Source organism: Streptomyces sp. NPDC110618, from assembly GCF_055657065.1.
This window is the reverse complement of the sequence record NZ_JBVKBN010000008.1, coordinates 171,477-286,819: the sequence shown is the minus strand read 5'-3', so window position 1 is coordinate 286,819 and position 115,343 is coordinate 171,477. Positions and strand designations below refer to the sequence as shown.

The 115,343-nt window shown below is 73.8% G+C and carries 61 protein-coding genes (2 of these 61 cut by a window edge); 41 read left to right on the top strand and 20 right to left on the bottom strand.

The features are described 5' to 3' along the window. The 3 genes from ACZ7L7_RS17585 to ACZ7L7_RS17575 form a co-directional block, all read left to right on the top strand. On the top strand, nucleotides 1–348 hold the end of the coding sequence (locus ACZ7L7_RS17585; RefSeq protein ID WP_285513357.1) for a TrmB family transcriptional regulator sugar-binding domain-containing protein. The gene continues 435 nt to the left of window position 1, outside the view; only the last 348 of its 783 coding nucleotides appear in the window; its start codon lies beyond the left edge, outside the window; its stop codon occupies nucleotides 346–348. A 279-nt stretch (nucleotides 349–627) separates the two neighbouring features. After that, nucleotides 628–1,566 (top strand): ACP S-malonyltransferase, encoded by a 939-nt coding sequence (locus ACZ7L7_RS17580; protein WP_453603487.1) that lies wholly within the window; start codon nucleotides 628–630, stop codon nucleotides 1,564–1,566. Further along, nucleotides 1,563–2,303, top strand: a complete 741-nt coding sequence (locus tag ACZ7L7_RS17575) for an IclR family transcriptional regulator (RefSeq protein ID WP_285513359.1) — start codon at nucleotides 1,563–1,565, stop codon at nucleotides 2,301–2,303. Before ACZ7L7_RS17580 ends, ACZ7L7_RS17575 begins: the two co-directional genes overlap by 4 nt. 56 nt (nucleotides 2,304–2,359) lie before the next feature. On the opposite strand, the gene ACZ7L7_RS17570 is transcribed toward ACZ7L7_RS17575, so the two are convergent. Next, on the bottom strand, nucleotides 2,360–3,028 hold the full coding sequence (locus tag ACZ7L7_RS17570) for a hypothetical protein (protein ID WP_285513360.1): 669 nt from the start codon (nucleotides 3,026–3,028) through the stop codon (nucleotides 2,360–2,362). Nucleotides 3,029–3,245: 217 nt separating this feature from the next. Between ACZ7L7_RS17570 and ACZ7L7_RS17565 the strand changes: the two genes are divergently transcribed. From ACZ7L7_RS17565 to ACZ7L7_RS17555, 3 genes are all read left to right on the top strand, one after another. Continuing rightward, nucleotides 3,246–4,787 (top strand): acyl-CoA carboxylase subunit beta, encoded by a 1,542-nt coding sequence (locus ACZ7L7_RS17565; protein ID WP_285513551.1) that lies wholly within the window; start codon nucleotides 3,246–3,248, stop codon nucleotides 4,785–4,787. A gap of 13 nt (nucleotides 4,788–4,800) precedes the next feature. Next, entirely contained in the window at nucleotides 4,801–5,028 is a 228-nt protein-coding gene (locus ACZ7L7_RS17560) for an acyl-CoA carboxylase epsilon subunit (protein ID WP_285513361.1), read from the top strand. Between the two features lie 86 nt (nucleotides 5,029–5,114). Then, nucleotides 5,115–6,977: an AfsR/SARP family transcriptional regulator gene (locus tag ACZ7L7_RS17555; RefSeq protein ID WP_472076380.1), complete on the top strand. Its 1,863-nt coding sequence runs from the start codon at nucleotides 5,115–5,117 to the stop codon at nucleotides 6,975–6,977. Nucleotides 6,978–7,060: 83 nt separating this feature from the next. Here the strand turns inward: ACZ7L7_RS17555 and ACZ7L7_RS17550 are convergent, their stop codons facing one another. Further along, a complete protein-coding gene (locus ACZ7L7_RS17550) occupies nucleotides 7,061–7,294 on the bottom strand; it encodes a DUF6269 family protein (RefSeq protein ID WP_285513363.1) in 234 nt (77 codons plus the stop codon). A gap of 244 nt (nucleotides 7,295–7,538) precedes the next feature. Here ACZ7L7_RS17550 and ACZ7L7_RS17545 point away from each other — a divergent pair, with 244 nt between their 5' ends. Then, nucleotides 7,539–9,629 (top strand): ABC1 kinase family protein, encoded by a 2,091-nt coding sequence (locus ACZ7L7_RS17545; protein WP_472076378.1) that lies wholly within the window; start codon nucleotides 7,539–7,541, stop codon nucleotides 9,627–9,629. A 159-nt stretch (nucleotides 9,630–9,788) separates the two neighbouring features. Here the strand turns inward: ACZ7L7_RS17545 and ACZ7L7_RS17540 are convergent, their stop codons facing one another. After that, entirely contained in the window at nucleotides 9,789–11,042 is a 1,254-nt protein-coding gene (locus ACZ7L7_RS17540) for a cytochrome P450 family protein (RefSeq protein WP_285513365.1), read from the bottom strand. 227 nt (nucleotides 11,043–11,269) lie between these two features. On the opposite strand from ACZ7L7_RS17540, the gene ACZ7L7_RS17535 reads away from it, so the two are divergent. The 3 genes from ACZ7L7_RS17535 (at nucleotide 11,270) to ACZ7L7_RS17525 (ending at nucleotide 15,074) form a co-directional block, all read left to right on the top strand. Then, the gene (locus tag ACZ7L7_RS17535; protein ID WP_285513366.1) at nucleotides 11,270–12,040 is read left to right on the top strand and encodes an ABC transporter ATP-binding protein; all 771 of its coding nucleotides are present in this window, start codon (nucleotides 11,270–11,272) and stop codon (nucleotides 12,038–12,040) included. Further along, complete coding sequence (locus ACZ7L7_RS17530; protein WP_472076375.1) at nucleotides 12,040–14,583, top strand: ABC transporter permease; 2,544 nt, start codon at nucleotides 12,040–12,042, stop codon at nucleotides 14,581–14,583. The genes ACZ7L7_RS17535 and ACZ7L7_RS17530 overlap by 1 nt, the downstream gene beginning before the upstream one ends. 194 nt (nucleotides 14,584–14,777) lie before the next feature. Next, on the top strand, nucleotides 14,778–15,074 hold the full coding sequence (locus ACZ7L7_RS17525) for a LysR family transcriptional regulator (protein ID WP_285513368.1): 297 nt from the start codon (nucleotides 14,778–14,780) through the stop codon (nucleotides 15,072–15,074). 65 nt (nucleotides 15,075–15,139) lie between these two features. Here ACZ7L7_RS17525 and ACZ7L7_RS17520 read toward each other — a convergent pair whose 3' ends face one another. Further along, nucleotides 15,140–15,790 (bottom strand): response regulator, encoded by a 651-nt coding sequence (locus ACZ7L7_RS17520; protein ID WP_285513369.1) that lies wholly within the window; start codon nucleotides 15,788–15,790, stop codon nucleotides 15,140–15,142. Between the two features lie 186 nt (nucleotides 15,791–15,976). Here ACZ7L7_RS17520 and ACZ7L7_RS17515 point away from each other — a divergent pair, with 186 nt between their 5' ends. The 9 genes from ACZ7L7_RS17515 (at nucleotide 15,977) to ACZ7L7_RS17475 (ending at nucleotide 62,132) form a co-directional block, all read left to right on the top strand. Beyond that, nucleotides 15,977–20,020: a PA14 domain-containing protein gene (locus ACZ7L7_RS17515; protein WP_472076373.1), complete on the top strand. Its 4,044-nt coding sequence runs from the start codon at nucleotides 15,977–15,979 to the stop codon at nucleotides 20,018–20,020. Further along, nucleotides 20,017–20,988 (top strand): TauD/TfdA family dioxygenase, encoded by a 972-nt coding sequence (locus tag ACZ7L7_RS17510; protein ID WP_472076371.1) that lies wholly within the window; start codon nucleotides 20,017–20,019, stop codon nucleotides 20,986–20,988. Before ACZ7L7_RS17515 ends, ACZ7L7_RS17510 begins: the two co-directional genes overlap by 4 nt. Then, nucleotides 20,985–22,214, top strand: a complete 1,230-nt coding sequence (locus ACZ7L7_RS17505; RefSeq protein ID WP_471429480.1) for a cytochrome P450 — start codon at nucleotides 20,985–20,987, stop codon at nucleotides 22,212–22,214. Before ACZ7L7_RS17510 ends, ACZ7L7_RS17505 begins: the two co-directional genes overlap by 4 nt. Nucleotides 22,215–22,516: 302 nt before the next feature. Then, nucleotides 22,517–28,789: an amino acid adenylation domain-containing protein gene (locus ACZ7L7_RS17500; RefSeq protein ID WP_472076369.1), complete on the top strand. Its 6,273-nt coding sequence runs from the start codon at nucleotides 22,517–22,519 to the stop codon at nucleotides 28,787–28,789. After that, a complete protein-coding gene (locus ACZ7L7_RS17495) occupies nucleotides 28,786–44,292 on the top strand; it encodes an amino acid adenylation domain-containing protein (protein WP_472076367.1) in 15,507 nt (5,168 codons plus the stop codon). The genes ACZ7L7_RS17500 and ACZ7L7_RS17495 overlap by 4 nt, the downstream gene beginning before the upstream one ends. After that, on the top strand, nucleotides 44,292–59,141 hold the full coding sequence (locus tag ACZ7L7_RS17490) for an amino acid adenylation domain-containing protein (RefSeq protein WP_472076365.1): 14,850 nt from the start codon (nucleotides 44,292–44,294) through the stop codon (nucleotides 59,139–59,141). The genes ACZ7L7_RS17495 and ACZ7L7_RS17490 overlap by 1 nt, the downstream gene beginning before the upstream one ends. Nucleotides 59,142–59,303: 162 nt before the next feature. Then, complete coding sequence (locus tag ACZ7L7_RS17485; protein WP_472076363.1) at nucleotides 59,304–60,386, top strand: hypothetical protein; 1,083 nt, start codon at nucleotides 59,304–59,306, stop codon at nucleotides 60,384–60,386. Nucleotides 60,387–60,542: 156 nt separating this feature from the next. Then, a complete protein-coding gene (locus tag ACZ7L7_RS17480) occupies nucleotides 60,543–61,655 on the top strand; it encodes an NYN domain-containing protein (RefSeq protein WP_285513377.1) in 1,113 nt (370 codons plus the stop codon). 153 nt (nucleotides 61,656–61,808) lie between these two features. Continuing rightward, nucleotides 61,809–62,132, top strand: a complete 324-nt coding sequence (locus ACZ7L7_RS17475) for a hypothetical protein (RefSeq protein WP_285513378.1) — start codon at nucleotides 61,809–61,811, stop codon at nucleotides 62,130–62,132. 94 nt (nucleotides 62,133–62,226) lie between these two features. Here the strand turns inward: ACZ7L7_RS17475 and ACZ7L7_RS17470 are convergent, their stop codons facing one another. From ACZ7L7_RS17470 to ACZ7L7_RS17460, 3 genes are all read right to left on the bottom strand, one after another. Further along, the gene (locus ACZ7L7_RS17470) at nucleotides 62,227–63,066 is read right to left on the bottom strand and encodes an ABC transporter permease (protein WP_285513379.1); all 840 of its coding nucleotides are present in this window, start codon (nucleotides 63,064–63,066) and stop codon (nucleotides 62,227–62,229) included. Nucleotides 63,067–63,080: 14 nt separating this feature from the next. After that, entirely contained in the window at nucleotides 63,081–64,019 is a 939-nt protein-coding gene (locus ACZ7L7_RS17465) for an ATP-binding cassette domain-containing protein (protein ID WP_285513380.1), read from the bottom strand. 222 nt (nucleotides 64,020–64,241) lie between these two features. Beyond that, nucleotides 64,242–65,456 (bottom strand): sensor histidine kinase, encoded by a 1,215-nt coding sequence (locus ACZ7L7_RS17460; protein WP_472076360.1) that lies wholly within the window; start codon nucleotides 65,454–65,456, stop codon nucleotides 64,242–64,244. A 288-nt stretch (nucleotides 65,457–65,744) separates the two neighbouring features. On the opposite strand from ACZ7L7_RS17460, the gene ACZ7L7_RS17455 reads away from it, so the two are divergent. Continuing rightward, a complete protein-coding gene (locus tag ACZ7L7_RS17455) occupies nucleotides 65,745–66,242 on the top strand; it encodes a hypothetical protein (protein WP_453602518.1) in 498 nt (165 codons plus the stop codon). Between the two features lie 12 nt (nucleotides 66,243–66,254). Here the strand turns inward: ACZ7L7_RS17455 and ACZ7L7_RS17450 are convergent, their stop codons facing one another. Beyond that, nucleotides 66,255–67,037: a thioesterase II family protein gene (locus tag ACZ7L7_RS17450; RefSeq protein ID WP_285513383.1), complete on the bottom strand. Its 783-nt coding sequence runs from the start codon at nucleotides 67,035–67,037 to the stop codon at nucleotides 66,255–66,257. A 628-nt stretch (nucleotides 67,038–67,665) separates the two neighbouring features. Between ACZ7L7_RS17450 and ACZ7L7_RS17445 the strand changes: the two genes are divergently transcribed. The 18 genes from ACZ7L7_RS17445 to ACZ7L7_RS17360 all read left to right on the top strand — a co-directional run bounded on the left by ACZ7L7_RS17445 (nucleotide 67,666) and on the right by ACZ7L7_RS17360 (nucleotide 85,347). Further along, complete coding sequence (locus ACZ7L7_RS17445; protein ID WP_471429497.1) at nucleotides 67,666–67,884, top strand: MbtH family protein; 219 nt, start codon at nucleotides 67,666–67,668, stop codon at nucleotides 67,882–67,884. Nucleotides 67,885–68,011: 127 nt separating this feature from the next. Further along, entirely contained in the window at nucleotides 68,012–68,263 is a 252-nt protein-coding gene (locus ACZ7L7_RS17440) for an acyl carrier protein (protein WP_285513385.1), read from the top strand. A gap of 39 nt (nucleotides 68,264–68,302) precedes the next feature. After that, on the top strand, nucleotides 68,303–69,559 hold the full coding sequence (locus ACZ7L7_RS17435) for a beta-ketoacyl-[acyl-carrier-protein] synthase family protein (RefSeq protein WP_285513386.1): 1,257 nt from the start codon (nucleotides 68,303–68,305) through the stop codon (nucleotides 69,557–69,559). Beyond that, entirely contained in the window at nucleotides 69,556–70,683 is a 1,128-nt protein-coding gene (locus ACZ7L7_RS17430) for a beta-ketoacyl synthase N-terminal-like domain-containing protein (protein WP_285513387.1), read from the top strand. Before ACZ7L7_RS17435 ends, ACZ7L7_RS17430 begins: the two co-directional genes overlap by 4 nt. Further along, on the top strand, nucleotides 70,680–71,570 hold the full coding sequence (locus tag ACZ7L7_RS17425; protein ID WP_472076356.1) for a beta-ketoacyl synthase N-terminal-like domain-containing protein: 891 nt from the start codon (nucleotides 70,680–70,682) through the stop codon (nucleotides 71,568–71,570). Before ACZ7L7_RS17430 ends, ACZ7L7_RS17425 begins: the two co-directional genes overlap by 4 nt. Beyond that, entirely contained in the window at nucleotides 71,567–72,343 is a 777-nt protein-coding gene (locus ACZ7L7_RS17420; RefSeq protein WP_472076354.1) for an alpha/beta fold hydrolase, read from the top strand. Before ACZ7L7_RS17425 ends, ACZ7L7_RS17420 begins: the two co-directional genes overlap by 4 nt. 47 nt (nucleotides 72,344–72,390) lie before the next feature. Then, nucleotides 72,391–73,398: an acyl-CoA thioesterase family protein gene (locus ACZ7L7_RS17415; protein ID WP_285513390.1), complete on the top strand. Its 1,008-nt coding sequence runs from the start codon at nucleotides 72,391–72,393 to the stop codon at nucleotides 73,396–73,398. Continuing rightward, nucleotides 73,395–74,501 (top strand): beta-ketoacyl synthase N-terminal-like domain-containing protein, encoded by a 1,107-nt coding sequence (locus ACZ7L7_RS17410; RefSeq protein WP_472076352.1) that lies wholly within the window; start codon nucleotides 73,395–73,397, stop codon nucleotides 74,499–74,501. The genes ACZ7L7_RS17415 and ACZ7L7_RS17410 overlap by 4 nt, the downstream gene beginning before the upstream one ends. Beyond that, nucleotides 74,498–74,905 (top strand): 3-hydroxyacyl-ACP dehydratase FabZ family protein, encoded by a 408-nt coding sequence (locus ACZ7L7_RS17405; protein WP_285513392.1) that lies wholly within the window; start codon nucleotides 74,498–74,500, stop codon nucleotides 74,903–74,905. Before ACZ7L7_RS17410 ends, ACZ7L7_RS17405 begins: the two co-directional genes overlap by 4 nt. Then, nucleotides 74,902–75,396, top strand: coding sequence for a 3-hydroxyacyl-ACP dehydratase FabZ family protein (locus ACZ7L7_RS17400; protein WP_472076350.1), 495 nt, complete (start codon nucleotides 74,902–74,904; stop codon nucleotides 75,394–75,396). Before ACZ7L7_RS17405 ends, ACZ7L7_RS17400 begins: the two co-directional genes overlap by 4 nt. Further along, nucleotides 75,393–76,136, top strand: a complete 744-nt coding sequence (gene fabG / locus ACZ7L7_RS17395) for a 3-oxoacyl-ACP reductase FabG (protein WP_285513394.1) — start codon at nucleotides 75,393–75,395, stop codon at nucleotides 76,134–76,136. The genes ACZ7L7_RS17400 and fabG overlap by 4 nt, the downstream gene beginning before the upstream one ends. Further along, entirely contained in the window at nucleotides 76,133–76,834 is a 702-nt protein-coding gene (locus ACZ7L7_RS17390; RefSeq protein ID WP_471429503.1) for a DsbA family protein, read from the top strand. Before fabG ends, ACZ7L7_RS17390 begins: the two co-directional genes overlap by 4 nt. 11 nt (nucleotides 76,835–76,845) lie before the next feature. Beyond that, complete coding sequence (locus tag ACZ7L7_RS17385) at nucleotides 76,846–80,310, top strand: non-ribosomal peptide synthetase (protein WP_472076348.1); 3,465 nt, start codon at nucleotides 76,846–76,848, stop codon at nucleotides 80,308–80,310. Nucleotides 80,311–80,385: 75 nt separating this feature from the next. Continuing rightward, complete coding sequence (sbnB, locus tag ACZ7L7_RS17380) at nucleotides 80,386–81,441, top strand: 2,3-diaminopropionate biosynthesis protein SbnB (RefSeq protein WP_285513397.1); 1,056 nt, start codon at nucleotides 80,386–80,388, stop codon at nucleotides 81,439–81,441. Nucleotides 81,442–81,445: 4 nt separating this feature from the next. Next, nucleotides 81,446–82,450: a 2,3-diaminopropionate biosynthesis protein SbnA gene (gene sbnA, locus ACZ7L7_RS17375; RefSeq protein ID WP_285513398.1), complete on the top strand. Its 1,005-nt coding sequence runs from the start codon at nucleotides 81,446–81,448 to the stop codon at nucleotides 82,448–82,450. 37 nt (nucleotides 82,451–82,487) lie between these two features. Beyond that, complete coding sequence (gene serA, locus ACZ7L7_RS17370; protein WP_285513399.1) at nucleotides 82,488–84,074, top strand: phosphoglycerate dehydrogenase; 1,587 nt, start codon at nucleotides 82,488–82,490, stop codon at nucleotides 84,072–84,074. Then, nucleotides 84,071–84,565 (top strand): YbaK/EbsC family protein, encoded by a 495-nt coding sequence (locus tag ACZ7L7_RS17365; RefSeq protein ID WP_285513400.1) that lies wholly within the window; start codon nucleotides 84,071–84,073, stop codon nucleotides 84,563–84,565. The genes serA and ACZ7L7_RS17365 overlap by 4 nt, the downstream gene beginning before the upstream one ends. After that, nucleotides 84,562–85,347: a thioesterase II family protein gene (locus ACZ7L7_RS17360; RefSeq protein WP_285513401.1), complete on the top strand. Its 786-nt coding sequence runs from the start codon at nucleotides 84,562–84,564 to the stop codon at nucleotides 85,345–85,347. The genes ACZ7L7_RS17365 and ACZ7L7_RS17360 overlap by 4 nt, the downstream gene beginning before the upstream one ends. Before the next feature lie 91 nt (nucleotides 85,348–85,438). Here the strand turns inward: ACZ7L7_RS17360 and ACZ7L7_RS17355 are convergent, their stop codons facing one another. The 4 genes from ACZ7L7_RS17355 to ACZ7L7_RS17340 form a co-directional block, all read right to left on the bottom strand. After that, nucleotides 85,439–87,694: a UvrD-helicase domain-containing protein gene (locus ACZ7L7_RS17355; RefSeq protein ID WP_285513402.1), complete on the bottom strand. Its 2,256-nt coding sequence runs from the start codon at nucleotides 87,692–87,694 to the stop codon at nucleotides 85,439–85,441. Further along, nucleotides 87,691–94,653 carry a DEAD/DEAH box helicase gene (locus ACZ7L7_RS17350; RefSeq protein ID WP_472076344.1) on the bottom strand — a complete coding sequence of 2,321 codons (6,963 nt, stop codon included), beginning with the start codon at nucleotides 94,651–94,653 and terminating at the stop codon, nucleotides 87,691–87,693. Before ACZ7L7_RS17350 ends, ACZ7L7_RS17355 begins: the two co-directional genes overlap by 4 nt. 112 nt (nucleotides 94,654–94,765) lie before the next feature. Next, on the bottom strand, nucleotides 94,766–95,395 hold the full coding sequence (locus tag ACZ7L7_RS17345) for a hypothetical protein (protein WP_285513404.1): 630 nt from the start codon (nucleotides 95,393–95,395) through the stop codon (nucleotides 94,766–94,768). After that, the gene (locus tag ACZ7L7_RS17340; RefSeq protein WP_285513405.1) at nucleotides 95,392–96,609 is read right to left on the bottom strand and encodes an AAA family ATPase; all 1,218 of its coding nucleotides are present in this window, start codon (nucleotides 96,607–96,609) and stop codon (nucleotides 95,392–95,394) included. Before ACZ7L7_RS17340 ends, ACZ7L7_RS17345 begins: the two co-directional genes overlap by 4 nt. 293 nt (nucleotides 96,610–96,902) lie before the next feature. Between ACZ7L7_RS17340 and ACZ7L7_RS17335 the strand changes: the two genes are divergently transcribed. Continuing rightward, nucleotides 96,903–97,958, top strand: a complete 1,056-nt coding sequence (locus ACZ7L7_RS17335) for a beta family protein (protein ID WP_453602489.1) — start codon at nucleotides 96,903–96,905, stop codon at nucleotides 97,956–97,958. 21 nt (nucleotides 97,959–97,979) lie between these two features. Here the strand turns inward: ACZ7L7_RS17335 and ACZ7L7_RS17330 are convergent, their stop codons facing one another. The 3 genes from ACZ7L7_RS17330 to ACZ7L7_RS17320 form a co-directional block, all read right to left on the bottom strand. Continuing rightward, the gene (locus ACZ7L7_RS17330; protein WP_472076341.1) at nucleotides 97,980–101,873 is read right to left on the bottom strand and encodes a caspase, EACC1-associated type; all 3,894 of its coding nucleotides are present in this window, start codon (nucleotides 101,871–101,873) and stop codon (nucleotides 97,980–97,982) included. Between the two features lie 7 nt (nucleotides 101,874–101,880). Next, nucleotides 101,881–102,264, bottom strand: a complete 384-nt coding sequence (locus ACZ7L7_RS17325) for an effector-associated constant component EACC1 (protein ID WP_285513408.1) — start codon at nucleotides 102,262–102,264, stop codon at nucleotides 101,881–101,883. A 122-nt stretch (nucleotides 102,265–102,386) separates the two neighbouring features. Next, nucleotides 102,387–102,857 (bottom strand): ATP-binding protein, encoded by a 471-nt coding sequence (locus ACZ7L7_RS17320; RefSeq protein WP_453602484.1) that lies wholly within the window; start codon nucleotides 102,855–102,857, stop codon nucleotides 102,387–102,389. A 148-nt stretch (nucleotides 102,858–103,005) separates the two neighbouring features. Between ACZ7L7_RS17320 and ACZ7L7_RS17315 the strand changes: the two genes are divergently transcribed. After that, nucleotides 103,006–103,884: a helix-turn-helix domain-containing protein gene (locus ACZ7L7_RS17315; RefSeq protein ID WP_453602482.1), complete on the top strand. Its 879-nt coding sequence runs from the start codon at nucleotides 103,006–103,008 to the stop codon at nucleotides 103,882–103,884. Next, nucleotides 103,820–104,083: a DUF397 domain-containing protein gene (locus ACZ7L7_RS17310; RefSeq protein ID WP_453602480.1), complete on the top strand. Its 264-nt coding sequence runs from the start codon at nucleotides 103,820–103,822 to the stop codon at nucleotides 104,081–104,083. Before ACZ7L7_RS17315 ends, ACZ7L7_RS17310 begins: the two co-directional genes overlap by 65 nt. Nucleotides 104,084–104,144: 61 nt before the next feature. Here ACZ7L7_RS17310 and ACZ7L7_RS17305 read toward each other — a convergent pair whose 3' ends face one another. The 5 genes from ACZ7L7_RS17305 to epsC form a co-directional block, all read right to left on the bottom strand. Then, nucleotides 104,145–109,295, bottom strand: coding sequence for a DNA methyltransferase family protein (locus tag ACZ7L7_RS17305; protein ID WP_472076338.1), 5,151 nt, complete (start codon nucleotides 109,293–109,295; stop codon nucleotides 104,145–104,147). A gap of 34 nt (nucleotides 109,296–109,329) precedes the next feature. Then, nucleotides 109,330–112,434 (bottom strand): SNF2-related protein, encoded by a 3,105-nt coding sequence (locus ACZ7L7_RS17300; RefSeq protein ID WP_472076336.1) that lies wholly within the window; start codon nucleotides 112,432–112,434, stop codon nucleotides 109,330–109,332. Between the two features lie 92 nt (nucleotides 112,435–112,526). Continuing rightward, nucleotides 112,527–113,795 carry a serine/threonine-protein kinase gene (locus ACZ7L7_RS17295; RefSeq protein ID WP_472076334.1) on the bottom strand — a complete coding sequence of 423 codons (1,269 nt, stop codon included), beginning with the start codon at nucleotides 113,793–113,795 and terminating at the stop codon, nucleotides 112,527–112,529. Nucleotides 113,796–113,925: 130 nt separating this feature from the next. Continuing rightward, nucleotides 113,926–114,846 (bottom strand): cysteine synthase A, encoded by a 921-nt coding sequence (gene cysK, locus ACZ7L7_RS17290; protein WP_472076332.1) that lies wholly within the window; start codon nucleotides 114,844–114,846, stop codon nucleotides 113,926–113,928. After that, a protein-coding gene (gene epsC, locus ACZ7L7_RS17285) for a serine O-acetyltransferase EpsC (RefSeq protein WP_285513414.1) crosses the window boundary here: on the bottom strand, nucleotides 114,843–115,343 show its 3' portion. It continues 102 nt past the right edge of the window; 501 of the gene's 603 nt are visible here — the last part of the coding sequence; its start codon lies beyond the right edge, outside the window; the stop codon is at nucleotides 114,843–114,845. The genes cysK and epsC overlap by 4 nt, the downstream gene beginning before the upstream one ends.

Genomic DNA, 115,343 nt, shown 5'->3' with positions numbered 1-115,343 from the left:
GGCCGGCGGGCCTCGCTGATCCGGGTGCCGGAGGTCCTGCACACGCTCGTCACCCTCTTCGACAACGTGTGGGCGCAGGCCGTCCCCGCCGGGGAACGGCTCGTCTTCGGCGACCGGCAGCGCGCGGCGCTGGCCCGGCGCATCCTGGGCGCGCTGCAGGCCAGTGTCACCGACGAGGTCGCCGCCCGCGAACAGGGCATCTCCGTGCGCACCTACCGCAGGCACGTGGCGGACATCATGGCGCTGCTCGGCGCCACCTCCCGGTTCCAGGCCGGTGTGCGCGCCGCCGAACTGGGGCTGCTGCCCCCGGCGAACAGACCCGGCACGCCCCGCGGGGGCGGCGCCTGACAACGTCGTCGTCCATTCGCGGACGCCCCGGACCGGGCCGTGGCCGCCGCATGCCACGGGCGCGGCGGCCCGGCCGGGGCAGGCTGGCATCTTCCTGAAAGGCGCGTTGCCGCCGCTCACCCGGGCCAGTTCCATGGGGCACGGTACGGGGCCCGAACGGCAGCAAGGCTCCGTACCCGACGGCCGGTCCCCTCTTCGTGACCGCCGTCGGCGTACGGGGCCGGGGCACGGCAGAGGTCACCCGGCCTCACCGAAGACCGTCGTGTGGAAGGCGAGCCCATGAATCGAGTACCGGTCGCCCTCGTGTTCCCCGGGCAGGGGACGCAGAAGCAGGGGATGGGCGAACCCTGGCGGGAGACCGCCTCCTGGGCCCTCACCGAGGAGATCTCGGCCGCCACCGGTGAGGATCTCGCGGAACTCCTCCTGCGCACTCCGACCGAACAGCTGCGGCGCACCGACCTCGCCCAGCTCACCGTCTTCACGGTCGCCGTGATGGCCCACGCCGAGGCCGTACGGGCCGGGAGCCTGGGCCCTGTCGTCGCCTGCGCCGGCCACAGCCTCGGTGAGTACGCCGCCCTGACCGCCGCCGGGGCCCTCGGGGTGCGCCGGGCGGCAGAACTCGTCGCGGTGCGCGGCCGGGCGATGCGGGAGGCGGCGCTGGCCCGCGAGGGCACCATGGGGGTGCTGGTGGCCGCACCCCTGGACCAGGTCGACGCGCTGGTGGCCGAGGTGCGTGCCGAAGGCGCCGACGTCTGGGTCGCCAACGTCAACGCGCCGGGCCAGACCGTCGTGTCCGGCTCCCCGGAGGGTGTCGCCGTGACCGGCGAGCGGGCCGCTTCCATCGGGGGCAGGATGCTCCGCCTCGACGTGGGCGGGGCCTTCCACAGCCCCCTCATGGCTCCGGCCGCCGAGGCCCTGGGCCGCGAACTGGGCCGGACCGACTTCGCCCCGGCGCACCGGCCGGTGGTCGCCAACGTCGACGCCGCGCCCCACACCGACGGCCGCGTCTGGCCACGGCTCGGCGTACAGCAGCTCACCGCCCCGGTGCGCTGGGAGGAGAGCGTGCGGACCCTGCGGCGGATGGGCTGCCGACGGCTGGTCGAACTGGGCCCGGGACGCACCCTGGCCGGACTCGCCCGGCGGATCGACCCCGGGCTGGAGACCGTCTCCGTCGACGGCCCCGCCGCCCTCCTCGTACCGCCGGCGGCCGGACGATGAGTGTCACGACCTCGCAGCGGACCCGGATCAGCGGCATCGGGGTGCTGGACAAGGCCTCGACCCTGCTTGCCGTGGTCGAGGAGGGCCCGGCGTCGCTGGCCGAACTGGTCGCCGTCACCGGGTACGCGCGTCCGACGGTGCACCGCATCGCCTGCGGCATGGAGCAACTCGGCCTGCTCGCACGTGACTTCCACGGACGCTTCGTGGTCGGGCCGCGGCTGGGGAACATCGCCCTTGAGGTCCACCAGGACCGGCTGGCCAGGGAGGCCGCACCGGTTCTTGAGGACCTGCACGCGCTGACCGGACTGCATGCCCGGCTCTTCCGCCGCCACGGCGCCATGCAGGTCTGCATCGCCACCTCCGACGAGCGCACCGGGGAACCCGGTCACCTGCCCATCGGCACCGCCCGGCCGGCCACGTCCGGTCCGGTCGCCCAGGTCCTGCTCGCCTGGGAGGCGCCGGGCACCCTGTACGAGGCGCTGCGCGGCGCCCGCTTCACGGCCGCTCAGCTGGTCGTGGTCCGCCAGCGGGGGTGGGCGCACGGCCCCGACCCGCTGGCCCTGGGACGGGTCTGCACGGCGGTGCCCGTGTGCGCCCCGGGCAACCGGGTGGTGGCCGCGCTCTCCCTCACCGGCCCCGCGGACCGTATGGCGGGCCCGCGCCGCCAACTGCTCGGCGCGGCGCTCGACGCGGCCGGCCGGCTGGGCGACGGTCTCGGCCGGGCCCGCGTGCGCTGACGCCCGGCCTCCGGTACGGGGAGCCCCCGACCGGACGCCGGACGCCGGGCGGGCGTTCACTCGCAGCCGTGCCGCCAGTTCCAGCCGACGAACGTGTGCTTCAGCTCGACGTCGAACGTGCACTGGGCCGTCCCGTCGGCGCCGAGCCGGACCGAGGAGCGGTGGCTGTTGGCGTACCAGTCACCGGTCACGTCGAAGATGCCCTTGTACGTGAAGGACGCCTCCGCCACGGCGTTGACGGCCGTGCAGTCGGTCGTGCAGTCCTGGCTGTCCGTGGCGGACGCGAGCGACCAGCCGGCGTCCCACGGCTCACGGTTGAAGCCCTGGGTGGCGCTGGTGGCGGCGGTGGTGATCCGGCCGTCCGCGACGGTCCAGTCGGACGTGGTGTACAGGCCCGTCATCCGGATGTTGCAGCAGTCGAACTCCTCGTTCCAGCTGCGGACGTGACGCGTCGTCGCCTCGGCGGCCGCGAGGTTGTCCGCCCGGGCGGACCTGGCCGCCACGCGGCGCACCGGGCCGAGGCGCGGTGCGCAGTCCTCGCCGATGGTGACGGTCCGCTCCACGGCCGTCCCGGGCGGCGGCACCGGCAGTGAGCCGGTCAGTCTGACTCCGGCACAGGAACGTGCCGGGCCGGCTCCGTCCGCGGGCGCGGCGGCGGCCGTCCCGCCGAGGAGGGTCAAGGCGCTGACGACGGCCAGCGCGGCGCAGACGAGTCCTCTGTTCAATTCCCCGTTCCCTTCTTCGAGTTCTTCGAAGTGGGAGCGTAGGCGCCGGATCCGTCGCCGAAGCCGACGGCCGGAAAGGTTGGCAGGAAGGTGAAACGGCGGCCGGGCGGTGGCCCCTGGGCCGGTCGTGGCACGTTCCTGTCAGGGCCGTTGGGCCGGGCCGGGGCGCGGTGTCACAGTCGGCGTCGTGCCCTGGACGAGGGAGTCGGCCATGACGATGGGGGACCGGGTCAGTGAACTGACCCTGCTGCGCGAGGAGGTCCTCGGGGGCGTCCCGGCGGCGACCGCGGCGCAGCATGCCAAGGGCAAGCTGACCGCCCGGGAGCGGATCGAGCTGCTGCTCGACCCGGGTTCCTTCCGAGAGGTCGAACAGCTGCGCAGGCACCGCGCCCAGGGCTTCGGCCTGGAGGCGAAGAAGCCGTACACCGACGGTGTGATCACCGGCTGGGGCGCGGTCGAGGGCCGCACGGTGTTCGTGTACGCGCATGATTTCCGGATCTTCGGCGGTGCGCTGGGCGAGGCCCACGCCACGAAGATCCACAAGATCATGGACATGGCCATCGCGGCCGGTGCGCCGCTGGTCTCGCTGAACGACGGCGCGGGTGCCCGTATCCAGGAGGGCGTCTCGGCGCTGGCCGGGTACGGCGGCATCTTCCAGCGCAACACCAGGGCCTCGGGTGTCATCCCGCAGATCTCGGTGATGCTCGGCCCGTGCGCGGGCGGCGCCGCCTACAGTCCGGCCCTGACGGACTTCGTGTTCATGGTCCGTGAGACCTCGCAGATGTTCATCACCGGCCCGGACGTGGTCAAGGCCGTGACGGGTGAGGAGATCACGCAGAACGGCCTGGGCGGCGCGGACGTCCACGCGGAGACCTCCGGTGTCTGCCACTTCGCCTACGACGACGAGGAGACCTGCATCGCCGAGGTGCGCTACCTCCTGTCGATGCTGCCGCAGAACAACCGCGAGAACCCGCCCGCCGTCCTCGCCACGGACCCGCCCGGCCGGCGGTGCGCACGGTTGCTGGACCTGGTCCCGGCGGACGGCAACCGGCCGTACGACATGGCCGAGGTCATCGAGGAGATCGTCGACGACGGCGACTACCTGGAGGTCCACGAGCGCTGGGCGCGGAACATCATCTGCGCGCTGGCCCGGCTCGACGGCCAGGTCGTCGGCATTGTGGCCAACCAGCCGCGGACCCTGGCGGGCGTCCTGGACATCGAGGCCTCCGAGAAGGCGGCCCGCTTCGTCCAGATGTGCGACGCGTTCAGCATTCCCCTCGTCACCCTGGTCGACGTCCCCGGCTTCCTGCCCGGCGTCGGCCAGGAGCACGGCGGAATCATCCGCCACGGCGCGAAGCTGCTGTACGCCTACTGCAACGCGACCGTGCCCCGGATCTCGCTGATCCTGCGCAAGGCGTACGGAGGCGCGTACATCGTCATGGACAGCCAGTCCATCGGCGCCGACCTCACCTACGCCTGGCCCACCAACGAGATCGCCGTGATGGGCGCCGAAGGCGCGGCCAACGTCATCTTCCGGCGGCAGATCGCCGAGGCCGACGACCCCGAGGCCATGCGCGCCCAGTTGGTCAAGGAGTACAAGTCCGAGCTCATGCACCCCTACTACGCCGCCGAGCGCGGCCTGGTGGACGACGTCATCGACCCGGCCGGCACGCGGGGCGCGCTGATCGGCGCGCTGGCCGCGCTCCGCGCCAAGCACGCCGCCCTGCCCGCCCGCAAACACGGCAACCCGCCGGCCTGAAGGAGGGACCGTCATGTCCGCTGTGCCCCCGGTGCCCGACGGACCGCCCCTGCCCACGGTGTTCGAGATCGTGCGCGGGACCCCGTCCGCCGAGGAACTGGCCGCCGTCACCGCGCTGTTCACGGCCCTGGCCGCCGCACGTGAGGTGCGCCGCCCGCCCGTCCGCGGCGCCGGCTGGCCCCGCCCGGAGCTGTTCCCGCCGGCGTCCTGGATGGCCGGCGGACGGCGGGACGTCCGGTAGCCGCCGTGGCCGGAGCCGACGCCGGCGCGCGGCCCCGCCCACGGGGCGGCCGGGCTGCGACGGGGGAGGGCGGAACGGGCTTCCGCGTGCTCGGTCTGGTGTCCGCCGAGAGCGCGGGCCGAACCGTCGCGCTCGACGGCGACAAACAGCGCACTGTCCTGGCCGCCCTGCTGCTGGCCCAGGGCGCGGTGGTGACGGACGAACGGCTCACCGCGCTGCTGTGGGGCTGGCAGCCGCCCACGACGAGCACCAAACAGCTCTACACCTACGTGTCCCGGCTGCGTACCCGGCTCGGTGACGCGGTCCGCCTGGAACGCGGCGGCCGCGGCTACCGGATGGACCCGGGCGAGGCGTTCTTCGACTGGGCAGCCTTCCGCGGCCTGGCCGAGGCGGCCGGCGCCGATCTGCGCGCGGGCCGGCCCGCGGCGGCCGAACGGCGGTACGCCGCCGCCCTCGCGCTGTGGCGCGGTCCGGCGGTGACCGGGGTGACCGAGTGGTTCGCCGAGGCCGAGGCACCGCGGCTGGCCGAGGCCCGGCTCGCCGCGGTGGAGGGGCACGCCGAGGCCGCGCTCGCCCTGGGCGGCCACGCGGAGGTGGTGCCGGCGCTGACCCGCGAGGTGCTTCTGCATCCGCTGCGCGAGCGGCTGCGCGGTCTGCTGATGACGGCTCTGCATCGCTGCGACCGGCGGGCGGACGCCCTCGCGGTCTACGAGTCGGGCCGCCGCCTGCTCGCCGAGGAACTCGGCATCGACCCCGGCCCGGCGCTGCGCGCCCTCCACCAGCGCGTCCTCACCGGCACGCTGTCCGAGGCGTCCGAGGCCGTCGGCGCCGCAGTGGAAGGCTGGGGCGCGACCGGTCCCGGGACCGTCGCCGGGCCGGAGCCGACGCCCGCGCCGGAGGCGCCCCTCCCCTCCGCGTACGCCCAGGACCCCCGAGACCTGCCGCTCGCCGTGCCCCGGCAGGTCCCGGCCGCCCCCGCGGACTTCACCGGGCGGCGCGGGGAGGTCGCGGAGACCGTCGGTGCCCTGCTCGGGCGGCGGGACGTGCTGATCACCGGCGCGCCCGGGAGCGGGAAGTCGGCACTGGCCCGGTACGTCGCCGAACGGTGCCGCGACGCCTTCCCGGACGGTCTGCTCCACGCCGACCTGTGCTCCGCCGCACCCGCCCGCGCCCCGTACGAGATCCTCGGCCGGTTCCTGCGCGCCCTGGGCGTGGCCCCGGCCGGGCTGCCCGAGAACCTCGACGAACGCGTCCAGCTCTACCGGACCCGTACGGCCGGCCGGCGGATGCTGGTCGTCCTCGACGGCGCGGACGACGACGCGCAGGTGCGTCCGCTGCTGCCGGGCGCCGGGGCCAGTCGTACCGTCGTCACGGGCGTTGGCGCGGCGCTGGGGGCACTGGAGGGCCTCAGGCCGGTCCGGCTCGGACCGCTGGCGCCCGCTGACGCGATCCGGCTGCTCGCGGCGGTCGCGGGACCGGAGCGGATCGTGGCGGAGCCCCGGGCGGCCGTGCGCATCGCGGAACTGTGCGACCGCGTCCCGCTCGCCCTGCGGATCGCCGGGGCCCGGCTCGCAGCCCGGCCCCACTGGTCCGTCACGCACCTGGCCGACCGCCTGGAACCCGAGGAACGCAGGCTGGCCGAGCTGCGGTTCGGCGCACTGGACGCGGGAGCGGGTCTGCGGGCCGTGCTGCGCGGGCTTCCCGGCGAACTCCGGGAGACCTTCACCGTGCTCGCGGCGGCGGGACCGCGCCGGTTCACCGCCGCCGACGCGGCCCCGCTCCTGGGCGTACCGGCCGCGGACGCCGAGGAGGCGCTCGCCCGGCTCGCCGACGTACGCCTGCTGGAGGGCCGCCCCGCCGACGCCGGACCGTGGCCGAGCTATCGGGTGGCGGCCCTGGCCCGGCTGCTGGCCGCCGGACACGGCGCGGCGGCGCTCACCGCGGCGTAGCCGGGCGTCGTCACCGGCTCATGCCCGGCGCCGGGTCCGGGCGCCGTACGCCGTGTCCGGACGCCCCGTCGGGCGGGCCGGGTTCAGCCGCAGCCGCCGGCGTGGCCCTCGTCGAAGGTGTACACCTCCGCCTCCTCCGGCGTGCTCCGCCCGGCGACCAGCTCACCCAGCGCCTGCACGTACTCCGTGAGCAGCCTGGCCGAGGGCGTGGTGGCCTCCTGCGGGGGCTCCGCCTCGACAACGGCCCGCTGTTCGATCTCCGTCAGAACCGCGAGCGGATGCCGTACCCGCTCAGTGGCCGCGTGGTTGTCGTACATGGTTCCTCCTCTGCCGCCAACGGGGCCCTGCGGGGCCCGTCGACAGCCTCCACCGGCGAGGGATACGCGAGACCCCGGATTTCTCCGCTCCCCGGTCCAGGTGTCCGCAAGGCCGGATACAGATTCCGTACGGAACTCCGGCCGTTCCCGCCGTCACTGACGGCGTTGCAGCAAGCTGCCATGTCGCTCAGCCGGTGCGCGCCCGCGCCCTAGGGTGGCGCGCGACGATCGAGGGGGCGGTTCGATGACATCCATGGCCGAGGCCGCGTTCAGCGGCGTACCACTCACCCTCCTGGTGGCCGTGACCGCCGCGGTGCTGCTCGTCGCCCTCGCCGTCGGCGTCTCCACGGCCTCGCGCCGGCTCCTCGGGATCCGGGTCGGGGCGCTGCGCATGCTCGGCGCCGGTCTCGTCGGCGTGGCCAGCCTGGTGGTGTACGGGAGGGTGCTGCGCGGCGGTGACGCCGAGCAGGGCGCGCTGTCCACCCTCCAGATCCCGCTGGCCCTGCTGGCCGCGATGGCCACCCTGGTGGTGCTGGAGGTGTTCCTGCCGTACGGCAGTTGGGCCCGGCCGCTCCAGGCGGCGCGCGGGCTGGGCGACCGGGTGCGCAGGGCGCGCCGCTATGTGCAGATCAGCCGGATCCTCGTCGGCAACGGCCTCGGCTGGGTGCTGCGCGGACGCGGCGGCTGGGACCGGGCGATGCGGCCCGGTCCCTTCGGCGAGCAGTCGGCCCGCTCGGCGCGGCTGGCCCTGGAGGAGTGCGGCGGGGCGATGATCAAGCTCGGCCAGGTGCTCTCCACCCGGCGCGACCTGCTGCCGCCCCACTTCATCGACGAGTTCAGCAGGCTGCAGAGCGCAGTGCCGCCCGCGCCCTGGCCGGAGGTCGAGGCGGTGCTGCGCAAGGAGCTGGGGAGGCCCGTCTTCGAGGTCTTCGAGAGCATCGAGCACCGGCCGCTGGCGGCGGCCTCCGTCGCACAGGTGCACCGCGCCCGGCTGCTCGACGGCTCCACGGTCGTTGTCAAGATCCAGCGGCCCGGCGTGCGGGAGACGGTCGAGCGGGACCTGGACATCGTCCTCGCGCTCAGCCGCGGTCTGGAGAGCCGCGTCCGCACCGCCCACGCCTTCGGGCTGCGCGAACTGAGCGACGGGTTCGCGCAGTCGCTGCGCGAGGAGCTGGACTTCCGGATCGAGGCGCGCAACGCGAACGCGGTGATCCGGGCCACCCGGGGGGTCCGCGAGGGCGCCCGGGTGCGCATCCCGCGCGTGTACGAGGAGTACACCTCGGCCCGGGTGCTGGTCCAGGAGTGGCTGGAGGGCGTCACCTTCGACCGGGCCGGAGCGGTCGCCGAGGAGGCCGGACTCGACCGGGCGGCGCTGGCCCGCACCGCGTTCGGCTCGATGCTGCACCAGATCCTGCGGGTGGGCGTCTTCCACGCCGACCCGCACCCGGGAAACCTGCTGCTGCTCGACGACGGGCACATCGGACTGATCGACTTCGGCTCGGTGGGCCGGATCGACCCCTCCGCCCGGCTCGCCATCCGGGAGCTGCTGATCGCCGTCGACCGCGGTGATCCGGCCGGGCTGCACGACGCGCTGCTGGCCCTGCTCGGCACGCGCGCCACCATGCACGAGGACCTGCTGCCCGGTCCGCTGCTGGAACGGGAACTGGGCCGGTTCATGGCCCGGCACCTGGGGGCGGACGCACAGCCGGACACGGAGATGTTCACCGCGCTGTTCCGGATGCTGGCCCGGTTCGGGCTGGCGGTGCCGCCCGAGATCGCGGCCGTCTTCCGGGCGCTGGCCACCATCGAGGGGACCCTCACCCGGCTCGCCCCCGGCTTCAACCTCCTTGAGGAGGCCCGGTCGTTCGCGGTGGGCATGCTCACCGACAGCTGGCCGGAGTTCCTGCGCCGGCCGGGCGCCCCGGCGGCCGACGGGGCGGACGCGGGTGGCTCCGGGGCCGGAGCGGTGCCGTCCCTGCTGCACGGCGCGGCACAGGAGTTGCTGCATGTGCTGCCCATGATGCGCAGGCTGCCCCGCCGGGCCGAGCGGATCAGCGCCTCACTGGAGGAGGGCAGGCTCGGCGTGCGGGTCCGGGTGCTCGCCGACGAGCGGGAGCGCCGCTTCGTCTCCGGGCTGGTCCACCAGGTGACGATCAGTCTGATGGCGGCCTGCACGGGCATGATGGGCGTCATGCTGCTGGTGTTCGGCACCGGAAAGGGTCCGCGGGTGACCCGGCAGCTGGAGCTGTACCCGCTGCTCGGCTACCACGTGCTCGCCTTCAGCGCGATCCTGATGCTCCGGGCGCTGTTCACCGCCATGCGCCGCCCCGAGTGAGCCGGACCGCCGCGCCGAGTGAGCCGGACCGCCGCCCCGAGTGGCCCGCGCCGCCGCCCCGAGTGGCCCGGACCGCCGCCCCGAGTGACCCGGGCCGCCGCCACCAGTGCCCCGGGCCGCCGCCCCGAGTGACCCCGACCCGGCGCGCGCCGGGCCGGCTCAGGGCCGCAGCAGGACCGGCAGTGCCCGGAGCGGGCGCACCACCACGTTCTGCACGTACTCCAGCCGCGCCGGGTCCACCGCGAGCCGGGCCTCGGGGAAGCGTTCGAAGAGCCGGCGCGCGGCGACCTCGGTGATGACCTTCGCCAGGTGTGCGCCGGAGCAGTAGTGGATACCGTGCCCGAAGCTCAGGTGGGCGGGCTTGGGCCGGTCCAGGCCGAGTTCGCCGGGACGGTCGGGGAACTGGCCGGTGTCCCGGTTGGCCGACAGCACGCAGATGACGACGACCTCGCCGGCCGGGATGGTCACCCCGCCCAGCGTCACCGGCTCGGTGGTGACGCGCTGCAGCGCGTTGGTGATGGGGTTCACGTACCGGATCAGCTCGTCCATGGACGCCGTCCAGCGCCCCGGCTCGGACAGGAGCCGGGAGCGTTCGGCGGGGTGCGTGAGCAGGGCCGCGATCACTCCGCCGACCAGGCTCGCGGTGGTGTCGTTGCCGCCCGTCATGAGGGCGAAGCCGGTGGACAGGATCTCGGTGGGGGTCAGCCGCCGCTCCGGGGCGGCGTGGATCAGGGCGGACAGCAGGTCCTCGCCCGGCTCGCGCTCCTTGCGCGCGATCAGCGCGGCCATGAAGTCGGACAGCTCCCGGACGGTGCTCTGCAGCCGTCCGGAGGAGTCGGTGGGGGAGTGCGCGCGCAGCGCGGCCGACCAGCGCAGGAAGTCGGGCCAGCTGTCGGAGGGCACACCCATCAGCTCGGCGATGGTGATGACGGGCAGCGGATCGGCGTACCCGGCGATGAGATCGGCCGGCGCGTCCTCCGGCAGGGCGTCGAGGAGCCGGCCGGCGATCTCCTCCACCCTCGGGCGCAGCGCCTCCGCCCGGCGCGGAGTGAACGCGAAGCTGATCGCCCGGCGCAGCGGGGTGTGGCGCGGCGGCTCCTGGTTGGCGAGGTGGTTGGCCTCCTCGGGCGGCGGCGCCATCGGCCGTCCGGTGCGCTCGGACATCAGGCGGTACTGCACATGGATGTCCCGGCTCAGCCGGGGGTCGGCCAGCGCCGCCTTGGCGTCGTCGTAGCGGGTCACCACCCAGGCCCGGCCGCCGTCCGGGAAGGCCAGCTCGCACACCGGGCTCTCCTGCCGCACGTGTTCGAGGAGCGGGTAGGGGTTCTGGACGAACTCGTTCGTCAGCATCCAGTACTTGGAAAGGGTCCGCGTGGCCGCCATCTTCTGACCTCCGTAGCGCAGCGCGGGCATGCCGCCGGTCCCCGGCACGCTAGGCGCGGCCGGCGGCCGGGCGCAGTGCTGCTTTCAAGAGTTCGATCTGTCCCCCGAGTTGGCCGGCCGCGTGGGCGGACATCTATGCCGTTCGGCAGATGTGGCGCTCACCGGGCCGTTCATAAGGTCCTTTCCGAGCCGGACACGGTGCACAGTGCTCCGGTCATGGACCGTTCTCGAATCGATCCCTGTGGGGAGTGTGAGTCATGACCGCGACCATTTCGGCTTCGACGAAGCGGCAGGTCGCCGCCCGGGCTGTCGGGGTGACGAAACTGTACGGCGAGGGGGAAGCCCAAGTCGCGGCACTGCGCGGCGTGGACGTCGACTTCGCCGCCGGTGAGTTCACCGCCATCATGGGGCCCTCCGGTTCCGGCAAGTCGACCCTGATGCACACGCTGGCGGGCCTGGACACCCCCACCGAGGGTGAGGTCTTCATCGGCGAGGTCAAGGTGAACGACATGACCGACAAGCAGCTGACGCTGCTGCGCCGCAACCAGATCGGCTTCATCTTCCAGCAGTTCAACCTGCTGCCGACGCTCACGGCCGAGGAGAACATCCTGCTGCCGCTGGCGATCGCCGGGCGCAAGCCGTCCCAGGACTGGTTCGACAGGGTCGTCGACACCGTCGGCCTGGCCCCGCGGCTCGGCCACCGGCCCAGCGAGCTGTCCGGCGGCCAGCAGCAGCGCGTCGCCTGCGCGCGGGCGCTGGTCTCCCAGCCGGAGGTCATCTTCGCCGACGAGCCCACCGGCAACCTGGACTCCGCCTCCGGCACCGAAGTCCTGCAGTTCCTGCGGGAGTCGGTCCGCGCCCTCGGGCAGACCATCGTGATGGTCACCCATGACCCGCGGGCCGCCTCCTACGCCGACCGGGTCGTCTTCCTGGCGGACGGCCGGATCGTGGACGAGCTGCGGGAGCCGACCGCGGACGCCGTGCTCGACAAGATGCGTTCCCTCGACGGCCGGGCGCGGGTGGCGTGATGCTGACCGCGACGCTCAAGAGCCTGTTCTCCCGCAAACTGCGCCTGGTCCTGTCCGGCCTGGCGATCGTGCTCGCCGTGATGTTCGTGTCCGGTGCCATGGTCATCAAGGACACCCTCAACCGTTCCATCGACGCCCAGTTCAACGGCGCCTACGACGACATCGACCTCTACGTCCAGCACCGGCCGAAGGTGTCCGCGGGCACCGCCGACGACCCGGCCGCGGTGCCCCCCGTGGCCGCGAACGACATCGCCAAGGCGGCCGACGTCCCCGGCGTGGCCGGAGCGAGCGGCCTGGTGCTGGCCGAGGGCGCCCGTGCCGTGGGCAAGGACGGCAAGATCGTCCCGAGCACCGGAGGTCCCCGCTACGGCGGCAGCTGGCGCGGCGAGAGCGACCTGATCGAGCTGCGCTCGGGCCACGAACCGCGCGCCGCCGGCGAGGTCGTGATCAATGCCGCGCTGGCACAGAAGGCCGGCCTGAAAGTCGGCGACAGCATCGGCGTGCTGACCAACGAGCCCCGGCGCGACTTCACCGTGGCCGGTGTCTTCGGCTACTCCGAGCAGCGGGACTCCGTCGGCGGCGAGCAGACGGTGATCTTCACCGAGCCGGTCGCCCAGCAGCTGATGCTCGGCCGCGCCGGGGAGTTCTCGGGGGTGCGGATCGACCTCGCCTCCGGCGCCTCGGCCACCGAGGTCGCCCAGGACCTCGACCGGCGGTTCGGCGCCGGCTACGACGTGCTGACCGGGCGTGAGCTGGCCGAGAAGGCGTCGGACAAGACCCGGGGCATCCTCGACATGATGAGCATGCTGCTGCTCGGCTTCGCCGCCGTCGCGGTCCTCGTCGGTGTCTTCCTCATCATCAACACCTTCTCCATCATCGTGGCGCAGCGCATGGGCGAACTGGCCCTGCTGCGGGCCCTGGGCGCCAGCCGCCGGCAGATGATCGGCTCCGTGCTCCTGGAGTCCTTCGCGGTGGGCCTGGTCTCCTCGGCCCTGGGGCTGGCCGCCGGTGTCGGCATCGGAGCGCTCGGCTCCGACCTGCTGGCCGGCTCGACCGACGGGCTGAAGGTGGCCTCGCTCGGGGTGCCCGCGTCCGCGGTGGTCACCGCCTTCGCGGTGGGCGTCGTCACCACGATGCTGGCCGCGCTCGCCCCGGCGCTGCGCGCCTCCAAGGTGGCCCCGCTGGCGGTGATCCGCGCCAGCGCCGCCCCGCAGGGACGGCACCGCAAGCAGACCTGGACCGGGGCGGTGCTGCTGGCCCTGGGCGCGCTGCTGCTGGTCCTCGGCAGCACGGGAGCGGGCGGGATCTCCGCGATCCTCCTCGGCGTCCTGCCCGCCTTCGTGGGGGTCGCCCTGCTCACCCCGCTGGTCAGCGGTCCGGCCGTACGGTGGCTCGGGGCGCTGTTCGCCCGGTCGCTGCCCGGCCGGCTCGGACGCGACAACTCGGCCCGCAATCCCCGCCGTACGGCCATCACGGCCTCGGCCATGATGATCGGCGTGGCCCTGGTGACCGCCATCAGCACGGTGGCCGTCTCCTCCGAGGCGAGTGTCACCCGCGACATCAGGCGGGACCTGCGGGCGGACCTCGTGGCCATGGGCGAGGCCGGTTCGGCGAGTTCGGCTTCCATCGACCCGGCCGCGCTCACCCGGATCGCCCAGGAACCGGGGGTCGGCAACGTCGCCGCCGCGGCGATGGACACGGCCACGGTCGGCAAGGACACCCAGTCGGTCGCCTCCTGGCAGGACTGGTCCAAGGCGCGCGAGGTGCTCGGTCTGAAGGGCGCCGACGGCAGCGTGGACACCCTGGCCGCGGGCACCGTGGTGATGAACGAGAGCACCGCCGACAGCCGCGGGCTGAAGGTCGGTGACAGCGTCCGCGTCCAGTTGCAGCGCGGGGAGGCCCATACCTACCGCGTGGCCGGCCTGTTCGCCGACTCCACGCTCGCCAACGCGGTCGTCGTCCCGTGGGCCGACGCGCAGGCCGGGTTCCGCTCCAAGCAGCCCTCCCAGGCGTACTTCGAGCTGGCCGACGGGGCGGACACCGGGCAGGTGCAACCCCGGATCGAGGCCCTGCTGAAGGACAGCCCGGAGGTCACCGTGCAGACCCGCGACGAAGTGATCGACATGTTCAGCGGCGGGTTCGCCATGATGCTCGCCGTCGTCCAGGCCCTGCTGGCCGTGGCCATGCTGATCGCCGTGCTCGGCATCGTCAACACGCTGGCCCTGTCGATCCTGGAGCGCACCCGGGAGATGGGCGCCCTGCGCGCCATCGGTCTCAGCCGCGGCCAGACGATCCGCATGATCATGACCGAGTCGGTGGTTATCTCGCTGTTCGGCGCGGTGCTCGGAGTCGTGGTGGGCGCGGTGCTCGGGCTCGCGGTGGCCCACGGGATGGAGGACCAGGGCGTCACCCGGCTCTCGCTGCCCTGGGGCCAGATGCTGGCCTATCTGATCGGTGCGGCGGTCGTCGGTGTCATCGCCTCGCTCGCCCCCGCCCGGCGCGGCGCCCGGCTGAACGTGCTGGCGGCCATCAGCCGGGGCTGACCGGCCGGGAAAGGGCAGCAGCCGGTCGGTGGGACGAGACCCGAAGGGCGCTTCCGGAAAACCTCCGGGGGCGCCCTTCGCCCATGCCGGAGCAGGCCTTGCAGCTTCCTGCATCTTCCATTGCCCCTGCCAATTCCCCTGGGCTGGTATGGAACCGCCTCTCAACAGTTCCGGCGCCCGAGCGCGGGAGGCAGGTGGATCCGCTGGTATCCACCGGAGAGACAGGGGGAATGATGCACGAGCGGGAGTTCCGTGCCTTTGTGTCCGTCGCCGAGATCGGGCGTATGGACCAGGCCGCGAGAGTACTCGGATATTCGCAGCCGGCCATCAGCTATCAGATCAAATGTCTGGAGCAGGTGCTGGGGATCAAACTCTTCACCCGAGATTCCACCGGGGCGAGACTCACCCGGGAGGGCCGCATGATATTGCCCTCCGCCCGCGCCGTACTCGCCCTGATCGACAGCATGAAGGACGTCTGTGCCCCGTCCTGACCCCGCGGCCCCGGCCCGGCCGCCCCGGGGCGACCGGCACCGCCGGCAACGGCCTGCCGGGCTCCTCACTCCATCAGGCCGTTGCCCCACACCCAGGCGGCGATGCCGACGCGGTTACGGGCGTCCAGCTTGCGCTGCACGTTGGCGATGTGCGTCTTCACCGTGCCGGCGGAGATGAACAACTGCGCCCCGATCTCGGCATTGGTCAGCCCCTTGGCGACCAGCCGCGCGATCTCCGTCTCACGCTCCGTCAGCGCCTCCGCCGGCTGGACGGGCCGGGGCCGCGCGGCCTGCTGCGCGTGCCGCAGCAGACTGACCGTCAGCGACGGGCTGATCAGGGTGTCACCGGCCATCGCGGCCCGGACCGCCTCCACCAGCAGCGCCGGCCCCGACCGCTTCAGCAGGAAGCCGCAGGCGCCGTTGCCCAGCGCGGTGTGGACGTACTCGTCGAGCCCGAACGTCGTCACCACGACCACGCGCACCGGGTCCACGGCCTCCGGTCCGGCGAGCCGCCGGGTCAGCTCCAGGCCGTCCATGCGCGGCATGCGGATGTCGGCGAGCAGCACATCGGGCTGGAGCACCTGAGCCAGTTCGAAGGCCTGCCGGCCGTCCGAGGCCTCGCCCACCACCTCCATGTCCGGCTGGGAGTCCAGGATCAGCCGGAATCCGATGCGCACGGACTCCTGGTCGTCGGCGAGAAGGATGCGAATGGTCACGCAGAGCACGGTAGTTGGCCGGTCAGCCGGTCGGCCACCGGGACCGTATTCAAAGATTCTCTGCGGACTTCGGTGCCGATCCGGCCGCTGACAGCATCGGGAACAGTCGCCGCGCCGGTGCCGCCGCGCGCTGCGTCTCCCCTCTCTTTCCCCCGCGATTTCCCCTCTTTGGAGTGGTGACTGGGCATGGCTCGCACCAGAAGACTCGGATGGACCGCCGCGGCCGCGGCGACGGTTCTCTCCTTCACCCTGCTGGGCCCGCTGGGTCCGCTGGGCCCGGCGGCCTCCGAGGCCGCGGCACAGGGCGACGCGACGCGGGTGCCGTACCTGGCCGCTCCGGCGGGCGCACCCGTGCCCGCGGGCTGGCCGCAGGGCCGGTTCGACTCCGCCACCGACCGCGCCGACGGTCCGACGGCCGCCGCGGCGCAGCCCGCGGGAGGGGCGGTGCTCACCACCGTCCGGCCCTGGCTGCGCGCCACGGCCCGGCCCGGTGCGGCGGCCTACGAGTTCGTCCTGTCCACCGGAGACAGCCCGCGCACCGGCCAGGTCACCTCGTCGGGCTGGATCACGGCCCCCCGGTGGCAGGTTCCTGCCGGACTGCTCAAGGACGGCGGCCGCTACACCTGGACGGTGCGCGTCAAGGACCGCAGCGGCCGGTCCGGTCAGGACGCGGCGGCGCGCTCCTTCACCGTCGACCAGCGGCTCGGCGCGCAGCAGGCCGACGGCCCCGTCCCCACGGACACCCTCGGCCCGGTCACCGTCAACCTCGCCACCGGCAACGTCACCGCCTCCGTCAACACCCCGCAGGTATCCACCGGTTCGGGGACGCTGGGAGCCACCTTCCGGTACGACGCGCAGGCCGCGGGCACGGTGTCCGGGCTGACCGGCTCGTACTACCCGGGCGACTCCGCCACCGGCATCGGCGCCGAGGAGAAGGCCGCCGCCGTACGCACCGACGCCCGCGTCGACTTCCGCTGGGGCGACCGGGCACCGTATCCGCGGGCCGAGCCCGACGCGGCCTTCCGGGTGCGCTGGACCGGCCGGATCGCCGTGCCCGCCGACGGCAGCTACCGCTTCGGCGGCAGCCATGACGGCGGGCTGCGCATCCGGATCGACGGCCGTACGGTGCTGGACGACTGGAAGGGTACGAAGGCGGGCGACGGCCCCGCGTTCGGCACCGCCGTACCGCTGCGGGCCGGGCGGACCCACACCGTCACCGTCGACTACCGCCGCACCGGCGAGGGCGGGCAGGTCGCGCTGTGGGCGGCCGGCGCCGGGCGCACCGTCCCCGTACCCGCCTCCTGGCTGCGGCCGTCGGACGCGGTGCTGCCGCCCGGCTGGAGCGTGACCCCGGCCGCGTCGGGCCCGGACTCCGCGTCCGCCGCCAACGCGCCCACGTCGGCGGCCCCGGCCGTCGGGCAGGGCCCGGACTCCGCGTCCGCTGCCAACGCGCCCACGCCCGCGGCCCCCGCCCCGGCCGTCGGGCAGGGCACGGACTCCGCCTCCGGTGCCTCCTCCCGTCCCGAGGGCGCCCGCGAGCAGCGCGGTCACGCCGAACGCCGCACCGCCGCCGCGACCGCGGAGGGCCAGAGCGCGGGCGTCGCCGCGGCCGAGGACGAGGGGCTGGTCTTCGCCTACGCGGGCGACGACGAGTGCGCCGACCGCCGGGCTCCCGCCGGCCACGTGTGCGCCGTGCGGGTGCCGGGCGCCGGTCTGACCCAGCTGCACTACCGCGAGGGCAAGCTGGTCCGCTTCGTCAACCCGGGCGGCGAGACCACCGACTTCGGCTACACGGCCGACCACCGGCTCACCGCGGTCAGGCCCCCGCTCGTCATGGACTGGATCGCGGCCGGCAGCGGCCGCGACACCGCCGCCGCCCAGTACCGCGTCGACTACCGGGACGACAGCGCCACGGCCGCCCGGGTCACCGGACCCGACCCGGCGGGCACCGACGCGGGCTCGGCACGGCGGCCCGAGCACTCCTACACCGTGACCGCCGCCAGGACGAGGCTGCGGGTGGCCGGCGTGGACGCCCCGCACGGCTGGACCCGCGAGGTCGCCTTCGACGACGCCGGGCGGCTCGCCGCCGACACCGACGGCACCGGCCGCACCACGCGCTTCACCTGGACCGCCGACGGCCGGCCGCTGACCCGGACCGACCCGGCGGGGCGGATGACGACCACCGTCTACGACGAGTCCGGCATGCCGACGGGGTCCTACGGTCCCGGCCCGGCCGACTGCTTCGGCGCCGACCTGCGCCCGGTCACCCCCGCCCCCCGGGACTGCGCCCGGGTCCCGGCCCAGACCACCTCGTACACGCCCACCGCCATCACCACCGTGCGCGCCGACTCCGACGGCGTGCCCGCCCTGACCACCCGCACGGGACTGAACGAACTGGGGCTGCCCGCCGAGGTCGTGACCGACCCCGACGGCCTCGCCCTGACCACCTCCTACGCCTACGACGAGGCGTTCCGCCCCAGCACCGAGACCAGCCCGGCCGGGACCCGCAAGACCTTCGGCTACTACGGGGCCGACGAGAGCGCCGACAACCCCTGCACCCCGGAGAACGACCCGGCGCCCCAGCGCGGACTGCCGAAGTCCGTGGCGCTGCCCGCCGGGGAGGACGGCTCGGCGCGCGTCGAGAAGTTCGTCTACACCGCGCGCGGACTGCCCGCCGCCGTGAACTTCGGCGGGCCCGACTGGACCTGCGTCCGCTACGACGCCCGCGGCCGTATCACCACCATGTCCATGCCGGGCAACGCCAGCCTGCCCGCGTGGACCGTCAGCTACGACAGCGCCCACGGCGGCGACCCCCTGACGCTGCGGGCGAGCCAGCACGACCACTCCATGACCAGCACCGTCGACCTGCTGGGCCGCACCGTGAGCTACACCGACGGCCAGGGCACCGTGACCCGCACGAGCTACGACCGCGCCGGCCGGGTGGTGCTGCAACGGGTGAGCCCGCCCTCCTCCGCCGACGCCCCGCAGATCCAGAAGACCCACTACGACGCCGCCGGACGCGTCCTGGACGTCGTCCTCGACGGGCGCCGGCTGGCCTCGGCCGCCTACGACGCCGCGGGCGCCCTCAAGGACGTGCGCTACGCCAACGGCACCCGGCTCGTGGTGCGACGCGACCCGGCGGGCCGGATCACCGGCAAGGACTGGACCCTCGCCGACGGCACGGAGCACTCGGCCCGGGTGACACGCTCGCGGTCGGGCACCGTCGTCGACGAGTCCGTGGCCGGCGCCGACGCCCGCCCGGACGGACCCGACTTCGCCTACGACGCGGCCGGCCGGCTGGTACGTGCCTTCGTCACCGGCCACGAGTACGTCCGCGACTTCACCACCGACCTGCCCCCCGGCTGCCCGTCCGGCACCCGCCCCGGCGCCGGCGCGAACGGCGACGTGATCCGGCTGACGGACCGCACCGCCAAGGGCACCACGGTCACCGGCTACTGCTACGACGCCGCCGACCGGCTCCTGGCCACCACGGGCGACCACCCCCTGACCGGCGCCTCGTACGCCCTCAACGGCCACCTCACCGGCTACGAGCAGGACGGCCTGCGGGTGACCCAGCGTCAGGACGCCGCCGAGCGCTACCTCGGCTCCGCCGTCACCGGCCCCGACGCCGCCGACGTGCGCTACACCAAGGACATCGCCGACCACCTCATGGCCCGCACGGCGACCACCGCCCGGGGCACCGAGACGATCCGGTACGGCCACACCGACATCGCCGAGGCGAGCCCCGACCTCGTGCTCGACTCCCGCAAGCGGCTGCTGGCCCGGGTGATCGGGCTGCCCGGCGGCGTGGTGCTCACCGTCGACGCCCACGCCGAGGGCGCGGCCCGCACCACCTGGAGCCACCCGACGGTCCGCGGCGACATCTTCCTCCTCGTCGGCGACGACGGGCGCCGGCGCGGCGACCACTACCGGTACGGCCTGTACGGCGAGCCGCTCCGGGCGGACGGGACCGTCGACCCGCGGCACGTGCCCGACAACCTGCCCGGCGACTTCGACTACGGCTGGCTCGGCCGCCACCAGGCCGGCACCGAGCACCAGGGCGCCCTCTACAGCGTCGTGCTCGACACCCGGGTCCTGAACCCGTCCTTCGGACGGTTCTCCGCCCCCGTGTCGGCCGGCCCCTTCCTGAACCCCTACGAGTACGCGGCCGGTGACCCGGTCAACCACACGAGCATCGACGGCTACAGCCTGGATGTGGAGAAGGAATGATGACGACGCCATTCACCGACGCCGACACCGAGCTGGCCGAGCACCACGGCACCCAGCTGCTGCGGGTCGTACCGGACACCACGGACCACCGCGCCTGGTTCTCCGCCAACGCCGGGGCGCTGCGTGCGGCGATGTACGAGCACGCCGCCGTCATGGTCAAGGCGAGCGGTCTCACCGACGACGCCGAACTCGCCATGATCGCCGAGGAGATCGGCGGCCGAACGCTGGAGTACAACGAGCGCTCCACCCCGCGCAGCAGGGTCACCGGGAAGGTGTACACCTCCACCGAGTACCCGCAGGACCAGACGATCCCGCAGCACAACGAGAGCGCCTACTCCCGCAACTGGCCGCACAACGTCTTCTTCTACTGCGCGCGCGCCGCCGAGACCGGCGGCGAGACACCGGTGGCCGACAGCGCGGCCGTGCTCCGGGCGCTCCCGGCCGACCTGGTCCGCCGGTTCGAGGACAAGGACGGCGTGCTGTACACCCGCACCTACCGCACCGGTATGGGCCTGTCCTGGCAGGAGGGCTTCCAGAGCGACGACAAGGGCTACGTGGAGAGCTACTGCGCGGACCACGGCATCGAGACCGCGTGGGACGGCGACGTGCTGCGCACCCGGCAGCGGCGCCCCGCGGTCATGATGCACCCGGTCACCGGCCGCAAGGTGTGGTTCAACCAGGCGCACCTGTTCCATGTGCACGCGCTGCCCGAGGCGGTGCGCGAGGGGCTGCTGGAGATCTGCGGCGAGGACGGGCTGCCCCGCAACGCGTACTACGGCGACGGCACGCCCATCACCGCCGACGAGATCGCGACCATCCGCGGCGTCTACGACGAGCGGACGCTCGCCGAGCCCTGGCGCACCGGGGACGTGCTGATGATCGACAACATCCTCACCTCGCACGGCCGGCGCCCCTTCACCGGCGAGCGCAAGGTCGTGGTGGCCATGACCCAGCGCGAGGCGGCATGACCGCCGCGCCGCCCGCCGCACCCCCCGCCGTCGATCTCACCGACCCGGGCACCTTCCTCGCCGGCCGGGACGAACTGACCGCGCTGTGGCGGACGTTCCGCACCGGCCACCCGGTCCACTGGCACCCCGTGCGGGACCGCGCCGTGCCCGGGTTCTGGGTGCTCTCCCGCTACCGCGACGTGCTGGAGGTCTACCGTGACAACAAGCGGTTCACCTCCGAGCGGGGCAACGTCCTCGCCACCCTCCTGGAGGGCGGCGACTCGGCCGCCGGGCGCATGCTGGCCGTCACCGACGGACGGCGCCACCGGGACCTGCGCAACGTCCTGCTCAAGGCGTTCGCGCCGCGCGTGCTGGAACCCGTCGTGGACGGGGTGCGCCGGCGGGCGGACCGGCTGGTGCGCGAGGCGGTGGCCCGGGGCGACTGCGACTTCGCGCAGGACGTCGCCGAGCACATCCCGATGGCCACCGTCGCCGATCTGCTCGGCGTGCCCGCCGCCGACCGGGACTACCTGCTCTCCCTGACCAAACAGGCCCTCAGCTCCGAGGAGGAGGGACAGGCGGAGGAGGAGGCGCTCGTCGCGCGCAACGAACTGCTGCTCTACTTCAGCGATCTGGCGGCCGAGCGGCGCGACGACCCGCGTGACGACGTGGTGAGCGTGCTCGCCGCCGCCACGATCGACGGCGAGCCACTGACCGAGCAGGAGATCGTCTTCAACTGCTACAGCGTCATCATCGGCGGCGACGAGACCAGCCGGCTCTCCATGATCGGAGCGATGGACGAGCTGATCCGCCACCCGGACCAGTGGCGGCGGCTCAAGGACGGCGACGTCACGGTGGAGAGCGCCGTCGAGGAGGTGCTGCGCTGGGTCACCCCCGCCATGCACTTCGGCCGCCGCGCCCTGACCGACGTGGAGATCGGGGGCCGGACGATCCGGGCCAAAGACGTGGTCACGCTCTGGAACGTCTCCGCCAACCACGACGAGGAGATCTTCGACACCCCCGAGGTCTTCGACCTGGGCCGCACGTCGAACAAGCACGTGTCCTTCGGCTACGGGCCGCACTTCTGCCTCGGCGCCTACCTGGGCCGCGCGGAGATCAACGGTCTGCTGACCGCGCTGCGCACCCATGTGGCGGAGGCGGTCCCGACCGCCCCGGCGCGGCCCATCCACTCCAACTTCCTGCACGGGTACAGCTCCTTGCCCGTCTCCCTGCGCCCGGCCCGGTAGCCCCCCGACCACCGGTCCGAGCGCCCCGGACGCCCCGTCCCGCCTTTCGCGGACGGGGCGTCCGGCATTGTCGGCGACAAGGCTGCTCCGCGTGGAAAGAAGCGCGCGCACGGCCGACCTGGCCGTCTGTACAGCGCGATGAGCATTTTTCGATATGGCCCCTCGGGCGCATCGAAGTTTTCCATGAGTCCGCGGGCCTGCGGAATTTGATTCGTAGTGTGGGCCGCGTCGCCACTAACGCCCTTGCCGGCGCGCGTTTTTCCCCGGGTCTCGACGTATCTACCCCATCGGAGTGAATGGCCATGGCCGATCGGAATGGACTTCAACTGCCGCTGACGGCCGCTCAGTACGGAATGTGGCTGGCGCAGCAGGTGAATCCGGAAAACCCGATGTACTGCATCGCCGAGTGCGTGGAGATACCGGGCGGCGTCGATGCGGAACTCTTCGAAAAGGCGCTGCGCCGAACCGTGGCCGAGTCCGAGGCGCTGCGCGTGCGGCTGCACGCCGGCCCCGACGGCCCCGTGCAGTCGGTGGCCGACGACCCCGACTGGCGGCTGCACACCCCCGACGTCAGCGGCGCCGCCGACCCGGCCGCGGCCGCCGAGGAGTGGATGCTCGCGCGGGTGAAGGCCCCGGTGGACCTGGCGGACGGGCCGCTGTTCACCTTCGGCCTGATCAAGCTGGCCGACGACCGCCACACCTGGTTCAGCCGGGTCCACCACACCCTCGTGGACGGATACAGCTGGTCGCTGATCGCCTCCCGGGTCGCCGCCGTGTACTCCGCGCTCCGGGCCGGGCGGGAACCGGCGCCCTCCCGGTTCGGCACCCTGCGCGAGCTCGTCGACCTGGACACCGCCTACCGGGCCTCCCCGCAGTTCACCGAGGACGCCGCCTACTGGAACGAACGCCTGGCCTCGGTCACCGCACCGGCCGCCCTGGCCGGCCGGCCCGTCCGCGTCCCCACCGACCACGTCCGCCACACCGGCACCGTGACCGCCGAGCGCGCCGAGGCGCTGCACGCCCTGGCCCGGGAGACCCGGGCGAGCTGGCCGGCCGTGGTGGTCGCCGGCCTCGCCGCCTACCTGGGCCGCCTCACCGGCTCCGACGACGTGGTGCTCGGACTGGCCGCCGCGGCCCGGCCCGTCCCGGCCGCCCGCCGCACCCCCGGCATGGTCTCCAACGCCCTGCCGCTGCGGGTCCCCCTCACCCCCGGGCTCACCGTCGCCGAGCTGGTGCGCTCCGTCAGCGACGGCATCCACCAGGCGCTGCGCCACCAGCGTTACCGCTACGAGGACATCCACCGCGACCTCGGCCTGGTCGGCGACCGCAAGCGGCTGTGGGGCCCCGAGGTCAACCTCCTCATGTACGGGGAGCCGCTGGTCTTCGCCGGCCGCGAGGCGACGGTACGGGGCTTCTCGGTCGGGCCGGAGGAGGACCTGTCCGTCGTGGTCGACAACCGGTGCCCCGGCGCGGGCTTCCTGCTCGACCTGCACGCCAACTCCGACCTCTACACCGAGGATTCGCTCGCCGGTCACCGCGAGGCGCTGACCGCGTTCCTCGCCGCCCTGGCCGACGCGGACCCGGACACCGCGCTGGCGGCCGTCCCGCTCGCCGCGCCGGCCGGTTGGTCACCGCCCGCGCGGTCGGCCGAACCCGGGCCCGTATCCGAGCGCGCCCCCCACCGCGCCCCGCGGACCGAGCGGGAGCGGGTCCTGTGCGCGCTGGTCGCCGAGGTCCTGAAGGCCGACCGGGTCGGCGCCGACGACAACTTCTTCGAACTGGGCGGCCACTCGCTGACCGCGATCCGCCTGCTCAGCCGTATCCGTGACGAGTTCGGCGCCGAACTGCCCGTCCGCACCGTCTTCGAGGCGCCGACGGCCGCCGCGCTCGCCGCCCGGCTGGACCGGTCCGAGGACAGCCGCCGCCCGGTCACGCCCGCCCACCGTCCCGCCGAACTCCCGCTCTCCCTCACCCAGCAGGGGCTCTGGCTGGTCAACCGGGTCCACGGACCGAGCGGCGCCTACAACATGGGCCTCGCGCTCCGGCTCACCGGCCGGCTCGACCGGGCCGCCCTGGCGGCGGCACTGGACGACGTCCTCGCCCGGCACGAAAGCCTGCGCACCGTCTTCCCGGAGAGCGACGGGCGCCCCCGCCAGCACATCCTGACGGCCGACGAGGCCGCCGCCCGTGCCGCGCTCGTGGAGCGGGCCGCCGACGAGGCGACGCTCGACGCCACCGTCGCCGAGGTGGTCGCCGAGGGATTCGACCTCACCACCCAGCTCGCCGTGCGCCCCCGGCTGCTGGTGCTGGGGGAGGAGGACCACGTCCTGCTCGTCGTCCTGCACCACATCGTGGCGGACGGACTCTCCCTGGCACCCCTCGCCCGCGACCTCGGCCTCGCCTACACCACCCGCGCGCAGGGCCGCCCGCCCGCCTTCGCCCCGCTGCCGCTGCAGTACGCCGACCACACCCTGGCCCAGCAGACGGCCCTCGGCTCCGAGGACGACCCGGACAGCCCGCTGGGCCGTCAACTCGCCTACTGGAAGCAGGCGCTGGCCGGACTGCCCGAGGAACTGGACCTGCCGCTGGACCGGCCCCGGCCCGGCCAACCCAGCGGGCGCGGCGACATCGTCCGCTTCGAGATCGGCCCCGATCTGCACCGGCGCCTGATCGAACTGGGCCGCTCCCACCGAGCCAGCCTGTTCATGGTGCTGCAGAGCGCGGTCGCCGTGCTGCTGAGCAAGCTCGGCGCGGGCGAGGACATCCCGCTGGGCAGTGCCGTCGCCGGTCGCGGCGACGCCCGGCTGGACGACCTGATCGGCTGCTTCGTCAACACCGTCGTGTTCCGCAACGACCTCTCCGGCAGCCCCACCGTCGCCGAACTCCTGGACCGCACACGGGAGATGGCGCTGTCCGCGCAGGCCCACCAGGACCTGCCCTTCGAGCGGGTGGTGGAGGCGCTCAACCCCGAGCGCACGCTCGCCCGCAACCCGCTGTTCCAGGTCATGATGGATGTGCAGACCCCGGCCGAGTCCACCCTGGAGCTGCCCGGCCTGCACACCACGCCCCAGCAGGTCGACCCCGGCGTCACCAAGATCGACCTGCTCTTCGGCCTGGACGAGCGCTCGGCCGGCCACGAGGCCCCGGCCGGCATCTCGGGCCGGCTGGAGTACAGCACCGATCTCTTCGACCGGGCCACCGTCGAGGCGATGAGCGCGCGGCTGCTGCGCGTACTGGAGGCGTTCGCGGCCGATCCGGGGCGCGGCATCGACACCGTCGACCTCCTCTCCGCGGACGAACGCGCCCTGGTGCTGGACCGGTTCGGCGCCGGCCCCGCCCTTCACCCCGAGGCGCCGCTGCCCGCGCTGTTCGAGCGGCAGGCTGCCCGGACCCCGCGCGCCGAGGCGCTGCGCGAGGGCAGCCGGGTGCTGACGTACGCGGAACTCAACACCCGCGCCAACCGGCTGGCGCACGCCCTGATCGCCCGGGGAGCCGGGCCCGAGCAGCGGGTCGCGGTGCTGCTGCCCCGATCGGCCGACCTGGTGACGGCCCTCCTCGCGGTCGCCAAGTCCGGCGCCGCCTACGTCCCCGTGGACCCGGAGTACCCCGCCGAACGGATCGCCTACATGCTGGAGGACTCCGCGCCCGCCCTGGTCCTCGCCGACGCGCACACCCGGGCCGCCGTACCGGCCGGGACCCCGGTGCTCGACCCGACGGCGGAGCACCCCGGCCCCGGGTCCGACCCGACCGACGCCGACCGGACCCGGCCGCTGACCGAGGCACACCCGGCCTACGTCATCTACACCTCCGGCTCCACCGGCCGGCCCAAGGGCGTCGTGGTGGAGCACCGCTCGGTCGCCGTCTACCTCCAGCACGCCCGCGCGCACTACCCGTCCGTCGCCGACGGCACCCTGCTGCACTCCCCGGTCTCCTTCGACCTGACCGTCACCTCGCTGTACGCCCCGCTGATCAGCGGCGGCACGGTGCGTGTCACCGCGCTCGAAGGGCCCGCCACCGGCGCCCCGCGGCCCGCCTTCCTCAAGGCGACCCCCGCCCACCTGGCGCTGCTCGGCGTGCTCCCCGAGGAACTGTCGCCCCACCGGGAACTGGTCGTGGGCGGTGAGATGCTGCTCGGCGAGGCCGTGGCCGAACTGCGCCGGCACCGCCCGGGCATCGCGGTCGTCAACGAGTACGGGCCCACCGAGGCCACCGTCGGCTGTGTGGCGTACCGGCTGGAGCCGGACGAGGAGACACCCGCCGGCCCGGTGCCGATCGGCCGCCCCATGGCGAACTCCGCCATCCGGGTCCTGGACCGGTCCCTCAACCCGGTGCCGCCCCAGGTGCCCGGCGAGATCTACATCGGCGGCGGCCAGCTCGCCCGGGGCTACCTGGGCAGGCCGGGACTCACCGCCGAGCGGTTCGTCGCCGACCCGTACGGCCCGCCCGGCGCGCGTCTGTACCGTACGGGCGACCTGGGCCGCTGGCGCGCCGACGGCGAACTGGAGTACCTGGGTCGCCTCGACGACCAGGTCAAGCTGAACGGCTTCCGCATCGAACTCGGCGAGATCGAGGCCGTTCTGTCCCGCCATCCGCGGGTGGCGCACGCGGCCGCCGCGGTGCGCGAGGACGTCCCCGGACACCGCCGGCTCGTCGGCTACGTGGTGGCCGCGGCGGGGGAGCGCGCGGTACCCGAGGACGTGCTCGCGCACGCCGCCGCGGTGCTGCCCGCCCACATGACGCCGGCCGAGGTCGTCGTCCTCGGCGAACTGCCGCTCACCCCCAACGGCAAGCTGGACCGCAAGGCCCTGCCGGCGCCGGAACGCGCCGCGGCCGACACCGGCGAACCGGCACCGCGCACACCGACGGAGAAGGTCCTCGCCGACCTCTTCGCCGAGGTGCTCGGACGGGACGGCGTCGGCCTGGAGGCGGGCTTCTTCGAACTGGGCGGCGACAGCATCGTCTCCATCCAGCTGGTGGCCCGCGCCCGCCGCAACGGACTCCCGCTCACCCCCAAGGACGTCTTCGAGCTCAAGACGGTGGCCGCCCTCGCCGCCCGGCTGGACGAGACGGCCCCGCAGACGCGGGCCGACGACACGCCGCGCACCGGCCCGCTGCCCGCGACGCCGATCATGCGCTGGCTGGAGGAGCGCGGCGGTCCCCTCGACGCCTTCCACCAGACGATGCTCGTCCAGGTCCCGCCGGGACTCGGCGAACAGCCGCTGACGGCCGCGCTCCAGGCGCTGCTCGACCGGCACGACGCGCTGCGCCTGACCCGCCGCCCCGGCGCCGACGGCCGCCCGGCCTACGAGATCCTCGCCCCCGGCGCCGTCGCCGCGGCCCCCCTGGTGCGCCGGACGGACGTCGCCGGACAGGACGTCGACACCCTGCGCGCCACGCTCGACCGGGAGGCCCGCGCGGCCTGGTCCCGGCTCGATCCGGCCACCGGCACCCTGGTCCAACTGGTCTGGTGCGACGCCGGGCCGGACACCCCCGGCCGCCTGCTGTTCGCCGCGCACCACCTGGCCGTGGACGGCGTCTCCTGGGGCATCCTGCTGCCCGACCTGCACGCCGCGTGGGAGGCCGCCGCCGCCGGGAAGACCCCCGAACTCGCACCGGTGGGCACACCGTTGCGCAGCTGGGCGCGGCTGCTCGGCGAGCAGGTGGCCGAACGGGCCGGCGAGGAACCGCTGTGGGCGCGCATGCTGACACCGCCCGCGCCGGCCCTGACCGCCCGGCCCCTCGACCCGGCCCGCGACACCGCCTTCGCCGCCCGGCACCTCACCCGGGCCCTGCCCGCCGACGAGACCGCCGCCCTCCTGGGACCGGCCACCACCGCCCTGAAGGCGGGCGTGCACGAGGTGCTGATCACCGCGCTCGCCGTGGCGCTCGACCACTGGCACCGCAGGCGGCGCCGCGACCCGGACGGCGGCGTCCTGATCGACGTGGAGGGTCACGGCCGGCAGGAGCTCGCCGACGGCGTCGACCTGTCCCGCACCGTCGGCTGGTTCACCACGCTGCGCCCGGCCCGCCTCGACCCCGAGGTCACCGACTGGGAGGACCTGTGGGAGGGCGGACCCGCGGCCGGGCGGGCGCTGCGCGCGGTCAAGGAACAGTTCCGTGCCGTGCCCGACGACGGCATCGGGTACGGGCTGCTGCGCTACCTCGACCCGGCCGCCGGGCCCCGGCTTGCCGCCCTCGCCGCCTCCCCGGTCCTCTTCAACTACCTGGGCCGCACCACCGCCTCCGGTGGCGACTGGGAGACCGCGCCCGAGATCGACCTGGTGCTGGCCGACGGGGCGGACCTGCCGCTGTCCCATGTGCTGGAGATCGACGCACTGGTCCAGGACGGACCCGCGGGACCGTCCCTGACCACCCGCTGGACCTATCCGGGACGGCTCCTTTCCGAAGCCGAGGTCCGCGAACTCGCGGACGCCTGGTTGCGCGCCGTGCGCGCGCTGCTGCATCACGCCGAGCGCCCCGACGCCGGTGGCCACACTCCGTCGGACCTGGCGCTGGTGGAGCTTTCCCAAGACGAGATCGACGGCCTCGAAGCCGAGTGGAGGACGCTGCAATGACGAAGACGGGTCCCGAGGACATCCTTCCGCTGTCCCCGCTCCAGGAGGGACTTCTCTTCCACGCCCTGTACGACGAGGCCGGTGAGGACGTCTACACGGTGCAGGTGGTCCTCGACCTCGGGGGCGACCTGGACCGCGCCGCCCTCAAGGCGGCGGCACAGGCGCTGCTGGACCGCCACGCCAACCTCCGGGTCGGCTTCCTGCACCCCAAGCAGAGCCCCCCGGTGCAGGTCGTCGCCCGGCACGTGGAACTGCCCTGGTCCGAGACCGACTTGAGGACGCTCGGGGAGCGGGAGACCGAGACACGGCTGGGTGAGCTGCAGGCCGAGGAGAAGGCGCACGTCTTCGACCTGGCCCGACCCCCGCTGATGCGCTACCGGCTGGTGCGGCTGGCCGACGACGCGTACCGGCTGCTCATCACCTTCCACCACATCCTGCTCGACGGCTGGTCCACCTCCGTACTGCTCGGCGAACTCCTCCAGGCGTACTCCGCCGGGGGCGACGCCTCCGGGCTGCCGCCGGTGACGCCGTTCCGCGACCACCTCGCCCACCTCTCCCGCCAGGACCACCATGCCTCCGAGGAGGCCTGGCGGCAGGCGCTCGCCGGGATCGACGCGCCCACCCGCCTGGTGCCCGCCGACCCCACCCGCGAGGTGATCCACCCGGAACAGTTCGCGCTGGAGCTGTCCGAGGCGGCGACCGAGGCGCTCTCGGCCCGGCTGCGCGCCCACGACCTGACCTTCTCCACCGCCGTGCACGGCTCCTGGGCGCTGCTGCTGTCCGTGCTCACCGGCCGTGACGACGTGGTCTTCGGCACCGTCGTCTCGGGCCGGCCGCCGGAGGTCCCCGGCGTCGAGCGCATGGTCGGCATGCTCATCAACACCCTGCCGGTGCGCGTGCGGGCGGCCGGCGGCGACTCGCTGCACACCGTCCTGGCCCGGCTCCAGGCCGAGCACCTGCGGATGACGGAGCACCAGTTCACCGGCATGCGCGACATCCACCGGCTCTCCGGCCACCCCGAACTCTTCGACACCTACGTCGCCTTCGAGAACTTCCCGTTCGACCTCCAGACGCTGCGCGACCTCGCGGGCGGCCTGTCCATCGACGGGTTCGACGTCCTCGACGCCAACCACTATCCGCTCTGCCTGGTCTCCCACGTGTACGAGGGCCGGCTCAGGCTGGTGCTCAACTACCGCCCGGACCTGTTCGACCGCGAGCAGGTGGAGATCATCGGCGGCCGCCTGGTGCGCATCCTGGAGACCGTGAGCGAGGACCCGGCGGCCACCGTCGCGGGCCTCGACCTGCTCGCCGACGACGAGCGCCGACGCCTGACGGCCAGCGCCCGCTCCGTCGAACAGGCCACCTTCTGCGAGCTGTTCGCCGCCCAGGCGGCCCGCACCCCCGGCAACACCGCCGTGGAGTCGGCGGACCTGTCCCTCACCTACGCGGAACTGGACGCGCGCGCCGACGCCCTCGCCGCACGCCTGGCCGCCGAGGGCGTCGGCCCGGAGCAGGTCGTGGCCCTCGTCCTCGGCCGCAGCGCGGAGTCCGTGGTGGCCTCGCTCGCGGTGCTGAAGGCGGGCGCCGCCTACCTGCCGGTCGACCCGGACTATCCGGCCGAGCGCATCGCGTTCATGTTCGACGACGCGCGCCCCGCGGCCGTGCTCACCACCGAGACGTACCGCGCCGCCGTCCCGGGCGGGACCGGCGCCCCCGTCCTCCTCGTGGACCTCGACCGGCCGGCCGACGGCGGCGGCGCCGTACCCGCCGGACCGGTCTCCGCGGCCTCGCCCGCCTACCTGATCTACACCTCGGGCTCGACCGGCGTGCCCAAGGGCGTCGTGGTCGCCCACAGCGGTCTGGCCGCCTTCGCCGCGACCGAGCGCGAACGCTTCGCCGTCGACGCCGCGAGCCGGGTGCTGCAGTTCTCATCGCCGAGCTTCGACGCCTCGGTGCTCGAACTGTGCATGGCCCTGACCTCCGGCGCCACCCTCGTGGTGCCCGAACCCGGCCCGCTGGCCGGGGAACCGCTCGCCGAGCTGATCGCCGCCCGGCGCGTCACCCACGCGCTGATCCCCCCGGCCGCCCTGGCGAGCGTGCCCGCGGCCGGCCTGCCCGGCTTCTCCTGCCTGATCGTCGGCGGCGACGCCTGCCCGCCCGAACTCGTCGCGCGCTGGGCCCCCGGCCGCCGCATGGTCAACGCCTACGGCCCCACGGAGTCCACCGTCGCCGTGACCATGAGCGACCCGCTGGAGGACACCGGGACCGTCCCGCCGATCGGCGCCCCGGTCCTCGGCACCCGCGTACACGTCCTGGACGCGGCGCTGCGCCTGGTGCCCCCGGGCACCGAGGGCGAGCTGTACGTCTCCGGCGACGGGCTGGCCCGCGGCTATCTGCGCCGGCCCGGCCTGAGCGCCTCCCGCTTCGTCGCCAACCCCTTCGGCGCTCCCGGTGAGCGGATGTACCGCACCGGCGACATCGTGCGGATGCGCGCCGACGGACAACTGGAGTTCGTCGGCCGGGCCGACGACCAGGTCAAGATCCGCGGCTTCCGGATCGAACTCGGCGAGATCGAGAGCGCCCTGGCCCGCCACGCGGACGTGGACCGGGCGGCGGTGGCCGTCCACGCCACACCGGAGGGCGTCCGCCGGCTCGTGGCCTACGTCGTCCCCGCCGGGCCCGGCGGCGTCGACACCGAGGCCCTGCTCGCCGGCCTGGCCGCACGGCTGCCGGAGTACATGGTCCCCTCGCTCGTCGTCACCCTCGACACCCTGCCGCTGACCGCCAACGGCAAGCTGGACCGCAAGGCCCTGCCGGCCCCCGAGCAGTCCGCGGACACCGGCCGCGCCCCGGCCGGTGAGCGCGAGGAGCTGCTGGCCCGGCTGTTCGCCGAGGTGCTCGGCGTGGACCGGGTCGCCGCCGACCGGAGCTTCTTCGAACTGGGCGGCGACAGCATCGGCTCCATCCAGCTGATCAGCCGTGCCCGCAAGGCGGGGCTGCGCTTCAGCCCGCGGGACGTCTTCACCCACCGGACCGTCGAGGCGCTGGCCGCGGTGGCCCAGGACGCCGCGGCGGCACCCGCCCGCCGGGCCGCGCCCTCCGACGGCGTCGGCGGCGTCCCGCTCACCCCGATCATCCACTGGTTCCGCGAACACAGCGGCCCGCAGGCCCGGTTCACCCAGTCCATGCCGCTGCCGACACCGGCCGGCCTCGACACCGCCCGGGTCGGCGCCGCCCTGCAGACCCTCCTCGACCACCACGACGCCCTGCGCCTGAAGCTCACCCGGATCGAGGACATCGACGAGTGGGTCCTGGAGATCACCCCGCCCGGCACCGTCGACGCCGCCGCGTCGCTGCACCGCGTCGACACCGCCGGACTCGACGCCGCCGCCCTCGACGCGCTCGCCGAGCGGGAACTGGCCGCCGCCCAGGACCGGCTCGCCCCCGAGGACGGCCGGATGGTGCAGGCCGTCTGGTGCGACGCGGGCGCCGACGCCCCCGGCCGGCTGCTGCTCGTCGTCCACCACCTGGCCGTGGACGGTGTCTCCTGGCGCATCCTGCTGCCCGACCTCTCCGCCGCCCTGGAGGCCGCCACCCGCGGTGCCGCGTTCACCCCCGAACCGGTGGGCACCTCCTTCCGCCGCTGGGCCCGCCACCTGACCGCGGCCGCCGGCGAGCCCGACCGCGTACGCGAACTCCCGCTGTGGCGCTCGATCCTGTCCGGCCCCGACCCGCTGCTCACCGAGCGCCCCCTCGACCCGGCCGCCGACACCCTCGCCACCGCCGGACACCTGACCCTGCGGCTGCCCGCCGAGTTCACCGAACCGCTCCTCGGCCGGGTGCCGGCCGCCTTCAACGCGCGGATCAACGACGTCCTGCTGACCGCGCTGGCGATCGCCGTCGCCGACTGGCGCCGCGCCCGCGGCGGCGGCGAGGAGACCTCCGTGCTGATCGGGCTGGAGGGCCACGGCCGCGAGGACATCCTCGACGGGGCCGACCTCTCGCGCACCGTCGGCTGGTTCACCAGCCTCTACCCGGTCCGCCTCGACCCCGGCGAGACCTCCCCCGGGCAGCTCACCGAGAGCGGCCCACGGGCGGCCGCCGCACTGCGGGCCGTCAGGGAACAGCTGCGGGCCATCCCGGACAACGGCATCGGCTTCGGTCTGCTGCGCCACCTCAACCCGCGCACCGCCGCCGCTCTGGCCCGCTTCGCCGAACCGCAGATCGGCTTCAACTACCTCGGCCGCATCGGCGCCGTCGACGACGAGGGCCGGGACGCCGGACTCGGCGGCGGGGCCGATCCCGCCACGCCGCTGCCGTACACCCTCACCGCCAACGCGGTCACCGAGACCCACCCCGACGGGCCCCGGCTGGCGGCCACCTGGACCTGGCCCGGCGCGCTGCTCACCGAGGACGAGGTACGGCAGCTCGCCACCGCCTGGTTCGATGCCCTGCGCGCCCTCGTCGCCTGCGCCGAACTTCCCGGGGCCGGCGGCGGACTCGTCCCCTCCGACCTGCCGCTGGTGGACCTCACCCAGGCCGAGATCGACCGCCTGAGCCGGGTCGTGCCCGGCCTCACCGACGTCCTGCCGCTCTCCCCGCTCCAGGAGGGCCTGCTCTTCCACACGGAGTACGACCAGCAGGCCGAGGACGTCTACATCACCCGGCTGGCGGTGGACGTCCACGGCGAGCTCGACACCGAGGCGCTGCGCGCCGCCGTCGCCGGTCTGCTCGCCCGGCACGCCAGCCTCCGGGCCTGCTTCCACCGCACCACCGACGGCACCCCCGTCCAGCTGATCCCCGCCGAGGCCGAACCGCCCTGGCACGACGTCGACCTGAGCGCCCTGGACGAGGACGCGCGGCGGGCCGAGCTGGACCGGCTGCTGGTCGCGGAGCGCTCCCGGCGCTTCGACCCCCAGCGCCCGCCGCTGCTGCGCTTCACCCTCGTCCGGCTCGGCGAGGACCGGCACCGGCTGCTGTTCGCCGCCCACCATCTGCTGCTGGACGGCTGGTCGGCACAGGTGCTCGCCGGCGAGCTGTTCGCCCTGTACGGACAGCGCGGTGACGCCTCCGCCCTGCTGGACACCGCTCCCTACAAGGAGTACCTGGCCTGGCTCGCCGGGCAGGACCGCCCCGCCGCCGAGGCGGCCTGGAGCGCGGCGCTCGCCGGAGTGGAGGAGCCGACCCTCGTCGCCCCGCACGCGGCCGGGTCCGCCGCCGCGCTCCCCGGCCGGATCGCCGACGAACTGCCGGCCGAGCTGACCGCCGCGCTCACCGCGGCCGCCCGCGCGCACGGCCTGACCATGAACGCGGTGGTGCAGGGCGCCTGGGGACTGGTGCTCGCCCGCCTCACGGGCCGCGACGACGTACTGTTCGGCGAGACGGTCTCCGGCCGGCCGCCGGAGCTGCCGGGCGTGGAGTCCATGGTCGGCCTGTTCAGCAACACGGTCCCGGTCCGGGTCCGCGTCGACCCCGCCCGCTCCCTCGCCGACACCCTCGCGCGCGTCCAGGCCGGACGGGTCGACCTCCTGGCCCACCACTACCTGGGCCTGGCCGACATCCAGCGGCTGACCGGCCTCGGCACCCTGTTCGACACGGCCGTCGTCTTCGAGAACTTCCCCGCGGAGGAGACCGGCGGACGGACCGTGCACGGACTGACCCTGTCCGAGGTGGACACCAAGGGGGACAACCACTATCCGCTCGGCATGGTCGTCATGCACGACGAGCGGCGCACCGTCCTCAACTGGTACTACCGCGGTGACCTCGTGGACGCGGAGCTGGTGCGCGGCGCCACCCGCGCCCTGCGCTCGGTCCTGCGGGCCTTCGCCGAGGCGCCCGACACCCCGGTCGGCCGGCTGCCGATGGCGGACGAGGCGGAGACGCTGCGGCTGACCTCCGGTGCCGCCGGCGTCGCCGTGCCCGGGTCCGAGGCACTGGTCCACGAGCTGATCGAGGCCCAGGCGGCACGCACGCCGGGCGCCGTGGCCCTCGCCGGCACCACGGCCGAACTGACCTACGCCGAACTGGACGCCCGCGCCGACCGCCTCGCCCGCCTCCTCGTCGCCGACGGCGCGGGCCCCGAGGAACGCGTGGCCGTCGCCATGGAGCGCTCCGCCGACCTGGTGGTGACCCTGCTCGCGGTGCTGAAGTCCGGCGCCGCCTACGTGCCCCTGGACCCGGCCCACCCGGCCGGGCGCACCGCGCACGTGCTCGCCGACGCCCGCCCCCGGCTGCTGCTGACCGACCGGGCCACCGCCGCCGGACTGCCGGACACCGACGTGCCCGTCCTCGTCCTCGACGCCCCCGGCGTCACCGAACGTCTCGCCGCGCTCCCCACCGCCGGACCGGACGATGCCCGCCCCGACACGCCGGCCGGCGCGGACCGGGCCGCGTACGTCATCTACACCTCGGGCTCCACCGGCCGCCCCAAGGGCGTGGTGGTCACCCACCGGTCGGTCGTCGACTACCTGGGCTGGACCCGGCGCGCCTACCCGGCCGCCGCGGGCGTCGCGCTGCTGCACTCACCGGTCGCCTTCGACCTCAGCGTCACCGCGCTGTTCACCCCCCTGACCACGGGCGGCACAGTCGTCGTCGCCGCGCTGGAGGAGGACCCGGCGACCTCGGCCCGGCTGGCCGCGACGCCCCTCACCTTCATGAAGGCCACCCCCAGCCACCTGCCGCTGCTGGACGCGCTGCCCGACGCCTACTCGCCCGCGGGCGAACTCCTGCTGGGCGGCGAGGCGCTGCTCGGCGAGGCCCTGGCCGACTGGCGGGAACGGCACCCGGACGTCACCGTCTGGAACGTCTACGGTCCCACCGAGGCGACCGTCAACGTCACCGAGCACCGCATCGACCCCGGCGCACCGCTGGATCCCGGCCCGGTCCCGATCGGCCGCCCGCAGGGCAACGTCCGCGCCTACGTGCTGGACGCGGCGCTGCGCCCGGCACCGGAGGGCGTGGCCGGCGAACTGTACCTGGCCGGACCGTGCCTGGCCCGCGGCTACCTGGGCCGCCCCGGCCTGACCGCGGAGCGGTTCACCGCCGACCCCTACGGTCCGGCCGGCGCACGCATGTACCGCACGGGCGACGTGGCCCGCCGGCTGCCCGGCGGCGACCTCGTCTTCGTCGGCCGCGCCGACGACCAGGTGAAGATCCGCGGCCACCGCGTGGAACTCGGCGAGGTCGCCGCGGCCGTCGCCGCGCTGCCCGGCGTCGCCGCGCAGGCCGTCCTGGTCCGCGACGGCGCGGACGGCGGCCGGCTCGTCGCGTACGCGGTGCCCGCCGCCGGGCACGCCCCGACGGGCCGGGAGCTGCACGAGCGGCTGACCGCCCGCCTGCCCGAGTACATGGTCCCCGAGGCCGTCGTCGTCCTGGACGAACTGCCGCTCACCCCCAACGGCAAGCTGGACCGCGCGGCCCTGCCGGAACCGGACCTCGCCCCGGCCGCCGCCGCCCGCGCCCCGCGCACCCCGCAGGAGGAGATCCTGTGCGGGCTCTTCGCCCAGGTGCTGGAGCGTCCCGGAGCGGGCGTGGACGACCACTTCTTCGAACTCGGCGGCAACTCGCTCAGCGCCGTCCGGCTGCTCAGCCGGGTCCGTGCCGCCTTCGGCGCCGAGGTCGACGTCCGCGCCGTGTTCGAGGCCCCCACCCCGGCCCTGCTCGCCGCCCGGATCACGCCCGGCGCCACCGGCCGCCCGGAACTGACCGCGCGCAGCCGCCCCACGCCGACGCCGCTGTCCGCCGCGCAGCGCCGGCTGTGGTTCCTGGACCGGCTGGCCGGCCCGTCCGGCGCGTACAACATCCCGCTCGGCATCCGGCTCACCGGCGCCCTCGACGTGTCCGCGCTGCGGGCCGCGATCGCCGACGTGGTGGCCCGGCACGAGAGCCTGCGGACCGTCTTCCCGGACACCGGGGGCGTCCCCCGGCAGGAGGTGCTGGCTGCGGCCGACGCCCCGGTGACCCTCCGGACGGTGCGCACCGCGCCCGAGGAGCTCCCCCGCGCGCTGCGCGAGGAAGCCGCGCGGGGCTTCGACCTGGCGGGCGAACCGCCGCTGCGCGCCACCCTGTTCACCGTCTCCGGCACCGAGCACGTGCTGCTGCTCACCCTCCACCACATCGCCTCCGACGGCTGGTCCAACGCCCCGCTGGCCCGCGACCTCTCGCGCGCCTACTCCGCCCGCTGCTCGGGCCGCGCGCCCGGCTTCGCCCCGCTGCCGGTCCAGTACGCCGACTACACGCTGTGGCAGCGCGAGCTGCTCGGCGACGTGACCGACCCCGGCAGCCTCGCCGCACGCCAACTCGCCTTCTGGCGCGAGACCCTGGCCGGCGCCCCCGCCGAACTGGCGCTGCCCTTCGACCGGCCCCGCCCGGCGGAGATGTCCGGGGCTGGCGCCACCGTGGAGTTCCGGGTCGACGCCGCCGTGCACGCCCGGCTGGCCGAACTGGCCCGCGCCCACCAAGCGAGCCTGTTCATGGTCGCCCAGGCGGCGCTCGCGGCCCTGCTCACCCGGCTCGGCGCGGGCACCGACGTGCCCATCGGCACGGCGGTCGCCGGCCGCCCCGAGGAGGCGCTGGAAGACCTCGTGGGCTTCTTCGTCAACACGCTGGTCCTGCGCACCGACACCTCGGGCTCCCCGACCTTCGCCGAACTGCTGGACCGGGTGCGCCGCGCGGACCTCGCGGCCTACGCCCACCAGGACCTGCCCTTCGAGCAGATCGTCGACGATCTTGGCGCCGAGGCGCGTTCCCTCGCCCGCACCCCGCTCTTCCAGGTGTTCCTGGCCTTCCAGAACCACCGAGCCCCCGCCCTCGCCCTGCCCGGACTGGTCGCCGAGCCCGCCGACATCGCCCTGACCTCGGCCAAGACCGACCTCGGCATCGAACTCGCCGAGGAGTTCGCGGACGGCGCCCCGGCCGGGCTGCGCGGCCTGGTCAGCTACCGCACCGACCTGTTCGACCGGACCACGGTGGAGTCGATCATGGCGCGGTTCACCGCGCTGCTGGCCGCGGTCGCCGACGACCCCGACCGCGCGCCGGACCGCACCGACCTGATGCCGGCCGACGAACTGCGCAGGCTGGTCGGCGAGTGGAACGACACCGCCCGCGAGACACCGGCGGCCACCCTGCCGGCCCTGTTCGAGCGGCAGGCCGCGGCCACCCCGGACCGCACCGCGGTCCTCGCGGGCGCGCAGCGGCTGACCTACGCCGAACTCAACGCCCGCGCCAACCGGTGGGCGCACCACCTGATATCCGCCGGGGCGGGCCCCGAACAGCGGGTGATGGTCGCCGTACCGCGCTCGCCCGAATGGCTCGCCGTCACCCTGGGCGTACTGAAGGCCGGAGCCGCGTACGTCCCCGTGGACCCCGCCTACCCGGCCGACCGGATCGCCCACATGGTCCGGGACGCCCGTCCCGCCCTGGTGATCACGGCCGGCGACCCGGACGACGGCTGGACGCTGCCGCCCGGCACGCCGGTGCTGCGCGCCGACGCGGAACAGACGCGAACGGCCCTGGCGGCGGCGCCGGACACCGACCCCGGCGACGGCGACCGGCGAGCCCCGCTCGACCTGCGCCACCCCGCGTACGTCATCTACACCTCCGGCTCCACCGGCCGTCCCAAGGGCGTCGTGGTCACCCACCGCGGCATCGGGGGCATGGCCGCGGCGCACGCGGAGAACTTCGCCGTCGACGACACCAGCCGGGTGCTCCAGGCCGTCTCGCCGAGTTTCGACGTCTCCATGGCCGACGTGGCGATGACCCTGCTCAGCGGCGCCGCCCTGGTGCTGCCCGAGGGCAGCCGCGCCCCGGCCGGCGCCGAACTCGCCGCCCTGCTGGCCGAGTACGAGGTCACCCACCTGCAGATCACCGCGGGCGTCCTCGCCACCCTGCCGCGCACCCCGCTGCCCGCATTGCGCACCCTCGCGGTCGGCGGCGAGCCCTGCCCGCCCGACCAGGTCGCCCACTGGTCCCAGGGACGCCGGCTGCTCAACGTGTACGGCCCGAGCGAGGCGACCGTGTGCGCCACCATGAGCCGGCCGCAGTCCGGCGCGGTGCACCCGCCGATCGGCGCCCCGCTGTGGAACACCCGCGCCTACGTCCTGGACGACTTCCTGCGGCCCGTGCCGACCGGCGTCACCGGCGAGCTGTACCTGGCCGGCGACCAACTGGCCCGCGGGTACCTCGACCGTCCGGCGCTCACCGGCGAACGCTTCGTCGCCGACCCCTTCGGGGGACCGGGGGAGCGCCTGTACCGCACCGGGGACCGGGTGCGCTGGGAGGCCGACGGGCAGTTGCGGTTCGCCGGACGCGCCGACGACCAGGTGAAGATCCGCGGATTCCGCATCGAGCCGGGCGAGATCGAGGCGGCCCTCGACGCGCATCCCGGCGTGGCCCGCTCGGCGGTCGCCGTCCGCCAGGGACCGGACGGCCGCAAGCAGTTGGCGGCCTACGTGGTCGCCGCCGAGGACGGCGGACCCGCACCGGACGGCCTGCGCGCCCACATCGCCGCACGGCTGCCCGAGTACATGGCGCCCGCCGTGTACACCTTCCTCGACACGCTGCCGCTGAGCGCCAACGGCAAGGTCGACCGCGCCGCGCTGCCGGAGCCCGACCTCGGCACCCGGCCCGCGGGCCGCGCGCCGCGCGACGCGAAGGAGACCCTGCTGTGCGAACTGATCGGTGACCTGCTGGGCGTGGAATCGGTCGGCATCGACGACAGCTTCTTCGACCTCGGCGGCGACAGCATCGTCTCCATCCAGCTGGTGAGCCGCGCCCTGGAGGCCGGACTGGAGTTCACCGCTGCGGACGTGCTGCGCCACCGCACGGTCGCCGAACTGGCCGCGGCCGCCGTCGGCCCGGACGGTGCGGACGGTCCGCACGGCCGGGACGGCAAGGCCGACCGGGACGACTCCGGCGTCGGCGAGGTCCCGCTCGGCCCCGCCGTCCACGCGCTGCGCGAACGCCTCCGGCGGCCCGCCGAGGCGGCCTCCACCGCCGTCGTCGCCCTGCCCGCCGAAACCGACGAGGCCACCCTGCTCGCCGTGCTCCAGGCGCTGTTCGACCACCACGACGCCCTGCGCCTCAAGCTCACCCGCCGGGCCGGCAACCTGGTCTGGGGCCTGGAGACCGGACCGCGCGGGGCGACGGCGGCCGGCGCGCTGCTCACCCGGGTCGACCTCGCCGGCGCCGACGCGCGGCGGTGGACCGACGAACTGGCCCGGCAGACCGAGGCCGCACGCGCCGCCCTGGCGCCGGAGGACGGCATCGTGCTGCGCGCCGTGTGGCTGGACGGCGGCCCCGGCGGCGAGCACCGCCTGCTGCTCGCCGTGCACGCCCTGGCCGCGGACACCGCCTCCTGGCGCGTCCTGACCGAGGACCTGCGCACGGCCTGGGACGAGGTCGTGGCGGGCCGCACGCCGCGACTCGCCCCCGTGCCGGTCTCCTGCCGCGGCTGGGCCGAGCGGACGGCCGCCGCGGCCGCCGCCCCCGGACTGATCGACGAACTGGAGAGCTGGACCGAGGTCCTCGGCACCGAGGCCGTACCGCCCGCGGCGGCCTCGCCCGACCCGGGCCGGGACACCGCGGCCACCCTGCGCCGCCTGGAGGTGACCCTGCCCGCCGAGGAGTCGGCGGCCCTGCTCACCACCGTTCCCGACGCCTTCGCCACCGGTGTGGAACAGGTCCTGCTCGGCGCCTTCGCCGCCGCCGTCCAGCGGTGGCGGGCCCGGCGTGACCTGCCCGTCGGCGCCGGGCTGCCGGTCGACGTGGCGCACGACCCCCGTACCGACCCCGCGCTCGGCCGCACCGTGGGCCCGCTGACCGGCCCCCGGCCGGTACTGCTGGACGCCGGGGAACCGGGCGACGGCCCCGCCGCCCACGTCAAGCGGGTCAAGGAACGGCTCGCGGCCGCGCCGGGAACCGGCGCCGGGTACGGACTGCTCAGGTACCTCAACCCGCAGACCGTGCCGCTGCTCTCCGCGCTGCCCGCCCCGCGGATCGGCTTCGCCCACCTCGGCCGCTTCGGGCAGCCGCTGCCCGACGGCGCGGTGCCGCTTCGGGCCGGGGGCGCGGTCCGCCCCGAATCCGCCGAGGGCGCGGACACGCCGGTCGCGCACGCCCTCGACGTACGCACCTGGTTCCACGACGGCCCCGACGGGCCGCGCCTGGTCGCCCGCTGGTCCTGGCCCGAGGCCCTGCTCACGGCCGCCGAGGCGGAGGAACTGGCCGAGGACTGGCTGCGGGCGGTGCGCGAAGTGGCCGCCGACGCACGCGGCGGCGGACGCTCCCCGTCCGACTTCCCGCTGGTCCGGCTGACCCAGGACGACATCGACGTCCTGGAACGGGACGGGCGCCGGATCGCCGACGTCCTGCCGCTGGCGCCGCTGCAGGAGGGACTGCTCTTCCACTCCCTGTACGACCGGCGCGACCCGGACGTCTACACCGTCCAGTTCGGGCTCGACCTGGAGGGCGACCCGCGCACGCCGGTGCTGCGCGCCGCGGTGGCCGCCCTGCTGGCCCGGCACCCCAACCTGCGCGCCGGATTCGCCCACGAAGGCCTGTCGCAGCCCGTGCAGTTCATCCCCGCCGAGGTGGAACTGCCCTGGACCGAGACCGATGTGAGCGGTCTTGGCGACGGGGAGCGGGACGCCGAGGTGCGGCGCGTGATGCGCGCGGCCCGCGAGGAACGGTTCGACCCCGGCCGGCCCCCGCTGCTGCGCTGCGTCCTGCTGCGCCTGGGCGGCGGCCGGGCCCGGCTCGTCCTCACCCTGCACCACCTGCTGCTGGACGGCTGGTCCACGCCGATCCTGCTGGACGAGCTGATGCGCCTGTACGCGGCCGGCGGCGACCCCTCGGACCTGCCCGCGGCGCGCCCCTACTCCGAGTACCTGGCCTGGCTGGGCGGGCAGGACCGTACGGCCGCCGAGCACGCCTGGCGGCAGGTGCTGGACGAGACGGTCCAGCCGACGCTGCTGGCACCGCCCGACCCCGACCGCTCCGCCGTGGCCACCGAGAAGCTCTCCGTCACCTTCGGCGGCGACCTGGTCACCGGGCTCGGCGCGCTCGCGGCCCGCCACGGCACCACCATGAACACGGTCGTGCAGGCCGCCTGGGGCATCCTGCTCGCCCGGCTCACCGGCAGCGACGACGTGGTGTTCGGCGCGACCGTCTCGGGCCGCCCGCCCCAGGTGCCGGGCGTCGAGCGGATGGTCGGGCTGTTCATCAACACCGTCCCGGTGCGGGTGAACCTCGCCGCCGGACAGCCGGCCCACGCCGTGCCCGGACAACTGTGGGAGCGGCAGCTGGAACTGATGCCGCACCAGTACGTCCGGCTGGTCGACCTGCAGCGGCTCGCCGGGAAGGGCGAGCTGTTCGACACGCTGCTGGTGTTCCAGAACATCCCCGCCGACGGCGCCGGGTTCGGCGGCGACGCCGACCGGGTCCGGGCGGTGGACCTGGAGATGAACGACGCCACGCACTACCCGCTCACCCTGGACGTCGGGCTCTCCGACGATCAGCTGCACTGCCGGTTCGGCTACCGGCCCGACCTGTTCGGCAAGGCCGAGGCGGAAGCCGTGGCCGAGGGCCTGCGTGAAGTGCTGCAGGACCTCGCCGGGCAGGCCGGGGCACCGGCACGGCCGGCCGACCACCCGCTGACCCCCTGGTGGGCCGGTATCCGGGCCCGGCTGGAGCGGACCGGCAGCGAGGCCGCGGACGCCGAGCCGTCCGGGGCCGCCGCCGTGGAGACCGAGTGGGTGGAGCCCGCCGGGGCCACCGCTGCCCTGGACACCGCGGCGCGCGAGCGCGTCCTCGTCGGCCTGTTCGGCGAACTGCTGGGCGCCGACGGCATCGGTCCGGACGACGACTTCTTCGCGCTGGGCGGGGACAGCATCGTCTCCATCCAGCTCGCCGGCCGGGCCCGCTCCGCGGGGCTCCTGATCAGCCTGCGGGACGTGTTCAAGCACCGCACGGCCCGCGCCCTGGCCCGCGTCGCCCGGCAGGACGAGGGTCCCGCCGACGGCGAGAGCGCCGAGGACGGCACCGGCGAGCCCGCCGTCACCCCGGTCATGCTCGACCTGTACGAGCGGGGCGGCCCCACGGACGACTTCCACCAGGCGGCACTGCTGCAGACGCCGGCCGACGCCGACGCCGCACGCCTGGCGGCCACGCTCCGGGCCGTCCTCGACCACCACGACGTGCTGCGCTCACGGACGGTCGCCGGAGACGGCGGACCCCGTCTGGAGATCGCGCCCCGCGGCTGTGTCGACGCCGCCGCGCTGCTGACCCGCGTCGACATCGCGGACGTGGCGCCCGGGGACCTGATGGACGTGATCGCGGCCACGCAGGTCCGGGTACAGGGCGAACTGTCGCCCGCGGACGGCCGGATGACCAGGGCGGTGTGGTTCGACGCGGGGCCCGGCAGGCCGGGACGGCTGCTGCTCCTCGTCCACCACCTGGCCGTCGACGGTGTCTCCTGGCGGGTGCTGCGCGAGGACCTCAAGGAAGCCTGGACCGCGCTGGCCGAGGGCCGGGAACCGGCGCTCGCGCCGGTCCGCACCTCCTTCCGCCGCTGGTCGGCGGAGCTGGCCAAGGAGGCGCTGAGCGAGCGCCGTACGGCCGAACTGCCGCTGTGGCGTTCGGTGCTGGCCACCGAGGACCCGCAGCTCGCCGACCGCCCCCTGGACCCGGCCGTCGATGTCGTCGGCACCGCCCGCAGCCTGACCCTCTCCCTGCCCCACGACGTGTGCGGGCCGCTGCTGGGTGCGGTTCCGGCGTTGTTCCACGCGGGTGTGGAGGAGGTGCTGCTGACGGCTCTGGGGTCGGCGGTGGCGCGCTGGCGGCGGGAGCGGGGCCGTGGTGAGGGCAGTGCGGTGCTGGTGGGTCTGGAAGGGCACGGCCGTGAGGAGATCGTGCCGGGTGCGGATCTGTCGCGGACGGTGGGCTGGTTCACCAGTCTGTATCCGGTGGCGGTGGATCCCGGTCCGGAGGGCGGTGATCCGGGGGCCGCGTTGAAGCGGGTGAAGGAGCAGGTGCGGGCGGTTCCGGACAAGGGGATCGGGTTCGGGCTGCTGCGGCATCTCAACCCGGCCACCGGTCCGGAGCTGGCGGCGCTGCCGGAACCGCAGATCGGCTTCAACTACCTCGGCCGCTTCGAGGCCGTGGACGTGTCCGCGGCCCGTGCCGAGGACTGGGCGGCTCCGCCGGAGGCGACCGAGTCCCTGGGCAGCGGAGGCAGTCCGCAGCGGCCCCTGGCCCACGCCCTCTCGCTGAGCGCGGTGGCCCAGGACCGGTCCGACGGGGTCCGCCTCGTGGCGATCTGGTCCTGGCCGGACGCCCTCTTCACGGAGCGGGAGATCCGCGCCCTGGCCGACCTGTGGGCCCAGTGCCTGGCCGAACTCGCCGCCCTCGCCGACCGGCCCGAGGCCGGCGGCCTGACCCCGTCCGACGTGTCCCTGCTGAGGCTGTCGCAGGACGAGATCGATGAATTCGAGAGTGATCTGAGCTGATGGAAGGAAACAGCAAGGTGACGAAGCCTGGATTCGTCGACATCTGGCCGCTGTCCCCGCTTCAGAAGGGCATGCTCTTCCACGCCCTGTACGAGGGCGCCGACACCGCCGGAGCCGACCGCGGCGATGACGTCTACGTCATCCAGATGGCGCTCGACCTGCGCCGCGACCTCGACGTGGCCGCCCTGCGCGGCGCCGCGGCGGCCGTCCTCGGCCGGCACGACAACCTGCGCGCCTCGTTCCGCAACCGCGCCTCGGGAGAGCCGGTGCAGGTCATCCTGCGCGAGGCCGAACCCGACTGGTCCGAGACCGACCTCAGCGGCCTGCCCGAGCCCGAGCGCACCCGGGAACTGGAGCGGCTGCTCGACCGGGACCGCACCCGCCGCTTCGACCTCTCCCGCCCCCCGATGCGGTTCTCCCTGATCAGGCTGGCCGAGCGGGAGTACCGGTTCGTCCTGACCGCGCACCACATCCTGCTCGACGGCTGGTCCATGCCCCTGGTCCTCGGCGAGCTGATGGAGCTCTACCTCGCCGACGGCGACACCGACCGGCTGCCGCCCGTCATCCCGTACAAGGACTACCTCGCCTGGCTCGCGGGCCAGGACCGGGAGGCGGCGGCACAGGCGTGGCAGCAGGCGCTGGCCGGCGCCCGGCCCGCCCTGGTCGCCGGACCGGCTCCCGGCGCCGCGCTGCCCGAGTCCCTGATCGAGGACGTGGACCCCGCCCTCGCCACCGCCTTCGTGGAGCGCGCCCGCTCCCTGGGACTGACCCCCAACAGCGCCTTCCAGACCGCCTGGGCCCTGGTGCTGGGCTCCCTGACGGGCCGTGACGACGTGGTCTTCGGCGAGACCGTCTCCGGCCGCCCGCCGGAACTGCCCGGCGTGGAGAAGATGGTCGGCCTGTTCATCAACACCCTGCCGGTGCGGCTGCGTCTGGACGCCGGCCTCACCCTGGGGGAGCAGGCCCGGGTCCTTCAGGACGGCCAGGCCGAACTCCTCGCCCACAAGCACCTCGGCCTCGCCGAGATCCAGCAGCTCGTCGGCGGCGGAGCCCTCTTCGACACCATCACCATCTTCGCCAACTACCCGATCGACACCGACAGCCTGCGCAGCTCCGCCGAGGGCATCGGCGCCGTCGCCGCCACCACCCGCGACGCCACGCACTACGCCCTCAACCTTGAGGGCACCGTGCGCGGCGAGCGCATGACCGTACGCCTCGACCACCGCCCCGACCTGTTCGCCGAGGGCGCGGGCCGGGCCGTACTGGACCGGCTGCTCGCCGTCCTGGCGGCGTTCGCCGCCGACCCGGACCGGACGGTCGGCTCCCTGGACCTGTTCACCGACGCCGACCGGGCCCGCCTGCTGTCCCGGTCCGCGGCACCGGCCGCCCCCGACGCTGTTGTGCCGGCCGCCGACGGCCCGTACGGCGAGCGCGAGGAACTGCTCGCCCGCCTGTTCGCCGAGGTGCTCGGCGTCGAGTCCGTCGGGCGGGACGACAGCTTCTTCGAGCGCGGCGGCGACTCCATCAGCTCCATCCAGCTCGCACACCGCGCCCGCAAGGAGGGCGTCGCGCTGAGCCTGCGGGAGATCTTCGAGCACCGCACGGTCGCCCGGCTCGCCGCGATCGCCGCCGCCGCGCCGGCCGCCGCACCCGCGCGGCCCGAACCGGACGACGGGACCGGCCCGGTGCCGCTCACTCCGATCATGCACTGGCAGCTGGCCCGCGGCGGCCCCGTCGACGCCTTCAACCAGACGATGACCGTGCCCGTGCCGGCCGGCCTGAACGAGACCCGGGTCGCCGCGGCGCTCCAGGCGCTGCTCGACCACCACGACGCGCTGCGCCTCAGGCTCGGCCGCACCGCTCAGGGCCGCTGGACGCTGGAGGCCGCCGAGCGGGGCGCGGTGCGCGCCGAGGACTGCGTACGCCGTGCCGCGGCCGGAGACGAGGAGGCCGAGGCCGAGCAGGTGCGGGCCGCTACGGCCCGCCTGGCACCGGCCGAGGGCCGGATGGTGCAGGCCGTCTGGTTCGACGCCGGAGCGGACACCGAGGGCCGCCTGGCCCTGGTCGTCCACCACCTGGCCGTCGACGGCGTCTCCTGGCGCGTCCTGCTGCCCGACCTGGAGGCCGCGTTCACCGCGCTCGACGCCGGCGGACCCGTCCGGCTGGAACCGGTCGGCACCTCCTTCCGCCGCTGGTCGGCGGAGCTGGCCAAGGAGGCGCTGAGCGAGCGCCGTACGGCCGAACTGCCGCTGTGGCGCACGGTGCTGGCCACCGAGGACCCGCTGCTCGCCGACCGGCGCACCGACCCCGAGCGGGACGTGCTCGGCGTCGCCCGTCAGCTCACCGTCACCCTGCCCGCCGAGGACACCGCACGCCTGCTGGGTGCGGTTCCGGCGTTGTTCCACGCGGGTGTGGAGGAGGTGCTGCTGACGGCTCTGGGGTCGGCGGTGGCGCGCTGGCGGCGGGAGCGGGGCCGTGGTGAGGGCAGTGCGGTGCTGGTGGGTCTGGAAGGGCACGGCCGTGAGGAGATCGTGCCGGGTGCGGATCTGTCGCGGACGGTGGGCTGGTTCACCAGTCTGTATCCGGTGGCGGTGGATCCCGGTCCGGAGGGCGGTGATCCGGGGGCCGCGTTGAAGCGGGTGAAGGAGCAGGTGCGGGCCGTTCCGGACAAGGGGATCGGGTTCGGGCTGCTGCGGCACCTCAACCCGGCCACCGGTCCGGAGCTGGCGGCGCTGCCCGAACCGCAGATCGGCTTCAACTACCTCGGCCGCATGGGCACCGCCGACGCCGCCGACACGGCCGCCGCCGACACCGTGCGGGTGCGCGACCTCACCGGCGCGGGCGACGCCGGCATGCCGCTCGCGTACACCCTGGAGCTGAACGCCGCGACCCTCGACCACCCCGACGGCGCCCGGCTCACCGCGTCCTGGACCTGGTCCGGGCCGCTGCTCACCGAGGACGAGGTCCGTACGGTCGCCCGCCTGTGGTTCGAGGCGCTGCACGACCTCGCCGCCCTCGCCGACCGGCCCGGGGCCGGCGGCCTCACCCCCTCCGACCTGCCCCTGGTGAGCGTCGCGCAGCCGGAGATCGACCGGCTGGAGGACACCTTCGGCCGGCTCGTCGACGTCCTGCCGCTCTCCCCGCTCCAGCGCGGACTGCACTTCCACGGCCTGTTCGACACCGCCGCGCCGGACGTCTACACCGTCCAGTCGGCGCTCGACCTCGACGGCCCGCTGGACCCGCGCACGCTGCGCCGCTCGGTGCGCGCCCTGCTGGCCCGGCACGACAACCTGCGCGCCTGCTTCGTCACCGGTGCCGACGGCGAGCCCCTCCAGGTCGTCCCGGCACGGGCCGAACTGCCGTGGGAGGAGGTCGACCTGAGCCATCTCTCCGGCGCCGCGCTGGAGCAGGAACTGGAAGCGCTGCTGGCCGCCGACCGCGCCCGCCGCTTCGACCTCGACGCCCCGCCCCTGCTGCGCTGCACCCTGGTCAAGACCGGCGGGCAGCGGCACCGCTTCGTGCTGACCGTGCACCACATCGTGCTGGACGGCTGGTCCATGCCCCTGGTCATCGGCGAGCTGTTCGACCTGTACGCGCGCGGCGCCGACGCCTCCGGGCTGCCCGCGCCCGTGCCGTACCGGGACTTCCTCGGCTGGCTGGCGGCCCAGGACCGGCAGGCGTCCGAAGAGGCCTGGCGCACCGCCCTGGCCGGCCTCGACGAGCCCACGCTGCTCGCGGCCGAGGCCCAGGACCGCGACCCGGTCGCCCCCGAGCGGCTGCTCGTCGAACTGCCCGAGGACCTCGCCGCGCGGCTGGTGACGTGGGCACGGGAACGCGGACTGACCGTCAACACCCTGGTGCAGGGGGCGTGGGGCATGGTGCTCGGCGCGCTCACCGGGCGCACGGACGTGGTCTTCGGCGCCACCGTCTCCGGCCGTCCGCCGGAGCTGCCCGGAGTGGAGAGGATGGTCGGCCTGTTCATCAACACCCTGCCGGTGCGGATCACCATGCGGCGCGACGACTCCCTGCTCGGCCTGCTGTCCCGGCTGCAGACCCAGCAGTCCGGCCTGCTGGCCCACCAGCACCTGGGACTCGCCGACGTGCAGCGGCTCGCGGGGACGGGCGAACTCTTCGACACCGTGCTCGTGTTCGAGAACTACCCGGTGGACGTCGAGAACCTGGAGAGCTCCGCCCGGGACCTCGGCGTCGTCGACGCCCGGGTGCACGACGCCATGCACTACCCGCTCGCCCTGGGCGTGGCGCAGCGCGGCGACCGGATGACCGTGCAGTGGCAGTACCGCCCCGACCTGCTCACCCGGGCCGCCGTCGAGGCGATCGGTGAGCGCCTGCTGCACGTCCTGGAGACCTTCGTCACCGACCCCGCCCGTCCGCTGGCCGCCCTGGAACTCGTCTCGGCGGCCGAACGGGACGCCATGACCGCCCCCGGCCGCCCGGCCGGCGCCGCCGTCGAACCCGCCACGCTGCCCGCCCTGTTCGCCGCCCGGGTCGCCGGCGCCCCGCACGCCGTGGCCCTGGACGCACCCGGTCTGCGGCTGACGTACGCCGAACTGGACGAGCGGGCCAACCGCCTGGCCCGGCTGCTGGTCGCCCAGGGGGCCGGGCCGGAGCGCATCGTCGCCCTGGTCCTGGGGCGGTCGGTGGAGTCGGTCGTCGCCCAGCTCGCCGTGCTCAAGGCCGGCGCCGCCTTTCTGCCGGTGGACCCCGACTACCCGGCCGAGCGCATCGCGTTCATGTTCCGCGACGCCCGTCCCGGCGCCGTCCTGACCACCACCGCCCACCGCGCCTCGGTACCCGAGGACGCGGCGGCCCCGGTCACCGTCCTGGACGACCCGGAGGTCACCGCGCGGCTCGCCGCGCTGCCGGGTACTGCTCCGGCCGACGCCGACCGCCTCGCCCCGCTGCGCGTGGACCACCCGGCCTACGTCATCTACACCTCCGGCTCCACCGGAGTGCCCAAGGGCGTCGTCGTCACCCACCGCGGAATCGCCGACTTCGCCGCCGCCGAGCGCGAGCGCTTCGACGTCACCCCGGGCAGCCGCGTGCTGCAGTACGCCTCGCCGAGCTTCGACGCCTCGGTGATGGAACTGTGCATGTCGCTGCTGGCCGGCGCCACCCTGGTGGTGCCCGACCCAGGCCCGCTGGCCGGCGAGCCGCTCGCCGGGCTCCTCGCCGCCCGCGAGGTCACCCACCTGCAGATCCAGCCCGCCGTCCTCGCCACCGTCGCGCCCGGATCGGTACCCGGCGTGCGCAGCCTGGCCGTCGGCGGAGACACCGTCTCCGCCGAACTCGTCGACGCCTGGAGCCCGGGCCGGCGCTTCGTCGTCGCCTACGGCCCCACCGAGGCGACCATCGCCACCACGCTGTCCGAGCCGCTCGCCCCCGGCGGCGGCACACCGCCCATCGGCCGGGCGGTCCCCGGCAGCCGCACCTACGTGCTGGACTCCGCGCTGCGCCTGGCGCCGCCCGGTGTGCCCGGCGAGCTCTACCTCGCCGGCGGCTCGCTGGCCCGCGGCTACCTCGCCCGTCCCGCGCTCACCTCCGAGCGGTTCGTCGCCGACCCCTACGGGCCGCCCGGCGAGCGCATGTACCGCACGGGGGACGTGGTCCGCCGCCGTGCCGACGGCACCCTGGAGTTCGTCGGCCGCAACGACCAGCAGGTGAAGATCCGCGGGGTGCGCATCGAACTCGGCGAGATCCAGACCGTCCTGGCCCGCCACCCCGACGTGGACCGGGCCGTCGTCGTGGTCCACGAGGCCCCGCCCGGCACCAAGCGCCTGGTCGGCTACGTGGTCGCGGTCCCCGGCCGCCGGCCCGACCCGGACGCCCTGACCGCGTACATGGCCGCCGCGCTGCCCGCGCACATGGTGCCCGCCCTGTTCGTCCCGCTCGACGCCCTGCCGCTGACGGTCAACGGCAAGCTGGACCGCAAGGCGCTGCCCGAGCCGGAGACCGGCGGCGCCGAGCCGTCCCGCGAGCCGCTCAACGGGACGGAGGCGACGCTGTGCGCCCTGTTCGCCGACGTGCTCGGCGTCGAACGGGTCGACGTCGCCGAGAGCTTCTTCGCCGCCGGCGGCGACAGCATCAGCTCCATCCAGCTGGTCGGCCGCGCCCGCCGCGAAGGACTCCAGTTCAGCCCCCGCGACGTGTTCGTGCACCGCACCCCCGAGGCGCTGGCCGCACTGCTGCGGGAGCGGGAACAGCAGACCCCCGTCGCGGCGGAGAACGCGGAGAACGCGGAGAACGCGGAGAACGCGAAGAACGGGGACGGCGTCGGGGAGGTGCCGCTGACGCCGATCATCCACTGGATCCGCGAACGCGGCGGCTCCATCGACCGGTTCAACCAGACCATGTCGACCGAGCTGCCGCCGGGCACCGACGCCGCCGCCCTCACCACCGCCGTGCAGGCGGTGCTCGACCACCACGACGCGCTGCGGATGACGCTGTCCCGGCTCGGCGAGGACTTCGGCTGGTCGCTGAGCACGGCCGCGCCCGGCTCCGTGCGCGCCGAGGACTGCCTCCACCGGGTGGACGTCGCCGCCCTGCTCGCCGCGGGCACCGAGGAGGCGGAACTCGACGCGCGCGCCGCCGCCGAGATCACCGCCGCCCAGGAACGGCTGGACCCCGAGGCCGGGGCCATGGTGCGCTGCGTCTGGTTCGACGCGGGCCCCGACGCCCCGGGCCGGCTCACCGTCGTCGCCCACCACCTGGTCGTCGACGGGGTGTCCTGGCGGATCCTGCTGCCCGACCTGGACGCCGCGCTGGAGGCGGCGCGGGCCGGCCGGCCCGTGGTCCTGGAACCCGTCGGCACCTCCTTCCGCGGCTGGGCCCGGCAGCTGACCGAACTGGCCGCCGCACCGGAGCGGATGCGGGAACTGCCGCTGTGGCGCGGCATCCTGGAGGGCGGCGACCCGCTGCTCACCCCCCGCCCGCTGGACGCGGCACGGGACACCTTCGGCACCGCCGCGCGGCTGACCGTGCAGCTGCCGGCCGACCTCACCACACCGCTCCTCGGCCGGGTCCCCACCCTGTTCAACGCCGGGATCAACGACGTCCTGCTGACCGCGCTCGCCCTGGCCGTCACCGACTGGCGCCGGCGCACCGGACGCGGCTCGGGCACCGATGTGCTCGTCGACCTTGAGGGCCACGGACGTGAGGAGATCGCCGAGGGCGTGGACCTGTCCCGCACGGTGGGCTGGTTCACCAGCCTGCACCCGCTGCGGCTGGACGCAGGCGAGCCCTCCGCGCAGGTGTGGTCCGGCGGCGAGGCCGCCGGACGGGCGCTCAAGCAGGTCAAGGAGCAACTGCGCGCCCTGCCCGACCACGGCGTCGGCTACGGCCTGCTGCGCCACCTCAACCCGCAGACCGCGCAGGTCCTCTCCCGGTACGCGCCGCCCCAGATCGGCTTCAACTACCTGGGCCGGCTCGGCGCCGCCGACGACGGCACCGAGCCCGGAGTGGCGCACATCGACCGCGACCTGTCCGGTGTCGCCGAGGCCGCCATGCCGCTGCCGCACGCCCTGGACCTCACCGCCACCGCCGTCACCTACCCAGAGGGCCCCCGGCTGGTCGCCCACTGGATCTGGGCGGGCGAGCTGTTCACCGACGACGACGTGCGCGACCTGGCCGACGGCTGGTTCCGCGCCCTGAAGGCCCTGGCCGAACACGCCGAGCACGCCGAACGGGCCGGGACGGCCGGCGGGCTGACCCCCTCCGACCTCACCCTGGTCAGCCTCGGCCAGGACGAGATCGACCGGCTGGAATCCGCCCTGGACGGCCTGGCCGACGTCCTGCCGCTCTCCCCGCTCCAGGAGGGCCTGCTCTTCCACGGGCTCTACGACGAGCGCGGCGCCGACATCTACACCACGCTGTTCGCCTTCGACCTGCGCGGACCGCTGGAGGCGGACCGGCTGCGCCGCGCCGCCGAGGCCCTGCTGCGCCGGCACCCCAACCTGCGGGCGGCCTTCCGGCCCGGTGCCGCGGGCGAGTCCCTGCAGATCATCCCCCGGGCCGTCGCAGTGCCCTGGCGCGAGGTGGACCTCAGCGGCCTTCCGGAGGAGGAGCGCGCCCGCGAACTGCGGCGGCTGACCGAGGAGGCACCCGCCGAACGGTTCGACCCGCGTGTCCCGCCGCTGCTGCGCTTCACGCTGGTACGGACCGGGCCCGAGGACCACCGGGTGCTGCTGGCCAGCCATCACATCCTGTTCGACGGCTGGTCGGGGCCGGTCCTGTTCGGTGAGCTGTTCGAGCTGTACCGCAGCGGCGGGGACGACTCGGCGCTGCCGCCGGTGACGCCGTACAAGGAGTACCTGGCCTGGCTCGCCGGACAGGACCGGGCCGCCGCCGAGGACGCCTGGCGGCAGGCGCTGACCGGAGTGGACGAGCCCACTCTGGTGGCGCCCGTCGACCCGGCCCGCGGCCCGCTGCGGCCCCTCGTCCACGAGGTCCGGCTCCCGGCCCGCGGCACCACCGCCCTCACCGCGGCGGCCCGCCGGCACGGCGTCACCAAGAACACGGTGATCCAGGCCGCCTGGGGTCTGGTGCTGGCCGGGCTCACCGGCCGGGACGACGTCCTGTTCGGCGAGACCGTCAACGGCCGCCCCGCCGAACTGCCCGGCGTGGAGACCATGGTGGGCCTGTTCATCAACACGCTCCCGGTACGCGTGCGCCTCGAACGCGGGGACACGCTGCTGGACCTGGTCACCCGGCTCCAGGAGCAGCAGTTCGCGCTGCTGCCGCACAAGTACCTCGGGCTGACCGACATCCAGCGCCTGTGCGGAACCGCGGCGCTCTTCGACACCTCCACCGAGTTCGGCAACTACCCGGTCGACGCCGAACGGCTGGAGGAGACCGCCGAGGGGCTCGGCATCGTCGACGCGCGGATCGAGGACGGCACCCACTATCCGCTGGCGCTCGGCGCCTCCGACCACGGCACCACGGTCTCCCTGCGCCTCGACTACCGGCCCGACCTGTTCGACCACGGCACCGTCGAAGCGCTCGCGCAGCGGCTGCTGGCCGTGCTGGAGGCCTTCGGCGAGGACCCCGGGCGCCGGGTCGACTCCCTCGACGTGCTGACCGCGGCGGAACGGGACACCCTGCTGGTGCGGTGGAACGACACGGCGCACGCCGTGCCGCGCACGTCCGTGCCCGAGCTGTTCCGGGAACAGGCCCGGCGCACCCCCGACGCCCCGGCCGTCGTCTTCGGCGGCACATGCCTGGACTACCGCACCCTGGACGAGCGCTCCGACCGGCTCGCGGGCCGGCTGGCCGCGCGGGGCGTCGGCGCCGAGACGCCGGTGGCCGTCCTCATGGAGCGCTCGGCCGACCTGCCCGTGGCGCTGCTCGCGGTCCTCAAGGCGGGCGGGGCGTACGTCCCGCTGCGCACCGGCGACCCGGCGGCCCGGCTGCGCCACGTGGTGGCCGGCACCGGCGCCGCGGTCGTCGTCACCGACGGCGCCCTGGCCGAACGGGCGGCACAGCTCGGCGCCGTGGTGGTCGGCGCCCACGAGGACCTTCCCGCCGACCCGGCCCGGCCCCACGTCCTGCCGGACCAGCTCGCCTACGTCATGTACACCTCCGGATCGACCGGTGTGCCCAAGGGCGTGGAGATCACCCACCAGGACGTCGTGGACCTCGCCGCCGACCGGCGCTGGCGGGGCGGCGCGCACGCCCGGGTGCTCCTGCACTCGCCGACCGCGTTCGACGCCTCCACCTACGAGCTGTGGGTGCCCCTGCTGAACGGCGGCACGGTCGTCGTGGCCCCGCCCGCCGACCTGGACGTGGCCCGCCTGGGACGCCTGCTGACCGAGCACGACGTCACCGGGCTGTGGCTCACCGCCGGACTGTTCGGCCTGCTCGCCGAGGAGGCACCGGAGAGCCTGGCCGGGGTGCGGGAGGTCTGGACGGGCGGCGACGCGGTACCCGCGGCCGGCGTGCGCCGGGTGCGCGAGGCCTGCCCGGACACCGTCGTCGTGGACGGCTACGGGCCGACCGAGGCGACCACCTTCGCCCTGTCCCACGCCCTGGCCCCGGCGGACCCCGTCCCGGCCCGCATCCCGATCGGCCGGCCCCTGGACAACATGCGCGTGTACGTCCTGGACGCCGCGCTGCGCCCGGTCCCGGCGGGCGTCGTCGGCGAGCTGTACATCGGCGGCGCCGGCCTCGCCCGCGGGTACGGCGGACAGCCCGCGGCCACCGCCGCCCGGTTCGTGGCCGACCCGTTCGGCCCGGCCGGCTCCCGGCTGTACCGCACCGGCGACCTGGCCCGGTGGACCGGCGAGGGCGTGGTGGAGTTCACCGGCCGCGCCGACCAGCAGGTCAAGCTGCGCGGCTTCCGGATCGAGCCCGGCGAGATCGAGGACCGGCTCACCCGTCACCCGGCCGTCACCCGGGCCGCGGTCGTCGTCCGCGAGGACCGGCCGGGCGACAAGCGCCTGGTCGGCTACCTGGTCGCCGCCGAAGGCGTCGACACCGGGGAGCTGAAGCAGTACCTCGGCGCCGAACTGCCCGACTACATGGTCCCGTCGGCGCTGGTCGTCCTCGACGCGCTGCCGCTGACCGGCAACGGCAAGATCGACCGCAGGGCGCTGCCCGCGCCCGGCCCCGCCGCGGCCGCCGAGCACCGCGCCCCGCGCGACGAGCGGGAGAGGACGCTGTGCGACCTGTTCGCCGACGTCCTCGGCGTCGGGCGGATCGGCATCGACGACGGCTTCTTCGACCTCGGCGGCCACTCCTTGCTGGCCACCCGGCTGGTCAACCGGATCCGCGCCGCCCTCGGCGTCGAGATCCCGGTGCGCGCCGTCTTCGAGGCACCCACGGTCGCCGCGCTGGCCGTCCGGCTCTCCGACGCCGAGGACGCCCGGCAGCGCCCGGTCCCGGCCGAGCGTCCGGACCGCGTCCCGCTGTCGCACCAGCAGCGCAGGCTGTGGTTCATCGACTCGGTGGAGGACACCGCCGGGTTCTACAACATCCAGCTCGCCGTCCGGCTGCTCGGGGAGGTGGACGGGCGGGCCATGGCGGATGCGCTCGCCGACGTCGTCGGGCGGCACGAGAGCCTGCGCACGGTCTTCCCCGCCGACGGGGGCGTCCCGTACCAGCGGATCCTCGACGCCGCCGGCCACCGGCCCGTACTGGAGGAGGCCGACGTCACCGAGGAGGAGCTGGCGGACGCGCTCGGCGAACTGGCGCGCACGCCGTTCGACCTGTCCGCGGATCTGCCGCTGCGGGCCCGCCTGCTGCGGCTGTCGCCGCGCGAGCACGTGCTGGCGCTGGTGCTGCACCACATCGCGGCCGACGGCTCCTCGCTGGCCCCGCTCGCCCGCGACCTCGGGACCGCCTACGCGGCCCGCCGCGAGGGCCGGGCGCCGGAGTTCGACCGACTGCCGGTCCAGTACGCCGACTACGCCCTGTGGCAGCAGCGCGTGCTCGGCCGGGACGACGACCCGGACAGCCCGTTCGCACGGCAACTGGCGTACTGGCGCTCGGCCCTGGCCGGGCTGCCGGAGGAGCTGGAACTGCCCGCCGACCGGCCGCGTCCGGCGCGGCCCGACAACCGCGGCGGCCGGGTCCCGCTGCGCCTGCCCGACGAGGTCGCCGAGGGCGTGCACCGGCTGGCCGCGCGCAGCGGGGCGAGCACGTTCATGGTGCTGCACGCCGCCGTGGCCGCCCTGCTGCACCGGCTCGGCGCCGGAGAGGACATCCCCCTGGGCACGGTGGTCGCGGGCCGCGACGACGAGTCGCTGGAGGACCTGGTGGGCTTCTTCGTCAACACCCTGGTCCTGCGCACCGACCTGACCGGGGAGCCCACCTTCCGGGAACTGCTCGACCGGGTCCGGGCCGCCGACCTGGCCGCCTTCAGCCACCAGGACGTCCCCTTCGAACGGCTGGTGGACGAACTGGGCCCGACCCGGGTGCTCGGCCGCAACCCCCTGTTCCAGGTCGCCATCAGCCTGGAGAACAACGAGGAGGCGCGGCTGCAGCTGCCCGGCCTCGGCCTGGCGCCCCAGCCGACGTCGGCGGACATCGCCAAGTTCGACCTGTCCTTCTCCTTCGGCGAGGTGCCGCGGGAGACCGGACCCGCCGGAATCGGCGGCGAACTGGAGTACAACAGCGCCCTGTTCGACCGCGCCACGGCCGAGTCGCTGGCCGACCGGCTGGCCCGGCTGCTGACCGGCGCCGTGGCCGACCCGGACCGGTCGGTCGCCGCCCTCGACCTGCTCGCGCCGGGCGAGCACGCGCTGCTGCGCGAGGCCAACGACACCGCGGCCGACGCCCCGGACGGCACGATCGTGTCGCTGTTCGCCGAACGGGTGGCCGAGCGGCCCGACGCCCCGGCCGTCACCGACGGCCCGGTCCGCCTCGGCTACGCCGAACTCGACGCACGGGCCGACCGGCTCGCCCTGCGGCTCGCCGACGCGGGCGTCGTACCGGGAGACCGGGTGGCGATCCTCCAGGAGCGCTCGGCGGACCTGGTGGTGGCGACCCTCGCCGTCCTCAAGACCGGCGCGGCGTACGTGCCGTTGGACGCGCGCTATCCCGTCTCCCGGCTCGAACTCGTGATGGAGCGGACCGGCGCCCGGGTGCTGCTGACCGACCGGGCCCTGGCATCGGTGGAGTTCCGGCACACCGCCGAGGTGGTCGTCGTCGACGCCGAGGACCCGGCCCCGGCCGGCGACCGCACGCCGCCGCGCCCCCGCGTCCACCCCGGCGAGCTGGCGTACGTCATGTACACCTCCGGCTCGACGGGGCAGCCGAAGGGCATCGGGATCACGCACGCCAACGTCGTCGCGCTCGCCGCGGACGGCCGCTGGAGCGAGGGCCACGACCGGGTGCTGCTGCACTCGCCGCACGCCTTCGACGCCTCGACGTACGAGATCTGGGCCACCTTGCTGCGCGGCGGCGAGCTCGTCGTGGCGCCGCCCGGACAGCTGGACGCGGAAGGGCTGCGCGGGCTCACCGGGCCGGGCGGTGTCACGGCGGCCTTCATGACCACGGCCCTGTTCAACCTGCTCGCCGAGGAGGACCCGGGCTGCTTCGCACCGCTCGCCGAGATCTGGACCGGCGGGGAACAGGTGTCGCCGGCCGCGTTCCAACGCGTGCTGGACGCCTGCCCGGGGACCTCGGTGGTGCACGTCTACGGCCCCACCGAGACCACGGTCTTCGCCACCTGCCAGCCGCTGAACGCCCCGTACCGCGTCGGCCGCACGGTCCCGATCGGGCGCCCCATGGACAACACCCGCGCCCACGTCCTGGACGACCGGCTGCGCCCGGTGCCGCCCGGGGTACCGGGCGAGCTGTACCTGTCCGGCACGGGCACGGCCCGCGGCTACTTCGGTGAGCCGAGGCTGACCGCCGAACGCTTCGTGGCCGACCCGTACGGGGCGCCGGGGGAGCGGATGTACCGGACCGGTGACGTGGTGCGCTGGGACGCCGAGGGCCGTATCGAGTTCGTGGGCCGGGCCGACCACCAGGTCAAGATCCGCGGCCTGCGCATCGAACTCGGCGAGATCGAGGCGGCGCTGGAGGACCAGCCGCAGGTGTCGCGGAGTCTGGTGACCGTCCTGGAGGACCGGCCGGGCAGCAAGAAGCTGGTCGCCTACGTCGTCCCGGCGCCCGGCGCGGACACCGCCGGTCTGCGTGAGCGGCTGGCGCGGCGGCTGCCGGACTACATGGTCCCCTCCGCCGTGGTCACCCTGGCCGAGCTGCCGCTCACCGCGAACGGGAAGATCGACCGCAAGGCGCTGCCCGCCCCCGAGTTCGGCGCCTCGGCCGCCGGACGCGGACCGCGCAGCCCGCGCGAGGAGCTGATGTGCCGGCTGTGGGCCGAACTGCTCAAGCTCGACCGTGTCGGCATCGACGACAACTTCTTCGAACTGGGCGGCGACAGCATCGTCTCCCTCCAGCTCACCAGCCGGATCCGGGCCGTCTTCGGGGTGGAGCTGTCCAACCGGGCGGTCTTCCAGGCCCCCACCGTGGCCGCGCTGATGGACCTGCTGGACCAGGGCGACACCCGGGACGAGTCCTTCGACGTGGTCCTCCCGCTGCGCGTCGGGGGAGAGGCGCCCCCGCTGTTCTGCCTGCACCCGGTGGGCGGCGTCAGCTGGATGTACTCCGCTCTGATGCGCCACATCGACGGCGCCCATCCCCTGTACGGCATCCAGTCGCGGGGACTGGCCCGGGAGGAACCGCTGCCCGGCTCGGTGCCGGAGATGGCCGAGGACTACGCGCGCCGCATCCGCGAGGTCCAACCCCACGGCCCCTATCACCTGGCCGGCTGGTCCATGGGCGCGATCCTCGCCCACGAGGTGGCCGTCCGGCTCCAGCGGCAGGGGCAGCAGGTCGCGCTGCTCGCCAACCTCGACCAGGTGCCGATGACCGCCGAGGAACTGGACGGCGAGTACGTCGCCGCCGACGAGCAGAAGGTGCTGCTGGCCCTGCTGGACTTCGTGGGACGCGACGCCCGGATGTTCGGGGACGGCCCGCTGCGGCACGACGAGGTCATGGCCGTGCTGCGCGAGGAGGGCAGCGCCCTCGCGACCTTCGACGAGGAGCACATCCTGCGGATCGGCGCGGTCAACAACAACAACTGGGACCTGACGATCGGTTACGAACCCGGGGTCTTCGACGGGGATGTGCTGCTGATCGTCGCCACCCGGGAGGAGGACGGCCAGGGGGACAAGACCGAGCGCTCGGTGGCCAGGCTCAACCGCTTCGTCACCGGCACCGTGGAGGTCGGCGAGATCGACTGCGAGCACCGGCAGCTGCTGCAGGCCGGCCCCGTCGCCGAGGTCGGCCGCCTGCTGCAGGAACGGCTCCGCGCCGTCCGCGGCTGAACCGTCCCCACCGCGGCACCGGGCCCGGCCCCGTCGGCTCACGGCCGGCGGGGCCGGGCCCGCGTGCGGCCCGCAGGGCGCGCGGGATCTGCCGATCGGCAGATGTGGCGGCCCCCGGCGGCGGGTCATGCTGATCACCGGACACCGAAGGAGGCAGGCGCCATGACACGGACGACCCGGAACGCGCCCTTACCACGGGCAGAGCGTGCCGCGCCGCCGGAACACCGGCACCCGGCGCGCACCTCGCGGGTCCCGGTCGGCTGGGCGGCCTTCCTCGCCCTGCTCGGCTACGGCCTCGCCCAGCTGTACTGGGCGCTGGGCGGCGGGGGGTTCCCCTTCGGCGCCGACGACGCCAACCCCGAGTACTCGGCCTTCGAGCACATCGGCCGCGCGCAGCTGGCGCCCTGGCTGGCGGCCGGGTTCCTGCTGTGCGCCGCCGTGGCCCTGCTGCTGGCGCTGCCCGGCCGCAGCCGGGTCCCGGCCCGGGTGCTGCTCGGCGTCACCGCGCTGGCCGACGCGGCGGTGCTGGGCACCCTCGCCGACTTCCGCATCCTGGGCAACCTCGCCTACGTCTTCATGCTGAAGTTCTCCGCCATCAACTGGACGGTGATCAACCAGGTGTTCGCGGTGACCGCCGTCGGCCTCATGACGGTGTCGGCCGTGACCTACCAGCGCCGGATCACCGGCGCCTGCGTCAGCTGCGGACGCACCGGCTCGGGCGCCGGCTGGACGTCACCGGACGCCGCCGCCCGCTGGGGCAGGAAAGCGGCGTACACGGCCGTCGCGGTGCCGCTGGTGTACGCCAGCACCCGGTGGGCCTGGGCCCTGGGGTATCCGCTCGGCATCTCCGACAAGCTGTGGGAGGAGGGCAAGCGGGACCATCTGTGGCTGTTCGGCGCCGCCCTCGCCACGATGGGCGCCCTCGGCTCGCTGCTCACCCTCGGCCTGGTGCAGCGCTGGGGCGAGGTCTTCCCGCGCTGGATGATCGGGCTGCGGGGCAGGCGGGTGCCGCCGGCCCTGGCCATCGTGCCCGCCTTGCTCGTCTCCGTGATGGTGACCAGTGCCGGGATCATGTACATCCGGCTGCACTTCCAGGGCGCCTTCGAGGACCCGAAGAGCAACTGGGGCGCCACCGTGCCCGAGACGATCTGGCCGGTGTGGGGCGCCGCCCTGGCGGCCGCCACGCTCGCCTACTACTTCCGTCGGCGCGGCGCCTGCAAGCGCTGCGGCCGTGGCGAGCGCTGACGCTCCCGCACCGTCCCTCAGGCCGGCGGCCTCGGGCCCGTAATCCCCCGTCGGGTCCGGGGTCGCCTTTCCCCGTGCCCGCCCCGCGCCATCCCCACGAACTCCCGTCCGCACAGAGCCCGTCGCCGCGACCGAGCGGTGAGGAGAGGAACGCTCATGGCCGGCCCGGACCTGGAGGAGGAACCCGTCCCGGCGGCGCCCGCCGCGCCCGCGGACCCGCGACCGTACCGCCGCTGGTGGCGGCGGTGGCCCGACTGGTCGGGGCGTCTGGCGGTCCTCTGGTCGCTCTGTTACGGGCTGGCCGGTCTGTACTGGGCGCTGGGCGGCGACGGCTACCCCTTCGCCAGGACGGTCGAGGACCGGTCCTCCTCCTCGATCCTGGAACCGAGCAGCGCCTCGGCCGTCGCTCCGGTGATGGCGGCGTTCGGCGCGGCGGGCGTGGTGGCCGGGGTGCTGATGGTCCGCGGCCGGTGCGCGGGCCGGGCGCGTACGGCGCTGCTGGCCTTCGGCTGGACGGCCGGCGTCACGCTCACCTTCCTGGTCCCGGACTATTCGCTGCTCGGGCTGCTCGTCTTCGCGCCCGCGCTGCTGGTGTTCGTCTTCACCGGCGTTCCCGGACCGCAGGAACTGGGCGACATCCTCTACTGGCACCGCCTCAACCTGATGATCGTCTTCGTCGGCGGACTGCTGTGGCTGGCCACGACCGTGGCATACCAGCGCCGCGGCGGCGGGCGCTGCGCGCACTGCGGGCGCGGCGAGCGGGCGGCGGCGGGCTGGACCGACCCGGCGGCGGCGCTGCGCTGGGGCCGGTGGGCGGTGCGCGTGGCGGTGCTGTCCACCCTGCCGTACGACATCACGCGCCTCGCCTGGTACTTCGGCCTGCCGCTCGGCATCACCGACGCGTTCCTCAAGGACATGGAGGACACCCCGCACATGCTGGAGATCGGGCTGGCGCTGGGCGTGGTGTCCACCCTGGGCAGTCTGCTGATGCACGGTCTGGTCAGCCACTGGGGAGAGGTCTGGCCGCGCTGGGTCTGGTTCAAGCGGGGCCGGCCGGTGCACCCGGCGACGGCCGTCGTGCCGGCGTCGGTGGTGGCCGTGGTGCTGGTCCCGGCCGGCCTGATGGCGGCCCGCGACTACGACGCCGCCATGTGGGGGACGCTCGGCCCGGCGGTCCTGTGGGTGGTGTGGGGTGCGGCGCTGGGCGTGGCGACCTACGGGTACCACCTGCGCCGACGGGGCCGCTGCCGGTCCTGCCAACGCGGCTGAACACGGCCCTTTTCGGCCGTACTTCCCGTAGGGAATCAATTCGTTGATACGGGCTGGGCCGGACCGGGACCGGACGCATTGAATCAATGACGCCGCCGGGCATTCCGTCCGTCGGCACGGGAAATCCCGTCAGCAATTCAGGAGGTATTCCGGATGAAGAAAATAGCCCGTCTCATCGGGGCCGCGGCGGCCGGACTCGTGCTCGCCGGAGCCGCGCAGATCCCCGCGCAGGCCGCCGGGGCGGGGGCGTCCGAGTCCGTGCCCGCGTGTGTCACGGCCAAGCCGTGGCTCCTGGTCGTCGTCGGGGTCGAGATCACCAACGGCTGCTCCACGACCCAGCAGGCGAAGGTCGAGTACAGCAAGGGCGGACGGCCGTTCGTCCCGGACGAGTGCCACGTCCTGGCGCCGGGCGAGAAGGTCTCGACCAGCGAGCCCTTCTTCAGGGCGGACCGGTACGTGGGTCTCCTCCCCTGTTGATCCGCTGCCCCCGGCGGCAGTGAGCCGCCGACGCGAACGGGCCGGGGCCCGGAACCGCTATCCGGTTCCGGGCCCCGGCCGCGTGCGCACCCGGTCAGCTCGCCCGGCGGAAGCTGCGGACCGCCGAGGGCGCGGCCACCGCCACGATCCCCGCGCAGGTGGCCAGTGTCGCCAGCACGGTGCCGGCGTGCGGGGTGCCGAGCGCCAGGTCCCGGGCGGCGGTGATGGCGTAGGACATGGGGTTCACTTCGGCGAAGGCCTTCAGCCACCCCGGCAGTCCGTCGGCCGGGACGAACGCGTTGGAGGCGAAGAGCAGCACCATGGTCACCATCCCGCCGATCGGCTGCAGGGCCTCCGGCTTGCGCAGCACTGCGGACAGGGCCATGAACACCCAGCCGAGGGACCAGCCGAGCGTGACGGCGACCAGCAGCGCGCCGAGCGAGCCGAGCAGCCCGCCGTCGGGGCCGTAACCGAAGACCAGGGCGCCGGCCACGAGCATGACGACCATGTTGACCGCGTTCAGCACGGTGTCGGCGATGCTGCGGCCGATCAGCACCGAAGCGGTGTGGATCGGCATCGCCTTGAAGCGGGCGACGATCCCGTTGTTCATCTCCGTGGTCAGCGCCACCCCGGATTTCAGGCCGGCGCTGATCGACCCGGTGACCAGGAACGCCGGCAGCAGATAGTCGATGTAGCTGACACCGGGCGGGAAGGAGGAGGTCTGCGAGACACTCCGAAACACCTGGCTGAACACCGTCAACATCAGGATGGGCTCCAGGACGCCCGGCAGCACCAGGGACGGCTGGCGCAGCGCCCGCAGCGAGCGGCCCGACAGGATGCAGATCTGGTGGAACAGGCCGGTCCCGGTGAACCGCACGGGCTCCGGGGCCGACGGGGCCGCGGTCCCCGGGGCTTGATCGGTGGTGAGGGTCATCGAGGTATCCCTGCCTAGTGTCCGGTGGAGTGGTTCAGGGCCATGTAGACGTCGTCCAGGGAGGGCTCGCTGAACGTGAGTCCGGCGAGGTCCACGCCCGCCTCGTCGGTGGCCCGGACGACGCGGGCCACGGCGGTGGAGTCCGCGACGGGCATGGTCAGCACCAGTCCGTCGTCCTCCGCGGCGGGCGCCAGGCCCGCCCGGCGCAGGGCGTCGGTGGCCCGCTCGCGGTCGTCGGCGCCGCGCACCGTGACGGAGACCGAACGCCGGCCGACCCGGTCCTTGAGCTCCTGGGCGGTGCCCGAGGCGATGACGCGGCCCGCCGCCAGCACCGTGATCGCGTCGGCCAGGACGTCGGCCTCGTCCAGGTACTGGGTGGTCAGCAGGACGGTGGTGCCGTCCCGGACGAGGCGCCGCACCACGTCCCACAGCGCCCGTCGGGCCGTGGGGTCGAGACCGGTGGTCGGCTCGTCCAGGAAGATCACATCCGGGTGCCCCACGAGACTGGCCGCCAGGTCCAGGCGCCGCCGCATACCGCCCGAGTAGTCCTTGGCCACGCGCCGGGCGGCGTCGGTGAGGGAGAACAGCTCCAGCAGTTCGTCGGCGCGGGCGGCCGCCCGCGCCCGGCCGGCGCCGAGCAGCCGGGCGATCAGCACCAGGTTGGCGTAGCCCGAGAGGGTCTCGTCCACCGCGGCGTACTGGCCGGTCAGGCCGATGCGGCGACGGACCGCCACCGGCTCGCGCACCACGTCGACCCCGCCCACCCGGGCCAGGCCCGACGTCGGCAGCGACAGGGTGCTGAGGATGCCCACGAGGGTCGTCTTCCCGGCGCCGTTGTGCCCCAGCAGGCCGAGGACCGTGCCCCGCGGCACGCTCAGGCTCACCCCGTCCAGGGCCTTGGTCGTGCCGAACGTCTTGGTGACGTCCGTCAGCTCGATCATCGGGGTGTCCATGGAATTCCCTTCGCTCGATCCCCAAAAGTCCGCTGCCGGTCTTCTGGCATTTTCGAGGGATGACCGAAAGGGACCCCATGGGCTGACGCCTACAGTCGTACAGTAGGTGCCGCGGGGGAATTCCTGGAGTGCGGATCAGAAATGTTGAACTGGTATTGCGGAAAGCCCGTGAATCCGGCCCGCCGATAAGCGCCGGAGGCGCTCCGCGTACGCCGTACGGGCTCAGTCCAGCGGCAGGCGCGCGCCGACCCGCCAGCCGCCGTCCCCGTACGGCCCGTACCGCAGGCTGCCGCCGATCGCCTCGGCCCGCTCGGCGAGACCGGCCAGACCCGTGCCGCCGCCCTGCCGTCCGCCCTCCCCGAGCGCTCCGCCGCCGGGCGGGGTGAGGGACGGGGCCTCGTTGGCCACCGACACGGTGAGCACCGGCGCCGGGGCGGCCTCCTCGCACCGCACGCGGACGGTCACCAGCGGAGTGGCGGCAGCGTGCCGGCGGACGTTGGTCAGCGCCTCGACCACGATCCGGTGCGCGGTGCTCGCCACCTCGCGTGGCACCCCGGCGATCTGCTCGTCCGTCAGATCGAGCTCCGCGCGCACCTCGGCCCGGCCCGTCTCACGGAACCGGTCGACGACATCGGCGATCTCCGGCAGCCCGTAGGCCTGCGTCTTGCCCTCGCCCGCCCGCTCGCGGTCGGCGGAGCCGTCGAGCATCCGTACGGTGCGGTCCATCGAACCGAGCGCCTGCAGCCCGGCCGCCTCGATCTGCTGGAGGATCGGCAGCACCTTCTCCGGCCGGTCCGCCCCGATCACCTGGGCCGCCTGCGCCAGCACCACGATGCCCGAGACGTCATGGGCCACGAAGTCGTGCAGATCGCGGGCGAGTTCGAGCCGCTGAGCGCGCCGCGCCTCCCGCACCGAGCGCAGCCGCCGGGACTCCAGGCTGCGCAGGTACCCGCCGATGGCGCCGGCCACGATCGCGCCGAGCGCGAAGAACACGCACTGCGCGGCGGTCTCCAGCCAGGTCGGCGGGACCTGGAGCCGCAGCAGCACGGTGGAGGCCAGCACCCCGAGAACCGGGCACAGCACGACGGCGGCGCGGGCCGGCGCGTACCGGGCCAGCAGGCACAGCAGCAGCATCGTGGCGGCGATCTCCACCAGGGTGGCCAGACCGGTCGACTGGCGCTGCACCGGGGGATCGCCGAGGGCGGTGCCCAGCGCGGAGGCCACCGCGACCGCCACGCCCACCGGCACCAACGGGACCCGGTCGCGCCAGCCCGCCACCGCCAGCGTGCCGAGCACGGCCACGGTCATCGGGACGACCGACCGCCAGCCGGCCCAGGCGCCAAAGGCCGCCGCGCCCACCACCGTGAGGACCGCGAGTACCGCGCAGAGCGCCCGGACGCCCGTACGGCGCGGACGGTCATCGGTGTGCCGGCTCATTCGCACCATGCTACTGAGTGCCGGTCAACTGCCTTACGGCGTCGGCAGCTTGCTGCCGAGAACGGCCACAGTCGCGCGGAAAGAGCTGTCAGGTTCCTGAAGCGCGGGCGGCGCGGCCGGGCGGTTCCCGGCCCCCGCGCCGCTTCTCCTGGCATTTAGCTGCCACCGCTGCCGCGTATACGGGGCCGTTTCGCATATTTCTCTAGACTTCCATCCCGGAAATGCCCGCTTTTTTTCGGGAGGGGACGAGAAATGCCTGGTGAATCAGGATCGGAACTGGAACGGCTGATGCCGGAATGGCATTTCCGTGAAGTGCACCGAGTTCCGGTCCCGGTGGCGACGGCCGACGTGATGAGGGCGGCTCACGCGACGACCTGGGCGGAGGCGCCGCTGGCCCGCGCCCTGGTGGCCCTCACCGGGGCCGACGTCTCGGCACACCGCCGTATCGTCCCCGACTTCCTCGGCACGATGGGCGAGGTGGTGCCCTGCCCCGACGAGGAGTTCCTGTTCGTGGGGGCGCAGGCGCCGGGCGACGTGCCCCGGCCGCCCGGCACCGTCCTGGAGATCGTGACCGGCTGCCACGACCCCGGCATCCTGAAGGTGGCGATGAACGTGCGGCACGCCCGGGGCGTGCTCAGCACCGAGACCCGGGTCCTGGCCACCGACGAGCGCACCCGGCGCCGGTTCGCCCCGTACTGGTACCTCGTGCGGTGGGGCAGCGGACTGACCCGCAGATCGATGCTGGCCGCCGTCCGCCGCCGCGTCCTGCGCGAGGCCGGCGGCTGACCACGCCGACACTCACCCGCGCGGGCCGCCCGCCGGGCTTTGGACGGTGCCTGCCGGCGGCCCGGCGGGCACCGGCATGTACCGCGGCAGCAGCCGCCACACCTGCGGTGTGTAGAAGTGGCCGCCGTCCAGCCGGGTGGCCGTGAAGGGGCCCGCGGCCCGGGCCCGCCAGGCGGCGACGTCCGCCTCGCCGAGGTCGTCGGCCACGCCGTGCAGCAGATGCAGCGGCGCGCGCAGCCGGTCCCCGCCGCGGTGGCGGCGGCTCTCCGCGGTCAGCAGGTCGGCGCGGAACACCTCCACGGCCATGGCCAGCAGCTCCGGCTCGCCGCGCACCGCCTCGGCCAGCTGCCCGGCACCCAGCATCCACCGCAGGAGTTCGTCGTCGGTGTTGCCCGAGTGCGGCGGCGGACCGCCAGGTCCGGACGGTTCACCGGGCGCGGGCGCCGCGGAGACCACCACCGCCTCGGGGGCGGGCAGACCGGTGCGTTCGGCGCGCAGCGCCAGGTCGAAGGCGACGTGGGCGCCCATGCTGTGCCCGAAGAGCACACACGCGCGCCCGCTCACCTCGCCGAGCGCGGCCAGGGCCCCGTCGAGCAGCTCGTCCCAGGAGCGCGCGCAGGGCTCGCCGTAGCGGGCCTCCCGTCCCGGGTAGCAGTACAGGGCGAGCTCGGTGTCCTCGCCGAGGACCTCCGCCCAGGGGCGGAAGGGGGCGGTGCCGCCCCCGCAGAAGCTGAGACAGAACAGGGTCCTGCGGGCCCGCGGTCGGGGCAGCGGGCGGATCAGGTGCCCGGGCATCCGGCCTCCTCGTGGTCTGTGCCGGCTCTGTTTTCCGCGTCGGCCCTGTTCGCGGTGCCGGTCGCCGTCTTCCGGCACCGGCCCTGCCCTCGGGGCCGGTCGCTGTCTTCCCGTGCCGGTTCTGTTGGCGGTGCCGGTCGCTGTCTTCCCGCGACGGCCCTGCTTTCGGTGCCGTCGCCGTCTTCCGGCACCGGCCCTGCCCTCGGTGCCGGTCGCTGTCTTCCCGTGCCGGCCCTGCCTTCGGGGCCGTCGCTGTCTTCCCGCGTCGTCGGCCGACAGCCGGACCGTAGCGGTCCGTGCCGGGCGGTGCCGCCGCCCGGGAAGAAATCTTCGATGCCCGGCCGTGCTCCCCGGCGCCCCGCCGTGACCCACGGTGGCCGCCGGTGACTGGACGGTGATCGCCTGCCTCCCGTGACGGGCCGGGGCCCGGCCGGACCGCCCGATTCCGGGGCGGGCGGCGGGCCGCGGGGGGTGGTGACGGAAAGCCGCGCAACACATTATTCAATTCTTCTCATTGAGATTTCTCGAACGTCCGGTCGGCGTGATTTCCGGCGGGCCTTGTCGGCGTGAATCACGGCTGCTTAAGGTCGAGCCGAATTGGGTGACCGTGCCAGGAAGGAAGAGGCTCATGGCCAATCCGTTCGAGGACGACGAAGCCGAGTACTACGTACTCGTCAATGACGAGGGGCAGCATTCCCTCTGGCCGGTGTTCGCCGAGATTCCGGCCGGCTGGCAGAAGGCGCACGGAGCGGCTGCCCGGCAGGAGTGCCTCGACTACGTCGAGCAGCACTGGACCGACATGCGCCCGCGGAGCCTGGCCGCCGCCATGGACGCCGGGGCCTCCTGAGGCAGCAGCCGGGACCACAGGACATCCCGGGACATGTGAAGCATCCGGAGAACCCGGAAGTACCCCGAAAAAAGACACCGGCCGAATCCGCCGCGTCGCACAACGAACCGTCTGGGAGAAAAACAGCATGCCGATACTTGCCGAAGACCGCCGGGCCGCCATCAAGGACATCGTCTGCGACATCCTCGAACTGGAGGAGGACGAGGTCACCGACACCAGCCTCTTCATCGACGACCACGGCGCCGACTCGCTGCGCGCCATCGAGATCCTCGCCTCCCTGGAGAAGGAATTCGGAATCACCATCGAGCAGTCGCAGCTGGCCGAAATGGTGAACCTGGAGGCGGTCTACAAGGTCGTCGCGGAGGCGCCCGCCCGCTGACCCGTCGTCCGGCCGATCCGAAGGTTTAAGGGGAAAGAAATGCCCTCAGTACGCCCCGGCGGTGCGACCGGGAAACGCCGGGTGGTCCTCACCGGCTTTGGAGTCATCTCCAGCATCGGCATCGGGGCCGAGGAGTTCACCGAGAGCCTGCGGGCCGGCCGCAGTGGGGTCAGCCCCATCTCACTGTTCGACGTGACGGGCTTCGCGCACGTCAACGGCTGCGAAGTGAAGGACTTCGAGCCGGGCCGGTGGATCTCCCGCACTCCGGTGCGGGAACTGGGACGCGCCAGCCGCTTCGCCGTGGCGGCGGCGGTCATGGCGCTGCGGGACGCCGGTCTGGACCCCGCGGAACTCGCCGGCCGACGGGGACTCGTCTCCGTCGGCACCACGGACGGCGAGTCCTACGAGCTGGACCGGCTGGTGGCCGCCGAACTCGCCGACGGGCCCGAGCACATGGACCCGGAGATCGTCCGGCGGGTCTCGGCGGCCCGGCTCTCCACCGCCATCGCCCACGAGCTCGACCTCACCGACGTGGAGGCCCCCACCATCGCCACCGCCTGCTCCGCGGGCAACTACGCGATCGGATACGGCTTCGACGCGGTGAGCTCGGGCGAGGTGGAGTACGCGCTGTGCGGTGGCGCCGACGCCATGTGCCGCAAGACCTTCACCGGCTTCTACCGGCTCGGCACCATCGCGCCGGAACAGTGCAGCCCGTTCGACGTCGACCGCAAGGGCATCCTCACCGGCGAGGGCGCCGGTGTGCTCGTCCTCGAAAGCCTGGACAGCGCCCTGGCCCGCGGTGCCACCATCTACGCCGAAGTGCTCGGCTACGGCCTCAACTGCGACGCCTACCACCAGGTCGCACCCAAGGGCGACAGCGTCGCCCAGTGCATGAGCCTCGCCCTGCAGAACGCCGGGGTGAAGCCCGACGAGGTCGATCTCATCTCGGCCCACGGCACCGGCACCAAGGCCAACGACGTCACCGAGGCCAACGCCATCCGCGAGGTGTTCGGCGACGCGCCGCCCCGCACCGTCTCGCTGAAGTCGATGCTCGGTCACACCATGGGCGCCGCCAGCGCGCTCGGCGCGATCGCCTGCGGACTGGCCATCACCCACGGTTTCGTCCCGCCGACCATCAACCACCGGCGCACCGACCCCGAGTGCCGGATCGACTGCGTGCCCAACCACGCCGTCGAGGCCGACCTGCGGATCGTCCAGAACAACGGCCTCGCCTTCGGCGGCAACAACGCCATCGTCATCCTCGGCCGCTACGACGGGGACGGTGGGCCCCGGTGACGTACCCCATCATCGGCACCGGAGCGGTCGCCGCCATCGGCGCGGAACCCGCCGGCATCTTCGACAGCCTGTGCGCCGGGCGCAGCGGACTCGGTCCGCTCAAGGCCTTCGACCGCACCCGCTTCCGGGCCCAGCAGCTCTTCGAGATCGACGACCGGGCGCACGAGGGCGTCGACGAACCGGGCCGCGCCACCCGCTTCCTGGTCGAGGCGGTACGCCAGGCCGTCCGGGACGCGGGCCTGCCCGAGGACCTCGCGGGCATACCGGTGCTGATCGGCACCGGGCTGCGCGAACTGCGCTCGCTGGAACTGTGGTGGCGTGACGGCGTCCCCCTGGACGCCGACGGACTCCACTTCGAGGGTGCCCTGCGCGAGGAGTTCGGCGCCGACGACACCCACACCTTCGCGGGCGCCTGCTCGGCCTCCCTGTACGCCCTGGCGCTCGGCTGGGACCTGCTGGAACTCGGCGAGGCCGACACGGTGGTCGTCGCGGGCTGCGACGCGGTCACCGAGAGCATGTTCGGCCTGGCCGACCGCGTCCAGTTCGACCCGCCGCCCGCCGTACGCCCCTTCGACGCCGACCGCCGCGGCACCATCCTCGGCGAGGGCGCCGCCGCCGTCGTCCTCACCCGGGACGCCGGCGACCGGCCGGTACGCGGCCTGCTGCGGTCGGTGGCCGTCAACTGCGACGCCCACCACCAGACCGCCCCTGACACCGCCGGCGTCACCGCCGCCGTACGCGAGGCGCACCGGCGCGCCGGAACCGGCCCCGGCGAGATCGACCTGGTGGTCCTGCACGCGACCGGCACCCCCCTCAACGACCGCACCGAGGCCGAGGTGACCGCCGAGGTCTTCGCCGGTGCCCGGCCCGCCCTCACCGGCATCAAGTCGCTGACCGGACACACCTCCGGCTCGGCCGGACTGCTCAGCCTGATCACGGCCCTGCGCTGTATCGAGACCGGCACCGTGCCCGGCATCGCGGGCCTCGCCGAGCCCATGGCCGAGGCCGCCGGGCTGCACGTCGTGGCGGGCGGCCCCCTGTCCGCGCCCGTGCGCCTGGCCCAGGTCAACGGTTTCGGCTTCGGCGGGGTCAACGCCGTGGCCGTGGTGGGAGGTACGGCATGACACCCGCCGTCACCGGCGTCGCCGTCGCGCTGCCCGGCGCCCACGACGCGGCCGCCCTGCTGCGGCCGGCTCCGCCCGGCGCCGACCCCGTCGACCCCGCCGCCTTCATCGGCCGCAAGGGCCTGCGCTTCAAGGACCGCGCCACCCGGCTCGGCCTGCACCTCGCCCACCTCGCCCTCACCGACGCCGGGCTGCTCGACGGCGGCCGGCCGACCGTGCCCGGCGACCGGATCGCCGCCGTGGTCAGTTCCAACCTGGGCAACGCGGACACCGTGTGCCGGGTGACCGCGACCATCGCCGAGGAGTCCACCGCGGCCCTCAGCCCGATGGACACCCCCAACGCGTCCAGCAACATCATCGCTTCGGAGACCGCCATCCGCTTCGGGCTGCGCGGCCCCAACCTGACGGTGTGCAACGGCCGTTCCTCCGGACTGGACGCGCTGCGCTGGGCCTGCGTACTGCTGCGCTCCGGCCGCGCCGACCACGTCCTCGTCACCGGCGTGGAACCGGACAACGAGGTCACCCGCAGGCTCGTCGGCGGCCCCGTCGCCGACGGCGGCGCCGCCGTCGTACTCAGCCGCACCCCCGCCGCACACCCCGCGCGTGCCCTGCTCGGCCCGCTGGTGCGCACCGCCCGCCCGGCGGACACCGCCGCCGCCCTCACCGCACACCAGCCGGACGGCGGGCTCTGGCTCGGCCCGGGTCCGTTACCGCCCGGGGCCCGGCGGATCGACCTGGACACCTGGGGCGAACTCTCCGGAGCGCTCGGCGTCGTCCAGTGCGCCGCCGCGACCGCCGTCTTCGCCCAGGACGCCGGCCACCGCGTCGTCCACGCCCTGGCCGGCGCCGCCGGAGCGGCCCTGCTCGCCCCGGAGCCCGCCCGATGAGAGACATCGTCCTGCTGCACGGGCTGGCCAACAACGAGGCGGTCTGGTCCGGCCTCGCCGGCCACTGGGGGCCGGACGTGCGGATCCACGCGCCCCGGCTGCCCTGGCACGGCGGCGGTATCGCCGACTGGCGCCACGAGACCGACTCCACGGCCCGCCTGGCCGAGGTCCTGGACCGCCTGCCCCGCCGGCCCGACCTGGTGGTGGCCCACTCCTTCAGCTCCGTGCTGCTGCTGGACCTGCTCGGCCGCCGCGCCGCGGCGGGGCAGCCGCCGGACGTGCCCGCGGTCGTCCTCGTCAACCCCTTCTACCGGGACGACGCCGACGACTTCCACTGGGACATGATCGCGCCGACCCTGGACGACTTCCCGCGGACCATGGCCGAGTCGATCCGGCTGCGCAGCCCCGGCCGCCCCATCGACCCCGCGCTCCTGACGGACATGGCCCGGCGGATGACCGAGTGGATCGGCCCCTACGGCTGGCTGAGGTTCTTCGAGACCTATCTGCGCACCCCGCTCTTCCCGGTCGGGCTGATCACCACCCCGGCCCTGGTGATCGGCGGCGAGGACGACCGGTCCGCGCCCGTCGAGGAGGCCCGCCGGCTGGCCGCCGCGCTGCCCTCGGCCCGGTGCGAGACCGTCCCCGGCTGCGGCCACTTCCCGATGCTCCAGCGGCCCGAGTGGTTCACCGCCGCCGTGCACGCCTTCCTCGACCGGCTCCCGCCCCCCGACCACCTCCTCGCCGCGCCCTCCCACCCGGCCGGCCACGCCTGAACCCCGCCCCGGCCGACCCGAAACGCCCCGACACGAAGGAGTCCGTGATGGACACGACGCTGCACCCCGCGGTGACGGCGCTGCTCCACACCCCGACGACAGCGCGGCTGCGCCCCCTGTTCGAAGGCAACAACATCAGCTACGCCATCGGCTTCAAGCACATCAACTACGTCGCCGAGGCCGCCGTGCTGGACCACTTCCGGCAGGCCGGACTGCCCGTCGGAGACCTCTACCGGCGTCACGGGCTCGGCTTCGACGTGGTCGACATCCGCTCCCGGCTCGCCGCGCTGCTCGCCGTGGACGACGAGGTCGAGGCGGTCGTCACGCCCCGGACCGGGGAGGACGCCCACCGCTTCCGGTTCCGCGTCGAGCAGTACGTCCAACGCGACGGCCACCGGGTGCGCTGCGCCGACTCCACCGTCGTGGTGGCGCTGCGGATCGACGGCCACATCGCGCCCGAGGAACCCTGCCCGGCCGGCCTGGAACGCTTCACCACCGCCCGCCTCGGCGAGGGCGAGCGCCTGGAACTCGCCGCGACCCCCGTGCCGTACGGCTCCCTCAGCGCGGGCCGCGGCACCGGCGCCGACCCCGTACTGAACGAACTCGTCGGCGAGACCAACGCGTTCGGCTGGCGCTGGCGCGTCGGCTACTTCTACTGCCACTACAACGAACGCGTCCAGATGTCCGGCTTCCTGCGGATCATGGAGGAGGTCGAGGACCTCTTCCTCGCCGACCGGGGCCTGGCCATCAAGAAGGTCCTGGACACCAAGGGCTGGATCCCCGTCGTCACCCAGTCCCGCATCGAGATCCTCGACGAGACGGTGATGGAGGAGGAGCTGTACACCGTCTACACGGTCGAGGACATCTTCAAGACGCTGCTCTACACCACCCGCATGGACTGCTACGTCCTGCGCGACGGGACGCTGGTGAAGACCGCCACCGGCACCATCACCCACGGCTACCTTCACGAGGTCGCGCCCAACCAGTGGGAGATGGCCGAGTTCGACGAGGCCACCGTCGACGCCCTCACCACGCCCCGCAAGGCGGCGTCATGACCACCGCGGCCACCGGACGACCGGTGATCACCGGCTGGTCGGCGGTCTCCCCGTACGGCATCGGCGCCGAGGCGTTCGCCGAGGGACTGCACGCCCGGCGCTCCACCGCCCAGCCCGTGGACACCGCGCGCTGGGACGTGCCCGCCGGCCGCGCCCACCTCGTGCCCGGCTTCGAGGTCCGCGAAGTGCTCGGCAAGAAGGGCACCCGCTCCATGGACCGGGTCACCGGCCTGGCCGTGACCGCCGTCGGCTCCCTGCTCGACCAGCCGGGCGCCCGGCGCGAGACGGAGACCGGTGAGCGGGCCGCCCTGGTGCTCGCCACCACCACCGGCAGCGCCGCCAGCATGATGGACTTCACCCGCAGCTCCCTGGAGGGCGACCAGCCCTACGACGTCGACCCGGCCGTGATGCCCAACGCGGTGATGAACTGCGCGGCCGGCCAGTGCGCCATCTGGTACGGCATCAAGGGCCCCAACACCACGCTGGCCGGCGGACGGGCGGGCGGCCTGCTCGCCCTCAACTACGCCACCCGCCTGCTGGCCACCGGCCGCGCGGACAGCGTGCTCTGCGGCTCCGCCGAGGAGTACTCGCACGCCCGGTACTGGCTGGAACGGCACAGCCGGGGCGCCGAGGCCCCCGACGTCGTCCTCGGCGAGGGCGCCGCCGTCCTGCTGGTGCAGCCGGCCGAGGCCGCCGCCCCCGAACGGCCCGCCCTCGCCGAGGTGCTGGCGGTCCGCTCCCGGATGGCCACCGGCAGCCGGGTCCGCACGGTGCTGGAGGACTGCGTGCGCTCCGCGCTGGAGGCGGCCGGGAGCAGTCCGGACCAGGTGTGGGCCGCGGTGCCCGGCGACGCGCCCGGTCTCCTCGGCCACCTGGAACGCGAGACCCTCTCCGCGGTCTGCGGGGACGAGGCACTGCGACGGGTGCCAGCCGTCGGCCGGATCGGCGATCTGGCCGCCGCCAGCGCCCAGTTCCAGATCGCCGCGCTGCTCGCCGTCGCCGCCCGCGACCCGGAAGCGGCCGGCCGCATCGCCCTGGTGACGTCCGCGGACCGCGACGGCTCCCTGGTCTGCGCGGTACTGCGGACGGCGGACCCCCGATGACGGCCGCGACACCTTCGCTCGCCCCGGCCGGCACCGCCAGCCCGGTGGCCGCCGAGGTACGCATCGAGTCCCGCACCGAGGACGGACTCCCCGCGACGGCGAGCGTCGAGATCCGCGCCGACGAACCGGTGTTCGCCGGCCACTACCCCAACTTCCCCATCTTCCCCGGCGTCTGCGTCCTCGAATGCGTCCGCCGGGCCGCGGCCGACGCCGCCCCCGGCCCCCTCACGGCCGTGGAGTCGGCCCGCTTCGCCGCACCCGTCCTGCCCGGCGACACCCTCACCCTCACCCTCACCTGGCGTACGGCCGACACCGGTTGGCGCTGCGACGCGGTCGCCGCCACCGCACGCGGCCGGGCGGCCAGGGTCAGACTGCGCTTCGCCGCACCGGGAGGCACCCGATGAACACCGCCCAGGTGGCCGGTGTGCTCCCGCACCGCTACCCCATGCTCCTGGTGGACCGGGTCACCGAACTGGTCCCCGGCCGGAGCATCCGCACGCTGAAGGCCGTCACCGTCAACGAGCCCTGGTACGCCGCCGCGCCCGCCGGAGCCGCATACCCGCAGGCCCTGATCGTCGAGTCCTGGGGACAGTCGGCGGGGCTGCTCGCCCTGGACGGGCAGGCCGCGCCCGAGGGACAGGTGATGCTGTTCGGCTCGGTGGCCGACGCCGAGTTCCACCACCCCGTCCTCCCCGGCGACCTCCTGGAGCACCGGGTCCGCGTCCGGCGGGCCCTGACCGACTCGGTGGTCTTCGAGGGAAGCAGCCACCGCGGCGACGACACCGTGATGACCGTCTCCCGCATGGTGATGGCCTTCCGGCCGCCCGGGGCGCTGCGCCCCGCGACCACCCCCGTACCCCTGACCGGCACAACCCGAGAAGAGGCCCGACGATGACCGAACCCAGGCCCGTGGCCCTGATCAGCGGGGGCACCCGAGGCATCGGCCGGGCGGTGGTGCTCCGGCTCGCGGCCGACGGCTACGACGTCAGCTTCTGCTACCACAGCAGCCAGGAGGCCGCCGAGGTCCTCGCCAAGGAGGCCGAGGCCCTCGGCGTACGCGCACTGCACCAGCGCGTCGACGTCGCCGACCCCGCGGCCGTACGCGGCTGGGTCGAGCGCACCGAGACGGACCTCGGCCCCGTGGAGACCGCCGTCACCTCGGCCGGCATCACCCGCGACAAGGCCCTGGTGATGATGTCCGACGACGAATGGAGGTCGGTGCTCGCCACCAACCTCGACGGCGTCTTCCACGTCTGCCGCGCCGCCGCCTTCCCGATGATGAAGCGGCGCCGCGGCTCGCTCGTCAACATCTCCTCCGTGGCCGGTGTGTACGGCAACGCCACCCAGACCAACTACGCCGCCTCCAAGGCCGGAATCATCGGCTTCTCCAAGTCCCTCGCCAAGGAGATCGGCCGCTACGGCATCCGCGTCAACGTGGTGGCCCCCGGCTTCGTGGACACCGACATGGTGGCCGCCGTGCCGGAGCGGCTGCGCGCGGAGGCGCTCGCTGGGGTGGCGCTCGGCCGGATGGGCACCGCCGACGAGGTGGCCGACCTCGTGGCCTTCCTCGCCGGGCCGCGCGCCGCCTACATGACCGGGTCCGTGGTCCAGATCGACGGGGGGATAGCACTGTGAGCACGATCAGAGGGCGCAAGAAGCACCCCAGGTGGTACTTCTCGCTGCGCAGCCCGTACTCCTGGTTCGCCTACCGGGACCTCACCGAGAAGTACCCGGACGTCCTCGACCGCATCGAGTGGATCCCCTACTGGGAGCCCGACGAGGAGTCCACCCGGATGCTCGCCGACGCGGGGATCACGCTGCCGGTGATGCCGATGCACCGCACCAAGAACTTCTACATCCTGCGCGACGCCCGCCGCTGGGCGCACGCCCGCGGCTGGCAGGTGACCTGGCCGGTGGACCGCGCGCCGCACTGGGAGGTCTCCCACCTCGCCTACCTCGCGGCCGAGGAACAGGGCCTGGGCCGGCGCTTCGTGGAGCTGGCCTACCGGGCCCGCTGGACGCAGGGCCGGGACCTGGCGGAGCGCGGGACCATCGCCGCCATCGCCCGCGAACTCGGCCTCGACCCGGCGATCGCCGACTCCGTCGACGACCCCGACCTGCGCATCAAGGGCGTGGAGTGCCTGATCGCCGCCTACCACGACGACGCCTTCGGCGTGCCGTTCTTCGTCCACGGCCGTGAGCCGTTCTGGGGCGCCGAGCGGGTGGGCGCCTTCGTGGCCGCCGTACGCGGCGAGAACTGGGACGGCGTGAGCGACGCCCCGTTCGACGCGCTGCCCCACCAGGCGGCCCCGGACGCCGGCCGCACGGCCTGACAGGAGGAGCGATGACCACCACCGCGTCCCCCCAGCGCGTCGTCCCCCGCTGGGTGCCCCCGGCCCCCGGCGCGGAGCGCGCCGACTGGGCCGAACTGACCCGTCCCGTCCCGCCGCGCCTGGCCGCCCGGGTCCGGCTGCTGGCCCGCCGCACCGGCGTGGGCTGGGAGCACGCGCTGCTCGCCGCGCACACCGCCGTGCTGAGCGCCCTGAGCGGCGAACGCGCCCTCCTCACCGGCTGGGTACCGCCGGCCGGCGGCCCGGCGACCGCCCGCGCCGTCGCTCTCGACGGCGAGACCTGGCGCGAGCTGCTCACCGCCTCCGCCCGCACCGCCGGTGACCCCGCCGACGGTCCCTTCGAGACCGTCCTCGACCTCGGCCCGGCCGGGCCCGGCCGGCCGCCCGGCGCCGTCCTGGTCACCGGCGTACGCGGCGACGCCGACGGCCCCGAACTGGTGCTGCGTCACCGCGCCGACGTCCTGGACGCCGAGGCGGCCGACCGTGTCGCCGGGTACTACCTGGCCGCGCTGACCGCGCTGGCCGAGACCCCCGACGCGCCCGCCCGCGCGCGCGGCCTGCTCTCCGACGCCGAGCACCACCACCAGATCCACGAGCTGGGCGGCCCGCGAAAGGAGCTGCCCGACCGGCGGTTCCACCAGCTGTTCGAGGAACAGGCCGCCCTGCGGCCCGCGGACGTGGCCGCCGTGCACGCCGGCCGGAGCTGGACCTACGCGGAGCTCAACGCCCAAGCCAACCGGATCGCCCACGCGGTCCTGGCCCGTGACCTCGGTCCCGAGGCCGTCGTCGCCGTCGTCACCGAGCGCACCCTCGACTGGCTCGCCTGCGTCATCGGCGTACTCAAGGCCGGCGCCGCCTATCTGCCGGTCGAGCCGCACGCCCCGGCCGACCGGATGGCCCGGACCCTGGCCCGCAGCGGCTGCCGGCTCGTGCTGACCGAGGAAGGCTGCCAGGAGCGGCCGGCGGGGATCGTGCCGCCCGGCACCGAAGTCCTCACCACGGCCGCCGCCTTCGCCGAGGACCGCCCCGGGACGAATCCCGGCGTCGCCGTCGGCCCCGGCCGTCTCGCCTACCTGTACTTCACCTCCGGCTCCACCGGCGAGCCCAAGGGCGCCATGTGCGAGCACGCCGGGTTCGTCAACCACCTCCTCGCCAAGATCGAGGACCAGGAGATCGGCGCCGGACAGGTCGTGGCGCAGACCGCCCCGCAGTCCTTCGACATCTCCCTGTGGCAGCTGCTGGCCGCCCTCGTCGTGGGCGGCACCACCCTGATCGTCGAACAGGAGGCGATCCTCGACGTCGACCGCTGCCTCGACACCCTCGAACAGGGCGGCGTCGCGGTCTGGCAGGTCGTCCCGTCGTACCTGGAGGTGGTGCTCAGCCGCCTGGAGGAACAGCCCCGCGAACTGCCCGCCCTGCGCCGGGTGTCGGTCACCGGCGAGGCGCTGAAGAAGGAACTCGCCGTCCGCTGGTTCGCGCGCTTCCCGCACGTCCCCCTGATGAACGCCTACGGCCTGACCGAGACCAGCGACGACACCAACCACGAGGTCATGACCGCCGTACCCGTGTGGGACTCCGTCCCGCTCGGCCGGCCCGTGCGCAACGTCGACGTGTACGTCGTCGACGACGAACTGCGCCCCGTGCCCCTCGGCGCCCCCGGCGAGATCGTCTTCTCCGGGGTCTGCGTGGGCCGCGGCTACGTCAACGACCCCGAGCGCACCGCCCAGGCCTTCACTGAGGACCCGCACCGGCCGGGCCGGCGGCTCTACCGCTCGGGCGACTTCGGCCGCTGGCTGCCCGGCGGCACCCTGGAGTTCCTCGGCCGCCGCGACGCCCAGGTCAAGATCCGCGGGTTCCGCATCGAGATCGGTGAGATCGAGAACCAGTTGCTGCGGCTGCCCGGCGTCCGCGACGGCGCCGTCGTCGTCGCCGACGTGCCCGACCGGGGCCGTCACCTCGTCGCCTTCCAGTGCGGGTCGGCGCACCCCTCGGACAGCCTGCGCGAGCGGCTGGCTCCGGCCCTGCCCGCCTACATGGTGCCGAGCCGCGTCGAAGCCCTCGACGCCCTGCCGCTCACCGCCAACGGCAAGACGGACCGGCGCGCCCTGCGCGAGCTGGCCGTCGGTCTCCTGGCCGGGCAGGACCAGCCGGACGCGGCGGACCGGGAGGCGCCGCGCACCGACACCGAACGCCGGCTCGCCGCCGCCTGGGCCGAGGTCCTCTCCCTGCCCGTGGAGCGGATCGCACGCGCCGACAGCTTCTTCGACCTCGGCGGCACCTCGCTGGCCGCGGTCCGGCTCGTCGTCCGTATGGAACGCGCCTTCACCCTGCGGGACATGACCCGCCGTCCGGCCCTCGCGGACCTGGCCGCCTTCCTCGACGACCCGCGGCAGGAGACCCCCGACGAGTCCGGCGCCGCCACCGCGGACCGGGCCGACGGGGCAGCCGGCCCCACCGCGCCCGCCGCCGCGCCCCGCACCGCCGTGGACGCCGAACCCTTCCCGGTCGTACGCACCGAGGGCCGCCCCGCGATCCTCTCGCTCGACGGGCCCGCACCGGCCGACCCGGCGGCCTGGGCCGCCGCACACGCAGGCCGGCTGCGCGCCACCGTCGCCGAGCACGGTGCGCTCCTGGTGCGCGGCCTCGGCCTCGCCGACCCGGACACCGTCGGCCGGGTCGGCCGCGCCCTGCTGCACGAGGTGATGACCGAACGCGAGGGCTTCGCACCGCGCCGCCCCCTCGCCGACGGCGTCCACTCCTCCTCGGAGTGGCCCGTCGACCAGCCCATGTGCATGCACCACGAACTCAGTTACGCCCGTGAGGTCCCCGGCACCCTGCTCTTCGCCTGCCTCACCGCGCCCGAGTCGGGCGGCGCCACCGGGGTCAGTGACTCCGCCGAGGTGCTCGCCGCGCTCCCGCCCGAACTGGTGGCCCGCTTCGAGACCGAGGGCTGGCTGGTCGAGCGCAACTACACCGAGACCGTCGGCGTCGGCCTGGCCGCCGCCTTCGGCACCGACGACCGCGCCGCCGTCGCGGCCTACTGCGCGGACCGGGGCATCGAATGCCACTGGCAGCCCAACGGCGACCTGCGCACCCGGCAGCGCGCCGCCGCCGTCCTCACCCACCCGGTCACCGGCCGCCGCGGCTGGTTCAACCAGATCGCCTTCCTCAACGAATGGACCCTCGACCCGGTCATCCGCGAGTACCTCACCTTCGAGTTCGGCGCCGACGGACTGCCGTTCAACAGCCGCTACGGCTCCGGCGACCGCCTCGACGAGGACACGGTCCTCACCATCAACGGCGTCTACGAGAAGCACACGCTCCGCGAGCCGTGGCGGGACGGCGACCTCATGATCGTCGACAACCTGCGGATGGCGCACAGCCGTGAACCGTACGAGGGGGAGCGGCGGATCGCCGTCGTCCTCGGCGACCCCGTGACCGTGCCCGCGCACCCCTGAGCCCCGGCCCGCCCACCGTTCCCGGCCGGGCGCGCCCGCGGCGCCCGGCCCCACCACTCACCCGATGGAGCAACCATGTCCCCCCAGCCGAAGGTGCCCCCGTTCGCCGTCATCACCGGCGCACAGGTGGCCGAGGTGCTCACCGGCGGCGAGAAGCAGGTCGTCGACCTGGTCGACCAGGTCTACCGGCTGCACGGCCGGGGCGATTCGGTCAACCCGCCCTCGTACTTCCTGCGCTTCCCCGACCGGCCGAACGCGCGCATCATCGCCCTGCCGGCCTCGGTCGGCGGCGACCGGCCCACCGACGGCCTGAAATGGATCTCCAGCTTCCCGGACAACGTCGCCGCCGGTATCCCGCGGGCGTCGGCCGTCCTCATCCTCAACGACCCGGCGACCGGCTACCCGATCGCCTGCCTGGAGAGCTCCATCATCAGCGCCTCCCGGACCGCCGCGTCCGCCGCGCTGGCCGCCGACCGCCTCAGCCGGGGCCGCAGGCCGCGCCGGGTCGGCTTCATCGGCGCCGGACTGATCGGCCGCTACATCCACCGCTATCTGGAGGCGACCGGCTGGACCTTCGACGCGGTCGGCGTCCACGACCTCTCGGCGCAGCACGCGGGCGCGTTCGCCCACTACCTCGCCGACCGCCCCGGCGACGCCCCCGTCGTGGTGCACGAGTCCGCCGAGCGGCTCGTCCGCGACAGCGACCTCGTCGTCCTGGCCACCGTCGCCCCCCGCCCCCATCTGCACGACCCGGCCTGGTTCGCGCACAACCCGCTGGTCCTCAACGTCTCGCTGCGCGACCTCGCCCCCGAGATCCTGCTCGCCTCCGCCAACGTCCTCGACGACGTGGAGCACTGCCTGAAGGCCGACACCTCCCCCCACCTGGCGGAACAGCTCACCGGCGGGCGGGACTTCATCGACGGCACGCTCTGCGACGTCCTGGAGGGCCGGCTCGAACTGCCCGACGACCGGCCCGTCGTCTTCTCGCCGTTCGGTCTCGGCGTCCTCGACCTCGCGCTCGGCCGGTACGTGCACGACACCCTCCGCGACGGCGGCGGGCTGCGGACCGTCGAGGGCTTCTTCCACGAGCTGGACCGCTACGGCCGCCCGACGCCCGACGGAACCCGGTGATCACGTGACGGTCGTCACCGCTCCCTACGAGATCAACGCCGACGACGTCTTCGTCGACCTGGAGCCCGTCTTCGGCGTCCCCCTCCACGTCAAGTACGAAGGGCTCAACCCGGCCGGCTCCGTCAAGCTCAAGGCCGCCCTGGAGATGGTCCTCGCCGCCGAACGCGACGGCGTCCTCGGCCCCGGCGCCGTGCTCGTGGAGTCCTCCTCGGGCAACCTCGGCGTGGCCCTCGCCATGATCGCCGCGCACCGGGGGTACGACTTCGTCTGCGTCACCGACTCCCGGTGCAACCCGGCGACCCGCCGGCTGATGGAGTCCTTCGGCGCCCGGGTCCTCGTCATCTCCAGACCCGACAAGGAGCGCGGTCTGCTCGGCGCCCGCATCGACTACGTGCGGCGCCTGGTCGACTTCGACCCCAACTACGTCTGGCTCAACCAGTACGTCAACCCGCACAACTGGCTGGCGCACTACCGCAGCACCGCGCCCGCCATCGCCGCCGAGTTCCCCGAACTCGACGTCCTGTTCGTCGGCGCCGGCACCACCGGGACCCTGATGGGCTGTGCCCGCTTCTTCCGCGAGCGCGAGCGGCCGGTGCGCGTCGTGGCCGTCGACAGCATCGGCTCCGTCACCTTCGGCGGCCCCGCCGCACCCCGGCACATCCCCGGCCTCGGCGCGGGCGTCCGGCCCCCGATGCTCGACGACGACCTCGTCGACGAGGTCGTGATGGTGCCCGAGCGGGACACCCTGGAGAGCTGCCACGCCATGGCCCGGCAGGGCTTCCTGTTCGGCGGCTCCACCGGGACCGTGGTCAGCGGCGCGCTGCGCTGGCTGGCCGGCCGGCCCCGCGGCGAACGGCTCACCGCGGTCGCCCTCTCCCCGGACCAGGGCGACCGCTACCTCGACACGGTCTACGACCCCGCGTGGGTGCAGCGGCACTTCGGCGCCCCGCACACCTGGGACGCGGCCGGCCCGCAGAAGGAACTGGAACCGGCCGTCGGCGCCGGCTGAGCCGGTGTGCGCCCTCGTCAGACAAGGAACCCACGCCATGCACAAGCCAGTCGTACTGATCGCCGAGGAACTGTCCCCCGCCACCGTGGACGCCCTCGGCCCCGACTTCGAGATCCGGTACTGCGAGGGCGCCGACCGCGCCGCGCTGCTCGCCGCCCTGCCCGGCGCCGACGCGGTCCTGGTGCGCAGCGCCACCCGGATGGACGCGCGGGCCATCGCGGCGGGCGACCGGCTGAGGGTGATCGGCCGGGCCGGGGTGGGCCTGGACAACGTGGACGTGACCGCGGCGTCCCGGGCCGGTGTGACGGTCGTCAACGCCCCCGCCTCGAACATCGTCAGCGCCGCCGAGCTCACCGTCGGCCTGCTGCTGGCCGTCGCCCGCAACATCCCTGGGGCCGACGCCGCGCTGAGGAACGGACAGTGGCAGCGCGGCCGCTTCACCGGCGTCGAACTCGCCGACAAGACACTGGGCATTCTCGGCCTGGGCCGCATCGGCAGCCTGGTGGCCCGCAGGGCGGCCGCGTTCGGGATGCGGCTGCTCGCCCACGACCCGTACGTGCCGGCGGCGAGCGCCGAACGGGTCGGGGCGCGCATGGTCGGCCTGGACGAACTGCTGGAGAACTCCGACTTCCTGACGGTGCATCTGCCCAGGACGCCGGAGACGACGGGGCTCATCGGCTTCGACGCCCTGCAGCGGGTGCGGCCCGGTGTCCGCATCGTCAACGCGGCCCGGGGCGGCATCGTCGACGAGGCGGAGCTGTACGCGGCGCTCAAGGAAGGCCGCGTCGCGGCGGCCGGTATCGACGTCTTCGCGACCGAACCCTGCGTCTCCTCACCGCTGTTCGAACTGGACAACGTGGTCGTCACCCCGCACCTGGGGGCCGGCACCCACGAGGCGCAGGAACGCGCCGGGGTGTCGGTGGCGCGCTCGGTGCGCCAGGCGCTGTCCGGCAGGTTCGTCCCGGAGGCGGTGAACGTGCGGCTCGGCGAGGTGGACGCCGAGCTGGACCCCTGGCTGGACCTGACCGAACACCTGGGCAGGCTGTTCACCGCCACCGCCGGAGGCCTGCCCGCCCGGCTGCGGGTGACCGTGCGGGGCGAGATCACCCGCCACGACGTCACGGCCCTGCGGCTCGCCGCCGTCAAGGGCGTCCTCGACTCCGTCGTCGAGGGCGGTGTGGCCTACGTCAACGCCGCCCTGCACGCCGACGAGCGCGGCCTGGTGACCGAGCTGGTGACCGCCGCCGACAGCGCCGAGCACCGCAGCCTGGTGCGGATCGAGGGCACCCTGCCCTCCGGCGGGCCGGTCTCCGTCTCCGGGACCCTGACCGGGTACCGGTCCGGCCGGCGCCTGGTGGAGATCGGCGGCCACGACACCGACATCCCCCTCACCGGCCCGCTCGCCTTCCTCCTCGCGCCCGACGGCCCCGACCTGATCACCGGGCTGGGCCGGATGCTCGCCGACGCCGGGGCCCGCGTGGACGCCCTGCGGCTGGCCCGCCGCGCCGACGGCCCCGCCCTGGTCGCCCTGTCCCTCGGCGCGCCGCTCGACCCCGGCGTCCTGCACGACGCCGCCGTCCGCGTGGACGCCCACCGCGCCTGGAGCCTGGAGCCGGCCGGATGACGGCGTACGAGTGGCTGATGGAGCAACTGGAGTGCGGGCAGGCCCGGTTCCGGGTCATCGACCACGCCCCGGAGGGTCACACCGAACGGGCCAGCCGACTGCGGCAGCACGCCCTGGCCCAGGCCGCCAAGTGCGTGGTGGTGCGGGTGGCGACCGGCCGCCGCTCCCGCCGGTACGTGCTGGCCGTGGTGCCCGGCGACCGGCGGGTGGACCTAGACGGCCTGTGCGGCATGTACGGCGGATCGAAGGCCGCGTTCGCGGCGCGCGACGTCGCCGAGCGGCTGGCGGGCAGCGTCAGCGGTTCGGTGATGCCCTTCGCCCGCCATCCGGACCTGGAACTGGTCGTGGACCCGGACCTGCTGGTCCACGACGAGATCTTCTTCAACGCCGCCCGGCTCGACCGCTCGGTGGCCCTGGACACCGCGGACTACCTGGCGCTCGCCCGTCCCCGGGTGGAGCCCATCGCCCAGCACGGAAGGAACACCAGATGAGCCTCCACACCGGACCTTCCGCACCGTCCGTGGCCCCGGAGCAGTGGTTCAAGCGGCACGCCCGTACGTCCACCCCCCGGCGGCGGCTGCTGGTGCTGCCGCATGCCGGCGGTTCGGCGAGCTTCTTCCACGGCTGGGGCACCGCCTTCGACGACGACACCGAGGTCCTGGTCGCCCGCTACCCCGGCCGGCACGACCGGCTCACCGAGGCCTGCATCGACCGTATGGAGGTGCTCGCCGAGCAGGTCACCGAGGCACTGCTGCCGTTGCTCGACGTGCCCGTGACGCTGTTCGGCCACAGCATGGGTGCCTCCCTCGCCTACGAGACGGCGCTGCGGCTGACCCGGCGGCACGGGGTGAGCCCGGCGGCGCTGCACGTCTCCAGCCGCAAGGCGCCGCACCGGCTCACCCCGCGCCCGCTGCACGAGGCGGGCGACGAGGCGCTGATCGCGGAGGTCCGCCGGCTCGGGGGCACCGACGAGGCGCTGCTGGCCGATCCGGACCTGCGCGAGATCGTGCTGCCCGCGATCCGCGCCGACTTCACCGTCGTCGGCACCTACGGCCCGCGCCCCGCCGACCCCGTCGGCTGCCCCGTCCACGCGTACATCGGGGACCGGGACCCGTCGATCACCGTCGAGGACATGTCCGCCTGGTCCGACGTGGCCCCCCGTGGCTTCACCCTGGACGTGTTCGACGGCGGCCACTTCTACCTGACCGAGCGGCAGCGGCTCCTGACGGACGCGGTGTCCTCCCGGATGACCGGCCGCACCGGGGCGGAGTGATCGCGGAGAACGCCCGGGGCGCCCGACCACGACTTCGGCGAGGACTGACGGGCGGACGTGCCGCCCGGCGCCGCCCGTTCCGAAGCGGCCGTCACCCGGTGCCGTGTTCCTGTTCCGTCCACGTGTGGTCGAGGAACCGGCTGCGGGGCTCGTGCCAGAAGATGTCCACGCTGTCGCGGGCCCGGGTCGCGGCGACGAAGAGGAGGGATCTGGCACGGCGCAGCTCGTGCCGGTAGCGCAGGGGGTCGCGGGTGCGGAGGTCGTTCAGTTCCGCGCGGGGGACGAGGCCGTCGGTCACGCCTGCGATGATCATGCGCTGGTACTCCAGGCCCTTGAAGCGGAACATGGTGCCGATGTGCACCCCGCCGGAGCCGTTGGGGCCGTCGGAGCGGATCTCCACGGAGCCGATGCCGCGCAGCTTCAGGGTGTGGGCCAGCTCCGTCGCCATCCGGTTGGTCGGGACGCACACCGCGATCTGCTCGTGCGAGACGGGCCCGTCCGGGTCCGCGTCCCACCGCGCGATGAGCGCGGCCACGCCCTCCCGTTCCGCCTCCCAGTCCGGGAAGGGGTGCCCGGCGGGGGAGCCGCCGCTGAGCACGGACCGGTATCCGGCGAGCGTCTCCGTGCCGCCGTCGAGGTCGTCGTAGGACGACTCGCCCAGGAAGCCCAGGGCCGAGCGCAGGATCTGACGTGTGGTGCGGTAGCTGAGGGTCAGCTTCGTGGACCGGCCCCGGATGTTGACGCCCAGGCTGCCCAGGGTCACCTGGTTCCGGTAGATCCGCTGATGGGTGTCGCCCACCAGGAACAGGTCGTCCGAGGTGCGCGGCGCCATGGCGCGCAGCATCTTCCAGTGGGCGGGGCGCAGGTCCTGGGCCTCGTCCACCACGATGTGGCGGTAGCGGTACCGCGCACGGGCGCCCGAGGCGTCGGGTCCGGGGAGGTCCCCGTCCTCCTGCTGCCGGGCCAGGTCCAGGATGCGCTGTTCGCGGCCCATCTCCAGGCGGGCCGCGCGTTCCGCCACCTGGTCCCAGGTCTGGACGCCGAGCCGGTCGAGCCGCTGGGTGAAGCGTTCGGCGAGCTGCCAGATCTCCGCCCGTTCGCCGCGCCCGATGCTTCTGCCGCGGCCGGCCCGCCGGGCGCGGAAGTAGTCGGTGCGGTTGCCGACCGCCTGGCCGAGGATGACCTGGGTCCACTCCTCGTGCAGGAACTCCGGGTCCCAGTTCTCCTCGCCCAGTTCGTCCAGCAGCGCCCGCCACTCGCGTACGGCCTGTCCGTCGTCGACGGTCTGCTTGCCGTCGCCGGGCTCGGCCTCGCGGACGACGCGCAGGGCGAGTTGGTCGACGTGGCTGACGTCGACCCGGCCGAGCAGTTCCTCGCCGCCCAGCTCCAGCAGCCGGGAGCGCAGGTCGGCGGCGAGGTTCTTGTTGTAGGTGGTCAGCAGGACCGGCTTGTCGCGCCCGGGCGGGAGCTGCCGCACGAGGTGCCGCACCCGGTGCAGGGCGACGACCGTCTTGCCGGTGCCGGGTCCGCCGCCGACTCTGGCCGGGCCGCTGTAGCGGCGCTCGACGAGCCTGGCCTGGGTCGGGTGCAGGAAGCTCTTCCAGCGGCCGAAGTCGCCGCTCTCCAGGGCCGCCCGCAGGTCCTCGTCCGTCGTGGTGACGACGGTCGCCGGACGCTTCGCCGCCGCCGCGAAGTCCTCCGGGTCGACCGGTTCGCCGGCCGCCACCGGCCTGGTCACCCGTTCGAGCACGTCGTCGTACGACGCCCCGTCGAACAGCGCGATCAGCACCTCTCCGGTCAACTGCGGCGCGTACTCGACGAGTCCGAGCAACTGCTCCTCGGTGGTGAGTTCGCGGATGACGGGCAGCAGGGGTTCCGCGACGCCGAGGTCGGAGAGCTGACGGTCGCTCCAGGCCGCGAACAGCGGCTCGGGCCGCTGGGGGGCGGCCACCGGCCCAGGGGCGTCCGCGGCCGGGGCCGGCATGCCGGGCAGGCGGCCCAGGAGGCTGTCCTCGACCACTTCCAGATCGACGTACTCGATGCCGCCGGTGACCTGGTTGACCGCGTACGAGAGCCGGTTGTACACGTCCTTGCGGTGTTTGACGGAGACGATCAGCCAGTCGTCCTCGGCGAGACGCAGCAGCAGGGCCCGGTACTCGTCGTTGACGCGTGCGGACCACAGCCGCTGGTCGCCCTTGAGGCGCTGGAGCTTCAGGCCCGTGGTGTTCGGGTTCGTCCGGAACTTGTGCTGGAAGTCGAAGAAGGCGCCCTTGACCGCGCGGGGGAGCCTGAGGATCTCCTTGTCGGCCCGGTCGAGCAGGCGCAGGGTGACGCCTGAGGTGGTCATCGCTTCCGTCCCCCGTCGGTGTCCGTGTCCGTGTCCGTGTTCGTGTCCTCGTCCCGGCCGCCGAGCCGGGCGATGAGGTCCGCCCCGTCCCAGTCGGCCGCCGTGCGGACCGTCCAGCCCGCCGCCGTGAACGCGCGTTCCTGGTCCTGCGCCTCGTAGTCCGGCTCGTCGCCGTTCGGGCGGGGAGCCCGCACTACGCCGACCCGGGCGTGCGGCCAGGCCAGTTCGGCCTGCCAGCCGTGGCCGTCGAGTTCGTACCCGTCGCGCGGCACCGGAACTCCGCCGGCGGCCAGCGCCTGAGCGAGCGCGGCCAGCCCCGGCTCCTCCGGGTCGAGCAGTTCGATGACCCGGTCCCAGCCCGGGGCCCGCCGGTGGTCCGTGTCCCCGCGCACCTCCGCCGGTGCCGGTTCCCGCTCCGCCGTCCGGTCCCCGGTGACCGCGGGGACGGCCGGTACGGCGGTGACTCCCGCCGCCACGGGCTCCTCGGCGGGCCGGTGGACCGGGAGGCGGGAGGACGACAGCCAGCCCTCCCCGCCGGTCACGGCGAGCACGTCCGGCTGGAAGCCGTCGAGCATGCCCGTGGTGAGCTGCGCGCTGTCACCGCCGCCGTGCTCCAGGAACTGCAGCACATTGCCCCACCACAGCCAGGCGCGCCAGCGCCGCTTGTGGGCCCGCCCGTCCGCCAGGGCCGCGTCGCTGTCGTCCAGGACGGCCAGCCCCGTCCACACGGGCGGGGTGCGCCTGCCGTCGGCGGCCAGCACCAGGCGGCAGCCCGACACGTCGGCGCCGTGCAGCAGCCGGACCGGCCCGGGGCCCCCGGCGGGCGCGTTCCCGCGCAGCGCCTCCCGGATGCCCGCCGCGGCCTGCGGGCCGGTGAGGGCGCCCGCGCGCACCCCGTCCGCCCCGCTCATCCCGGCGGCCACCGCCTCCGCCCGCCGCCGCCAGCGCTCGGGGTCGGGCGTGCGCAGGTAGGCCAGGAGCGTACGGGCCGGGTTGACCCACATCGTCTCGGCCAGTTCGCCGGGCAGCCCGCGGCCCACCCGGTCGTAGTAGTCGCGGGCACGCTGCCGGGCGGTGGGGCCGTACGGCGTCCAGACGCCCGCGTCCGCGCCGGTCCCCGCGTATCCGGTGTCGTCGATCCGGCGCCGCCACGCCATCACGTCGTGGTAGGTCAGCTGGAACACCCGCAGTCCCTCGGCCCGCAGCCGGGTGCGTTTCACGGCGTCGTCCGCGAGCCGGTTGTGCTCGGGCGTGGCGTGGTACGCGTAGCCGTCGAGGTACAGCGCGACGCGGGGGCCGGGGGAGTCCAGCCGCTCCAGGAGTATGTCGGGCCGGGTGCCGCCCAGCGCCCGCTGCTGGGAGACGCGCCAGCTCACCGTGGACCCGTCCGGCGCCGTCAGCCTGAGGTCCAGGGCGTAGGTGCCCGCCGAAGTGGTGTAGGCGTCCGCCGCGGCCCTGGCCTCCGGCAGCTTCGCCCAGTCCCGCAGTGTCTCGACGAACAGCACCTCCAGGTCGCTCTCGGCCTGGCGCTGGAGCGGGATGTCCTGAGTGGTCGTCACCCGTGAGGTGCGCCAGCGTTCCCCGTCGGCGCCGAGCAGTTCGTCCAGCATCTGCCGGACCTCGTTGCGGCTGACCCGGTCGTAGTCGGCGGCCGGCACCCGGCGCAGCAGGCAGCGGTGGCAGCCGTCCATGCCCTTCTCCTGGCACGGGCAGTGCTCGATGACCTGGCGTGCCTGGAGCAGCACCTCCCGGAAGCCGTCCGCGGAGGCCAGCCGGTGCAGGTATCCGGTGCCGCCCGGCAGCCGGTCGTAGACGACCAGGAACCGCCGGGGCCAGTGGTCCTCGGAGTCGCCCGCGTTGTCGGGCATGGTCGCCTCGGCGATGTCGATGTGGTCGGGGTCGCCGCCGTAGCGGGCGGCGATCCCGGTGAACAGCACGGCGGTGAACGACGCCAGGCGCTCCCTGACCCGGGCCACCGAGGCGGGCAGCAGGATGCGGACGGCCTCGGTGGTCAGCTCGTGGGCCAGCAGCAGCGGCACGTCCCGGCCCGCGTCCTTCCCCGCGGCCGTGGCCGCCGTGGCCGCCGCGGCGCCGCGCAGCCGGCGGCGCGGGCACCACAGCAGGTGGTGCGCCGAGGTGGGGGCGCTGGTCGCGGCGGAGTCGGTGAGCGCGTGCTGGGGCACGTCCACGACCGGTTTGCCGTCCGCCGTCGCGCCGCCGCACGCGGTGCACACGTAGAACGGGTTGAGGCGGACGTCCTCCCCGGCGAGCGGCACCGTGCCGCTGCCGTCCTCGCGGTTGAGGCCCAGGTTCAGGGTCCGGACCGTGGCGTGGCGGGTGAAGTCCACGCCGAACACGGCCTCCTCGTGCCGCCACGATCCGGGCACGATGCGGTCGGGGTCGATGTCGACGGTGGTCAGGGTGGTGTAGTGCCGTCGGTCGCGCTCGTCGCGGTCGTCGCGCACCCGGGCGTCCTCCCGCCGGTCGCGGGACAGCACGCGCCGGGGCCGCAGGACGTACTGCACGCACCCGGCGTCGGCGATCTCCCGGCCCCGGCAGCGCGGACAGGGCGTCGTGTCGCGCTCGGCGTTCTCGGTGCGCACATAGCCGCAGGAGGGGCACAGCCGCCACACCGACCAGGCGCGCCGGTCGGGCCCGCCGATGTCGAGGGCGCGCACCACATGCCGGTAGCCGTTGACGTAGAAGCTGTTGCCGGGGGCGAGTTCGGTCAGGGCGAGGGCGCTGGACCGCTCGTAGTCGCGGGTCTCGCTGCGGTACACCTTGGCGCGCCCCGGCGCGCCGGACGGGCGGCCCCCCTCGTCGGGCGGGTCCTCGTCCTCGTCGGGTGTCTCCGTCCAGTAGAGGGTGGCCTCCAAGCGGGTGGTGGTGTCCGTCAGGCTGTAGTTGGGCAGCAGGCCGAGGTCCACCAGGGTGGCGTGCGCGGAGGACTGGCTCAGTTCCCGCAGCAGGTCACCGGCGGCCCGGCGTTCGGCCAGCAGTTCGCGCCGCTCCCGGTCCTGGGTGTCGTCGGAGCGGGCGAGCTGCCCGGCCGCCTCGTCGATGGCCGCGATCCTGCGGCGCACCTCCTCGCGCCGTCCGGTCCAGTCCTCCTCCGCCTCCTGGAGTGCCCGGACGATCCCGCCGGTCGCGTACGCGCGCAGCTCGTCCGCCGCGTGCTGGGAGACGCCTTCCGCGTCGGAGTCCGCGCCCTTCTCGGTGGGGAACAGCGCGAGGAACTCCTCCACCAGCACCGCCCCGTGGGTCTGCGCGGCGTCCGCGAGGTCCTGGCACCAGCCGCCGGTGCCGAACAGGGCGGACGACAGCCGGGGCACGGGGGCCAGGGGCTCGCCGTCCGAGGTCCGCAGCTCCCCGCGGGCCGCCAGGTCCAGCAGCCGGGCGGTGTACTGGCGGCGCAGGATCTCCACGGCCGACAGGTAGCAGCCCGGCGGCAGGATGGTCCCGGCGATCATTTCGCGCGGCTGGTCCAGGTAGTACAGGTCGCGGGCCCGCCGTCCGCCGAACGCGACGACCAGCGCGTTGCCCGTGCGCCGTCCGGCCCGCCCCGCCCGCTGCACGTAGTGGGCGGGACCGGCGGGCAGGGAGCCGAGCAGGACGGCCGACAGGTCGCCGATGTCGATGCCGAGTTCCAGGGTGGGGGTGCACGACAGGACGTTGGGGTCGGTGTAGTGCGTGCCCGCCTTGAAGGCGCGTTCGACGCGCTCGCGTTCGGGGCGGCTGAGCATGCCGGTGTGTTCGGCCGTCACGACGCGGAACGTGCCGCCCGTCAGATACAGGTGGCGGTAGTAGTCGCGCCGGTAGTCCCGTTCCACCGACCGGCCGGGGCGGGAGAAGTCGCCCGCGGTGGTGTACGGATCGGGCTGCGGCGCGGTCAGCCGCCCCCGGCACCGGTAGCGGGGGCACGGGTGCCCGTACCAGCGGGTGCGCCGCTCGGGGACGACGACCTGCTGCCAGCCGCAGTCCTCGCAGGCGACGAAGGCCTTGTTGACGACGGCGTCGTCGAGCAGCCGCACCTGGATGTGCCCGGGCTGCAGCCCGTACACCCGGGTCTGCCGGTCGCGCGTGGCCCGCGCCGACAGCACACCGGCGTCGGCGAGATGGGGCAGCAGTCTGCGCAGGTACTCCGTCGCCCCGGCGGCGTCCAGCCCCAGGCACCGGCGCGTCCAGTCCTGGTACCAGCCGAGCCGTCCGGTGACCGCGTCGAACTCGGAGCCGTCCTTCTGCCCGTCCAGCAGGAACCGGGGCGGAGCGACACCCTCGGGAAAGGCGGGCATGCCGTCGGGTCTGCGCCCGGAGATGAGGTAGCGGCTGGTGCCGGCCTCCTTGATCCAGGTCTCCAGCCAGTGGTGGCGCACCGCGCCGCGCAGCCGCAGCCGCTCCAACAGGCCCCGGATGTAGGCGAGATAGCGCTCGGGCGTGGGCAGCCCGCCCGGGGCCGTCAGCTGGCCGGGCAGCGCCAGGTGCAGGTCCCGGGCCAGGGCGGTGACGGCGTCGGGGTCGGCCACCGTCACCTCGGCCGCCGCGGTCCGGGTCAGCTCCAGGGTGCGGCCCATCCGGCTGCGCAGCCCGAACTCCATCACCGTCGCGAAGGCCAGCCGTTCGCCGATCAGCCGCCAGGTCCGCGCGTCGCCCGTGCCGCGCCCGGACAGCAGCCGGTCCACGCCCGGCTCGTCGTGGAGGTCGGGCGGGACGACGGCGGCCAGCGCGTCGGGGTCGTCCACCGATTCCAGGACCCGCCCGATCAGGTCGTTCAGGGAGGCCGGGGCCCCGGCCTCGTCCAGGTTGTGCGCGAGCAGCGAGCGCAGCGAGAACTTGTACGAGGCGTTGGCGACGTATCCCGCCCGGTGCGCCGCGTCCTGGGTGGAGTCGTTGAACAGCAGTGTCTTGCGTTCCTCGGGGACGAGCGCGATGTCGCCGCCGGTGAACAGCTGGGTGATGGTCGCCGAGGCGAGGGCCGCCTGGGCGGTGCCGAGGAAGCGGATGCTGTTGTCGGTGTGGCAGGCCGGGCACCGGTCGTCCTTCGCCGCCCGGTCGGCGCTCTTGCGGTCGAGCACGGCCAGCGCGAACCAGGCGTCGACCAGCTCCCCGTCGTCCGCGGGCGTGGGCGGCCGGTAGGTGGCCCGCGCGCCGTCCAGGACGACGACGGACAGCGGGTCGACGCCCCCGTCCGAGGGCCGGGCGCCGGTCAGCGCGTCCAGGGTCCGCTGCCGTTCGCCGGGGGTGGCGGCGATGAAGTAGCGCAGGCGCCGTTTGTCGCGGCCGACCGCCGCCCGCCAGATGCGGTCCTGGGCGGTCACGAGCTGCTGCGGGTCGGCCTCCGGGGACAGCGCCGCCCAGCCGGAGCGCCCGCAGTTGCGGCAGTAGACGGCCGGCAGGTGCACCTGCGCGGGGCGCGGGGCGCTGTCGGCGCCCGGCAGGGGCTGCGGCCGGCGGCTCGACGCGTACGACGGCACGCTGCCGGAGGAGTCGTCGGCGCCGTCCTCGTCGGGCGGCGCGGCGTTCAGCGCGGCCCGGCGCGCGGCGGTGCGGTCGTCCTCGTACCAGCGGAACTCCGGCGCCGGGCCGACGCCGCGCAGCACCCGGGTCACGGGCCGTACCCACAGATGCGCCTCGATGTGCAGCAGCGGCCGGGGAGCGCGTTCGTCGGAGTCCGGGTCGCGGGCGGCGGACAGCAGCGCCACGAACCGGGACAGCGCCTGGAGCGCCAGCCGCGGGTTCTCCCGCGCGGTGCGGCCCCAGGAGTAGCCGAACCGGCCCAGCCGGTCCCGCAGCGTCCACTCGTCGAGGGGCTCGCCGTCGAGCAGTGACAGCACACCGAGGGTGAAGTCGTGCCGCTTCAGCAGCCGTCCGACCCGGAAGGCGTCCAGGCCGCTGCGGCCCAGCAGCCGGGTGGCGAGCGCGTCCAGGTCCAGCAGGTCGGGCCGGGCCTCCACGTCCGCCCCGCCGGACACCGCGACGACCTCCTGCGGGCCCGGCGGTTCGGGCAGCTCGTAGTCGACGGTGCCGGTGAACTCGTCCGGGGTCATCCGCTCCTCGCCGATGACCGCGTCCGCCGGGAACGGCATGCCGAAGACCCGCGCCGCCACGTCCAGGACGCCCCCGGCCTCCTTGTCCGGCGCGCCCTCGCCGAGGGTTGCCGAGGTCGCCACCGGGCAGATCGCGCCCAGGGGCCGGCCGGGCCGGGCCGCCCCGGTGGCGGCGGCGAGCCTGCGCAGCAGCATCGCCACGTCGGTGCCCTGCGCGCCGTCGTAGGTGTGGAACTCGTCCAGGACGACGTACGCGGGCTCGGACCCCTCCCACAGGGTCCGGTCCTCGCCGCGCTGGAGCAGCAGGTCGAGCATCTTGTAGTTGGTGATCAGCACATCGGGCGGCGTCAGGCGCATCTCCTCGCGCCGTGTCATCACCCGCCGGAAGTCGGTGTCGGGCCGGTCGCCGATGTACAGACCCGCCGTCACCTGGGCCAGCTCCGGGCGCGCCAGGTACTCGGCGATGCGTCCCGCCTGGTCGGTGGCGAGGGCGTTCATCGGGTAGAGCAGCACCGCCTTGACCCCGCGCGCCCCCTCGGCCTTCCGGCGGCGGCAGTGGTCCAGTACGGGGATCAGGAAGGACTCGGTCTTGCCGGAGCCGGTGCCGGTGGTCACCAGGGTCGGCCGCGCGGGCCCGCGCAGCGTGGACAGCCGTTCCCACGCCCTGGCCTGGTGCCGCCAGGGCGTGAACCCGGGGAACCCGGCGGCCCCCTCCACGTCCTGCCGCCAGGAGTCGTCGGCGATGTGGAATGGGGTGCGGATCCTGAGATAGGGCCCGCGGAAGATGCCGGTCTCGGGGTGCCCGAGGAAGCGCTCCAGGGCGGCACGCGTGGTCTCGTCGGCAAGGGCGTACGTCGTCGTGAGGTACTGCGTCAGACTGCCGCGGAGCTGCGCGGCGGCCATGGTGGGCTTCACGACGGTCCCCCTTGCGATGGCGGTGCGCTGGTGATCGGTACCACCGTATATCCGGGGCGGGGGCGGCCCCGCCGACCCGTCGCCGGTCGGAGCCGCAGGTCAGGGGGGCCGGTTACCAGTCGGCCAGCTCGGCCACGAACTCGTCGTACGACCGGTTCTTCCCCTCGGGCCGGATGACCTTCCCGTCCGCGTCGAGCGCCTTCTCCATGATGCGCGGGGCGTGTGACTCGTCGTAGGGCGGTCTCCACGGGTGCTCCTTGAGCACCTTCTTGGGGTCGTGGACCTTGGCGAGATCGCAGCCCCGGTACCGGGGCTTGAGGACCCAGCCGGAGTTGACCTTGGTGAACGCGGAGGGGAACTGCATGAGCCAGGCCTCCGTCTCGAACGCCGCCAGCGCGACCGCGGACGGGCACGAGAAGGCGTTGCGGAGTTCGTCCTTGATGCGTGTGCGGACCTCCACGTACTTCTCCTCGTTCACCAGGTCGAGGTCCACGTGCACGACGAGTCCCGCCAGCTCCGACCGCAGCGACGCGGCCTTCACCAGCCTGCGGAGTTTGTCGATGCGCGGCGTCAGTTGCTTGTCGGCCGGTCCGAGACAGGTCTTGTCGCGGAGGTTGACGATCTTCGCGTCCGGGCGGAAGGAGCGGACGAGGTGCCACAGGACCTTCCGGTCGAAGTCGCCCTCGCCCGCGACGACTATGACGGAGTCCTTCTTCGCGCCGCCCTTTCCCCTGCCCCTCACAGCCCGCCCCCCAGCGTGTTCGCGAACCACAGTTCTCCGATGGGCATGCCTTCGGAGGCTTCGATGACCTCGCGCACCTCGTCCGGCGTGAGTGCCGGGATGCGCGACGCGCCGTCCGCGTCCCGCTCGCAGACGACGAACTCGTCCGGGGTCAGTTCACTGACGAACACGGGTGAGTGCGTGGTGACCAGGAACTGCGCCCGGCGGCTCGCCTGCCGCAGCCGGACCGCGAGCAGTTCCAGCGCGTGCGGGTGGATGCCGTGGTCGATCTCCTCGATGCAGGTGAGAGCGGGCGGTTCGGGATCGTGGAAGATCGCCAGCAGACACAGGACGCGCACCGTTCCGAAGGAGGCGTCCTCCAGCCGGGTGCGGCCCCGCAGGCCCTCTTCCTCCAGCTCGACCGAGACGTGGTCGTACGTACCCGGAGTGTCCACGACGTGGATGTCGCGGATGTGCGGGACCACCGCCCGGACGTCCTCCAGCAGCGTCTCCCAGATGTGGTGGCTGCCCTGGTCGTCCCTGATGGCACGGAGCGTCTTGAGGAAGTCGGCGAGGTTTCCGGCGTCGTCCTCCAGATGGCGTCCCGACCGGCTGATCGGGGAGGGTTCCCGGGCCTTGCGCACGTCCGGGTCGAAGACCCGGATCTCGGACAGGTGCCGCTTGATCTCCTTCACCGCGCGGCCGGTCGGGCTGCCCGTGCTCCAGGTCAGCGGCTGGTGGAGTGCGGAGGCCAGCCGGTCCAGGTCGGTGGTGTCCTTCAGACCGTCCTGCGCGAGCGGGCTCACGACGGTCGCCGCCGCGCTCTTGAGGTCGACGGAGGTCTCCGTGCCCTGCTGCGGATGCTGGGTGAACCGCTCCTGCCGGAACAGGACATGGCCGCCTGCCGGTGCGCTGCGGCGGTTGACGCTCAGTTCGTAGCGGTCGGGATGCTCCTGCGACGCGAACGGCGACCAGACGCCCTCGACCTCGATCGTCATCCGGGACGCCTGCCGGGAGCCGCCCCGGAAGGCCACGGCGTCGAAGCCGCCCCGCTGCTCCAGCGCCTTCTCGATCCCGTCCTCGCAGACGCCGCGCAGGAACTCCAGAGCGTGGAAGACGTTCGACTTGCCCGCCGCGTTGGGGCCGACCATCACGGTCAGTGGCCCGAGTGGCAGCTTCACGTCAGTGAGTGTGCGGAAGTTCCGTACCGTCAGACCGAGTATCCGGTGGTTCACGCCTCGCGCCCATCGTGGAACGGCCGGGCGCCCGCGCCCGGTCAGCGAACTGTTCGGCGCACGGCGGACGGTCCTGACGCGTGCTCCTGAGTGCCGCTCAGTTCCCCCTGTGCGTCGCCCACTTGAGGGTCCGACCACCGAGCATCACGAAGCGTACAACTTGCGTCACACCGTCACCAGGTACTCGCCCACTTCGGCCATGCGGGCCGAAAACGCCCCCTTTCCGAGTGGTCCGGAACGGACGGACTCTGGAGGGAAGGGACGCGCACGGACGGTGCCGAGGGGGAGCCGTGATGTCCGGACCGCTCTACGTTCCCGTTCTGCCCGCGAGGGCCCACGCGGCCGTGGCCCTCCGGCGGCTGCGGCCGGATATCGGCGCGGCGGTCCGGCCGCTGTGGAACGTGCCGCCGCTGCCCGGTGTGCCGCTGGAGGAGCTGGCCACGGTGGCCGGCCCGTACGTCGGCCGGGTGAGTCGCGTGAGCCGTCACGGCGGCTGGATCGACGCCCCCTTCACCGAGGACGCCCAGACCTCCGCGCTCGCCGAAGTCCTCTCTGTCTACTGCGAGTTGGGGCGGCTGAGGCCGGTCACCGGGCCGGAGCGGACCGCGGCGCAGCAGGCGGCGGCCGTGGCGACGGCCCACCGCAGCCTGCGCGGGCTCGGGGTACGGGTCAGCGTCCCGGGGGAGTGGGACGGGCGGGCCGGAGAGAAGGTACGGGCGCTGCTGGAGCGTGCCGGTCCGGACACGCCCCTGGACCTGCTGCTCGACATGGGCGCCGTCCTCGACGACCGGCCCGACGCGGGCAAGGAGGCGCTGCGGGCCCTCGACGCGCTGATGCCCCTCGCGGTCTGGCGGAGCGCGGCCCTGCTCGGCGGCGGCTTTCCGCGGGTCACCGCCGACATGCTGGAGCAGGGCCCGTGCGAGATCCCGCGGGCGGAGTGGCGCATGTGGCACGAGGTACGCGCGGCAGGGCGGGCCTACGCCCCGCTGCTCGGCTACGGCGACTACGGCGTGCAGCCCCCCGCCGCCCTCACCCAGCCCCCGGAACCCGGCAGGAAGGGCGGCCCGGCCTGGGGCACGCTCCGCTACACCACCGCCTCTTCGTACGTCGCCGTCCGGACCCTGGCCAAGGGGCCGGACCGGGTCGCCGTCAACCGCGCCGCGGCCCGCCGGATCACCGAACTGCCCGAGTTCCGGGGAGCGGCGGCGGGACCGGCCGAGGAGTGGCTGGACGACTGCGCGCGCGGCCCGCTCACGACCGGTGAGGGCACGGGCGGGTTCACGCAGTGGCTGTGGGTCGGCAACCTCCAGCACATGACGTACGTCGCCCGGAGCCTGTCCGGGGGCTGAGCAGGCCCGTGGACAGGCGGTTCAGTCGAACAGCGGTGCCAGGGCGGGCTCGCTCGACAGGATGCGCCAGGCGGGAACGCGTACCGTCCGGCTCACCGGGCCGGGCTTGGCGCCGTGGCCGCCGGAGGGCAGGCCGGTGAGCAGGTCACCCCGGGCGTGGAGGAGACGGAGATGCCGCGCGGGGTCGGTGCCCGGCTCCGGTCCGGTGTCGACGAGCACCGCCGTGTTCTCCCCGCCGTCGGTGAACAGCAGGTCGACGGGGTGACCGCCCACCGGCACGGCCCGCTCCAGGTCGGTGATCCCGCGTCCGGCCAGGTACCGCTGCAACCGGTCGGTCAGCTCCTCGCGGGCTTCGGCCACCGGGCCGAACGCGCCCGCGTCGGCGGGCGTGCCGTCGCCGTCCGCTCCCAGGGGCGCCGAGCGTGCGGCGAGGAGGGCCGGGAGGCCGCTGTGCCGCTGCCAGAACGCGAGGTCGCCGACGGTGATCAGCTGCGACCTGGCGCGGGTGACCGCCACGTTCCACAGGTTGACCTGGCTCGCGACCCAATGAGCGGTGCGCGGCGGGGTGTTGGGCGCCGCCACCGGGCTGAGCACCATGACGTCGCGCTGGCCGCCCTGGAAGGCGTGGATGGTGCCGACCTGGACGCGTTCCTCGCCCGCCCACATCCGGGCCAGTACCTCCTTCTGCGCGCGGAACGGCGTGACCACGCCCACCGTGGCGTCCGGTCCGAGGCCCGTCAGCAGTCCGTCGACCACGCCCCGCACGGCTTCGGCCTCCCGCGTGTTGCGCCAGGACCCGCCGCTGGTGCGGGCCGAGATCCCGGAGGGCACGTCGACCCAGCCGAGCACCGGCGCCGGTTCGGCCGCGCCGACCGGGTCGTACGCCGGTACCTGGCGCCGCACGTCGGTGAGCACCCGCAGCCGTCCGCCGTAGCAGTGGCCGTTGACGACGTCCGCGATCCGGGGATGGCAGCGGTAGTGCTCGTCGAGCAGCAGGGTCCCCTCGCCGTGCTGTTCGGCCGCGTGGTACGAGGAGTGCACGTGGTAGGTGAGGCGGTGGTGCTCCAGTTGGGCCGCGCTCAGTCCGGCCCGGGTCCGGGCCTGCCGCTCCTGCTCGGGTGACACGCCCGGGATGTGCCCGAGCTGCATGGGGTCGCCGATGATCAGCGCGCGGCGGGCCCGGAAGAGCAGCGGCAGCACCGAGGGGATGGAGCACTGGCTCGCCTCGTCGATGATGACGAGGTCGAACAGCTTCGGGGTGAGTTCCAGCTTCCCCACCGAGTGGGTGCTGATCGCCCAGCCCTTGATGTGGGCCATCAGGTTCTTCTGGCCGCGCCGGTAGCCGGAGCGGCGGCGCAGCGCCTGGAGGCGCTGGCTCATCGGTCCGGCTGCCCGGCTCAGGGCCTCGGCGGACAGGGCGCGGGACAGTTCCGCCGACAGGCCGGTCAGCTCCTCGGCCGTGGACAGCCGGGACACCTTGAGCCCGTCCTCGTCCCATTCCGCGAGCGCGCGGGCGATGTCCCGCACCTCCCGTTCCACGGACACCGCCTCGGCCAGCGAGCCCAACAGCTCGGGCGGCACCGGCCGGGACGCGGCCCAGGCCGGCCACTCCGGTCGGGACCCGTCGGCCCGCCCGGTCTCCGCCGCCGCGACGAGCGCCGCGAGTGCCCGCCCGCGCCGCCACGCTCCGAGCTGCCACCAGCGGGCCGAGGCCGCCCCGCGCGCCCGGTCCACCCACCGGTCCAGCGGTACGAGGCCGTCCGTGTCCTGAGCCCAGGCCCCTCGAAGGAGGGGCAGGGGAAGCTCCAGGGCGGCGGCGCGCTCCTCGCGGTCGCGGAGAAGATCCAGCAGCCGGGTCTCCTCGCCGACGCGCCGGGCGGCTTCCGCCCGCAGGTGGTCGGCGGTCCGCCGGGTGTTGCGCAACTCGCCGCGCACGGTGGCCGATCCGCGGCGCGGCGCCTCGGCAGGCACGGCGAGCAGCCGCTCCAGTTTCGCCGCCTCCCCCTCCAGCGCCTCGGCGTTGCCCGTGCGCATCAGCAGGCCGGGTGCGATGGCGTCGCAGCGCTCGGCGACGACGTTGACCGCCTTGTTGTTCGTGGAGGCGATCAGCACCGACTGTCCGGCGGCCACACAGGTGGCGGCGGTGGCCGTGACGACCTCGCTCTTGCCGGTGCCGGGCGGTCCGGTCGCCACCGTGAGCGGCTGGGTCATCGCCGAGGAGATCACCTGCTCCTGGCTCTCGTTGCACGGCCCCGGCACGACGGCCGTCACCGGCGCCGACGGGGCGCCGGACGCCTGCCGGGCCGCCCCGTCCAGCAGCGCGCCCAGGGCGGTGCCCGGGATCTGGGCGGTCCGGGTGGAGATCTGCAGCAGGTTGTCCACCAGCGCCTGGGTGGCCGTGGCCTGCGCACCTGACGGCACCAGCAGCACGGCCGCGTTGTGCGCGCCGGGCCGCAACGCCTGCATCACCGTACGGTCGCTGAGCGCGGACGGGTCCAGCGGTTCCAGTTCCGTCAGCCCAAGCCGTTCCAGCAACTCCCTTACGGCGCGCAGCATCTGGGCCGCGTTGCCCTCCTGCCAGGCGGGCTGCCAGTGCGCGACCAGGTCGGCGGCGTCGTCCGCGTCGAGGAACTCCGAGACGACTCCCGTGTGCAGGGACGGTACCCCGCAGGTCCGGAGCACGTCCCGGCCCTCCTCGTCCGGCACCAGCTCCATCTGCTGGATGAGCAGCGGCGCCAGCTCCACCGTCGCGCGCCGTCCCCGGCCGCCGTCCCGCGCGGGCAGCGTGACCGCCGGATAGCCGTACCAGTACTCCTGCCGCGTCCCCGGCTCGCCGCCCGGCCCGGTCCGCCGGTTCTGGGGCCGGGGCAGTGCGCCGGGCGCGACGATGTGCGGCCTGCGGCCCGACTGGACGGTTTCCTCGCCCTGGCCGAGCAGGAAGTACGACGTGTCCCGCCCGGCGTCCCGGTCGGGCCGCGTCCCGGCCGCCGCCTGGGCGTTGAGGCAGTCCGCGTAGTACCGCAGCAGCCGCTGCGCGTCGACGCCGTCCCGCTCGTCCGCCTCGGCCGCCCGGCGCGCCTTCAGCAGCGCGGGCGAGGGCCGTGCCGCCCCGGCGGAGTCCTGCGGTGGCGTGGGAAGCCGCACCGGCCGTGCCACCGACCGGGCGAAGGGCAGGGTCCGGGTGGCCCGGATGGTGGACTTGGTCGGCCGCTGCTCCTCCGGCACTCCTTCGCGGGCCATCTGCCTGGTCAGGTACTCGAAGAGGTCGTCCGGGGTGATCCAGCCGCCGTCCTTGATCGTCCCGTTGCGCAGGCCCTCCACGATCTCCCCGGTGAACCGGGAGGTGCCCAGGTCCGACCCCTGCGGCGCCATCGCGGAGGCCGCCTGCAGGGCGTCGGAGGCGGTGATGAAGTACACGCCGGTCGGCCGCAGCAGGGTGCTCGGCGCGGGCCGCTCCGGCTCTTCCGCAGGCCCCTTGGCGGTCCAGCCCTGGACGACGGAACCGCTCGAACAGCAGTCCAGAAGCACCAGTTTGGACGCGGCCCGGCAGGATTGCAGCATCCGTTCCAGGAACTCCGCCGGCACGGCCGTCCCCGGCAGGTCCGCCGGGTCGGTGTCCCGCGTCAGGAAGTACAACTGGCCGTCCTGCTCGCAGTACTCACCGTGCCCGCTGAAGTAGAGCAGGGCCGTCTCGCTGGCCTGCCGCTCCTCCAGGAACGACTCGACGGCGTGCAGCATCTCCGCGCGCGTCGGCTCCGCGGCCACCGCGCACTCGTTGTACATCCCGATCTCGGTGTTCTCCAGCACGGCCCGCATGTAGTGCAGGTCGGCCCGCACGGCCGGGAGGTCCCGGTACGCCTCGCTGTCGTACGTGGAGACGCCGACGAGTAACGCGTAGCGGTCGTTGTCGGTCACCGCCGCCTCACTCCGCCGCCGCGCCGTCGCCGCCGTCGTCCGCGAGGAACCGCTCGATCAGCGTGTCGTCCTCGCGGGCCTCCTTGCCGGTGAGGTGCAGCACCGCCCCGTCGGGCCGCTTCACCACGATCGTGCGCTGCGGAACCCGCGCCAGCCACACCTGCACCAGGGCGGCGACGAACGAACCGGCGCCCAGCACCAGTTCGACGGCCTCGACGGACGGGCCGCCCTTGGATAACCGCCCGACCGCGGCGCCGCTTTCGGCCGTATCCAGAGCGGCGGTCACCTCCGCCTCGGCCAGCGCGGCGAGCAGCTCACGGGCATCCTTGCGGGCGCGCAGCGGGTCCTCGTCGACCACGGTGATGCGGTACGCGGTGTCGTTCTCGGGCATGACGGTTCTCTGCTCCCTCGGGTTCACCGGCTGACTGCCGGGCGAACGACACTAGCGCCCGGCACTGACAGCGGCGGCCCGACGAGGCTGCCCCACAGGCCCGTTGACGCACCCCGCGCGTCTCATCCCAGGTCGAGTTCCGCCCAGACCGTCTTGCCCGGCGCGCCCGTACGCGGGGTCACCGCCCACCGCGTCGCCAGCCCGGCGACCAGCAGCAGCCCCCGGCCGGACTCCGTGTCGCCGGGCGGGTCCCCCTCGGGGAGGACGGGGACCCGCTCGGTCCGGGTGTCCGTCACCTCCACGCGCACGCTCGCCGTGCCGCGCGTGAGCCGCAGGTGGAAGTCCCGTCCGGCGACATGCCCGTGGCGTACGGCGTTGGCGGTCAGCTCGCCCGCGATCAGGGTCAGGGTGTCGTTGACCCGGCCCCCGTACGGATACCCCCACGCGTCCAGCCGGTGCGAGACCAGCCTGCGCGCCAGGCGTGCCCCGCGCGGGGAGGAGGTGAAGGCCATCGCGAACTCGTGGCGCGGGCGGGCGGTTTCGGCCGAAGTACCTGCGGTGTGCCCCGGTGGGGTGGCAATTGGGCTGTTCATGTGGCTCACGGTGCCGATGCGGTCCTAGCGTGAACAGATACGACGCGCATACGGAAGGTCGCTGTAAGTGTCCGGTGCGCGCCTGTCGGCGGGGCGGAGCGTGACAGCCGGCGCGGGGCCGCGTTGGCAGTGGGAGGTGGGTGCGGGGATGAGCGGACCGACGGGACTGGTGGACGAGGAGGCCGTTGGCGGCGACGGTGGCGGCGGCGAGCCGCAGCCCGAACCGGAGCCCGGCTCCGGCATCCTGCGCGTCTTCGGACGGCAACTGAAGCGGTTCCGGGTGCGGGCGGGTATGGAGCGGCCCGAGTTCGGCTCGCTGATGGGGTATTCGGCTTCCACCATCGCCGCGTACGAGCAGGGGCGCCGGGTGCCGCCTCCGAAGTTCATCGACCAGGCGGACAGGGCGCTGGACGCGGGCGGGGTCCTCCAGGAGATGAAGGAGGAGGTGGGGCGGGCGCAGTATCCGGCGTTCTTTCGGGATGCGGCGCGGTTGGAGGGGGAGGCGGTTGAGCTGTGGGTGTACGCGACCCAGGCGGTGCCTGGACTGCTACAGACCGAGGAGTACATGCGGGCGGTGTTCGGTATGTGGCGCCCGTTGCTGGACGAGGAGACCTTAGAACAGCGGGTTGCGGCCCGACTCGCGCGCCAGAGCGTCTTCGAGCGCAAACCAGCCCCTCTGGTGAGCTTCGTCATCGACGAGGCGGTTGTGCGTCGGCCCTTGGGCGGGTGGTCGGTCATGCGTGGTCAGTTGGAGCAGTTGCTGCTGGTCGGCGCGTACCGCAACGTCGAGATCCAGATCATGCCGCTCGACCGTGAGGACAACGCGGGTGTGGACGGGCCGTTCACCTTGTTGTGCCGCGCTGGTGGCGATCAAGTGGCTTACCTGGAAGCGCAAGGACGCAGCACAATGGTCAGCGACCGGCAGGAGGTCCAGGGAATCGCGTCGCGCTACGGCATCATCCGTGCGCAGGCTCTCACTCCGCGCGAGTCAATGGCCTTCATCGAGAAGCTGCTTGGAGAGGTGTGAAGTGGACGAGACCCTGAGCGCGGCAGGTGAACTGCGCTGGCGCAAGAGCAGCTACAGCGGTGGTGCTGGAGGAGAGTGCGTGGAGGTCGCCGACTGCGCTCACGTCGTGCGAGTCCGGGACTCCAAGGACACGAGTCGTCCCGCTCTCGCGGTAGCTGCATCCGCTTGGGCGGCGTTCGTTGACTTCGCTGCGCAGTAGGCGAAAGGTCTGCCCCCGGTAGAGCGCCGGGGGCAGACCTGTGTCCGGCCGCGTTGGCCGACTACGCGTTCGCTTGCTTGCGGGCCGGAGGAGCCCAGCGACCGGCGGCGATCTCGGCGTCCAACCGGGCCTGGAAGTGCGCGTGCGCTGCACGCATTTCGGCCTCGCGGTCGGCCTTGTAGAAGGGGGCTTGGTAGCCCTCGGGGGGTGACGTCGTGGTGGGGTTTGCCAGGTGTTCAAGGAGTAGCGGGTAGGTGTCCTTTGTTTGTCCATGCCCGAACACCCGGTAATTCCCGGCAATACGTCGGCCAGTGGCGTCGAAATACATCTGTGCCTCGTAATCCCCGAGGATTGGGTACCGGGACTTGAAGATCGCTACGAGTTGATCGGCGGTAATTCCTAGCCATACGGACACAAGGGCGTCCAATTCGACAAGGGCGGCTCGGCGTGCATGTTCCGTACGCAAAGGTGAGTTGTAATTCCAGGGTGAAGCGAATGGGGTGGCAAGGCGTGCCAAATTAGGCCATTGTGTCGCCCAGTTCTCATTTTTCCACACTGTGGAATGGAGTAGGTCATTCCAGAGTGGCGCGTACGCGCTGGTCAAGCAGTTCAGGCGCAGTGCCCGGATTAGAAGTGCGTTAGCAAGCGGGTGTTCAGGGTCAGGGGCTGGCATCTTACTCGCCTCGCCAATTCTCAGATCGGAGCGCCCGGTGATGCGGAGTAGATAGTCCAGTGGTAGAGATGCCCAGAACCCTGCGTTCATTACGGTGAGGCGGTGATCGGAGAAGGCGATTGACACCACGGCATCCACGTGTGACGGCCCGGGAGGGAGGATCGCAGCGAAGAGACTCCGTTCGGTATCGAATGGGATCATGCGCCGCCAAGCCAAGCGGAAATATTCCGTGCAAGGCCGGCCGTCCCAATCCTCTTGCTCTGAAATGAACGTCTCTTTGTCTGAGGCGCGAACATAATTAGTGCGAGGGATGGATTTGGCAGGGAGTTGGGTTAGATCCCATGTGGACCAATCCCGGTTGAGGCGGCATGGGATGTCGGGCTGCTTATTCCAGGGTGTGGCGACGCCGAAATGAGGACCCTGCAAGATGGCCTCAGACAGGCTCTCCGGGGTGTCGGTGAACCATCGGATGATCCCCCTTTGTTTGCTCGATTTTTCATGGTAGCCAGGGCTGTGATGTGGCGCGAAGTCGGAGAGTCTGGCCCGTGCATTCGAAAGGGCTCGAATGGCGCCTTCTTCGAATGAAGTAACCGGATAAAGGAGCGTGCTCTGGTCTGCGGTGACGTTCTCGTGGCCTGCGAGATCCCGCCACTCGGTGAGCAAGTCTTCGTTAACCGGGATTACTCGTGCTTGATGAGGGCGGACATCCCATGCTCCCTGGTTCTTGATTCCCGGAGGTTGTCCCTGCCCGTCATGGGTGAGTGAAGCGATGAGCGTATCCGGTAGAAAAATCCAGCTGGCGTTATTGAAGGAAATTCTTTGTGGTGGCCCGTAGATGTTGACGCTGAATTGTCGCGTCCACTCGATTTCCGTGAACAGTAGGAGGCGGTTCGAGAAGTGTGCGTGAAAGCGCAGGTGTCGATACGTGGCGGCTCTCAAATTTCCTTCGTGGGAACCGCTGAAGTGGGTGTCGGGGTGAATCATCCCCGCCGTCCCAGCGGGGTCCATGTTTGACCAAGCGCGACACATGAATGCGCGGTATAGGTCCGGCTGAGTGCGGACGAGCAGTGGGTACGTCGTCCCTGAGCCAATCGTTGTCGTCGAGCCTGTATTGGCGGCAAGCTCTTTGAGGTAGTAGTTACGGCCAGTCTCGTCCAGCGCTTCCTGCTTGCGTAGGCGCCACTCGGCGACCCCAGGCCTTTCTGTTAGCGTGAACCAGGGTTCAATTTCGCCAAGTACGAGATCTTCACGCCACCTAGGCCGAACCCAAGGCGGATTCCCCACCTGCAATTCAAACCCACCCCGCGCAAACACCTGCGCGAACTCCAACTCCCAATGGAAGAACCCCTGCGCCTTGGCCACATCCCGCGCGGCGCCCGCCCACAGGAACCGTTCCTCCAGGGCGTGGAAGCGGTCCATGCCCATCCACTCGGGGAGTTCGTCCTCGTACCGGGACAGGTCGTCGAGGTCGTCGAACGTGGACACCAGCGACTCCGCCGGAACGTCCTGCGTACCGAGCAGCGCCTCGGCGAACTCGATCCAGTCGTCTAGGTCGGTCAGCGCGACGACAGCGCGCCGGTCACCGATCTGCCCCTTCCGGCGACCGGCGCGCCGACGGGCCACGGAGTCACGCGTGAGTGTCATCTGCTGTGGCTCGGCGGAGAAGCCCGGCAGGGCCTCCGCCTCCCAGGCCAGCAGCACATCGTCCCCGGCGCTGTCGGCGTCAGCTCCGCCGCTCGCGGCCTCCAGCTCGGCCGCCCGTGCCGCCAACGCCTCGGCGCGCGCGTACCGTTCGTCCGTGCCGTCCAGCAGCGCGACGTTCTGGACGGGCCAGAACCACAGGGCGCACCAGGCGTCCATGAGGGTCTTGAGCCGCCAGTAGGGCGTGTCCTCCGCCTGGAGGTCGGCGAGGATCTCGTCGCGCTGCACGGCGGTCGGGGGCCGGCGGAGCCAGTCGTCCTCGGCGCCCCACACCTGGATGTCCCGGGAGATGTCCCGCTCGGACAGCTCCAGCCGCCGTACGACCAGTCCCCACAGGTACTCGGCGCGACGGGCGAGCCCCTGGAGCCGGGCCGTCTGCTTGGCTGTTGGGGACTTGGTGACCGCCTTCCGCCACGCGGCCAGCGCCTTGGTCTCCGCCGGGGCGAGGGCCTTGGCCTCCTTCTCGGCGGCGACCGCGCCCCACTCCTTCGCCGGAAGCAGGAAGTGGTGCACCGCGCCCTCCGGGAGGGGTGCACCGGCCAGCGCCTCCGTCAGCGGGAAGCGTTCCGGGGTGGTGCCCAGCCAGCCGCCCTTCTTCAGCCGCTCGGCCGCGTACACCTCGCGCCTGCCGCCGATGAGGGAGTTGCCGCGCCGCAGGTGCAGGCCGAACCAGGGGGCCTCCATGCCGGGGTGCATGGTGTTGAGCCAGAGAGAGACCTCCGCAAGCTCCACGGCCGTCTCGTTGAGGTCGACGCCGTAGGAGTTGTGGAGGGCGATGTACGCCTTCACCTTCTGCAGCTCGACGGCGTACTGGTCGGTGTCGATCGACTGCCCCAACTCCGCCTGCCTGCGCCGCAGATACTCCGCCGCGACCTGGTTGATGGCTTCATTGAGGAAGGCGCCGGAGCCGAGGGCGGGTTCGCAGATCCGCCAGTTCAGGAGATCCTTGGCGCGGGTGGTCTCGGTGAGGAGCTGCTGGAGCGCGAGCTGCACGGTGACGCGGGTCAGTGACTCGGGTGTGTAGTACGACGCGGAGGTCTGCCGGTCGCGGCCGGAGAGCCGGTACACGAAGGTGCCCGGCGCGTACCGTACGCGCAGTTCCTCGCCGGTGAGGCGGTCCCGGCGCCGGACGAACACGGAGTCGTCGTAGTCGGCGATCTTCGAGGCGGGGACGAGCCAGGAGCCGTCCTTCGGGTCGCCGCGCCGGGCGACCTCGTACAGCTCCTCGTCGGCGATGAAGCCGCTGTACGACATCAGGCCCTCGTAGACCGCGCCGAGCTGGTTGATGCCGAGCTGCGCGTACGAGATGAAGCCGCCGCGTTCGCCCCGCCTGCCCTGGGTGATCATCAGGCTGTGGAGCACCTGGTGGAGGGTGGCGTTGCGCAGGCGGGTGTCGAGGTAGCGGACCTCCTCGCCGCGCGCCAGGGCCTCGTCGGAGTCGTAGCGCGGGTCGGGGAGGCTGTCCGCGCCGATCAGTTGGATGGCGTCGCGCTCGAACAGCTTGCTGTGCAGCGGCTCGAAGCGCAGGCCGACGTCCTCGCTGGCCGGTGCGTCCGCCGCGTCGGCGTCGGCCGGGTCCACGCCGTGGGTGCGGCGGGGGCGGTAGCCGTCCTGCACCTTGCGGAACAGCAGGTCCAGGGACTCGTACAGGTAGAAGCCCTTGCGGGCGGTGTCGCCCACCGGCTCCCGCTCGGCGACGAGTTCGCCGAGCCGGCCGAGTCCGTACCCCTGCTGGTATTCGGGATAGTCGGCGGGCAGGATGCCCAGCTCGGGGCGGGCCTCGGCGTACAGCAGGAACAGGATCCGGTAGAGGTAGCGCAGCGACTCGCGGGTCAGTCTGCGGCCCAGGTCGGGGAGTTCGCCGATGTCCTCGGGGCGTACGCCCTGCTCGCGCAGGCGTGCCAGCACTTCGTTGGCGATCAGTTCGACGCTCTTGCGCAGGCCGTCGCGGAGTTCGCTGGAGACGCCGACGGCGTGCTTGGCGGACTTGCCGACCAGTTCGGCCAGCGGGTTCTCGCCGCCCTCCTCGGGCACGCGCAGCGAGTCCGCGCCGAACAGCGCGGCGACGGTGTCGAGTTCGCCGCCCGGCCGGGTGTCGTTGCGCTGGAGGGCGGTGTCCAGGGAGACGCCGAGGTAGCGGCCCTCGCCCCACACCGCGCGGTCGGCGAGGACGATGACACCGCCGCCGAGCAGCAGCACGTACCGGGGCGGCTCCTCGCAGGCGAACAGGAAGGAGGCGAGCTTGGCGCCCGTCTCCACCGGGTTCGGGCCGTCCAGCGGCACCGGTTCCAGCAGCCGGCCGCGGCCCTTCGGGTCGAGCGCGTCGTCGGGCTCGGCGGCCCAGCCGCAGTCGAGTGCGACCAGGCCCTTCTCGGCGTGCGCGACGGGCACCTCGTACGCCTGGCCCGCGCGCTCGACGGCGAGGACGCGCGGCTTGGCGTCGTAGCCGAGCGCGCGCAGCACCTCGGCGTTCAGGGCGCGCACCCGTTCCCGCCACTCGGGCTTGCCGTAGGTCAGGGTGTCGTCGTCGGTGTCGCGGACGGTGATGATGCCGTCCTCGTCCTCCGGGACGGCGAAGGACGACCGCGCGCGGAAGTAGCCCCGGCGCAGCTCGCGCAGTCCGGCGCGCGGGGTCACCGGGAGTTCGGTGCGGCCGGGCGTGGGCGCGGCGGCCACGTCCGCCTCGGTGGCGGCGGCGTGCCCGGCGGGCGGCTTCGCCGCGTCCTCGCGCTCCTTCCACCGTTGCAGCAGGCCCGACTTGAGGTCCTTCGGCAGCACCTCGGCCAGGTAGTGAGCCGAGAAGTAGTCGCCACGGTTGACCAGGGAGTCGTACGTCATGACAGGGCTTCTCTCAAGGGATCACAGACCGGGGTCACAGGGCGGCGGACGAGGGCGAATGACGGAAGGCGGCCCACGAGTCGGCGGCGAGGGAGACCGGGGGACCGCCGTCGTGGTCCCTGCCGCCCGGGTGCGCGTCGGTGTCCGGGATGAGCACCGCGAGGACCCGGAGCAGGGGCCTGCCCGTCGTCAGCAGCGAGTCGGCGAGATCCACGAGGCGTTCACGGGTGCGCTGCCCGTCCAGCGTGGGTTGCTCCCAGGCGCCCAGCCGCTGCTTGTACTCCTCGACGGGGCGGCGCAGCGGCTCGTCCCACGCGTCGCGGTGGGTGTCGAGGAACGCCTCGGCCGTCTGAAGGACCCGGGGCAGGGCCGCGCGCAGGGGTTCGGGATCGCGGTAACCCCGTTTGTTGGGCATGTCGGGGGTGACACCGGCGTGCCGCAGCAGGGTCACCATGTCGTCGACGGCCAGGCCCTCGTGGGCGGCCTCACGCCAGCTCACACCCATCCACTTCACGACGGTGGGCCTGCCCAGCCCGTTGGAGTACACACCCTGGACCAGGTACACCGGCTCCGCCACGTTCGCCGTGATCATGGGCGCCTCCTGGCGGCCCAGACCGACCAGAACCTTGTCGGTCAGCCACTCCACGACCGGGTGCAGGTCGGTGAGCAGGGAGATCTCGGGCCAGCTCGACGTGGAGGACTGCCGGGCCCGCTGCAGCGAGTGCTCGGCGAGACGGCGGTTGAAGGTCACCAGCAGCCGCTCCCGCAGCCGCTGCTCGCGCAGGTAGTCCGAGGGCAGCGCCTTGAGACGGTGGACCAGCTCCGCCGGGGGGCGGAAGGAGATCAGCCCGGACTGCGAGTCGCGGTCCAGCTCCAGCCGGTCGCGGGCGTCCGGGTACACCTCGCGCAGCGCCTCGTCCACGAAGTGGGCGGTGGACTCGAAGAGGCGGGGCAGCACCGGGTTCGGGTCGGCGTGCTCGTCCGGTGACGGGCGACGGGCCGCGGCCGGGGCGCCGTCCGGGTACGTACCCGGATTCCCGTCCGTCCCCGGCTCTCCGTCCGTTCCCGGCTCTGCGTCCGTTCCCGGCTCTCCGTCCGCCCCCGGCTCTGCGTCCGCGCCCGCCGTCGCGTCCACCGAGCCGAAGAAGTCCGCGAGGAAGTCCTCCAGACCGGTGTCCTGGCCGTCGCCCCCGGAGCGGGGCGTGTCCAGGGACTCGTCGACGGTCCGGCCGCGCAGCAGATCCTGGATGAGGGATCGCTCCTCCGCCTCCGCCCGGTACAGGCCGGTCACCGCCTCCGCCGTGCCCAGCGCGCGGTGCGCCTCGTCCTCGCGCTCCAGCAGCCGCTCGGCGACCACCGTGTCGTCCTTCGCGCCCGGCACCTCACTGGTGAGGATCAGCGCCCGGAACTCCGGCGGGCGGGCCTGCCCGTAGCGGTCGATACGGCCGTTGCGCTGCTCGATGCGGATCAGCGACCAGGGCACGTCGTAGTGCACGAGCTGGTGGCACTGGCGGTGCAGGTTGACGCCCTCGGAGGCCACGTCGCCGGTGAGCAGGACCCGGACGGGGGTGTCGGCCAGGCCGAACTCCTCGACGCGGTCCATCTGCTGCTCGTCCGAGAGGCCGCCGTGCATGACACGGACGCAGTCGCGGGCCGCGCGACCGCGGAAGCCGAGCGCGGCCGGCAGCACCCCGGCCAGCCACTCCAGGGTCTGCACCCGCTCGGAGAACACCACGACCCGCGCCTCGGAGCCGGGGCCCACCCCGATCTCGTCGCGCAACTGCCGCACCAGGGCGGCGAACTTCGCGGAATTCTTCTCGTCGAGCCCGGCGGCCAGCTCCGACAGCCGCCGCAGCGCGGCCAGTTCGGCCTCCGTGCCCCGCCGGTCCTCCTTCTTCTCCAGCGTCCTGATCCGCGCGGCGACCGTGGCGCGCAGCGCCGCCGGGGAGGAGAGGAACGACTTCAGCAGCGTGTACGGGAAGAGGGGGACCGAACTGACCGAGGCGGCGCCGTCCGCGGGCAGCCAGACGGCGGCCAGCTCCTCGAAGATCCGCTCCTCGGCCTCGGTGGCCGGGCAGTGCACCGAACGGGAAGGACCCCGGTCGGCCCACTGGCCCTTCATCTGCTCGCGGACCTCCGGGCTGATCTTCGTCCGCCGGATGAACAGGTGCTCGATGTCGGAGGCGCGGTAGTTCTCCGGGTCGCGGATCGCGACCGGGTCCAGCAGCCGGATCAGCTCGGCGAAGGACTTCGCGTCGCCGTTGTGCGGGGTCGCGGAGGCCAGGATGAGGGCGTCCGTACGGGGAGCGAGCGTGCGCGCGAGCTGATTGCGCAGCGAACCGCGGTTGATCAAGTTGTGCGACTCGTCGATGACCACCGCGTCCCAGCGGATCTGCTCCAGGTGGTGCCGGTACTGGTCGGTGTTCTTGAGGGTGTCGATGGAGACGATGACCCGCTTGAACGACGTGAACGGATTGCGGCCCGCCGGGATCTCCCGCTGGATCCGCTCGATGCCCACCGAGTCCAGACGCACCAGCGGGATCGCGAACCGCGTCCACAGCTCGTGCTGGAACTGCTCCAGCACATGCTGCGGGGTGACCACCAGGATGCGCTCGCCCCGCCCGCGCCGGATCAGCTCGGCCAGGGTCAGCCCGATCTCCAGCGTCTTGCCGAGCCCCACCACGTCCGCGATCAGCAGACGCGGGCGCAGATTGGCGCCGGACAGCGCCAGCTGGGCGGGGCGGCGCTGGTAGGGCAGCGGGTCCATCAGGAACGAGTCGGCGAGCGCCAGGCGGTGCTCGGACTGGGGCAGGGCGGTGCGGCGCAGCACCGCCTCCAGGAACAGCCGGGAACGGCGGTAGTTCGGGGAGTCGTCCATGACGAGCCTGGTCGCCCTCGGGTCGAGCAGCTCGATCCGGTCCAGGCGGGAGAAGAACACGGCCTCCTGGTCGCGGACGAACTCCGACACTCCGGTGACCTCGATGCGCGTGCCGTCGTCGGACGTCGGCATCGAGCTTCTGACCAGCCACTCCTCGTCCCGCACCACCACCAGGGCGCCGGCCGGGTACTGGTCCTGGCCGGTCGTGGCACCGGCCTGCTCCGCGCCGGTCTGCTCCACGCTGGTCTGGACGGCGGTCACCGGTGGCCTCCTGAAGCGGGTCGTGCGTGCGGGTACGGGCGGCCCCTCCTCCAGGGCCCGCCCATTATCGCCGGTCGCGAGGGGCGTACGGGTCAGAAGGGCGCACTGGCCGCATACGCCTCACGCAGCCGCCGCGCGGTGATCCGGGCCTGCGCCGAACTCCGCAGGGAGGGGCGGTCGGGCTTGCGGTGGGGGGAGAGGGGGGAGAGGGGGGTGGCGGCCGGGGCGCCGGCCGTGTCCTCGGCCCCTACCGCGCGGGCGGGCGGCTGTGGTGCGGGGGTGTCGGCGGACGGCTCCGGGGAGGTGTGGTCACGGCGGAGCAGGAGGCGGGGGTCGGCGGACGGTTGTGCCGGGGCGGGGGTCGGTGGGACCACGGGGGCGCTGTCCTGCTGTGCACGGGTGGGCCGGGCCTCGGGGGCGGACACGCGGCCGAGGGCGAGGAGGTCGTCCAGGACATGCGTCGGAGCGGCCGAGTACGTGGTGAGCTTGCGGCGCGCCTGGGCCACCTTCAGCCCCTGGGCTTCGATCAGCGTGCGGCACCCGCGGACGACGGCGGGGAGACCCGGGCGGTCCTGCGGGCGGTGGGCCAGCATGGCGCCGAGCAGCGGCGCCAGCTCGTCCGGGACCCCGGACAGGTCCGGGGCGACCGTGGGGTCGACGACCTGGTGGAAGAGGAGATGGATGGTGTGGGCGCGGTAGGGCGGATGGCCCGAGGCTGCGAACAGCAGCACCGCGCCCAGGGCGTACACGTCGACCGCCGGGGTCAGCGGCTTCTCCCCGTTCGCCTGCTCGGGAGGCATGCAGGAGGGGGTGCCGACGACCGTGTGCGGCGCGGTCAGCGACACGTTCGACTCCGCGAACACCGCGAGCCCGAAGTCGATCACCTTCGGTCCGTTCGGACCGAGGAGCACATTGGCGGGCTTCAGATCGCGGTGGAGCAGACCCTGGCGGTGCACGCCGGCCAGGGCCTCGGCCAGCGTCGCGCCCAGAGCCGCCACCAGCAGCGGGGGCAGCGGACCGTGGGCGGCCACGTGACGGCTGAGGTCGAGGCCCTCGACGTACTCGGTCGCCAGCCACGGCCGCTCCGCGTCCGGGTCGGCGTCCAGGAGAGCGGCGATCCGGGCGCCCCCGATCGTCTTGAGGATCTCCACCTCCTGCGCGAACCTCATGCGCGTCTCGGAGTCCACCACGGACGGCTTGATCACCTTCACGGCGGCCGGTTCCCCGCCCGGCGACTCACCCAGGTACACCTGACCCATCCCGCCCTGACCGATCCGGCCGAGCAGTTCGTAGCCGCCCAGCTCGGTGGGATCGTCGGGACCGAGAGGGGCGATGTGCACCTGGGGCCTCACTTTCAGCACGGTCAGCACGGTCGGGCAGGGGCGGGCGGCCCCCTGCCAAGCTAGACCACGCCGGGAGGCAAAGGCATGCCACTTGGCTCGGGCGACCTGGGCGCCCGGCCCGGCTCGTGTCAGGTGTGGGGCGGTGCCGTCAGGCGAACAGGTCCGTGCTCAGGTACCGCTCGCCCGTGTCGGGCAGGACCACGACCACCAGGGCGCCGCGGTGCTCGGGGCGGCGGGCGACGGTGACGGCCGCGTGCAGGGCCGCGCCGCTGGAGATGCCCGCCAGGATGCCCTCGGTGCGGGCCAGGGCGCGGGCCGCTTCCTGGGCCTGGTCGACGGAGACGCGGCAGACGGTGTCGTAGACCCCGGTGTCGAGGACGTCGGGGACGAAGCCGGCGCCGAGGCCCTGGACGCGGTGCGGGCCGGGGGCGCCGCCGGACAGGACCGGGGAGTCCGCCGGCTCGACGGCGACCACCGTGACCTCCGGGTTCTTCTCCTTCAGCACCTGTCCGACGCCGGTCACCGTGCCGCCGGTGCCGACACCGGCCACCAGTACGTCGACGCGGCCCTCGGTGTCCTGCCAGATCTCCTGGGCGGTGGTGCGCCGGTGGGCGTCGGGGTTGGCCGGGTTGGCGAACTGCTGCGGCATGAACCAGCCGTGCCGCTCGGCCAGTTCGGCGGCCCGGGCGACGGCGCCGCGCATGCCCCCGGCGGCCGGGGTCAGGACGAGTTCGGCGCCGTACGCGCGCAGCAGGGCACGCCGTTCCAGGCTCATGCTCTCCGGCATGGTGAAGGTGACGTCGTAGCCCTTGGCGGCGGCCACCATGGCGAGGCCGATGCCGGTGTTGCCGCTGGTCGGCTCCACGATCCGCTGGCCGGGCCGGAGTCTGCCGGTGGCCTCGGCGGCCTCGATCATCGCCAGCGCGATGCGGTCCTTGACGCTGCCGCCGGGATTGGCGGACTCCAGCTTGGCGACCAGGCGCACCGGGAGACCGGCGCCGTAGCGGCGCAGGTCGACCAGGGGTGTGCGGCCGATCAGCGCGGTGACGGAGGGATGGATGGCGGTCATGGGCGTCGTCCTCGGGCGGTGTCGGGGGTGCGCGGTGCGGGGGGTTCGCAGGCCCGGCCGGTGTCGGGCGGGTGGGCCCGCGTGCGGGCCGTGGTGTGCGGTTGGGCGGCGCGTACGCAGGAATGGGCGGGGACGTCGTGCAGTACCAGGGCGTGCGCGCCCACCGTCGTGTCGTGGCCGACGTGGACCGGGCCGAGCACGGTGGCGCCCACGCCGAGGACGACCCGGTCGCCGACGGTGGGGTGGCGTCGGGCGCCCTTCGCGTCGGTCCACCAGCCGGTGCCGCCCAGCGTCACCCGGTGATAGAGCATCACGTCGTCGCCCACGACGGCCGTCTCGCCGATGACCACCCCCATGCCGTGGTCGATGAAGCAGCGGCGCCCGATGACCGCGCCGGGGTGGATCTCGACGCCGGTCAGCGCGCGGCAGAGCTGGGAGAGCAGCCGGGGCAGGAACGGCAGGCCGAGGCGGTGCAGCCGGTGGGCGATCCGGTGGGT

What these genes read in the sequence shown, in the direction of transcription:
- ACZ7L7_RS17580 (WP_453603487.1), top strand. Translation starts at nt 628, where the DNA reads ATGAATCGAGTACCGGTCGCCCTCGTGTTCCCCGGGCAGGGGACGCAG.
- ACZ7L7_RS17575 (WP_285513359.1), top strand. Translation starts at nt 1,563, where the DNA reads ATGAGTGTCACGACCTCGCAGCGGACCCGGATCAGCGGCATCGGGGTG.
- ACZ7L7_RS17565 (WP_285513551.1), top strand. Translation starts at nt 3,246, where the DNA reads ATGGGGGACCGGGTCAGTGAACTGACCCTGCTGCGCGAGGAGGTCCTC.
- ACZ7L7_RS17560 (WP_285513361.1), top strand. Translation starts at nt 4,801, where the DNA reads ATGTCCGCTGTGCCCCCGGTGCCCGACGGACCGCCCCTGCCCACGGTG.
- ACZ7L7_RS17550 (WP_285513363.1), bottom strand. Translation starts at nt 7,294, where the DNA reads ATGTACGACAACCACGCGGCCACTGAGCGGGTACGGCATCCGCTCGCG.
- ACZ7L7_RS17545 (WP_472076378.1), top strand. Translation starts at nt 7,539, where the DNA reads ATGACATCCATGGCCGAGGCCGCGTTCAGCGGCGTACCACTCACCCTC.
- ACZ7L7_RS17540 (WP_285513365.1), bottom strand. Translation starts at nt 11,042, where the DNA reads ATGCCCGCGCTGCGCTACGGAGGTCAGAAGATGGCGGCCACGCGGACC.
- ACZ7L7_RS17535 (WP_285513366.1), top strand. Translation starts at nt 11,270, where the DNA reads ATGACCGCGACCATTTCGGCTTCGACGAAGCGGCAGGTCGCCGCCCGG.
- ACZ7L7_RS17530 (WP_472076375.1), top strand. Translation starts at nt 12,040, where the DNA reads ATGCTGACCGCGACGCTCAAGAGCCTGTTCTCCCGCAAACTGCGCCTG.
- ACZ7L7_RS17515 (WP_472076373.1), top strand. Translation starts at nt 15,977, where the DNA reads ATGGCTCGCACCAGAAGACTCGGATGGACCGCCGCGGCCGCGGCGACG.
- ACZ7L7_RS17510 (WP_472076371.1), top strand. Translation starts at nt 20,017, where the DNA reads ATGATGACGACGCCATTCACCGACGCCGACACCGAGCTGGCCGAGCAC.
- ACZ7L7_RS17505 (WP_471429480.1), top strand. Translation starts at nt 20,985, where the DNA reads ATGACCGCCGCGCCGCCCGCCGCACCCCCCGCCGTCGATCTCACCGAC.
- ACZ7L7_RS17500 (WP_472076369.1), top strand. Translation starts at nt 22,517, where the DNA reads ATGGCCGATCGGAATGGACTTCAACTGCCGCTGACGGCCGCTCAGTAC.
- ACZ7L7_RS17495 (WP_472076367.1), top strand. Translation starts at nt 28,786, where the DNA reads ATGACGAAGACGGGTCCCGAGGACATCCTTCCGCTGTCCCCGCTCCAG.
- ACZ7L7_RS17490 (WP_472076365.1), top strand. Translation starts at nt 44,292, where the DNA reads ATGGAAGGAAACAGCAAGGTGACGAAGCCTGGATTCGTCGACATCTGG.
- ACZ7L7_RS17485 (WP_472076363.1), top strand. Translation starts at nt 59,304, where the DNA reads ATGACACGGACGACCCGGAACGCGCCCTTACCACGGGCAGAGCGTGCC.
- ACZ7L7_RS17480 (WP_285513377.1), top strand. Translation starts at nt 60,543, where the DNA reads ATGGCCGGCCCGGACCTGGAGGAGGAACCCGTCCCGGCGGCGCCCGCC.
- ACZ7L7_RS17475 (WP_285513378.1), top strand. Translation starts at nt 61,809, where the DNA reads ATGAAGAAAATAGCCCGTCTCATCGGGGCCGCGGCGGCCGGACTCGTG.
- ACZ7L7_RS17470 (WP_285513379.1), bottom strand. Translation starts at nt 63,066, where the DNA reads ATGACCCTCACCACCGATCAAGCCCCGGGGACCGCGGCCCCGTCGGCC.
- ACZ7L7_RS17465 (WP_285513380.1), bottom strand. Translation starts at nt 64,019, where the DNA reads ATGGACACCCCGATGATCGAGCTGACGGACGTCACCAAGACGTTCGGC.
- ACZ7L7_RS17460 (WP_472076360.1), bottom strand. Translation starts at nt 65,456, where the DNA reads ATGAGCCGGCACACCGATGACCGTCCGCGCCGTACGGGCGTCCGGGCG.
- ACZ7L7_RS17455 (WP_453602518.1), top strand. Translation starts at nt 65,745, where the DNA reads ATGCCGGAATGGCATTTCCGTGAAGTGCACCGAGTTCCGGTCCCGGTG.
- ACZ7L7_RS17450 (WP_285513383.1), bottom strand. Translation starts at nt 67,037, where the DNA reads ATGCCCGGGCACCTGATCCGCCCGCTGCCCCGACCGCGGGCCCGCAGG.
- ACZ7L7_RS17445 (WP_471429497.1), top strand. Translation starts at nt 67,666, where the DNA reads ATGGCCAATCCGTTCGAGGACGACGAAGCCGAGTACTACGTACTCGTC.
- ACZ7L7_RS17440 (WP_285513385.1), top strand. Translation starts at nt 68,012, where the DNA reads ATGCCGATACTTGCCGAAGACCGCCGGGCCGCCATCAAGGACATCGTC.
- ACZ7L7_RS17435 (WP_285513386.1), top strand. Translation starts at nt 68,303, where the DNA reads ATGCCCTCAGTACGCCCCGGCGGTGCGACCGGGAAACGCCGGGTGGTC.
- ACZ7L7_RS17425 (WP_472076356.1), top strand. Translation starts at nt 70,680, where the DNA reads ATGACACCCGCCGTCACCGGCGTCGCCGTCGCGCTGCCCGGCGCCCAC.
- ACZ7L7_RS17420 (WP_472076354.1), top strand. Translation starts at nt 71,567, where the DNA reads ATGAGAGACATCGTCCTGCTGCACGGGCTGGCCAACAACGAGGCGGTC.
- ACZ7L7_RS17415 (WP_285513390.1), top strand. Translation starts at nt 72,391, where the DNA reads ATGGACACGACGCTGCACCCCGCGGTGACGGCGCTGCTCCACACCCCG.
- ACZ7L7_RS17410 (WP_472076352.1), top strand. Translation starts at nt 73,395, where the DNA reads ATGACCACCGCGGCCACCGGACGACCGGTGATCACCGGCTGGTCGGCG.
- ACZ7L7_RS17405 (WP_285513392.1), top strand. Translation starts at nt 74,498, where the DNA reads ATGACGGCCGCGACACCTTCGCTCGCCCCGGCCGGCACCGCCAGCCCG.
- ACZ7L7_RS17400 (WP_472076350.1), top strand. Translation starts at nt 74,902, where the DNA reads ATGAACACCGCCCAGGTGGCCGGTGTGCTCCCGCACCGCTACCCCATG.
- fabG (WP_285513394.1), top strand. Translation starts at nt 75,393, where the DNA reads ATGACCGAACCCAGGCCCGTGGCCCTGATCAGCGGGGGCACCCGAGGC.
- ACZ7L7_RS17385 (WP_472076348.1), top strand. Translation starts at nt 76,846, where the DNA reads ATGACCACCACCGCGTCCCCCCAGCGCGTCGTCCCCCGCTGGGTGCCC.
- sbnB (WP_285513397.1), top strand. Translation starts at nt 80,386, where the DNA reads ATGTCCCCCCAGCCGAAGGTGCCCCCGTTCGCCGTCATCACCGGCGCA.
- serA (WP_285513399.1), top strand. Translation starts at nt 82,488, where the DNA reads ATGCACAAGCCAGTCGTACTGATCGCCGAGGAACTGTCCCCCGCCACC.
- ACZ7L7_RS17365 (WP_285513400.1), top strand. Translation starts at nt 84,071, where the DNA reads ATGACGGCGTACGAGTGGCTGATGGAGCAACTGGAGTGCGGGCAGGCC.
- ACZ7L7_RS17360 (WP_285513401.1), top strand. Translation starts at nt 84,562, where the DNA reads ATGAGCCTCCACACCGGACCTTCCGCACCGTCCGTGGCCCCGGAGCAG.
- ACZ7L7_RS17355 (WP_285513402.1), bottom strand. Translation starts at nt 87,694, where the DNA reads ATGACCACCTCAGGCGTCACCCTGCGCCTGCTCGACCGGGCCGACAAG.
- ACZ7L7_RS17335 (WP_453602489.1), top strand. Translation starts at nt 96,903, where the DNA reads ATGTCCGGACCGCTCTACGTTCCCGTTCTGCCCGCGAGGGCCCACGCG.
- ACZ7L7_RS17325 (WP_285513408.1), bottom strand. Translation starts at nt 102,264, where the DNA reads ATGCCCGAGAACGACACCGCGTACCGCATCACCGTGGTCGACGAGGAC.
- ACZ7L7_RS17320 (WP_453602484.1), bottom strand. Translation starts at nt 102,857, where the DNA reads ATGAACAGCCCAATTGCCACCCCACCGGGGCACACCGCAGGTACTTCG.
- ACZ7L7_RS17315 (WP_453602482.1), top strand. Translation starts at nt 103,006, where the DNA reads ATGAGCGGACCGACGGGACTGGTGGACGAGGAGGCCGTTGGCGGCGAC.
- ACZ7L7_RS17305 (WP_472076338.1), bottom strand. Translation starts at nt 109,295, where the DNA reads ATGACGTACGACTCCCTGGTCAACCGTGGCGACTACTTCTCGGCTCAC.
- cysK (WP_472076332.1), bottom strand. Translation starts at nt 114,846, where the DNA reads ATGACCGCCATCCATCCCTCCGTCACCGCGCTGATCGGCCGCACACCC.